Genomic DNA, 110859 nt, shown 5'->3' on the forward strand with positions numbered 1-110859 from the left:
TGGCTGCTCGACCCCTCCGGTGCCGACCCCGGCAGCGACACCGGCCGGCTGCTGGCGCGCCTCGGCGTGCCCGACGACGCGATTCAGGTCTTCCCGAACCAGACCGCCGCGTGGTCGGCCGCAGCCAGCGGGAGCGGCGTGTCGGTGGCGCTGGAGCACCTCGTGGCCCCGCAGCTGCGCCGGCACGAACTCGCGGTCGTCCCGACGCGCCACACGCCGATGTCGACGTGCTGGTACGTGACCACCCTGCCCACCGACCGCCGCACCGGCGCGGCCAATTCGCTGCGCCACTTCCTCACCACCCCGGCGGCGATGCACGTGATGCGCGCGCCGGGCAGCGGGGTGCCGCCGTCGAGGTTCAGGCCACCGGTGTACGTGACGATCTGGTCCTAGTGGGACAGTGCGATCCGGTGCGAAGACCCCGGGCGCACCGCAGATTCCTTTGCCGTGCCGTGGTTTTCAGCGTGTTCGGCGTCTTCGCGGATCGTTCAGCGGGAAAGCGGCTTGCCGGCGTTCCCCGTGACGAAGTGCCCGATGCTCATCCCGACCCCGACGCCCACCTCGGCCGCCCAGGCGAAGCCGAGGGCGGTCGTGAGGGCGATGCTCAGCGCGAGTCCTGGTTCTTCCTTGCGGGACAACGGTTTGACTCCGTCCTTCGGTCTTCGCGCGGTGCTGGTCCGGTCCTGTGCTGGTGCTGTCATGTCCTACCGTCCCCTCGAGTCAGCGGCGTCCACGCTAACAACATGAGCTGTGGTGGCCAGTGACTTCACCCGGACGTTGTAACGGGCGAGCATCATGGGCGGCAGCGACTCACCGAAGGAGTGACCACATGGGACTGAAGGACATCGTGGCTTCGACCACCGAGCTGTACACCGCCACCCGCGTCTACGGCGAGCCGGTTGAAAAGGACGGCATCGTTGTCATCCCGGCGGCCATGGTCACCGGCGGCGGTGGCGGCGGCCACGAGGAGGCGGACAAGGAGGGCCTCGGCTTCGGGCTCTTCGCGCGCCCCACGGGCGCCTTCGTCGTCCGCGGCTCCGAGGTGACCTGGGTGCCGGCCGTCGACATCACCGCGTGGGGCATCACGGCGGGCGCCGTCGTGATCTCGCTGGCGTGGATCCTCAGCCGCGCGGCCCGCCGGTCGCGGCCGGGCAGAAAGCGGTGACCGCCGGACGGGCCGGACCCGTCGCGGCGGTCCGGCCCGTCCTGGGTGGCGGGAGCGGTCAGTCGATGCGGAGCTCCGTCATGGGGCTCCAGCCCGCGCCCGGTGCGTCGAGGCTGACGATCTCGGGCGTGCGGGCGATGACGCCGGGCATCCACGCCATCGCCTTCGCGAAGTGCGCCGACGTCGCGTGCGCGCGGCCGGCGTCGGGGTCGGCGAACGCCTCGACCAGTACGAACTGGTGGGGCACGTCAACGCTGCGCGACCATTCGAAGAACAGGTTCCCCGGCTCGCGCCGGGTGGCGAGGGTGAACTCCTCGACGAGGCCGAGCCAGTCCTCGCTGCGCTCGGGCCGCACCGTGAACTTGACGACGATGAAGATCATGGTGTCCTCCGCAAAGCCGCAGTGCCCGAACGTGCCCGAAGGTGGCCGTACGTCCTGTGACCGGGCGTGGGCCGGGCGCCGCGACCACCCGTACCCACGACCAGCCGCGGCCCCCGGCGGGCGTCCCGCGCCGGGAACCGAGTCCGGGAACGCCGGGGCCGCGCGCCCCGGCTTGCCGATCGGCACTTGCCGTCCGGCTGCTCCGGCCGATCGCCGGTCAGATCGGCGTCCGGCCGGAACGGCCGCACCGGTTGCCGATCGCCACGACGTCCGGTGCTTCTGCCACGTTTCTTTCCCACAGCCCGGCAAAGTGTCGGACGATTGGCCACGTGCCCTTCCGCACCGGACCGCCGACTGCGGCAAGTGCCAGTCGACGTAGCCGAGTACCCCATCGGCCGGCCCATTGCCATTCGCGGCGGCAAGGTACCCGGGCGACTGAACGTTTGCCGGTCGAGGTCCAGAGCGCGGGCCGGCAGGAGCCACGCGAGGGGCACCTGCCGACCCGGCCACTCAGTAGATGTTCGACGGCCGCACCATCCCCTCGGCCAGATCGCCGAAGCCGGGGGCCACGATGGCGCCCGGGTTCTGGATGATCTCCTCCACCACGAGCGTCTCGGTCGTCAACAGCAGCGCCGCGATCGAGGCCGCGCTCTGGAGCGCCGAGCGGGTGACCTTCAGCGGGTCGATGACGCCCGCGTGGAACATGTCGCCGTACTCGCCGGTGAGGGCGTTGAAGCCGGAGCCGCGCGGGGCGGAGCTGACGCGCGAGAGCACCTCGTCGCCGTCGTAGCCCGCGTTGATCGCGATCCAGCGCAGGGGCTCGGCCAGCGCGCGCCGGACGATGTCCCGGCCGACGGCCGCGTCGCCGGTCAGCTCCAGCCCGTCGAGTTCCGCCCGGGCCTGCACGAGCGCCGTGCCGCCGCCCGCGACGATGCCCTCCTCGATGGCCGCCCGCGTCGCCGACAGCGAGTCCTCCACGCGGTGCTGCTTCTCGCGCAGCTCGACCTCCGTCGCGGCGCCCACGTGGATCACGGCCACACTGCCGGACAGCCGCGCGATCCGCGCCTGCAGGCTGTCCTGGTCGTGTTCGTTCTCCGCGCGCTCGAGCTCCCGCTTGATCTGCTCGATCCGCGCCGACACCGCAGTGTCGGCACCCGCGCCGCCGACGAGCGTGGTGCTGCCCTCCGTGATCGTGATGCGCCGGCAGCGGCCCAGCTGCTCCAGCCGCACCGCGTCGAGGCTCTGACCCGCGTCGCCGGTGATCACCTCGCCGCCGGTGAACACGCCGAGGTCCGACAGCTCGGCGATGCGCCGGTGCCCGAAGCCCGGCGCGCGCACCACGACCGACTTGAACGTGTTGTGCACGTTGTTCGCCACGAGCATGCCCAGCGCCGGCCCGTCGACGTTCTCCGCGATGATCACCAGCGGCTTCTGCGTCCTCGTCACCTGCTCCAGGAGCGGCATCAGCGTCTGCACCTTCGAGATCTTCTCGTTGGTCAGCAGCAGGTACGGGTCCTCGAATACCGTTTCCATCCGGTCCTTGTCCTGCGCCATGTACGGCGAGATGTAGCCGTTGTCGAACTCCACGCCGTCCACGAAGTTCACCTGCAGCCCGAACGCCGGCGACTCCTCGACGGTCACCACGCCCCCGAGCCCGACGCGCCCCATCGCCTCGGCGATGATGTCGCCGATCTCCGGGTCGTTGTTCGCCGACAGCGTCGCGACGTGCGCGAGGTCGCCCGCTTCCGTGACCTCGCGGGCGGTCGTCTGCAGCACCTCGACGACGCGCTGCACCGCCTTCTGGATGCCGTTCTTCAGCAGCTGCGGATTCGCGCCCTCGTCGACCGCGCGCAGGCCTTCGCGCACGATCGCCTGCGCCAGCACGGTCGCGGTGGTCGTGCCGTCACCCGCCACGCCGTTGGTCTTCATCGCCACTTCCTTCACCAGCTGCGCGCCCATGTTGGCGAACGGGTTGCGCAGCTGGATCTCCTTGGCGATGGTCACACCGTCGTTGGTGATCGTCGGGGCGCCCGTGAGCTTTTCGATCACGGCGTTGCGGCCTTTCGGGCCGAGCGTCACCTTCACCGCGTCGGCGAGCGCGTTCACGCCCGACTCCAGCAGCTGGCGCGCTTCGACGTTGAACCGCAGATCCTTGGCCATGTCTGTCCTTTCCGTACGGAGGTCGTGGTCGCGGCTGAACCTGCCGGCGGTCAGGGCACGAGGATCGCGCGGCCGCGGACGAGGCCGCGGTCCAGATCGTCGAGCGCCTTCTCGAAATCCGTCAGGGCGTACGTGCTGGTGTGCAGCGAGACCTTGCCCTGCGCCGCGAGCACCATGAGCTCGGCGAGATCGGTGTACGACCCGACGAGGTTGCCGACGAAGTTGATCTCGGTGGAGATGATGTCGATGGTCGGCACCGCCAGCGTCCCGCCGTAGCCGACCACGTAGTAGTTCCCGGCGCGCCGCAGCATCGCCACGCCGGCTTCGATCGCGCCGCCTTCGCCCACGAAGTCGACGACGGCTTGCGCGCCCTCGCCGCCCGTGAGCTCCAGCACCGCCTGGGCTTCCGTGCCGTCGGCCACCACGAGGTGGTCGGCGCCGAGCTCGCCCGCGAGCTCAAGCGCCTCGGGCGACCGGTCGACCACGATCAGCTCGGCCGGGCTGATCGCCTTGAGCACCTGGATGCCGATGTGGCCGAGCCCGCCCGCGCCGATCGACACCACGCGGTCACCGGGTCGTAGCTGCGCCGCCGCCTTGCGGGCCGCGTGGTAGGCCGTGAGCCCGGCGTCGGCGAGCGCCGCCACCGCGGCCGGTGCCAAAGTGGAATCGAGCTTCACCACGGCCCGGGCATTGGTGCGCAAGTATTCCGCATACCCACCGTCGCTGTCGATCCCCGGGAACGCCGACTGGACACAGTGGACGTCGTCGCCCGAACGGCACGCCCGGCACAGCCCGCACGTGGCGAGCGGGTGCAGGATCACCGGATCGCCGACCGACACCGACGTGACGCCAGCGCCGACTTCGGCGACCCAGCCCGCGTTCTCGTGCCCGAGCGTGTAGGGCAGCGTGACACCGGATTTCTCCGCCCACTGGCCCTCGATGATGTGCAGATCGGTGCGGCACACACCGGCGCCGCCGACCTTCACCACCACGTCGAGCGGCCCCTGGACGTGGGCGTCGGGGACGTCGACGAGCTCGGGGGTGCGGTCGTAGCGGCGCAGCTGCACCGCTTTCACGAGGGCACCTCTTCGGCCATCCGCGAGTAGCGGGTGTGCAGCAGCCCGCGGCACAGGCCCGCGTTGCCCTCGATGCTCACGCGCACGGCCTTGGCGAACCGCAGCCGGGCGGCGACGTTCTCCGCGGGGATCTCCGCACCGCTGTCCTCGAGCAGCAGCGGAGAGGCCGCGTCGATGGGCAGCCCCAGTTCGGCCCGCCGGCGCAGCAGGCTCTCGCGTTCGGGAGACTGCGGCACGTCGCCGAGCCGGCCCGCCGACAGCGCGTCGACCTGCCAGCCCTCGGCCACGAGCCTGCGCACCGCGCGCTCCAGGCACGCCAGGTGCGCCTTGCGGCGGAACGTGAGCCGCAGTTCGTCGAGCTCGCCGGTGGCCTGCGCGGGGAACGACCCGCTGAACCCGGACTCCGCCGCCACGCCCGCGTTGATCTCCTCGGCGGCGAAGTGGTCCTCCAGCACGATGTCGACCGTGTCGACGCTCGGCAGCGCCAGCACCGCGTCGTGCGCGTCGGCCACCATCAGGTAGGCGAAGTTGGGCGCGCAGAAGTACGTCGGCAGCCGCAGCCGCACCGACACGGCGTGGCCGCGGTCGTCGTGCAGGCGGACCTGGACACCGGCCACGAAGCCGAGGTCCGTGATCGGCTCGTCGAGCTCGGGGTCGACGACCGTGGCGAGCGCGCGCCACACCCGGCTGGCCAGAGTTTCGGCCGTGGCGGCGGTCATGCCGGAACCTTGGCGGCCGTCCCGGCGGTGACCTCGGCGGGCACCTCGATGTCGTAGAGCTCGGCGGCGTTGAGGCCGAGAATCTTCTTCTTCGCCTCGGTGGTCAGCGTGCCGTATTCGGCCTGCATGTCCTCGGGGATCTGGAAGTCCACGAACTTCTCGACGAGCCACTTCGGCTGCCAGATCGCGTAGTCGCTGGCGAAGGTGATGCGGCTCTCGTCGAGCCAGTACAGCAGCTCGCCGATGATCTGCGCGAAGTAGCGCGGGCGCGTGTGGATGAACGGCATCGCGACCGCGAGTCCACCGTAGACGTTCGGCTCCTGCGTCGCGATCCAGCAGAAGTCCTCCAGCCGCGGCAAGCCCACGTGCTCGATGATGAAGTTCAGGTTCGGGAACGCGCTGGCCGCATCGTCGACGTCGGCCACGTCGAACGCGTCACGGTTGAGCGGGTAAATTGTCGGTCCCTTGTGGACGTGGATGTTGCGGATCCCCAGCTGTTCGCACTTCTCGAGGTACCGGTAGGCCCACGGGTCCGAGAGCTTCCAGCCCTTCGACTCACCCTTCCACTCGGCCGTGTAGAGCTTCACGCCCTTGAGGTTCCACCGCTGCGCGAGTGCTTCGAGCTTGGCCAGGCCGGCCTCGCCGTCACGCGGGTCGAACGCCCCGTTGACGATGAACTTGCCGGGGTTGTTCTCCGCGACCGCGCCGTCCTGCTCGGTGGTGTTGAACCCGTTGACGTAGAAGTCGGTGAGGTAGGTCGGCTGGAAGATGGCCTTGTCCACGTAGCCCGCCGTGAACAAGTCCTCGAGCAGCGTTTGCTCGGAGTACTTCCCGAACTTCTCCAGCGACCACAGCCATTCGGCCGGGCTGAGGTTGCGGTGGTAGTCGTAGAAGCACTCGATGAAGCCCTTGCCGTACCGGTTGGCCTGGTTGGCGGGACTGCCGTCCCAGAAGTGCACGTGGCTGTCGACGATGAAGTAACTCTCGCCGTCCTTGCGATACATGGGGATCCTCTCGTCGGGAAGCCGGCCGGGGCAGGGGCCGGAACGGGGGAGCTCCCCGTTCCGGCCCGGCCCCCTCGGGCGCGAACCGGCTGTGATGCGCGGGCTACTCGACCGGTTCGAGATCGAAGTCGATGTACTCGGCCGCGTCTTCCGGGTTGGCGAAGAGGATGGTCTCGTCGTCGAGGTGGACCATGCGCCCGTAGTGGGTCGACATGATCTCCTCGAAGTCCGGCTGCCCGAACTCGAACCCGATCGCCTCGGAGATCTCGTCCCAGCCGAAGACGATGCGGTTCTTGCCGTCGACTCGGATCATGGACGGGTACTCCGCCACCGTGACACCCGGCTTGCCGCGCATGACCTCAGCCACGACGTAGCCGTTCTGGTTGTTCATCAGAGTGACACCGCACATGTTCGAGGCGGTGCGGTCGACGGTGTACTGCTTGCTCGCGGTCATGAAAGCAGCCCCTTCGGCTCATCGAGGGAGAGTTCGGACAACAGGGTGCGCAGGCCGGTGACCGACGCGTCCCAGGACTCGGCGAAGGACACGACCTTCTCCTGCGGCTGCGACCAGATCGGCTGCAGCGTGCGGGCGGCGGCCACGGACACAGGCACCCACTTCTCCAGCCACCCCGTGAGCACCTGCTTGTTGTGCGCGGAGTGGGCGGAATCGTTGGTGAGCAGGCTGAACAGGGCACGCGTGTACCCGCGGTCCCGCTCGTAGTCGTGCTCACCGGCCCCGACCAGCGTCGGCGTCACGTAGTCGCCGTTGCGGGCCGACACCTGCATCACCAGGTGGCTGCGGAACAGCACCCCGACGAGCGGCTCGAACACCACGTTGGCGGCGAACAGCGATTCGGCCCAGTCACCGATCGCGGTCAGGCGCTCCACGTTCTCGCGGACACCCTGCCACGCCGGGTCCTCGTGCCACACCGAACGATGCACCGAGCCGTCGAAGTCGATCTCCGACTCGGTCAGGTCGAGGTTGTACAGCGCCAGGTCCTGGGCGAAGCGCAGCTTGTGCGCGGTGTTCACGGCGATCGCGTTGTTGATCATGTTCGTCGGAGCGGACCGCTGCTCCGAGCAGAACACGTGCATGCCCAGGCCGTGCTCGGCGTGCATCCAGGCACCCAGGTGGCGCTCGACGAACTTGACCCAGCCCGGCGCCCAGTTGTGGTAGGCGCCGGCCTTCTTCGCGTTCTCGAGGTTGAGCTGGATCTGCCGGACGACGTTGGAGTTGTTCCGGTAGATCGTCTGTTCCCACTCCTCGTTCGGGTCGAGGAACTGGTGCCAGTCGGACGACTTGAGCTGCGTCCATTCCTTCGGGTAGCCGCCCGGACCGTTCGCGAAGCCGTAGATCCAGCCCTGCGAGAGGTGCCGTTCGGGGTCGGGCTGGACGTCGAAGGTCACGTCCTCGTACATCGTCGCGCGCAGCTTGCGCGGCTTGAAGTAGTTGTAGCTGCGGCTCTTCGAACTCGGGAAGTCCAGCAGCCCGGCTTCGGCGCCGGTGAATTCCGGCTTCGGGAAGCTCTGCTGGGGCTTTTCCGTACTGACCATGAGCACACCTCTCTGTGTGTGTGGTGGCCTGCTTCGGGTGGGATCGGTCGGGCGCGGTCAGTCCTGCGCGGCGGCCGTGATCGTGAACTTGTCGTAGAAGACCTGATCGCCGGGCACGCCCATGCTTTCCAGCAGGGGCAGGGCCGCGTCGATCATCGGCGGCGGGCCGCACAGGTACACGTCGCAGTCGGCGAGGTTGTCCTCCCGCCGCTCGAGCACCTGGGTCACCAGACCCGTTTCGCCTTCGCCGTCACCCGGCCAGCCCTCCGGAGCGGAGTCCGACAGGCACGGTACGAACCGGAACTTCGGCAGCTGCCGCGCGAGCTCCGCCATCTCTTCGAGGTGGAAGAGGTCCCGCTCGGTGCGGGCGCCGTAGTAGTACACGACCTCCCGCTCGTTGCCGCTGTCCGCCATCTGCTGCAGCAGCGACAGGATGGGGGACATCCCGGCCCCGCCGCCCACGAACACCAGCCGCCGATCGGAGCTGACCCGCAGCGTGAACGTGCCGTACGGCCCGGTCACCTCCAGCGGGTCGCCGGCGGAGAGGGATCCCTCGAGCAGCCCGGAGAACTTGCCACCGGGGTAGCGCTTGATGATGAACTCGAGGACCCCGTCGGCCACGGACGTGTTGGCCATCGAGAACGACCGGTGTTCCTCCGTGCCCGGGATCTTGATGTCCACGTACTGCCCGGGGTGGAACCTGATCCCGGCGTCGTCGTCCAGCTTGAGCCGGACGAGTGAGATGTCGTGGGTCAGGTCGGTGATCGACTCCACCGTGGTTCCCGCCGTGACGACCGGCAGGCCGGACCGGATCATGTCCTCGTCGTAGTTGGTCAGCTCGATCTCGAGGTCGGAGTACGCGTGCCCTCGGCAGAGCAGCACGAATCCTTCCTCGCTCTCGTAGTCGGCCAGCGCGAACGTGGAGTACCGGTCCATCTGCAGGTCACCCTCGAGCAAGAAGGACTTGCACGCCGAGCACTGCCCCTCCTTGCAGCCGTGCATGAGCATGACGCCCTGCCGGAAGGCCGCATCGAGGATCGTCTCGTCCTCGTCGGCCTCGATGTCGATGCCGACGGGTTCGAACCGGATGTTGTGCTTGTCGCCCATGGACGCCGCTCCTGGGGGATGGGGGCACCCGCCGGGGCACCCGGGATCGAACCCGGGAACCCCGGCGGGAGCCGTTTCGGGGTGCGGCCTCAGGCCACCGTGACGTTCGGGTTCGCCTTGTACGCGGCGATGTGCGCCTCGCGCTCGGCGTCCGACATCTTGTTGAGCGCGATGTTCGGGCTGCCGAAGGTGATCCCGCGGACGTCGTTGAGCGTCCACAGCTTCTTCGGGTCGTCGAGGTCGAGGTGCGGCTGCGGGATGAGGGTCTTCCCGTCGTCGCGGACGTAGCCGAGGTCGGAGATGATGTCGGCGAGGTCCATGCCGTCGTAGAGCGTCTCCCACTCGCGCTTACCCGTGAGCCGGCCCATGTTCGGGGTCTCGCGGCCCTCGTACTCGCCGCGGAACGCCGTGGTGTCGGTCCACGCGCAGGTCTCCGAGCAGTAGGTGCGCCACTGCCCGTCGACCTTCTCGGTCACCATGTCCTCGCGGATCAGGGCGGGGACCATGCAGGTCCAGCAGCGGTGCGGGTACTCGTAGCCCACGTTCTCGAACGCGATCGGCTTGTTCTTGCCGGGGTAGCGAAGGCGGTTGTACGCCTCCCACCACTTGCCGAACTGGTTGTACCAGCCCGGGTACTTCGACTCGAACCACTCGAAGTCGGCGTCGGTCATCGGGTCGATGCGCCAGTAGTTCACCGGCCACCCGGTGGCGAAGAACTGCGCCACGCGGTGCACGTAGTGCTTGTTGATGATCCGGTTCCACGCCTCTTCGACGAGGTCGTGGGGGATCTTCAGGCCGTACTTCTCGAGTGGGATGAGGTAGCTGCGGTAGTAGTCGTCGTAGATCCACCGCCGCCACATCTCGGCGTAGCTGTCGCGGTCCTTGCGGCGGTCCTTCGTGCCGTACTCGATGAAGGTGCCGATGGCCGCGTCGACCACGCAGTGGTTGTTCCACCAGGCGTAGCGCAGGTCGCGCTCGAGCAGCTGCCGGTTGTCCTCGTCCGCCAGTGCCATCAGCAGGATGGAGTAGCCGTTGCTGATGTGGCGGGATTCGTCGGACTGCACGGAGTGGAACACCGTCGGCAGCAGGTAGTCGCCGTTGGCCGCCGCCTCCGACGGCATCGCGACGAACAGGGTGTTCGTGAACGCGGTCTCGGCCACCACCGTGAGGTAGATGTTGGCCGCGGTGATCGCGTCACCGGTGATGAAGCCCTCGCCGAACTGCCGGCCGATGGTACCGGCGTAGTTGTTCGAGAACGCCTTCTCGGTGATGTCGAACCCGGCGGGGTCGATGTAGTGGTTCATGTAGAGGCGCTTGAGGTTCATCTGGATCGTCGAGTGCCGGACCTCGTCGATCATCTGCACCGCGAGGCCGTTGTGCACCTCGGGGTTCGGCACCGCGTCGATGGCCATCGGCATCGCGCGGGCCGCGGAGATCTCCGGGAACGGGATGATGGACAGGAACAGCTTCTGCCACTCCATCCAGCGTTCCTGGACCTGGCGGAACATGTTGCCGCGGATGGCGCCGTCCATGGCGCCGAACACGCGGTTGTCCTTTTCCTCCTCCATCGGGAAGTAGGACCGGAGGATCTGCTTCAGCGGGTCCTTCTTGGGAGCCTTGTCGAACTTGTAGTCGGTCCCGAAGCGCTTCGCGGGGGTCGCGAAGGTCGGTTCCCACGACAGTTCCGTGATCTTCTTGTGGGCCTTGCTCAGACTTTGTCGACTCACGCCGTGTACCTCCACCTGATCGGTCGTCGGCAGTTCCTGGCTCGGCTCGGTTCGCGCTACTCGCGGGTGGTGATCCGGGGCCGGGCCGCCTGCTCGCCGGGCTCCGGATGCAGCTCGCACGTCGCCGTCCGGACGGAGGAGATGACACCCTGCGCACCCTGTGACGGTGGTCTCAATTTGAGACAGGCAGTGGTCAGCGGTGCCGTTATGGTGACCGGTACACGACGTCGTGTGCCGGCCGGGGCGCACGGCGCCCTACTGCCGGGAGGTGAGGCTTTGACCGACGCAGGCGCCTCCATTTCGTCGCCGGACGAGCTGGCGACGGCCAGGGAGCGGTTCCTGACCACCGAAGAGGTCGACGCGGCGAGCGTCCGCAAGACGATCCTCGCGTCGTGGTGGCGGTCGCGAACGCACCAGGTGGCGGCAGACCACGTCAGAACGCCGTACGTCGCGGACCCGAACCTCGAGACCCCGCTGCTGCAGAGCGCCGGCGCGGTGCTCGACGCGCTCGAGGACAAGCTCAGCGACCTCGCGGTGAGCGTGATCCTCACCGACGACCAGGCGCTCGTGCTGGACCGGCGGACGGAGGACCGGCCGCTGGAACGCTACCTCGACGGGGTGCAGCTCGCCCCCGGGTTCAGCTACGCCGAGGAGTTCGTCGGCACGAACGGCATCGGCACGGCACTCGAAGGGCGGCAGGCGACCGCGGTGTTCGGGCACGAGCACTACGCCGAGAACCTGGACACGCTCGCGTGCGCCGGTGTGCCGATCCGCCACCCGGTCTCCGGGCAGGTCCTGGGCCTGCTCGACCTCACGTGCTGGCGCAAGGACGCCGGCCCGCTGCTGCTGGCGCTGGCGAAGGCGACCGCGCACGACATCGAGACCGAGCTGATGAACCAGGTCGGCCTGCGGGAGCTGAGCCTGTTCTCGGCGTACCTGCGCGCGTGCCGGCGCGGGCAGGGCATCGTGCTCGCGGTCAACAACGACCTCGTGATGCTCAACGACCACGCCCGCCAGCTGCTGGTGCCCGAGGACCAGGCCGCGCTGCTGGCCAGGGCGGTCGAGGCGCTGAGTTCGCAGTCGGACCGGTCCCTGTCGATGGACCTGCCGAGCGGCGCCCGCGCGCGCCTGTCGTACACGCCGGTCTCCAGCGACGTCGGACCGGCCGGCGGCGTCGTGCGCGCCCGGCTGCTGCGCGAACCCGAGGTCGTCGCCGCGCGGGTGGACACGCGCCAGCCGGTGCTGCCCGGCATCGTCGGCACCGGGGCGCTGTGGGCGCGGGCGTGCCACTCCGTCGGGCGGTTCGCGCGCGACCGGAAGTGGACCGTGCTCGAGGGCGAACCCGGCAGCGGCAAGCTCGCCGTCGCGCGGGCCGCGCACTCGGGTGCCACGGCGAGCGCGCCGTGCGAGGTCGTGGAGCTGGCGGGCACCGGCCCGGGGGAGTGGGAGAGCTCGGTGCGGCGGGCGCTGCGCGAAGGCCCGGGCACGGTCGTGTTCCGGCACCTGGACAAGCTCTCGCGCGAGCAACAGCGCGAGCTGGCCGCAGTGCTCGACGAAGCCCGGCTGGACGCGCGCGTGTGGGGTGTCGCGACCGTGGCCGTGGGCGAGCAGGACGGCCTCGACGCCGACCTGATGCGCCACTTCCCGACGTCGGTCACAGTGCCGCCGCTGCGCCACCACATCGAGGACGTGCGGGCGCTCGTGCCGTTCCTGCTCGCGCAGCTCGGCAAGGGCCCGCTGCTGCACTGTTCGCCGGCCGCGCTGCAGCTGCTGCTGCGCGCGGAGTGGCCGGGCAACATCGCCGAGCTGCGGCAGGTGCTGCGCAAGGTCGTGCACAGGCGCCGCGCCGGCGTGATCGAGCCGGAGGACCTGCCGCCCGAGTGCCGGACGGTCGTGAAGCGCGTGCTGAACCCGTTGGAGTCTCTGGAGCGCGACGCGATCGTGCGCAGCCTGCTGGACGCCGACGGCAACAAGTCCCGCGCCGCCCACTCCCTCGGGATGTCCCGGGCGACGATCTACCGCAAGATCCGGGACTACGGCATCGACATCCCGTCGTGATCGGCTCGAGGAGTCCCCGGGAGGACGGCGCATGATCGACCTGGAGCACGACCACGGCGTCGCGGTGATCCGGATGCACGACAACGGCGCTTTCGAACGGCATTGCGGGGCCTTGGTTCCCGAGGCGCTGGACCGGATCACCGCCGCGCTGGCCTACATCGGCGGCTCCCACGCGGTCGTCCTGACCGGCGGTGAGGACGTGTTCGCCCGCGGCTTCGCGGGCGGCGCCGCCGACCGGCTCGAACGGGCCGTGCTCGCCATCGCCGGCCACCCGGCCCCCGTGGTCGCCGCGCTCGGCGGCGATGCACTGGGCGCCGGCTACGCCCTCGCGGCCGCCGCGGACCTGCGCGTCATGTCCGGCGGGCGCCTCGGCCTGGGCATGCCAGCTCGGGTGTCCGCCCCGGTCGAGGGTGTGCTGCGCCGGCACGCCGGCCCGGCCTGGCCCGCGCTGCAGCGGGGCACCCGGACCTACACCCCCGAAGCCGCGCTGGTCGCGGGGCTGGTCGAAACGTGTTGCGCGCCAAGGGATCTGCTGCGCGTGGCGGTGGCGAGAGCGGCGCTGCTCGCCGGGGGAGCGAAGCAGTTCTGCTGACGGCGGCCGGATGTCGCGCGGCCGCCGCGTGGTCACCGGCCGGCGCTCAGCCGAACTCCTTGCGGATCTGCGGCAGCACCTCGGTGCCCAGCAGTTCGATCGCCTTCATCACCTTCGCGTGGGGCACGCCGGACCAGTCCATCTGCATGGCGTAGCGCTTGGCGCCCGTGAGCTTGCCGACGGAGATCAGGCGGTCGGCGATCTCGCCGGGGCTGCCGACGAACAGGGCGCGGGCGCCGGCGGTGTACTGGTCGTACTCGGCGCGCGTCGGCACGGCCCAGCCGCGGGAGCGGGCGCCCCACTTCATCGTTTCGAGCCAGTAGGGGAAGAAGGTTTCCTTGGCGTCCTGGGAGTTCTCGGCGACGAAACCGATGGCGCCCATGGTCACCTCGAGGTCGTCGGCGGTGTGGTCGCCGGCCTCGCCCGCGCGGCGGTAGAGGTCCACGAGCGGTGCGAAGCGCTCCGGCTCGCCACCGATCACTGCGTAGACGACCGGCAGGCCGAGCAGGCCGGCGCGGATCGAGGACTCCGGGTTGCCGCCCGTGCCGACGGAGACGCGCAGCCGCCGTCCGTAGGGACGGGGGTAGATGTGCGCGTTGTCCAGCGGCGGGCGGAAGCGGCCCGACCAGGTGATCGGGTCCTCGCGGTCGATGCGCAGCAGCAGCGCGAGCTTCTCCTCGAACAGCTCGTCGTAGTCGCCGAGGTCCGCGCCGAAGAGCGGGAACGACTCGGTGAACGAGCCGCGCCCGGCGAGCAGTTCCGCGCGGCCGGCCGACAGCTGGTCGAGCGTGGTGAACTGCTGGTACAGGCGCACCGGGTCCTCGGTTGAGAGCACGGTGACGGCGCTGGCGAGCGTGATGTGCTCGGTGACGCTCGCGGCCGCGGCCAGCACGGTCGCGGGGTTGGAGATCGCGTATTGCTGCAGGTGGTGTTCGCCGAGCCCGTAGAACCCGAGGCCGAGCTCGTCGGCGAGCTTGATGCGCTCCACCGTTTCGGCGAGCCGCTGCGCGACCGACACCTGTACACCGGTCAGCGGGTCGGCCGGGCGGTCGCCGAAGCTGTAGATACCGAGTTCCATGTCCACTTCCCTCGCGAGGTCCTGGGAGCCGAACCTAACCAACGTTTTGCTGATGCGTCAACATTCCGGCCCGGTAGTGTCGGCGATCACGGACTCAACCTTCCGGCCCGCTCGCCCGTTGACCACCCTGGGCCGGATGGACGGGAGTGTTGATGCAGGCGAAGAGCTACCCGGCCGGACTGCTGGCGGTGGCCGCGGCGGCGGTGGTGACGGCGTGTTCGGCGCCCCGCGCGCCCACCCCGAAACCGCTGGCGGAGGCTTCGAGTCTCGCCCCGGCCGCGGTCACCCCCTCGTCGACCACCCCGCCGCCACCACCGCCGCCACCACCGCCGCCGCCTTGCGCGGTGCGGACCGGCGCCTGCGTGAGCCTGTCGCTGCGGCTGGCGTGGCTGCTGAAGGACGGCGTCGTCGTGCGCCGCCCGGTCGCGATGGAACCGGGGGACGCGAGCCAGCCGACACCCGTGGGCACCTTCGAGGTCGCGTGGAAGGACAAGGTCCATACCAGCAGCGAGTACGGCGACCCGATGCCCAACTCCGTGTTCTTCGCGGCCGGCGGCATCGCGTTCCACGCCGGGCCACTGGACAAGCCCTCACACGGCTGCATCCACCTGACCGACGCGGATTCGGAAGCGTTCTTCACCGGCCTGCCCGTGGGTGCGGCCGTCGAGGTCAAGGCCTGATCAGTCCACTGTGGAACGCGGCGCCGACTCAGCGGCGATGCGGCAGCTCCGGCGAATCAGTGTTCAGCGGCACAGACGGCCCGCGCACCAGTCCCAATTGGACGGTCGGCCGCTTGCTCACGGTGGCGAGCGCCCAGCCGATGGCGGTGCGCAACCGGTTGCCCGGCATCGCCAGCAGGTGGTAGCCGCGGGTCACGACCTTCGCGGGAAACCCCGACAGCGGCAGGTGCAGCGGGTTCGCGGCCGCGTGCCCGGCGCCGAGGTCGACCACGAACCCGAGGTCGTGGTGGCGGTAGGTGCCGGCCTGGCCGTAACCCAGTGAAGCGGCGACGTTCTGGCCGGCGAGCTTGCCCTGGCGTTCGGCGTGCTGCGCGGTCATCGCCGTGTACTCGCCGGGCCGGGTCAGGTCGGGCACCGCCGCTGCGTCGCCGCACGCGAACACCTCCGGGTACCCAGGTACGCCGAGCTCGGTGGTCACCACGATCCGGTCCTTGGCCGTGGGGAGGCCGAGGTCGGCCACGAGCGGGTCGGGCCGCACCCCGACGCACCACACGAGCGTGCGGGTCGACACCCGGTCGCCCGACGTGAGCGTGACCCCGTCCGGGGTCGCCTCCTTCACCGACGTCTTCATCAGCACTTCGACGCCGCGTTCGCGCAGCACGGTGTCGGCGGTCTTGGCCAGGTGCTTCGACAGCTCGGGCAGCACGCGGTCGGCGATGTCGAGCAGCAGCCACCGCACCGGCTGTCCCTTCAGCTCGGGGTGGCGTTCGGCGAGGGCGTCGGTGAACGCCGGCCCCTGCGCGGCCACTTCCGTGCCGGTGTACCCGGCGCCTACCACCACGAACGTGCAGCGCGCGGCGCGCTCCTGCGGGTCGGTCGCCGCGGCCGCGAGCTCGATCTGGCGCGTGATGTGGTCGCGCAGGTACAGCGCTTCGGGCACGCCGCGGAACCCGTGCGCGTTCTCGGCCACCCCTGGGATCGGCAGCAGCCGGTTGACGCTGCCGGCCGCCAGCACGAGGCGGTCGTAGGACAGGTGGCGAGTGTGGTCCTCGGGGTCGGTGTAGGTGACCGTGCGCGCGCCGAAGTCCACACCGGACACCGTGCCGAGCGCGAGCCGCACGCCGGGCAGCGTGGCGGGAATGGAGATCGTGATACTGCGCGGGTCGAGGAGCCCGGCCGAGACCTCCGGCAGGAGCGGCAGGTAGAGGAAGTAGTCGGTGGGGTTGACCACGACGACTTCGATGTCGTCGCCTGCGGTCTTCAACAGTCGTTTCGCCGCGTTGTACCCGGCGAACCCGCCACCCACGATCACGACGCGCATCAGGCCATCCTTCCGGTTTCCGGACGTCGGCGGACCCGCGGCGGTTACCCGGGCGCAGCCACCCGCAACCGGATCGCCCCGCCCGGGTCCGCCCGGGTCCGAACGCGCCCGGCCCGCTCGGGTGCGTTTCCGATCGGACCGGGCGCGGTGGTCGACGGGGCGCTCAGTCCTGCGGCTGCGAGATGTTGACCATCCAGCCGATCCCGAACTTGTCCACGCACATGCCGAACTCGTCGCCCCACATTTGCTTTTCGAGGGGGACGGCGACGGTGCCCCCGTCGGCGAGCTTGGCCCAGTACTCGCGCAGCCGGTCGCCGTCGTCGCCGCTGAGGCTGATCGAGATGTTGGTGCCGGGGTTGTGGTCCATGCCCGGCGGGGTGTCGGCCGCCATCAGCGTGAAGCCGTTGTCGGTCTGCAATTGTGCGTGCATGATCTTGTCGGCCTCCGGGGCGTCCGGCATGCCGGACTCACCGAAGGTGCTCAAGGTGAGCTCCCCGCCGAACACGTCCCGGTAGAACTGCATGGCCTGCCGGGCGTCGTCGCGGAAGCTGATGTAGGGATTGAGGATCGAAGCCACCGGACACTCCTTCGTCATGGACGGGAAGTGAATCCTCGCAGATGACGAGGGGCCCGACAACGGGCCGCGGCGCGGGTCGCTCTCGTGGGTGAGATCGCGGATTTCCTGTAACGCTCGACGGTTAGACGACGGTCGAAAACTCTTGTGGTGAAAAGCTTTCGACTCCGGCTCACGGGTCGCCGGTCAGTTTTCCGCGGAGCTGTTCGAGGGTCTGCGACAGCAGGCGCGACACGTGCATCTGGGAAATGCCGACGCGGTCGGCGATCTGCGTTTGCGTGAGCCCGCCGAAGAAGCGCATCACGAGGATCGCGCGTTCGCGTTTCGGGAGTTCGCGCAACAGCGGCTGGAGGGCTTCGTGGTTTTCGATGTGCTCGAGTTCCGAATCCTCTTCGCCGAGGGTGTCCGCGAGCGAAAGGGGCTCCGCGTCGTCGTGGACCGGCTTGTCGACCGACAGCGTCTGGTACGCGTTGCCGGCGATGAGGCCTTCGTGCACTTCGGACACGTCGAGGCCGAGGTGCTCGGCCAGCTCGGTCGGCGTGGGAGAACGGCCGAGGGTCTGCGACAGCGCGCTCGAACCGTGGCTGAGGGCGAGGTGCAGCTCCTTCAGGCGCCGCGGCACGCGGACGGACCAGCCGGTGTCGCGGAAGTGGCGGCGGATCTCGCCCATGATCGTGGGGACGGCGAAGGACAGGAAGTCCGGGCCGCGTTCCGGGGTGAAGCGGTCGATGGCGTTGATCAGCCCGATGCGGGCCACCTGCACCAGGTCCTCCCGGGGCTCGCCGCGCCCGGTGAAGCGCGTGGCGATGTGCTCGGCGACGGGGAGGAACTCCGTCACGAGCTGTTCGCGCAGACGCGCTCGACGGGGGTCGTCCGCGTCGAGGCCGACGAGCTCCTCGAACAGAGGAGCCGTGTGGGCGTACTCGTCGCGGCGCCGGGTCATCGGCTGCTGGTTCACCTGGTCGTCTCCGGACCGAGCGAGAGCTGGATGGTCAGGGTGTTGCCGGCGCCGGGCGCGGGGATGCTCGTCGCCGACACGGCGGCGGCGAGGGTGGTGAGCACGTGCCAGCCGAAGCTGCGCTCGCTGGGCAGCCGGGCGTGGCGGACGTCGGTCGCCACCGTGATCTCGATGCAGTCGGGCGCGACGCGGAACCGGCAGGTCATCGTCGAGCCGAGGTCGGCGAGCTCCACGAGCTGCGCGCACGCCTCGTCCACGGCCATCTTCGCGTCGGCGATCGAGTCGAGGCCGTAGTCGGCGCGGGCGGCGACAGCCTGCGCCAGCATTCGCACCAGCGGGATCTGCCCGGTTTCCGCGGGCAGGCGCAGCTCGATCACCTCGTCGAGCAGCTTGTCGACCGCAGGCATCCCGTGGCTCGGCGAGCTGCCGGCTCCATCGTTGTCCATGTTCCCCACATACCCGCTGGGGCGGGCTTCGACACCTCGGGTTCACGGCTCGCGTGAGCAGTGCCACCGCCTGCCGGACAGGTGATCCGATGCAGTAATGTCGGTCGAGGACCCGTTAAAGCGCTAGCGGCCATCGGTGGCGCGCGCCCGGGTCTCGCCTGGTCAGCTGCGCCCTTCGCGTACCAACAGAAGGGGCTTGGGGAACATGACCGGCGGCCGGGAACGGCTATCCGCGCGGCTTGACGAAGTCACCGTGGCGATGGAGTCGCTGACCGCGATGCTGGACCACCAGGAGCTCGACCTCGGTCAGATGCTGCAGGCGGTCTGCGAGCACGTCGTCGAGGTGGTGGCCGGGGCCGACATGGCCAGCATCACCTTGGTCCGCGACGGCGTCGCCGAGACGGTCGCCAGCACCGACCAGCGGGCGGTGAACTTCGACCGCGAGCAATACCGCGTCGGCGACGGCCCGTGCCTGCGCGCGGCCGAGACCGGCGCACCGGTGCGCGTCGGGGTCGGCGCCGTGGGCGACCAGTGGCCGCAGTTCGTGTCGGCCGCCGAAGAACTCGGTGTGGCGAGCTTCCTCGCGGCGCCGCTGACCGTCGACGGCGACATGACGGGCGCGATGAACTTGTTCGGCTTCGGCGAACACGGGTTCAGCGACCTCGAGGTGAAGATCCTCGAGCTCTACACCGCGACCGTCGTCTTCGGCCTGCGCAGCGCGCGCCGCTACTTTGACGCGAAGGAGCTGGTGGCGCAGCTCAACCGGGCGCTCGAGACTCGAGCCGTGATCGACCAGGCCAAGGGCATCCTGATGGCCGCCCACCGCATCACGGCCGAAGAAGCTTTTCAACGGCTCGTGAAGCGTTCTCAGGACGGAAACCGCAAGCTCTACGACGTCGCAGCCGAGTTCGTGGCCGCCGTGTCCAGTTTTACCTGACCCGCCTGCGCGCACACGCGTGCTCACGCGCGACACTGGGTATGTCCCCACGGGGACTCCAGTTCGGAAGCAGGTGAACCACAATGGTGCAGGTGCGAGTCCAGGGGCTGGCCGTCGTCGCGCAGGAGGTGGCCCCGGTGGTGCTGCTGCGCGAGGAGACGGGACTTCGCCGCTGGCTGGCGATCACCATCGGCGCGCCCGAGGCGCAGGAGCTGGCGGCGGCGCAGGAGCAGGTCGTGTCGGCCCGGCCGGGCACGGTGGAGCTGATCCTCGAAGTGCTGTCCGCGTTCGGGCAGCACGTCGAGAGAGTCGAGGTCACGGAGCTGCGCGACAGCATCTTCCACGCCGACCTCGTGCTCTCCGACGGCGTGCGCGTGTCGGCGCGGCCCAGCGACGCGATCGCCGTGGGCCTGCGCGCCCACGCGCCCATCGAGGTCGCCGAGGACGTGCTCGCCGAGGCCGCCGTCGACGTGACAGTGGCGGGCGGCGACGACCCGGCCGAGGCGCTGGGCGGCGATCCGGCCGAGAGCAGCGAGGACCAGATCCGGCAGTTCCGTGACCTGCTCGACGAGGTCAGCCCGGACGACTTCCGCGACCCCGGGCCCGCCTGAGCGGGAATACCGATCGCCGCTCGTGATGTTGAACGGGCTGGTCGGTGCGCTTCGTGTCCCCCGGGCTCACCCCTTGCCCTCGCGGAGTTCCGTCCGGCTGGAGCCGCGTCGCGCGATCTGCCGAGAGGCGAACACAGCGCGTCGGCCGACGAGACGATGGCCCCCGACCTGGCTCCGGTCGGGGGCCATCCTCATGTGTGGGGTAGCGGGTCGCTTCGGTGCCCGGTCTACCGGTGCTCAGTCACGCAGCTCGGGCGGCTCCCCGTCGACGCCGAGGTCGGTCTCCGCGTCGAAGGCGGTGTGCTCGTGCCCGGCCACCGGCTGGGCGACGTCGGTTCCGAGGTCGAAGCCCGCGTGCTCGGCGGCTTCGGCGAGCCCGGCCCGCTCGTCGGGCTGGTGTCGGTGGTGGTGGCGCTCGATCATCCCGACATCTTGGGCAGTGCCCTACCGGCCGGGCAACCAACGGAGGGTGAACGGCTCAGGCGGGTTTGTGCGCAGGGCGCGTGGCCGCTCAGGTGTGCAGCCGCCGCTGCCCGGGGACGTCGACGCCGGTGAGGCCGGCGGCGCAGCCCGGGCGTTCGCAGCCGAGCGGCAGGAGGTCCAGCAGCCGGCGGACCGGGTGGGAGTCGCCGGGGTCGACGTAGAAGTCGGTGTCCAGGAGTTCGGCCAGCAGCTGCATGCGGCGCAGCACCTTCAGGCCCGCGACGGCGAGGAACGTGGTGCGGCCGAGGTCGACGATGACGACGCCGACCGTGCTGCGGATGCGGGACTCCACGACCTCGGCCAGGTGGGGTGCGGTGCACAGGTCCACTTCGCCGACCACCTCCACCACTGATGCGCCTGGCACGGGACGGTGGACGTGCAGGCGGAGCAGTCCCTTGGGATCGACGCGGTCGGTCGGCTGAAGTGGTGTTCTCGTGTGGCGTAGGGCGCTCATCGCGGCCCGCCTCTCGTCGGTCGCACCCCGCCCAGGGGAGTGGTGGAGAGGGGCCGAAGTCTGGGACCCAGCCGATCGGCACCGGCCCTCCCGGCGAGCGGGTGTCATGGCGGCTGGTGGCTCAACCGATGTCCCCACAGTAGTGCACGTGCACTAGAGCCGCCAGCCGTCGGCCGGGTTGTTATCGCCGGATTTGCTTCGAAGCCGCGATGTAGGTGTTGGAATCGCCGAGGAACGAGAGCACCACGCCGATCACCGCGGCGAGCCCGGAGAGGTAGCTCAGCCAGGTGCCGCCGCTGCCCGCGACGAGCGACAGCACCTGCAGGACCGTGAGCACGGTCAGCACGATCCGGGCCCAGTTGCGCCCGCCTCGCAGCTTCACGGCGAAGAGCACGTAGAGCAGCGCGATGATGATCGCGATGACGACGGCGACACCGAGTGCGATGTTGGCGGCCTGGGTGAGCTGCTCCTCGCTCAGCCCGCTGTTGGCGCGGCGGGCGGCATCGATCAGCTCGTCCTTCTGCCCGAACAGCAGCAACGCGCCGACGATGCCGATCACGGTGGAGACGATGAACGCCCAGAACGCGCCGGTGACGGTGGCGGGCACCTCGGGGCGCGGTGGTTCGGAGTAGGGCGGTTGGGGCTGGCCGGCTCCGTCGGGAAACCGCGGCAGATCGCTCATGAGGGGACATTAGGCCCACTGCCGCCGTCCCGCACCCCGACGCGGCCGGGATCAGGGAGAGGGAACGTTTTCCGTGGCCGCCTCGAGCGTCGGGTGGATCTCCAGCACCGAGTCGAGGTGCAGCAGGGTGATCGGGCGCAGCAGGCCGCGCTGCTGGGTCACGATCCGGAACACGACTCCGGCCTCACCCGCGCGGTTGCGGATGTCGATCAGCGCCGAGAGTCCGCTGGAGTCGCAGAACGGCACCTCGGACAGGTCGGCCACGAGCACCTTCGGCCGCGCCTCGAGTTCGGTGGCGAGCTGGTCGCGCAGCGCGTCCGACACGGCCGTATCGATCTCGCCGGCAGCGGTGACGATGGTCGTTCCCGAACCGCTCATCGCGGTGATGTCCAGCGAAGGCAGGCGCCGCAGGCGAGGTGTTCTGAGGTCGTCGGTCAAGGCGGGTCCCTCCCGGCTCACGGGCGCCGCCGGACGTCCGCCGACAGCAGGCCCTGCGTCGGGCGCTGGGGCCGGACGCGGTCTGGTGACGGCTGGGTGCTCAACCGGTCTTGCCTTGAACCTAACAGGCGGTCGCGGGCCGGGCAGAGCGAGCCGTCACCGGCGGCCGGGCGTCCACCACGGCCGGCGACAGCTCCAGCGGGTCGAAGTTGATCAGCGACTCCGGCCACCACGTCATGCCCGCTTCGGTGAGCGCGGTGAGATCGACGTTCGGGGGCTGGTCCCACGCCGCGCTCGCGTTGTCCGCCACTGCGACGTCGAACGGCCGGTCCGCCGGCTGCACCGCGGCGACCAGCGGCGCGAGGTCCTCCGGCGCAGGGGGGCGGCCCAGCGAGGGGGACGACGCCGTCTGCGGCGGCGGCGCGGGCGAGGACCCGCGGGTGCTCGGCGGACAGCGCCGTCCCAGATCGGGATGGGGCGCGGCTCGGGCGCGCTCCCGTCGAGGTCGGCGCGGAAGTGCGCCCCCCGGCGACGCACGGGTTCGCCCGTCCAGATCGCGCGGACGCGACCGAGTGCTTCGTCGAATCTGGCCGACCGCTCGGCGAGGGGCTCGCCGCGCCGGCTGAAGTCACCGGATTCGTCGGAGCCGAGGCCGGTACCGACGACGAGCCGCCCGCCGGAGAGCCGGCTGACGGTCGAGGCCTGCCGGGCCAGGACCCACGGCCGGCGCCGTGCCGGGGGAGTGACCATCGGGCCGAGCCGGATCGTGCGCGTCGCCTGCGCGATCGCACCGAGGGCCGTCCACGGGGCGGCGATCGGCGGGACGCCGGCCGCGACGTGGTCCCACAGGAACACCCCGTCCCGGCCGGCGGCCTGGGCGCGCCCGGCGAGGTCCACCAGCACGGCGGGGTCGCCGAACGGTCCGAACGGGGGCAAGTACAGGCCGTGGCGCACGGTGCTCACCGGGTCTCCTCACCCTCGCGGGACGGGCTGCGCCACGATAACGAGCACCGGCTCGGCAGGCTGGATTGCCTTGCCGCGCAACAGGATCCCCGCACCCGAGGTACCGCTGAGCGGCACTCGGCCGGGACAAACCGCCTGAACCGCGGGGAAACGGCGGCCGGGATCTTGTCACCGGCCGCGTGGTTTGGTTGTGTCGAGCCGGATCCCGGCGGCGGCCGCCAACGCAGCAGGGGTCGCCACGGTGCCGTCCCCGCGCCGTGCCCGGTGGGTTTTCCCCGTGAAGCGAAGGAATCTGCATGCCGCGCTTGCGAAGAGTGCTGTGTTCGATGACGGCCGCGGCGGCCGTCGTGACCGTGGCGGCCGGGTCGGCGACCGCCGCGTCCGGCCCCGGGGCCGGGTCGGTGGCGCCGGCCGCCGAGGCCCCGGCGGTGCCCGCCGCGGTCTCGCAGACCGTCCGCGAGTGGCTCACGAACCCCGGTGACGCCACCCCGGTCGACGCGCAGCTGCCGTGGCAGACCCCGGCCGCGGACGCGCCGACGACGATCCGGCTCGATCCGGACGTGAAGTTCCAGACAGTGTCCGGGTTCGGCGCGGCCATCACCGACTCGTCCGCCCACGTCCTCTACGGTCTCGCGCCGAAGGACCGCGACGAGGTCATGAAGAACCTCTTCGACCCGCGCGCCGGCGCGGGCATCAGCTTCCTGCGCCAGCCCATCGGCGCGTCGGACTTCGCCGTGGGCCAGGACTACAGCTACGACGACCTGCCGGCCGGACAGACCGACTACGCCATGAAGCACTTCTCCATCGCCCACGACGAGGCCCAGATCCTCCCGCTCGTGCGGCAGGCGAAGAAGCTCAACCCGAAGCTGCAGATCGTCGCGAGCCCGTGGAGCATGCCGGGCTGGATGAAGACGTCCGGTTCGATGATCGACGGCAAGCTCATCGACTCGCCGCAGATCTACCGCGCCTACGCGCTCTACCTCGTGAAGTTCGTGCAGGCCTACCAGCGGGCCGGTGTGCACGTGGACTACCTGACCGTGCAGAACGAGCCGCAGGCGCTGGAGCGCAACAACTACCCGGGCACCGACCTGCCGTGGCAGCAGGAGGCGAAGGTCGTGGAGGCCCTCGGGCCGGCGCTGCGCGAAGCGCACCTCGACACGAAGATCCTCGGCTTCGACCACAACTGGACCGAGCACCCGGGTGACATCGCCTCGCACCAGCGGGCGGGGGAGGATCCGCAGCCGGAGTACCCGTACGACCTGCTCTCGACGCCGGCCGGGAAGTGGCTGGCGGGCACCGCCTACCACTGCTACTACGGTTCGCCGGACGCGCAGACGCCGCTCAAGGCCTCCTTCGGAGGCAAGGACATCTTCATGACCGAGTGCGAGGGCGGCGACTCCTCGACGATCATCGGCGTGATGAAGAACTGGGGCCGCAGCTCGATCGACTGGAACCTCGCGCTCGACGAGAACCACGGCCCGCACCTGGGCGGCTGCGGCACCTGCAACGGGACGATCACCGTGAACTCGCAGACCAAGGCCGTGACCTACAACGACCAGTACCGCGACATCGAGCACTTCTCGAAGTTCGTGCCGCCGGGTGCGGTGCACATCGCCGCTTCCGTGGTCTACACCAGTGGGAGCAGCACGCCGATCGAGGCGGTCGCGTTCACGAACCCCGCCCGCTCGACGACCGTCGTGGCGCTGAACACCGCGAAGACGCAACAGAAGTTCACCGTCGTGTCGGGTGACCGCTCGTTCGACGCGACCGCCGGACCGGGCGCCACCGTCACCTTCCAGTGGGGCGGCCGCTGACCGACCGCGTGGGGCGGGGCGGCGAAGCGCCCGCCGTCCCGCACCGCACGCGGTACGTTCGGGTTCTCCGGACGAAGGAGCGGTCATGACCGCAGTGCCCGCGACGATGCGCTCGTGGCGCGTCACCGAGCCGGGCCCGATCGGCACCGGCCCGCTGCGGCTCTCGAGCGGCCCGGTTCCCCAACCGGCGCCGGACGAGCTGCTGGTGCGGGTGCTCGTGTGCGGTGTGTGCCGCACCGATCTCCACGTCGCCGAAGGTGATCTGCCGGTCCGCCGGCGCGCGGTGACCCCGGGGCACGAGGTGGTCGGCGAGGTCGTCGCGCTGGGGGAGTCCGCAGGCGGGTTCGCGCTCGGCGACCGCGTCGGCGTCGCCTGGCTGCGCCACACGTGCGGCGAGTGCAAGTTCTGCTTGCGGGGCGCGGAAAACCTGTGCCCGTACTCGCGGTACACCGGCTGGGACGCCGACGGCGGGTACGCCGAGTACGCGGTGGTCCCCGCGGCCTACGCGCACCACCTGCCCGCCGGGTACGCCGACGACGAACTGGCGCCCCTGCTCTGCGCCGGACTCATCGGTTACCGCGCGCTGCTGCGGGCCGAGGTGCCCGAAGGCGGCCGGCTCGGTTTGTACGGTTTCGGCGGCAGCGCGCACCTCGCGGCGCAGGTCGCGATCGCGCAAGGAGCCACGGTCCACGTGCTGACCCGCGGCCGGGCGGCGCGAGAGCTCGCGCTCGAGCTCGGCGCGGCTTCGGCCGGACCCGCCGACGCGGCGCCGCCGGAACCGCTGGACTCCGCGATCCTGTTCGCCCCCGCGGGCGGGCTCGTGCCGGTCGCGCTGGCCGCGCTCGACCGCGGCGGCACGCTCGCGATCGCCGGGATCCACCTCACCGACGTGCCGGGGCTGAACTACCAGCGGCATCTGTTCCAGGAGCGGCAAGTCCGCAGCGTCACGGCCAACACCCGGGCCGACGCCCGTGAGTTCCTCGGCTTCGCCGCGCACCACCGGCTGCACGTGACGACCACGCCCTACCCGCTGGCCGACGCGGACCGGGCGCTCGCGGACCTCGCGGCGGGCCGGTTCGCCGGGGCCGCCGTACTGCGCGTCTGACGGGGATTTCCGACGGCTGCGGCCGTTCGGCCGTTGATCGGTCACCGAGCCCTAGGTTACGGTGACCTAGATGTGGATCGACGTTCTGCTGCTCGCCAAGCTCGCTGCGCAGCCCCTGCACGGGTACGAGCTGCGCAAACAGGTCGAGGAGTCCAGCGGCCGAGCACTGTCGAACAACTCGCTCTATCCCGCGCTGCGCCGCTTCGCCGAGGCCGGCGCCGTCACGCGGGTCGACGAGGCGCAGGAGGGCAAGCCGCCCCGGCACGTCTACACGATCACCGACGTCGGCCGCGAACTGCTGCACGACCTGCTCGCGGACCTGCCCGCCGACCTGGCCGGTGACCCCGCGGAGTTCTTCGCGCGGCTCGCGGGGTTCGGCCGGCTCGAACCCGAGGAACGCCTGCGCGTGCTCGACGCGCGGGAACGCGCGCTCGCTGCCCAGTGCGAACGCCTCGCGAAGCTCGCCGCCGCGCAGGAGGACCCGTGGAGCCGGCTCGTGCTGGCCGAGGTCGGGCGCCGCGCCGAGCAGGAACAGAGCTGGCTCGCCACAGTGCGTGCGCGGGCCCGGAAACCGTCACCCGAGGAGGAGTCCCGATGACCACCACCGAGCGCCCACGGCTCCCGTTCGACCGGCCCAACGTGCTGGAGATCGCGCCGCTGTACCAGGTGCTGCGGCGCGAGGGACCGATCGCGCGCGTGACGACGCCGGCCGGCGATCCGGCCTGGCTCGTCACCCGGTTCGAAGAGGCGCGCGAGGTGTTCGCCGATCCACGGTTCGGCCGCTCGCACCCGAAACCCGAAGAGGCGTCGGCGGTATCGGACGCGGCGGTGCTGAACGGCCCGCAGGGCACTTACGAGAACGAGGAGGCCGAGCACGCGCGCCTGCGGCGCCTGCTCGTGCCGTCGTTCTCGGCCAACCGGATGCGCAAGCTCGGCGAGCACATCCAGGAGCTGGCCGACCGGTGCCTCGACGAGCTCGAGGCGGCGCACGACGCAGCCGGCGGCGCGCCGGTGAACCTGCACGAGTACCTGTCGTTCCCGTTGCCCGTGCTGGTGATCTGCGAACTGCTCGGCGTGCCGTACGCCGACCGCGCGAAGTTCCGCGACCTGTCCGACCGCATCGGCGTGCTCGACAGCGGTGGCGACGCACAGGTCGCGATGGAGGAGTTCGCGACCTACATGGGTGAGCTGGCGGCCGGCAAGCGCGCGGAGCCGGCGCAGGACGTGGTGTCCGACCTCGTCGCGGCGCAGGCCGACGACCCGACGTTCACCGACGACGAGCTCGCCCGTCTCGCCGCCGCGCTGCTGTTCGCCGGCCACGAGACCACGTCGAACCGCATCGATCTCGGTGTGCTGTTCCTGCTCACGGAGCCGGCCCGGCGCGACGCGCTGGCCGCGGACATCGAGGGCCGGCTGCACACCACCGTCGAGGAGATCCTGCGGATGTCCGCGCCCGGTGGGCTGGGCCTGCTGCGCTACGCCCACGAGGACGTGGAGCTCGGCGGGGTCACGATCAACCGGGGCGACGCCGTGATGATCTCCACCGCGTCGGCCAACCGCGACGCGAGCGTGTTCGCCGACCCGGACGAGTTCGACGCCGAGCGCAAGCCCAACTCGCACATCGCGTTCGGCTACGGCGGGTACTTCTGCATCGGCGCGAGCCTCGCGCGTACGGAGCTGCGGGTGGTGTTCGGCACGCTCTTCCGCCGGTTCCCGGGGATGCGCCTGGCCGTGCCCGTCGACGACCTCGACGTCCGCTCCAACCGCCTCACCGGCGGCGTGTCGAGCGTGCCCGTCACCTGGTGACGCCGGGGGCCGCACGCCACGGGGTGCGACCCCCATCGGGTGGGTCAGGCGATGGCTCCGCCGTTGACGTAGAGGACCTGGCCGTTGACCCAGCGGGCGGGGCCGGCGAGGAAGGCGACGGCTTCGGAGACGTCTTCGGGCAGGGCGAGGCGCTCCAGCGGCGGGACCTTGGCGAGGCGGTCGATGACTTCCTGGGGTTTGCCCTCGAGGAACAGCGGGGTCGCGGTCGGGCCGGGGGCCACGGCGTTGACGGTGATGTCGCGCCCGCGCAGTTCGCGGGCCAGGATCAGGGTGATCGCGTCGACCGCGCCCTTGGAGGCGGCGTAGGCGGTGTAGTCGGGCAGCGCCAGCTTGGTGACCGAGCTCGAGAAGTTGATCAGCGCGCCGCCGGGGCGCAGGCGGCGGGCGGCCTGCTGGTCGACCACGAAGGTGCCGCGGATGTTGGTGCGGTGCATGCGGTCGAGCACGTCCAGGTCGAGCTCCACCAGCGGGGACAGCAGCATGATCCCGGCGGTGTGCACGACCACGTCGATCCCGCCGTAGCGCTGTTCGGCCGTGTCGAACAGGGCCGCGACCTGGGCGTCGTCGGCCACGTCGGCGCCCGCGGCGCTGGCCACCCCGCCGGCGGCGGTGATCGCGGCGACGACCTGTTCGGCCCGGGCGGCGTTGCCGGCGTAGTGCACCAGCACGTGCATGCCGTCCGCGGCCAGGCGCTCGGCCACGACCCGGCCGATCCCGCCCGAACCTCCGGTGACGATCGCGACGCGCGGGGTGGTGGTGGTCTCTTCTGTGGTGGTCATCGGGAAGTCCTTCGTATCGTCGTTCCGGCTTGCTGATACCGAAGTTACGCCTCCGGTGTTACTTACGCTAGTGTTTTGGCGTAGCGACGCTATGATGTACGTAACATTGCTACGTAGGGCAGGTATCTGCGATACACTCGAGGTATGGACATCCGCACCCAGATGCTCGAAGCCGCCGAGAAGCTGCTCGATGCGTCGCCCGACCGCGACATCTCCACCCGCGCGGTGTGCGAAGCCGTCGGCGTCGGCGCTCCGATGCTGTACCGCCTCTTCGGTGACAAGAACGGGCTGCTGTCGGCCGTGGTCGACCACGGGTTCGACCGCTACCTCGCCACCAAACGCGCCGCCGAGCCCTCGGCCGACCCGATCGCCGACCTCAAGAACGGCTGGGACACCCACATCGCGTTCGCGAAGGAGCACCCCGCCGTCTACCGGCTGATGTACTCGCCGGCCTTCGCCGAAGTCCCTCATGCCGCGCAGGAGGCGCTGCGCCTGCTGCGCGAGGTGCTGGTGCGCTGCGCCGCCGTGGGCCGCCTGCGCGTGGACCCCGACACGGCCGCCCAGCGGATCATGTCGGCCAACATCGGCGTGGCCTTGAACATGGTCACCCAGCCCGGCACCTACACCGATCCTGAACTGTCCACGCGCGTGCGCGACGCCGTGCACGACAGCGTGCTCACCCCCGCGGCCGCCGGGGAAGCCGGTGCCACCGCCGAGAGCGCCGAAAACCCCCTGCCGACGACGGCGCTGCAGCTGGCCGCGCTCCTGCGTACGAAGGACACGACCCTCGGCGCCGAGGAGACGCACCTGCTGCTGAAGTGGCTCGACGGGTTCACCCGCGAGTGATCCGTCCGAAGTGGACGGAAACAGCCGGGTGGCCGGGGTGTGTATGACGATGTCCTCGTCCAGATGATCACGCCGTGCCAGAACATGGTTGAGCGATGGCCGATGGCCGACTTGGGGGAGCGAGCGGCCGGCCACGCCACTGCTCGACTCGGTTGAGGCGACGCTCGACGACGTTGCGTGCGCAGTCGATCGGGTCAACACGCGGGCGCCCGCCGGGTGAGCCAGGTCGTTTGCGGTGCCCGCCTCGGTCGGCGGGCACTGGGGGCATGGCGGCGATGCCCGGGTTCGCAAATGCCCGCTGATCGCGCGTGAGGAAGATGCCTTGTTGCGTCGGACGCGGTCAGGCCGGTGCGCCGGCGCGTCCGAGACGAGTGATCCGCCGTTACCGCGTCAGGTGCGGGACCATCGGTGCGTCTCCGGCTTGCCCGAACCGAGACCCCCTAACCTTCGGAGAGCACGAGGTCGAGCAGGCCCGGGAAGCGCGCGTCGAACTCGGAGCGGCGCAGCCGGTTGTAGCGGCGCGGCCCGCGGTCGAGTTGTTCGAGCAGCCCGGTGGAGCGCAGGACCGCGAAGTGGTGGCTCGCCGTCGCCTTCGAGACGGGCAGGTCGAACGCGCCGCAGGCGCGCGTGAAATCCGGGACGGCCGAGAGCTCACGCAGGATGGTGCGGCGCACGGGATCGGTGAGCGCGTCGAGCGCCTGCTGCAGCGTCACCTCGGTGGGGTCCGTGTGGCTCAGCGTCCGCGCCATGCCGCCTCCCAGCTCTCTGGTGTCACCGCGTCCCGTGTCACTTCACTGCTTCGTCGGGCGTCACCGCCGATCGTACCCGCGATCGCGGCTTCTCCCACCTCGTGGCTCAGACCGCCGAGATCGTCGCAGATCCCGTGTCCAGGAACGGATGTGACGCGGTCACGGTGATCGTGCCGGGGGTGCCGCGCATCGAGCGGATCCACACCGCCGCCGCGCCGCCGAGCGCGCCGAAGTCCAGGAACGGCTCGCCGATCAGGATTCCGGGCCCGTCGACCGAAACGCTGAGCACGCCGCGCGCGTGCGGCCGCGGCGCGCCGTAGCGGTCGACCGACCGGAGCGTGACGCGGGTGGTGTCCTGGCCGTCGGCGATGATCTGGCCGTCGTCAGCCGTCACGGCGAGCGTGTCGAACGCGGGGTCGGCGCTGAACCGGCGGCGCAGCACCGTCTGGCCCTTGACCCGGCCTTCGATCGCCAGCTCCGGAGTGCCCTTGATCCCCGTGAGGTTCACCAGGAACGGCGGGTGCTTCAGGTGCGCGAACCGGGCCCGGTCGGGTTGCACCGTGACCGGCCGCCGGCCCGCGACCCTGACCACGAGCTGGTCGCAGTTGGACCACACGAGCGCGGTGCGGCCGGGGCCGCCGCGGGGTGAGCCGGGCCCGAAGTCCCAGTAGAACGCCGGCTCGATCACCGCGCCGCGCGAGGGATCGCGCTGCGCGCGGTAGAAACCCGCGCCCAGCTTGGGAATCCGGAAGAAGTCGACGACGCCGGGGTATTTCACGCCGCGCAGCGAGTGGTACCAGCCCGACGGGTAGTCGAAGCCGCACCACGCGATCAGTCCGCAGTAGCGCGGGTCCGACGCCGCGTGCTCGTGCACCCAGGCGTGGAGCATGCTCTGCTCCCGCTGCACGTCGAGCGGGTCGGTGCGCCGGAAGTACGGCGAGCCCACGAGCGTGCCCACGGCTTCGCTCACGAGGTACGGCACGCCGTGGCGCGGTGGCCGCAACGGCGGCGGCGCGTTGCGCGAAGGCGGGCGGCTGTAGTCGTTGAAGGAGAACACGCCGCCGGCGGCTTTCACCGGGTACAGCGGTGAGACGTAGCCCCGCTGCCCGGCGACCGCGCCGGTGCACGGCCGCGTCGGATCGAGCTCGGCGGCCAGCTGGTCGGTCTTGCCGTAGAGGGTGTACTGGCCCAGCGTTTCGTTCACGCGGGTGCCCCACACGATGATCGACGGGTGATTGCGGTCACGCACGATCATGTCGTGCACGTCGCGCACCGCGAGCTCTTGCCACGCCGTGTCGCCCACGTGGTCCCAGCCCGGCAGCTCCTCCCACACGAGGATGCCGAGTTCGTCGCACGCGTCGAGGAACGCCGGCGACTGCGGGTAGTGCGAGCAGCGGACCATGTTGACGTTGAGCTCGTTCTTGAGGATTTCCGCGTCGCGCCGCTGCACGCGCTCGGGCATCGCGCCGCCGACGAACGGATACCACTGGTGGCGGTTGAGCCCGAAGAGCTTGAGCGGGCGGCCGTTCAGGCGGAAACCGTCCACAGTGAACTGCGCGTCGCGCAGCCCCGTGCGCACGGAGTACGTGTGCACCTTGCGGCCGCCGACCGACAGCGTGACCAGGATGTCGCACATCGCCGGTTCGGTGACGTCCCACAGCTTCACCGCGTCGAGGCCTTCGAGCGTGACGGTGGTGGTCGTCTCGCCCTTGCCCAGGCCGGTCGTGTCGGTGACCGCGGTGGCGATTTCGGTGCCGGCCTGACTCAGCGTCGCCGTGAACCGCACCGGTCCCTGCACGGCTTTCGCGGCGTCGACGGTGCAGTGCACGACCACCGCGCGGTTCGGGGTGAGCACGGCGATCTGCTCGGCGAACACGTCGGACAGGTACACCTGCGGGGTGCCGTAGAGATTCACGGCCCGGTAGATCCCGGCGGGCTGGTAGAAGTCGATCGCCGTGGGGTTGGGGTACTCGGGCAGGTCCGGGGGAGTGTCCTGCTGCCACCGGCCGTCGACGGCCACGGCGAGCACGTTGTCCTCGTCGGTCAGCAGGCCGGTCACCTCGCAGGTGAACGGCAGGTACCCGCCGCTGCGGGAGGCGATGCGGCGGCCGTTGAGGTACACGGTCGCGGCGCTGAGCACGCCGTCGAACCGCAGGAACGTCCGGTTCTTGCGCAGTTCCGGCGGAGCCAGGAAGTGCTGGCGGTACACCCACAGGTGCTGCCAGTCGCCCGGGTGCCAGCCCTGCCACGACAACGGGGTCACGCAGTGCGGCACCGACACCAGCGGCATCGACCGGTCGTCGAAGTCGTGGTCCGTGCAACCGGGCACGAACGGCCCGAACTGCCAGGTGGTCCCGAACCCGCTCGTCGCCTCGGTCGGGGTGGGGCGGTAGAGCGCGGCCGACAGCGCGCCCGAACCCGCGAGCGCTGCACCGGCGCCCAGCAGGAACTTGCGCCGCGGGTGACCGGTTTTCGGGGCCGGCGCGGCCACTGGTTCTTCGTCCGCCATCCCTACGCGCTCTGCCGCCCGCCGGACTCGTCGTAGCCGGCCTGCGCGGCGAGGATGTCGACGGCGTGGTCGCGCAGCCAGGTGAACAGCCCGGACAGGTGGTGTGCGCTGCCGCGGCCCAGCGGGGTCAGGCTGTAGCTGACCTGCGGTGGGGTGGTGGGTTCGACCTCTCGCCGCACGAGGCCGTCGCGCACGAGGCTGCGCAGCGTCTGCGCGAGCATCTTCTCGCTGACACCCTCGATGCTGCGGCGCAGCTCGAAGAACCGCAGTTCACGCTCGCGCAGGGCGATCAGGACCCACACTCCCCAGCGGCTGGTGACGTGGTCGAGCACCGTGCGCGCCGGGCAGTCGGTGTGAAACACCTCATACCCGTCCTGGGTCGTCCGGCCCGCGAACTGCGTCCATTCCTCCACGTCGTGAGCTTACTCAAAGGTGCGTCCTTCCGGTCCCTCGACGCGCTTCCCAGCGTCGTGACCACTGTGGATCTCAAGCGATACAGGGGGTTTGTCATGATCGTCGTAACGGGAGCGACCGGGAACGTCGGCCGTCCATTGGTGGCGGCGCAGGTTTCGGCGGGGGCCCGGGTGACGGCGGTGTCGCGCACCCCGGCCGCGGTGCCCGGCGGGGCGGTGCACCGGGTCGCGGACCTCGCGGCGCCGGACTCGCTGCGCCCGGTGCTCGAGGGAACCGAGGCACTGTTCCTGTTCCCCGGCGGCCCTTCGCCTGCCGAGCTGGTGTCCGTGGCCGAAGGCGCGGGAGTGCGGCGGATCGTGCTGCTGTCGTCCCAGGGCGCCGCCACCCGCCCGGAGGCGTACGCGTTTTCCACGGCGTACGAAGAAGCCGTGCGCAGCTCGCGCTTGCCGGCGACGATCCTGCGACCAGGCGGCTTCGCCACCAACACCCTCGCGTGGGTGCCCGCGATCCGCGCCTCCCGCACGGCCGCCGCGCCCTTCGCCGACGTCGCCTTGCCGGTCGTCGACCCGGCGGACGTCGCGTCCGTCGCCGCGGCGGCTGTGCTCGACGACTCGCACACCGGCGCGTTGTACACCGTGACGGGCCCGCAGGCCCTGACCCCGCGCGACCGCGCCGCGGCCCTGGGCGCGGCTCTGGGCGAGCCGATCGGGTTCGTCGAGCAGCCGCCGGCGCAGGCACGGGCGCAGCTGCTGGAGCTCATGCCGGCACCGATCGCCGACGCGACGCTCGCCGTGCTCGGCGCCCCGCTGCCCGAAGAACAGAAGGTGAGCCCCGACGCGGAACTCGTGCTGGGCCGGCCACCGCGGACGTTCGCCGAGTGGGCGGCGGACTCGGTCGAAGCGTTCCGCTGACGGAAGACGAGGCAGGCCGTACACCCCGGTCCTCGGTTCGACGATGCACCACCGCGAAACCGGCAGCGGTGCCCCTGTCGTCTTCTTGCACGGCAATCCGACGACGTCGTACCTCTGGCGCGACGTGCTGCCCGCGGTCGGCGCTCCCGGCCGGCTGCTCGCGCCGGACTTGATCGGCATGGGTGACTCGGGCAGACCCTTGATCGGGTACTCGTTCGCGGACCGCGCCGACCACCTCGACGCGTGGTTCGCCGCGCTGGGGTTCGACGAGGTGGTGCTCGTCGGGCACGACTGGGGCGGGGCGCTCGCGTTCGACTTCGCGGCGCGCCACCCCGGGTGGGTGCGCGGGGTCGCGGTCACCGAAACGATCGTGAAACCCTCGGCGTGGGCCGAGCTCCCGGAGGACGGGCGGCAGCTGTTCCGGGCGCTGCGCACCCCGGGCGCCGGTGAGCGGATGGTGCTCGACGACAACGTCTTCCTGCGCGAGCTGCTGCCCGGCTCCACCGCCCGGGGCCTGGCAGCAGCTGAGCTCGAGGAGTACTCGCGGCCGTAGCCGACGCGCGAGAGCCGGATGCCCCTGCTGCGCCGGCCGCGCGCGATGCCGCTCGACGGGGAGCCCACCGAGGTCGTCGAGCGGTACGGCGAATGGCTCAAGGAGCGTGGACGTGCCGAAACTGCTGGTCACGTTCGAACCGGGACCTGCCACGATGCTCACTCCGGCGCTCGTGCGGTGGTGCGCGGACACGGCCGCCGCGCTGGAGGTGGTGCACCACACCGTTGGCGCGGGACACCACACACCCGAGGACCGGCCGGCGGCGCTCGGGGCGTCGATCGCGGCGTGGGCCGACGCACGCGGGCTCCGCTGACGGACGGTTCAGGCGGGCAGGTCGGCCCGGTCACCGAGCAGGTCGACCAGCTCCGTCAGCGCCTCGCCCAGCGGGAGGTCCACGCGGACCTGCGCGCAGGCGTCCCCGCGGGTTTGGCCGCGGTTGACGATCAGGACTGGCTTGCCGGTTTTCGCGGCGTGGCGGACGAAGCGCAGGCCGGACATGACGGTCAGGGACGAGCCGAGAACGAGCATCGCCGAGGCTTCGTCGACCAGCCGGTAGCAGCGTTCGACTCGGGCGCGGGGCACGTTCTCGCCGAAGAACACGACGTCGGGTTTCAGCACGCCGGCGCACGCGGCGCAGCTGACGAGGGTGAAGGTGCGGGCGGCGTCCTCGGCGAGGTCGACGTCGCCGTCGGGGTTGATGCGGGTGACGGTGCCGCCGAAGGACGGGTTGGCGGCGCGCAGGCGGGTGTCGAGGTCTTCGCGCGGGCTGGTGCGGCGGCAGCCGAGGCAGATCACGCGGTCGAGGTTGCCGTGCAGTTCCACCACGCCGCGCGTGCCGGCCGCTCGGTGCAGGCCGTCGACGTTCTGCGTGATGACCCCCGACAGCAGTCCCGCGCGGCGCAGGGCCGCGACGGCGTGGTGGCCGGAGTTCGGCTCGGCGCGGGCGATGGTGCGCCAGCCCAGGTGGCTGCGCGCCCAGTAGCGCTGCCGGCCTTCGGCGCTGGCCGTGAATTCGTCGTAGGTCATCGGCGTGTGCCGGCGCAGGCTACCGGATTCGCCGCGGTAGTCGGGGATGCCGGACTCGGTCGACAGGCCCGCTCCGCTCAGCACCACCACGTGGCCGCGGGCGACGACCTCGGCCACCTCGGCGACCGTTCCGGTGCGCGGCAGCGCTTCGCCCGTACCGGTCCAGCTCAAGGTGGGTCGTGTCCGCACCTGATCAGTTTACGTGCCCGCGTGCTCGCGTTCGAGCTGCTCGGGGCTGCGGCCCCGAAAGCCGCCAGCAGCGGCGGGAACACGAGCGCGACGGCCAGGTTGAACAACCAGGTGAAGACGAGGCACACGCTCGCCGCCGCCGCCCGGACGCGCGGCGGGAACAGTTCCGGCAGCGCGACCCACTGCACCGGCCCCCACGACACCGAGAACGACGCGATGTACCCGGCGATCGCGGCCAGTGGCAGCCCGAGCAGCACCGGCCGTGCGCGAGCCCGCCGAGGTAAACCGCGGCCGGTAGGACCATCGCGCCGCACATCCCCGCGGCGCCGACGAGCGGCAGCGGCCGCCGGCCCGCGCGGTCGATGAGGCGCATCGCGGCGAGCGTCAAGAGCATGTTGACCGCGCCGGTGCCCACGCTCGCGAGGATCGCACCCGACGAGCCGAACCCGACGTCGATGAGCAGCGTCGGCGCGTAGTGGGTGATCGTGTTCATCCCCACGAAGTTCTGGAAGAACAGCAGCAGCATGCCGGCCACGGACACTTTGCGCGGCCGCCCGCCCGTGAGCATCCGGCCGCCGCAGCGGTTGCGCGCGCTCGGCCTGCTGCTGCGCGCCGGCGCGGATGTCGGCCGGCTCCGCTTCGGCCGCGTCCGCGCTGCCGCGCCTCCGGGTCAGCACGGTACGCGCGGTGGTTTCGTCGCGCTTGTTGACGGCCAGCCAGCGCGGGCTCTCCGGTGGTGTGTACATGCCGGCCAGGAGCAGCACGGCCGCCACCACACCGAGCCCGATCATCCACCGCGTCGACACCCAGCCCGGGAGCTTGCCGCGCACCTCCTTCGGCGCCAGCTCCGACAGGTACATCGGCACCACCACCGAAGCGATCCCGACGCCCACGCCCGTCACGAACCGGAAAGTCACCGGCAGCGGCGCCGTGCCGGACAGTGCCGCGCCCAGCGTGCCGACGATGAACACCGGCCCGGTGCCGAGGGTCATGCGGCGCCGCCCGAGCGAGTCGGCGAGCCGCCCCGTGAGCCCCGCACCCACCATGGACCCGGCCGGCAACCCCGACACCACCATGCCTTGCCGGACGGGGCTCAGCGGATGTCCCGGCCGAGGTAGAGCAGCGCCCCGGAGATCACGCCGGTGTTGTAGCCCCAGAGGATCCCGCCGAGCGCACCGAAGAACCAGAGGCTGAGTTCGCTGCCCGCCGCAGGCTCACCTCGTGATCATCACGCGGGCGGGAAAGATCGGCAGCGCGAGCCTGATTCCCGTTACCGGCCAACGAGAAATCACCCCGTGGGTAAGCCGGTGGTTCGCGACCTGCCGGCCTGGGTACTTCACCGACATGTGGTTCGCGTTGGGTACACCCGTGGTCCTGATGGTCGCCGCCGTGCTGATGGAGCGGTTGGAGCAGCGCTGCACCCGGGTGTCCACGAGAGCCGCGCGGGGCGAACGCGCCGGGAGCGACGAACTGCCGCGTCCCGTCGTCACGCCGGCGGTCGTGCTGCGGCACTGATCCCGGCGCGATCCGGGACCGAAGTGGACTTCGGCCCGGACGCGAACCGCGCGGCACCGGACGTGGTGCGGCACCGGTTGCGGCCGCGGGGTCGGCCAGAACCGGTGTGAGCACCGTGTTGGGGACAGGGCCGGGCTCCCTCCGTCGGGGTGCGGGAGCCCGGCCCGTCATGTTTGCGGTGCTTACCCGGGGCGGTCGTTGTGCTCGCCACTGGGCGGCGCCCGCGGTGACGTTCTGGTACCACGCGTCCCACGGGTGGTTCGTCGCCGCGTAGTTCGCCGGCGGGTTCGTGGCGAGGCTCGCCGAGTCGAAGTCCCAGCCGCGGACCAGTTTTCCGGCGTTGCGGGCGGCGGTGATGAACGCGGACTCCGTGGCAGGCGCGCCGTGGAACAGCGCGCCTTGCTGCAGCTCGGCCGGGTCGCCCTGCTGGTACTCGTCGAAGGCGACCTGCGGGTACTGGATCCGTCCGCCGCTCACGCGGTCGGTGGCGTAGCACAGGGTCTGGGCGGGCGTCGCGCCGTCGGCTCCGGTCGAGACGGCCACGCGGCGGCTGCCCGACGTGCCGGTGGTCTGGGGGAACAGCGGGTCCGAGGCCTTCGCGTTCCCGGTCCAGGCCACCGTCTTGCCCGACGTGTCGAGCGTGCCCTGCCACTGCCAGTTCTGGCTCGAGCTCTGGCTGCGGTGGATCTCGCGCACACCGGAGCCGGTGAACGCCACCGTCGGCGTCTCCCCGTTGTCGTACTGGAGGCTCGCCGACCAGGTGATTTCGCCGTCGGCGCGGAGCTGCCCGGTGTGGTACCAGAGCGTGGTCGCGGCCTGCGACCGGTGGACCTCGACAACCCGGCCGGACTCGTCGAGCGCGATCGCCGGCGTCTGACCGCTGTCGTACCGGCCGCGGCGGTTCCAGGTGACGGTGCCGTCGGCGGCGTACGTGCCGGTCCAGTACCAGAGCGCGCCGGCGCGCCCGAGTCGTGCACCTCGACGACCTGGCCGTCGCCGTTGAGCGCTACGGCGGGGTGGTAGCCGACGTCGCGGCGGTACGCGGCACGCGTGCCGCTGTCGCCGGAGAGGAGCGTGAACACCTTGCCGCGCAACGAGTCCGTGGTCGCTCCGCCGGGGTATTTTTCGCGAGCAGCAGCCGCGAACCGAAGGCGGCCTGCAGTTCCTGGTTCACCGCCGCGAGGTTGCCCGCGGAGGACGACGGGTTGTCGGTGAGGTCGTCTTTCAAGTCGAGCATCACGACGATCGGGGCGGCGGTGGGGTGCGCGGCCGACCAGGTGCCGACGACGTTCAGCCAGTCGCGCAGGTTGCTCGACGCCGGGTTGCCCGTGTGGTCGACGAGGTCGCCGGGGCTGCCGTGCCCGATGCCGTAGTCGTGAGCCGTGGCGTAACCGTTGTCGTGGATGTCGAACTCGACGAAGCGAACGCCGTGGTCGAGCTGGTAGGCGTTCGAGCCCTTGGCGCCGTCGACGTTGCCCGAATAGCTGTTGTGCGTAGCCTTGAAAACCGGCGCGGTGAACGGCGTGGCCGCCGCGGTCGCCGGAGTGCCGACCAGCGCGAACGCGGCGGCGACCGCGGTGAGCGCGACGGGCGCACGGAAGCGGTGCATGTGCCTGAGCCCCAGGTCGAGTGCGGAAACGCGGAAATGCCGGCGATCATCCGCGCCGATCGTGGCATCTTCGGACGATGCCGGACAACAACGGGGAAATCGAGGAACCGGATGAGGTTCGCCAGCGCCACCCGCGTGCCGTCGCGCGGGTCGGTGGCCGCGGCGGTCACGACGGCGCTCCGGTCGCCGCGGCCAGGTTCTTCTCCACGACGGTCATCGTGGCTTCGAGGTCTTCGGTCGGGCTGAACTCGACGACCGAGGTGCCGGTGCCGATGAGGGGGAGGTGTCCGGGCGGCGTGTAGTAGGCGTCGCCGGCCACGAAGCTCGCCTCGTGATCGGGCCAGCGAAAGGTCAGTCGGCCCGCGGTGACGACGCCCCAGTGCGGGCACTGGCAGCGGTCACCGGGGAGCCCGGCGAACAGCGGCGCCGGGTCGACGTCCTGGGCCAACGTCTCGAAGCCGACGGTGTAGCACCCGAGGGCTGCGTACCGTCCCCGGATCAGTGCGGTGTCGACGGCGACCGGCGTCGACTGCCGGTTGGCACTGGGCATCGTGGCCTCCTCGAGTGGGACAACGGACACCCCTGCGGCGTGACGACGGGGGAACACTTGTGCACGGATCCGGCGCAACACCGCAAAACCTCTCGAACAAAGTGGCTAGTGTCGACAGTTTGCGGCGCCGCTGAGGTGACGCCTCGATAACGGGCCAATCCCGGTTGGCTGGACCAGTGGTCCGCCTTCGGCGCCGTGACCAGGAGTTCTCCTTATTCGACAAGATCTTTTCCAGGTGGACTCGTGCGGAGAGTCTCACTGCGACCCTTGACACAAGCAGGGCTGAGGCTGAGACTCTCCCGAAGTGTCGACACCTTGCGGAATTGCAGCGCAGCCATCAGCAAGGAGGAAACGGTAGTGAGCAAGCCAGAAGTCCGACCGGTTGGGGTGGCGGTCGGCTGATGACCTCGTCGAACGTGTGCCTGGACGCGCGCGATCTGCTGCTGGGCCACAAGACCCGGCGCGGCAACGCGTTCTCCACGGCGGTCCTCGACCTCAACCTCCAGATCATGGATGAGGAGTTCGTGGTCATCGTCGGGCCCAGCGGGTGCGGCAAGACCACCTTCCTCGAAGCCGTCGCCGGGCTCGTGCCCGTCGCGGGAGGTGCGCTCGAGGTGGGCGGAAAGCCCGTGAAAGGTCCCGGTCCCGAACGGTCGCTGGTGTTCCAGCACGCCTCGCTCTACCCGTGGCGCACCGTCATGGACAACGTCCTCTTCGGACCGCAGGTGCAGGGCCGCCTGACGGCCCAGGTCCGCAAGCGGGCCGAGGAGCTGCTGGAGATCGTGGGGCTCTCCCACGTGACCCACAAGTACCCGCACGAACTCTCCGGTGGCATGAAGCAGCGCGTGAACCTCGCGCGGGCCCTGGCCACCGACCCCACCCTGCTGCTGCTCGACGAGCCCTTCGGGGCGCTCGACGCGCAGACGCGCGAGATCCTGCAGGACGAGCTCCTGCGCATCTGGCAGGCCGACACCGTCAGCTCCAAGAAGACGGCGATGTTCGTGACCCACGACGTGAACGAGGCCGTACTGCTGGCCGACCGCGTGCTCGTCTTCTCCAAGTCCCCCGCCCACGTCGCCCTCGAGGTGAAGATCGACGCGCCCCGTCCGCGCGACGCGGCCTGGCGGCGCAGCTCCGAGTTCCTCGCCTACGGCGACCGGATCCTCGAGGCGCTGCACCACAAACCCGCCGACGAAACCACCTCCACCGCCACGGAAACCGCAGCTTCGGAAGATTCAGCGAGGAATCATGACCACGGCGTCAACTCTGACCAGGCCGCCGACCACGTCCGGGCAACCGGCGGCGATGGAGTCCAAGGGACTGTCCGCCTGGGTTCAGCGCCGGCGTAGCGGGCTGCTCGGCACGCTGGGCATCGTCATCGTCCTCGTGCTGTGGCAGATCTGCAGCGCCACCGGGCTCGTCGACGTTTCGTTCAGCAGCAGCCCGACCCGCATCGTCTCCGCCGAGATCGACCTGTTCGGCTCCGGCGACATCTGGCCCGCCCTCGGCGCGACCGGCCTGGAACTGCTGTGGGGCCTGCTGATCACGTTCGTCGTCGGCATCCCCGTCGGCCTCGTGCTGGGCCGCAGCCGGATCCTGCACGACATGACCGAGCCGATGGTCAACGTGCTGTACTCCGTGCCCTACGTGATGTTCCTGCCGATCATCATCTTCTGGTTCGGCATCGGCGACGTCTCGCGCATCCTGGTGATCATCTGGGCCGCGATCCTGCCGCTCATCATCAACATCACCGCCGGTGTGCGGAACCTCGATCGCGACTACACCCGCGTCGCCACGGTGTTCTGCACGCCGCGGCTGAAGTTCTTCTACACCATCGCGTTACCCGCGACGCTGCCCTACATCCTCGCCGGTGTGCGCCTCGCCGTCGGCCGGGCGCTGGTCGGTGCGATCGTCGCGGAACTCTTCCTCGCCAGCCAGGGTCTGGGCTACTTCGTTCAGACCCAGACCTCCAACTTCAACATGGACAACGCCATGGCCGGCATCGTCATCCTCGCCGTCGTCGCCCTGCTGCTGAACGGCGCCGTGCGGATGGTCGAACGCCGCTTCACCCACTGGGCAGGTGCACAATGAAGTACACCAAGGTTTTCACGGCGGTCACCGCTGCCGCCGCTCTCGTGCTCGGGCTCACCGCGTGCGCCGGCAAGGGCGGTTCGACCGCCGCGGTCAAGGCGGACGCCAGCGGCGCGCTCCCGATCACGATCGGCTACACCGCGCTCGGCGCGGGCTACTCCGACCTGTACGTGGCCCAGGACGAAGGCATCTTCGCCAAGCACGGCCTCAAGGTCACGCTCAACCGCCTCAACGACAGCTCGCAGCTCGTCGCCGCGCTCTCGAGCGGCAGCGTGAACGTCGGCGTCGGCGTCGCGGCGGACACGGCCGCCGCGATCATGAAGGGCGCCGACCTCAAGTACGTGGCGATGTCGGAGCCGCACTACAACCTGGAGATGTGGGCGAGCCCCGCGATCAAGACGATCCAGGACCTCAAGGGCAAGAAGGTCGCCATCTCCTCGCCCGGATCGCAGAGCGACTTCGGGCTGACCGACCTGCTCGAGGCCAACGGCATGAAGCGGGAAGACGTGCAGGCCGTGTTCGTCAAGAGCGTGCCCGCCGAGGTCGCCGCGCTCGGCAGCGGGGCGGTCTCCGCGCTGCTGACCCAGCCGCCGAACGGCACGCAGAGCCGGGAGAAGGGCGCGCACCGACTGGCCTCGCTGGCGGATCTGCAGTTCCCGCTCGGGGCCTACACGGTGCAGAACAAGTTCCTGCAGAACAACCACGAAGCGGTGAAGCGGTTCTACGCCGCGGAAGCCGAGTCGCTGCAGTACCTGCGCGGCCACAAGGCCGAGACCGTGAAGGCGATCAAGAAGTACAGCGGCGTGCAGAGCGACGAGCTCGCCCAGTACGCGTACGACTTCTTCCTGACGGTGTGGTCGAAGACGCCCGAGGTCGATCCCAAGGTGATCAAGCAGGCCTTCGACGAAGCCGCCCACAACGCCAAGAAGACGCCGCCGTCGGACGTCACGCAGTACATCGACAACACACTGGCGGCCGCATGAGCGCGCCGAAGACCGCTGATCCGGTGTTCGAGGCGGGCTGGGCCCAGTACCTGACCGAACGGGACCTCACCGTGCTCGAGGCGACGTCGTGGGCGAAGCGGGCCCCGTTCGGCTTCGGGTCCCGTCCGCTCGTCGTCGCCGTCGACCTGTACTACGCCGCGCTCGGCCTGCCGCGCACGGACATCGTGTCCTCGGTCGCCGAGTGGCCCAGCTCGTGCGGTGACCGCGGCTGGGAGGCCGTGGACCGCACCGCGCCGTTCCTGCAGGCGGCCCGCGGCGCCGGCGTGCGCGTGGCGTACTTCCACGCCACCCCACCGGAGTACGGGCGCTGGAACCGCAAGCCGGCACCCGCGCTGGAGCCGAAACCGCGCGCGGTGGACCCGAACGCGATCGTCGAAGAGGTCGCTCCGGCCGACGGCGACATCGTGCTGCGGAAGATCGGGCCCAGCTGCTTCTTCGAGACGCCGCTGGACACGATCTTGCGCGCGGGAGGGTACGACACGATCCTCGTGGTCGGCGAATCGACCAGTGGGTGCGTGCGCTCCACGGTGGTCGACGCGTGCAGCCGCGGCTACCGCGTGGGCGTGATCGGGGACCTGTGCTTCGACCGGTTCGAGTCGTCGCACTGGATGAGCTTGTTCGACTTGAACCAGAAGTACGCGGACGTGGTGACCGCCGAGGCCGCCACCGAGTACCTGCGGGCCGGTACGCGGCAGCGAGGAGTGGCATGAACGACACCGGTCCCGACCTGCGCCGCTGGCTCGCCGAGGCCGAGCGCGAGGGCGAGGTGCAGCCGATCGAGGGTGCCCACTGGGAACTCGAGATCGGTGCCCTGTCGCAGGTGAACTACCGGCGCAGCAAGCCGAAAGCCCTGTTGTTCGACTCCATCAAGGACTACTCGGCGGGTTCGCGCGTGCTGTCCGGTTCGGTCAGCAACCCGCGCCTGCTCGGCTCGGTGCTCGGCCTCGGCTGGGACAACACCGACGAGGACCTCATGGACAGCCTCGCGGTGAAGCCGGGGGAGTGGGTGGCGAACGCGGGTGAGTTCCGCGCCGTCACCGTCGAAGACGGCCCGCTGCTGTCCCATGTGGACGACGAAGTGGACCTGCTGAAGTTCCCCGTGCCGCGCTGGCACGAGGGCGACGGCGGACGCTACATCGGCACGGGCTGCGCGGTCGTCACGCGCGACTACGACACCGGCCGGATCAACCTCGGCGCCTACCGCATGCAGGTGCAGGACGACGGCCGCTCGGCGACCGTGAACATCGAGGCGGGCAAGCACGGCGCGCAGCACCTGCGCCGCTGGTTCGAGGCCGAGGGCCGCGCGCCGATCGCCGCTTCGCTGGGTCACCACCCGGCGTACCTGGTGGCGGCGGGCGTCGAGGTACCGGCGGATGTGTCGGAGTACGACTACGTCGGCGCGATGACGGGTTCGCCGGTGCGCACGATCGCCGGCTTGGCCACGGGGCTGCCGCTGCCGCACGACGCGGAGATCGCGATCGAGGGCTGGGTGCGCCCGGCCGACACGCGGCCGGAGGGCCCCTTCGGCGAGTGGACCGGGTACTACTCCGGTTCGCGCGATCCGATCCTCGCGATCGACGTCGAGAAGGTCTACTACCGCGACGACCCGATCCTGCTCGGGGCGCCTCCCGGCAAGCCGCCGCACGACTACTCGTACATGCGGACCGTGATGAAGTCCGCGATCATCACCGACTCGCTGCGCAAGACCGGGCTGCCCGGCGTGCGCGGCGTGTGGGCGCACGAGGCGGGCGGCGGGCGGTCGCTGCTGATCGTCGCGATCGAACAGCGCTACCCGGGGCACGCGCGGCAGGCCGCGTACCTCACCGCGCAGCTGCCCAACGCGGCATACATGAACCGGTTCACGGTCGTGGTGGACCACGACGTGAACCCGCGCGACCTCGGCGAGGTCGTGTGGGCGATGTGCGGGCGCACCAACCCCGAGCTCGACATCGAGGTCATGAAACGCACGTGGGGCAGCCGGGTCGACCCGCTGACCCTGCCGGGCGAGCTCGCGTTCAACAGCCGGGCCGTGATCGACGCGTGCCGGCCGTTCGAGCGGCTCAAGGACTTCCCGGTGGTTGCGGAGTCGAGCGAAGAGCTGGTTGCGTCGGTGACGCGGCGCTGGCCCGAGGTGCTCGGCTAGTGCCCGACGCGGGCGTCGAGGACCTGCGCAGGGAGCTGTTGTTCAGCGCGTTGCGCGGGTCCGACGGCGACTCGTCGCTCGCGGTCGCGATCTTCCGGGACATCGCGATCGGCATCGTGGAGGGCCGGCTCCTGCCCGGTCACGAGGTCAACTCGGCGGAGCTGGCCCGGCGGTACAGCACCTCCCGCACCCCGGTCCGGGAGGCGCTGCTCCTGCTGGAACGGGAGTCGCTGGTGATCGTGCCGCCCCGGCGGCGGCCGTACGTGTCGCCGGTGGACATGCGGCAGGTCCGCGAGATCTACGAGATCCGCGGCAGCCTCTACGCGCTGGTCAGCGAGCTCGTCGTCGCCCGTGCGAGCGACGAGGGGATCGACGGCCTGCGCACGTGGCAGAAGCTGCTCACCGACGACGCGGAGCGGGGGGACGTCCACGCCTACTTCTGGCACAACGTCGGGTTCCGCAACGCCGAAGCCAGCCTGTCCGGCAACGGCGAGCTGCAGCGGCGGCTCAGCTCGCTGGGCCTGCAGATGCACCGGTTCCGGCACCTGAGCCTGTCGCTGCCGGGCCGGCTGCTGCACTCCGTGGCCGACCACGAACGCCTCGTCAACGCCTACGCCGACCGCGACGCCGCGCTCGCCGCGGCGGTGAGCAAGTCGCTGGTGCTGCGGGGACTGCGGGCGATCGAACGGTCCGGTCAGGTGTGATACCCGGCCCGGTGCCGGCCGGGCGCGCGTAACCGCCGTCTGTGTGCGTGAGGCCCCGACCCGTGCACAGGCGCCGGTCACCCGCGTCCGGCCGGTACCGGCAACGGTGCTAGTCGCTGCCCGGTACCGGTGCCGCCTCGAGCGACAGGCCCGACCAGCCCGATTCCTCGATCGCCTGCAACCCGGCCGTGATGATGGACTTGGTCAGCGCCACCGCCAGCGGCGCGTCCCGGTCGCGGTAGGCCTCCAGGAGCCGCTCGTGGTCGTCGACGGAACGGGTGAGCCGCCCGGGCAGGGAAAGGCTCACGTGGCGCAGCTGCAGCGTCCGCAGGCCCAGTGAGCCGAGCAGCCGGGTCAGCTGGTGGTTGCCCGCGACCTCGGCCTCGGCCTGGCGGAACGTGACGTTGTGCCAGAAGTACGCGTCCACGTCGCCGCGTTCGGCGTCGTCGCGCAGGTGGGCCTGCCACTTGTCGAGCACGTCGAGGGCTTCGTCCGGGGCGGAGCGCACGATGAGCTCGCTGACGAGCCCGTGCAGGCTCGCGCGGATCTCGTACATCTCCCGGGCCTGGCTGAGCGTCACGGGGGCCACGCGCGGGCGGCGGCGGGCCGGGATGTCCACGAGTCCTTCGCGTTGCAGCCTCAGCAGCGCTTCACGCACGGGCGTGCGGCTGCTGGTGTAGCGGCGGGCGAGCTCCACGGAGTTGACGTCGGCGCCCGGGGGCAGGCGGCCGTCGATGATCTGCAGCGCGAGGTCCTCGACGATGCGGTCCACGAGCGACACGTCGATCCGCCCGCCCCGCAGGATCTGGCGCAGGACGTCGATGCCGGGTGCCTCGCGGCTCTCGTCCGGCGCGGTCACGGGGTCTCCTCGGGGGTCGTGGCGGCGCGCAGGACGTCGAGCATCTGCTGCGCGGCGGGCGGGTGGCTGGCGTTGAGCAGCCGGACGGCCGCGATGCGCCGGCGCGGCGAGGGGCCGGCGATGTCCACCGCGACGACGTCGGGCCGCAGCGCCACGAGTGCCAGCCGCGGCGCGGCGCTGATGCCGACGCCGGCCGCGACCAAGCCCTGCGCGGACAGGTAATCCTCTGTAGCGAAGCCGATGTCCGGTTCGAACCCGGCCAGCCGGCAGAGCGTCGTGAACGCCTCGTCGTACGGCGGGCGGTGGCTGCGCACCACCCAGCTCTCGCCCGCCAGCTCGCGCAGCTCCACTTCGGACTCGCCGGCCACGGGATGGTCCACCGGCACGAGCACGCACATCGGGTCGTCGGCGAGGTGGATCCACTCGATGTCCGCGGGCACCGACCGCGGGTCGAAGTCGTAGTCCCAGGCCAGCCCCAGGTGGATGGACCCGTCACGCAGGTTCGCGGGCATGTCCGAGGCGTGCGCCGAGCGCAGCACGATCTTCGTGTCCGGGAAGCGTTCCTGGTACGTGCGCACCACGCGGGGGATGAGGTCCGCGCCGGCCGTGGGGAACGCGCCGAGCCGGACGTAGGACTGCTGCGCCTTGAGGTCGGCCATCTCCTGCTCGATGTTCGCGATCGTGCCGAGCAGGCCCGTGCTGCGCTCGGCCAGGATGCGCCCGGAGTCGGTGAGCTCGATGCCGCGCGGCCCGCGGATCATGAGCGTGACGCCGAGCTGCCGTTCCAGCAGCGCCATCTGCTGCGAAACGGCCGAGTGCGTCATGAACAGGGCTTCGGCGGCCGCGGTGAACGAACCGCGTTCGGCCACCGCCGAGAAGATCTGCAGCCGCCGAGCTTCGAGCACCCGAGTCCTTTCCCGACCGCTCGCGCGGTCCCGCCGTCAGCCATCGTGGGTGAGAGCGCCGCCGCGCCTGGTCACATCACCGTCCCACGGCGCCGGCGCGAGCTCCCACAGGCCCACACGGGACAGCGCGCGGCGAGCGGTGTAGTCCACCAGGTCGTCGATCGTCCCCGGTCGAGGATAGAAGGCCGGGACCGGCGGCGCGATGATGGCGCCCGCTTCGGCCGCGGCGGTCATCGAGCGCAGGTGCCCGAGGTGCAGCGGGGTCTCCCGCACCATCAGCAGCAGCGGCCTGCCCTCCTTGAGACACACGTCGGCGGCGCGGGCGACGAGGTCGTCGGTGTAGCCGGTGGCGATCGCCGAGAGCGTCTTGATGGAGCAGGGGGCCACGAGCATGGCCTCCACGGGGAACGAGCCGGACGCGATCGTCGCGCCGATCTCGCCCGGCCGGTACGTGTGGTCGGCCAGCTCCTTCACGTCCTCCACGGAGAGGTCGCACTCGTGGCGCAGCGTGACGATCCCGGCTTTCGACAGCACGAGGTGCGTGGAGAAGTCCGGCCGCTCGCGCAGCAGTTGCAGCACGCGCACGCCATAACACGCACCGCTCGCGCCGGTGATGGCCACGACGACGTTGCGCCGCGGAAGTTCTGTCCCCGTCACGGGCACCCGCCTTTCACTATCACCCGATCGTGGTGCCGGGCTTCGCGCCATCGCATCATGCCGCGCCCGGCACGCGCGAGGGGGCCGCTGTAAGAACTCCTAACCGGCGCCGACAGCAAAGCGCGCTGGTTGCCTCCGACCTGGGGACCTAGCGTCGGAGACCAGCAAGTTTCCCCAGGCCATCGGAGGACTGAGAGGTGAGTCGGACGGACACCGAGGAGATCGTGCCCTACCCGGTCGTCGACACGCACGCGCACATCGTGCCGCCGTCATTGCTCGCGGCGCTCGAGAAGGCGCCGGTGCACGGCTTCAGCGCGCGCCGCACCGAGAAGGGCTGGGTCGTCGACGTACCCGGCATGGGCGAGACCCGCCCGATCGGCGCGCGGATGAACGAGCCGGGCCCCCGAGCGGGCTGGCGCGCGCAGACCGGGGTCACCAGACAAATCATCTCGCCGTGGATGGACATCCAGTCCGCGTTCCTCGAACCCGCCGCGGCGCGTGACTGGGCGCACACCGTCAACGACGCGATGGCGGAGTCCGTGCAGGAACTGGGCGGCGGCACGACCGCGCTGGCGTCCGTGGCCACCGACGACGGCGAGCAGGCCGCCACGGACCTGCTCGAGGTGTGGAAGCGCCCCGAGTTCACCGGCGTCATGCTGAGCACCGACCCGCTCACCGGGTCCGCGCCGCACGAGGCGAACTTCGAGCCACTGTGGACGGTCGCCGCGCGCGAGGAGATCCCGGTGGTGCTGCACCCGCCCACGTACGGGCCTTCGGGTGAGCTCGCGACGCTCGGCACGATGGGCAACGTCCACGGCCGGCTCATCGACAACACCGTGGCGATCACGCAGCTGATCCTCCACGGGCTGCTCGACCGGCACCCCGGCCTCAAGCTGATCCTCGTGCACGGCGGTGGTTTCCTGCCGTACCAGGCGAGCCGGCTCGACGGCGGCTACCGCACCAAGGAGGCCTTCGCCGGGGAGCTGCAGCGCGAGAAGCCCTCGGACTACCTGGGCGAGTTCGTCTACGACACCGTGGCGCTGTCCTCGTCCTCGGTCCGGTTCCTCACCGGGCTCGTCGGCTCCGACCACGTGGTGCTGGGCAGCGACTACCCGTTCGCGCTGGGCGACCCGCGCCCCGTGCACACCGTGCTCGACGCCGGACTGTCCGAAAGCGACACCGAGGCGATCCTGCGCGCCAACGCCGAGAAGATCTTCCGGAGGCCCGAATGACCCCCTCGACCTCGACCGCGGGCCCGCTCGCGGTCCGCCGCTGGGGCTCGGGCGAGCCCGTGGTGCTGCTGCACCCGCTCGCCACGTCGGGTGAGCTGTGGACGCCGCTGGCCGAAGCGCTCGCCGACGAGTTCCAGGTGTTCGCGTTCGACCTGCGCGGCCACGGCGAATCCGCGTGGGACGGCAAGCCGTTCTCCATCGCCGACCTGGCCGACGACGTCGGTGCCGCGCTCGACGCCCTCGGGCTCGAGACCGTGTCGCTGCTGGGTCTGTCGATGGGCGGCAGCGTCGGCGTGAACTTCGCCGGCCGCTTCCCGGGCCGGGTGCGCTCGCTCGTGCTCGCCGACACCACCGCCTACTACGGCGACGACGCGCCGAAGGTGTGGGCGGAACGGGCCGAGAAGGCCGTGTCCGTGCCACGGGCCAAGCAAGTCGGTTTCCAGCTGGACCGCTGGTTCTCGCCGGAATTCCGCGAGGCGAATCCGGCCGAGGCCGACCGGATCGTGAAGATCTTCCTGCGCACCAACAGCGAAGCTCACGCCGCCGCGTCGATCGCCATGGGCGAGATGGATTCGCGGGCGCTGCTGCCCGCGGTCACCGCGCGCACGCTCGTGCTCGTCGGCGAGCACGACTACGCGACCCCGCCGGAGATGGCGGCCGCGCTGGCCGAAGGCATCCCCGGCGCCGAGCTCGAGGTCCAGGTGGGCCTCCGGCACATGTCCCTGATCGAACGGCCCGCGCTCGCCGAGCGCGTCCGCGCACACCTGCGCGCGGCGGCCGCCGTCTCCGCGGAGTCCCAGTGAAACCCGGCAGATTCACCTACCACTCGCCGCGCAGCCTCGACGAGGCACTCGCGGCCCTGCAGGTGCACGGCGACGACGCGAAGGTGCTGGCCGGCGGCCAGAGCCTGATGCCGATGCTCAACTTCCGCCTGGCGCGGTTCGAGCACCTCGTCGATGTCAACCGCCTCGGGGCGGAGCACGCCGAGCCGACGTTCGGCGACACGCGCATCACCATCCCGCTGCTCGTGCGCCAGCGGCAGCTCGAACGGTCCGAAGAGGCCGCGCGGCTGCTGCCCGTGCTCACCGAAGCGCTGCAGCAGGTGGCGCACCCGCAGATCCGCAACCGCGGCACGATCTGCGGCAGCCTCGCCCACGCCGACCCGGCCGCCGAGCTGCCCAGCGTGCTCTCGGTGCTCGACGCGACGTTCACGCTCGTGTCTTCGCGCGGGGTACGCGAGGTGCGGGCGGAGGACTTCTTCCTCTTCCACCTCACCACGTCGCTCGAACCCGACGAGCTGCTGCTGCAGGTCAGCGTGCCGCGCCCGCCGGCGAACCAGTTCTCGGCGTTCCGCGAGTTCGCGACACGGCGCGGTGACTTCGCGCTGGCCGGTGTCGCGGCGGTGTGCGAGTTCGACGCGACGGGCGCCGTTTCGGCTTGCCGGCTCGCTGCGGCCGGCGTCGCGCCGACGCCCCACCGGCTCACCGACGTCGAGGCGCTGGTCACCGGCGCGCGGCTGGGGGACGAGCTGTGGCCCGACGTCGAGGCCGCCGCCCGCCGCCAGGTCGATCCGACCGGCGACATCCACGCGAGCGCCGAGTACCGCAGCCGGCTCACCGGTGTGCTGGTCAAGCGCGCGCTCACCGACATCCGCGAGAAATTGGAGGCGAGCCGTGCGTGACCCCGTGACGGAGTTCCCCGTCCGCACCGAAGCCGAGACGCACACCGTCGCGTGCACGGTCAACGGCGCCGAGTACGAAGCGGCCGTGGACCCGCGCATGACACTCGCCGACTTCCTGCGCGAGAAGCTGCGCCTCACCGGCACGCACCTCGGCTGTGAGCACGGCGTCTGCGGCGCCTGCACGGTGATCGTCGACGGCGCGGCCACGCGGGCGTGCCTCATGCTCGCCGTGCAGGCCGACGGCGCCGAGGTCGAGACCGTCGAAGGCCTGGCGAAGGACGGGGAACTGGCCCCGCTGCAGCGCGCGTTCAAGCGCAACCACGCGCTGCAGTGCGGGTTCTGCACGCCTGGCTTCCTGATGAGCGTCACGGCCGCGCTGCGCGAGGAGACCGTGAGCGACGAGCAGCAGGCTCGCGAGGTGCTCAGCGGCAACATCTGCCGCTGCACCGGTTACACCGGACTGGTCAAGTCCGTGCTGGAGGTCGCCGCCGAGCGAACGGGAGAGGAAGCCGGAGCATGAGCGACACCCTGGTCCCCGAGGGCACGATGATCGGCCGGCGGATGGAACGCCGGGAGGACGAGCGCCTGCTGACCGGGCACGGCGGTTACCTCGACGACCTCGACCTGCCCGACGCGCTCGCGGCCGCGTTCCTGCGCTCGCCCCACGCGCACGCGAAGATCCTGTCGTTCGACGCCTCCGAAGCGCTCGCGCTGCCCGGCGTGGTCGCCGTGTTCTCCGGCGCCGACCTGATGGAGATCCAGAAGCCGCTGGCGCCGAAGGTGCAGCACCCGCAGCTGCGCGACTACCCGCGCCTGCCGATGCCGCCGGCCGAGCTGCACTACGTCGGCGAGCCGCTGGCCGTGGTCATCGCCGAATCGCGCTACCTCGCCGAAGACGCGCTGGAGCTCATCGAGGTGGACTACGAGGTGCTGCCCGCGGTCTCCTCGACCGCCGTGGCGCTGCAGGAGAACGGCCCGCTGGCCCACTCCGGTGACGAGACCAACGTCGCGGTGCTGCTCAGCCAGAGCGCGGGCGATGCGGCCAAGGCACTGGCCGAGGCGCCGAACGTGCTGTCCGACGAGTTCTTCGTGATGCGCGGCGGCGGGCACTCGATGGAGCCGCGCGCGGTGGCGGCGCGGTTCGAGCCCGCCAGCGGGCAGATCACCGTCTGGGACGGCACACAGGCGCCGCACTACGCGCGCCAGCAGCTTTCGGTGATCTACGAGATGGCCGAGGACGACATCCGCGTGATCGCACCGCCGGACGTCGGCGGCGGGTTCGGGCCGAAGGCGCAGTTCTACGGCGAAGAGGTCGTGATCCCGTGGGTCGCGATGAAGCTGGGCCGCGCCGTGAAGTGGATCGAGGACCGGCAGGAGAACTTCGTCACCGCGATGATGGAGCGCTCGCAGACCCACCGCGTCGAGGTCGGCTTCGACGACGAAGGAAGGCTGCTGGCGGTCCGGGATTCGATCGAGCACGACCAGGGCGCGTACTGCGCGGGCCTGCAGGTGCCCTCGATCACCACCTCGACGGTCCCCGGCCCGTACCACGTGCCGAACATCGCGATCGAGCTGCGCGCGTGCTACACGAACATGGTCCCGACCTCGTCGGTGCGCGGTGCGGGCCGCCCGCAGGCGGTGTTCGTGATGGAGCGCATGATCGACCGCATCGCCGAGCATCTCGGGCTCGACCCCGCGGAGGTCCGCCGCCGCAACCTGATCCAGGCCGACGAGTTCCCGTACAAGGTCGGGATCATGTTCCGCGACGGCAGCCCGCTCACCTACGACAGCGGCGACTTCCCCGCCCTGCTGGAGGGCACGCTCGAGCGCATCGGCTACGACGAGGCGCGTGAGCTGCAGGACAAGCTCCGCCAAGAGGGCCGTTACCTCGGCATCGGCCTGTCGGTGTACGTCGAGGGCTGTGGCCTCGGGCCGTACGAGGGCGCGAAGATCCGGCTGACGAACAAGGGCCGCATCCTCGTCACGCTCGCGGCGGCGGGGCAGGGCCAGGGTTACGAGACCGTGTACGCGCAGATCGCCGCCGACGGGCTCGGCCTCGACATGGAGCACATCGAGGTCAAGACCGGGGACACGAGCCGGATCCCCTTCGGGCAGGGCACGTTCGCCTCGCGCATCACGGCCACCTGCGGGCCGGCCGTCATGGACGCGGCGAAGCAGATGCGCGAGCGGCTGCTGGACACCGCCGCCGTCCTGCTCGGCTGCGACGCGTCCGAAGTGGACTTCGTGGGCGACAAGGCGTGCCTGGGCGGCGATCTCGAGAAGTCGGTGTCGCTGCAGCAGCTCGCGCAGACCGCGAACATCGGCAAGCACGGCATCACGCTGCCGCGCGGCATCAAGGCGGGCCTGGAGACGTCGAGCTACTTCTCGCCGGAGCGGGCCGCGTACGCGAGCGGGGCGCACGCCGCGCTCGTGGAGGTCGACCCGGAGACCGGGGAGATCAAGATCCTCAAGTACGTGATCGGCCACGACTGCGGCAACGTGATCAACCCGCTGCTCGTCGACGGCCAGGTGCTCGGCGGCTTCGCCCACGGCGTCGGCAATGCCATGTACGAGGAGCCCGTGTACGACCTCGAAGGCCAGCCGCAGGCGACGAGCTACCTCGACTACGCGCTCGTGTCGGCCACCGAGGTGCCGCCGGTCGAGCTGTTCCACATCCAGACCCCCAGCCCGCTCAACCCGCTCGGGGTGAAGGGCGCGGGGGAGGGCGGCACGATCCCCGCGCCGGCCACGATCGCCAATGCCGTGGAGGACGCGCTGCGGCCGCTCAAGGCGCGGGTGACGCGCGCCCCGGTCACGCCGTCGCGCATCGTCGACGCCATCCACGCGGCCGAGCTCGCCGCGGCGGACCAGGACTGAGAGGCACCTGATGCTCATCGAAAACTCGTTCGACGTCGCCGCCGATCCCGACGAGGTGTTCGCGTTCCTGCAGGACGCGCACAACGTCGCGGCCTGCTTCCCGGGCGCCGAGCTCGTGGAGGACCTGGGCGGCGACTCCTACCGCGGCAAGGTGAAGATCAAGGTCGGCCCGGTCACCGCGGCCTACCAGGGTGTCGCGAAGATCGTGGAGAAGGACCAGGCGCAGCGCGTGGCCGTGCTGCTCGCCGACGGCAAGGACAGCCGCGGTGCCGGCACGGCGAAGGCCAAGGCGACCATGCGCGTCACCCCGGCCGGCGAGGGCGCGCACGTCGCGCTCGAGACCGACCTGACGATCTCCGGCAAGCTCGCGCAGTTCGGGCGGGGCATCATGTCCGACGTGTCCGGCCGCATGGTCGGCGAGCTCGCCTCCCGGGTGCGGCAGCGGATCGAGAACGGCGGCGAGGCACCGGCCGCACCCGCGCCCACCGTGGCCGCGGGTACCGCCGCAACCACCCCTCCTGCTGCCACCACGAACAGCACGACCACCGGAGCCGCCACTGCCACCGCCACCCGTCCGGTCACCGACTCCGCCCCGCAGTTCGTCGAGGCCCCGCCGATGAAGGCTTCGGTGCTGATCCGCATCGTCCTCGCCGGCTACCTCGAACGGTGGGCCGCGCGCCTGCGCAAGTCCACCGAAGCCTGATCCAGGCGTTCCCGCTCCGCTCTCCCCGTCCTCCCCGCTCGATGGCCGCCGACGCCGTCCGTCATCGCTTTGGAGCTCCCTCATGGCCGTCACCGCCGCCACGGCTCCGGTCGAACCGAAATCAGAACCGGTCCCGATCTTCGACATCGGGATCGACGACAAGGTCAAGATCACGAGCTCGATCGGGCTCGGGGTCCAGAACATCCTGGGCATGGCCGGGCTGCTGATCTTCCCGGCCCTGATCGGCACCGCGTTCAAGCTGTCCGCCACGGACACCGCGTACCTCTACGGCGTCACGTTCATGACCTCCGGGCTCGTGGTGATCCTGCAGTCGGTGTTCCTGCTGCGGCTGCCGATCGTGCAGGGCCCGTACGCCGGTTCGCTGGCCGCGCTGCTGGCCGTCGGGCACGGCAAGGGCGGGCTCGGCGCCGCCTTCGGCTCGATGGTCGTGGCGGGGCTGATCTGGTGCGTGCTCGCCGTGCCGCTCAAGCGGTTCGGGCTGATCACGTACCTGTCGAAGTTCGTGCGCGACCCGATCATCTGCGGCGTGCTGGTGCTGATCCTCGCGACCCAGCTCACCAGCACGGCGCTACCGAACGTCCTGGGTACCCCGGCCAGCCCGGGTTTCCCCGGCATGAACCTGATCTCCGGCGCGGTGACGGCCCTGGTCGTCATCCTGCTCACGTTGCTGCCCAAGGGAACCGTCCTGCGCCGCGGTGCGGTGCTGGTCGCGGTGATCGTCGGCACGGTCGTGTACGCGATCTTCGAGCCGACGAACTTCGCCGGTGTGGTGCACAACGTGGGCTTCACGGTGCCGCGGATCTTCCCGTTCGGCTTCGCCGTGCAGGGCGATCTGGTGCTGATCTTCTTCATCACGCTGCTGCCGGCGATCGCCGAGAGCATCGCGACCTACGACATCGTCGCGGGCTGGGGCCGGCAGGAGCTGTCGGGCTACCGCGTTTCCCAGGGTGTGTTCGGCGAAGTTCTGGGCAGCACCGTCGGCGCGATCTTCGGCGGGATGTCCACGTTGGCCTACCCGGACAACATCGGGCTGCTGCGCGTGACGAAGGTCGGCTCCCGGTACGTGACGCTCGCGACCGGGATAATCCTGCTGGTGCTCGGCGGCCTGGGCCCGTTCGACCACCTGCTGCAGGCCGTGCCGCTGCCCGTGCTGGCCGCCGCCGGCACCGTCCTGTTCGGAGTGCTGTTCGCGAGCGCCATCGACACCCTCTCGGGCGTCCACTGGTCCCGCGACAACCTGATGCTCGCCGGGTTCCCTTTCATCACCGCGATCGGCGGCCTGTTCGTGCCGGCCGCGACGATGAAGGTGCTGCCGCAGGTGGTGCAGCTGATCCTGCAGCAGCCGCTCATCCTCGGCACCGTGCTGCTGCTCCTGATGAAGGCCGGGTACGGCCTGCGCCGCAAGGCCGCCTGAGGGTCAGAGCGAGCAGGAGGTGGCCAGCTCCGCGGGAGTCGCACCCGCGGGGCGGGCCACCGTCGCCGAGGCCGGTGGCTGAACGCCGCGCAGCCAGCCCGCCAGCGCGGTGAACGCCGTGCGGAAGCAGGGCGCGATCGGTCGCAGCCGGTCGGGGAACGCGTCGACGAGGCCGTCGACGTGGTTGCCGTCCTCGATGCGGTAGTAGCGGTGCAGCGCGCCGCGTCCGGCCTGCTCGACCATCCGGTCGTAGACATCGGAGTCGCGGCTGATCGGCAGCAGGCTGTCGAGCGTGCCGTGGAGAGTCAGCAGCGGGCGGACGATGCGCCCGGTGAGGGCCACGCGGTCGACGGCGCGGTGCACCGGCGGCGGCCGGGCGGCGTAGTCGTAGTCGGCGTCGCAGGCCGGAGTTCCGCTGGTGCAGAAGGGAATCCCGGCGGCGAGGTCGCCGTCGAACGCGGGATCGACCTCGGCGCCCTAGGTGCGCTGGGTGAGGTCCGAGTAGACCTGGTCGTGGTAGGACCAGAGGAATTCCGAGCCGGGTGCGAAGCCCGCGCCCAGGATCGCTTGGTGCGCCTGGGGATCCCCGGCGGCGTAGGCTGGGTAGTTCCGCAGGGCCGGCGGCAGGAACGTGAGCAGGTTGGGGCCGTGGGCGGTCCAGAGCGTGCCTTCCCAGTCGACGCCGCCGTCGTAGAGCCACGGCCGGTTCTCCAGCTGCCAGCGCACGAGGTAACCGCCGTTGGACAACCCGGCGGCGATCGTGCGGGCCGGTGAGCGGCGGTAGTGGGCGGTGGCGGCGAGCTTCGCGGCGACGGCCAGCTGCGTCACGCGGTCGTTCCACTCGGCCGGCGCGTCGCCGGGGCGGCGCCCGTCGGTGTAGACCAGGCCTGTGTTCCCCTTGTCGGTGGCGGCGAACGCGTAGCCGGCCGCGAGGACCTGGTCGCCGATCGCGCGGTCGTTCGCGTACTGGCGGCGGGTGCCGGGGGAGCCGGAAACGACGAGACCGCCGTTCCATCGATCGGGCAGGCGCACCACGAACTGCGCGTCGTGGTTCCAGCCGTGGTTGGTGTTCGTGGTGGACGTGTCGGGGAAGTAGCCGTCGACCTGCACGCCGGCAACTCCGCGCGGCGCGGGTAGCCCGGCCGACGTCAGGCCGGCCCAGTCGCCTTGCACGGTGTGCCCGGTGGCGAGCGTGCCCGTGGTCGTCAGGTCGGCGAGGCACGCTTGTTCCTGGTGCGCCGCACCGGGCACGGGCACCGCACCGCAGTGCACGGCCGGGTCCGCGGCGGCTGCCGGTGCCGCGAGGACGGTGCCGGCGAGCAGGCCGGCCAGGACGAGGGGGAGCCGCCGCGTACGCATGCCGGAACCATAGGACTGGACCACTGGAGACGGTATCCGGCGGGACCACACAAACCGGGCGCCGGTTGTGGTGCCCGGCACCGCGGGCACCCCCCGCGACCATCCCTACGCTGAGCGTGACAGGAGGTCGAGCAAGCACTGGGTTCGGCGAACCACAAGGCGGTGGTCGGTGTGCGGAAGGTCCTCGTCGGGCTGCCGGTTTCGGCCCTGCTCGTGCTCCTGTCCGGCTTCGCGTCGGCGGCGGCGATCAGGGAGGTCACGGGGTTCGGCGCCAATCCCGGGGCGTTGCGGATGTTCGAGTACGTACTCGACGGACGGCCCGCCGGGCGGCCGGTCGTGGTGGCGCTGCACGGTGTACCCAGAACGCGGCCGGGTACGGCCAGGGGCCGGCTGGGTCGAGCTGGCGGACCGGTGGCGCTTCGCCGTAGTGCTGCCCCAGCAGTCCTCGGTGAAGAACATTTCGAGCTGCTTCACCTGGTTCCAGCCCGCCGACACCGCACGCGGGTCCGGTGAAGCGGAGTCGATCGCGTAGATGGTGCGGCGCGCGCTCACGGACACGGGTGCCGACGCGAGCCGGGTGTATGTCACCGGCTTGTCGGCGGGCGGCGCCATGACGTCGGTGCTGCTTTCGGCATACCCGGAGCTCTTCGCCGGGGGAGCGGTCGTGGCCGGCCTGCCGTACGGCTGTGCTTCGTCGGCGCTCGACGCGTACTCGTGCCTGTACCCCGGCAAGGACCTCACGCCCGCGCAGTGGGGCGCGAAAGTCCGTGCCGCGGCGCAGTTCTCCGGCCCGCGGCCCACGGTGAGCCTGTGGCAGGGCACCGCCGACTTCACCGTCGCCCCGGCGAACCCGCGTGAGCTCACCGAGCAGTGGACGAACGTCGCCGGGGTGGCGACGACTCCGTCCACAACGGACACGGTCGCCGGGTTCCCGCACGCGGGGTACCGCGACAGCGCGGGCCGGGTGGCGGTCGAGACGTATTCGATCACCGGCATGGGGCACGGCCAGCCGGTCGCCCCGAGCACCGGTCCGGACCAGTGCGGGCACTCCGGCGCCTACCTGCTCGCGGTCGGCGTGTGCGCCGCGGCGCAGGTCGGCCGGGCCTGGAACCTGGCGTCCTGACGCGGGGGCCGGGTCGCCCGAGCTTGCTTCGGTGCCGTCGCAGGCGGATGATGGGCGACTCGGTGTCCCCGAGGCCAGGGAGGCGCGCGATCGCGGGCAACGCAGCCGAACCCGGGCGCACGGTGCTGAGCCGTGCGTTCGCGATCCTGGACTCATTCCTCGACGGCCGCTCCGAGCAGACGCACGGCGAGATCACCCGGGCCACCGGGTTCGCTCCCGCCACGGTGTACCGGCTGCTCGCGGAGCTGGTCGGCTGGGGTGCGCTCGAACGCACCGGCCGCGGCCGCTACCGCATCGGCCTGCGGCTGTGGCAGCTCGGCTCGCAGGCGCCCGGCGGGCGGGAACTGCGCGACGTTGCCCTGCCGTACCTGCAGGACCTGCTGCAGGTGACGCACGAGGTCGTGCACCTCGTCGTGCTCGACGAAGGCCGCGCGCTGTACCTCGAAAAGCTCGAAGCTCACCCGGACGTGGTCGTCACGTCCCGCGTCGGGAAGCGCTTGCCGTTGCACGCCACCGGGCCCGGCAAGGTGCTGCTCGCCCACGCGCCGGCCGAGTGCGTCGACGACGTTGTCGACGCTGGTCTGGACCGCTGCGCGAGCGGCACCATCACCGATCCGGCGCGGTTGCGCGTGGTGCTCGCCGAGATCCGCCGCACCGGATTCTGCTTGTCGCGCGACGAGATGACCGAAGGGGCTTCGTCGGTCGCCGCGCCGGTGCACGGGCCGGGGGAAGAGGTCATCGCCGCGATTTCGGTCGTGGTGCCGAGCAGCACACCGAACCTCTCGCCGCTCGTGCCGGTGGTCCGGATGGCGGCCCTCGGCGTTTCGCGGGCCCTCCAGTCGGCGTGACTTTTTTCGCTCAGTGAGAGCCGGGCTGGGCGCGCGGGGAGGACGTATCGGACACTCCGGGGTCAGCACCAGTCCCGAGGAGGTTCGTTGCCGACCACCGTCCGAGACGCCGCGTTCGACGTGCTGCGCCGCTACGGCGCCACCACGTTGTTCGCCAATCCCGGTTCGACCGAGATCGCGCTGCTGACCGACCTGCCCGCGGACCTCGAGTTCGTGCTCGCGCTGCACGAGGGCTCGGTCGTCGGGATGGCCACGGGCTGGGCGCTCGCGCACGACCGGCCGGCGGTCGCGATCCTGCACACCACCGCGGGACTCGGCAACGCGGTCGGCGCGCTCGCGACGGCACGCGTCAACCGGGCGCCCCTGGTCGTGCTCGTGGGCCAGCAGGACCGGCGGCACCTCGCGCTGGAGCCGTTCCTCGCGGGCCACCGGCTCGACGACGTCGCCGCACCCGCGCCCGTGTGGGTCGGCGAACCGCCGCGGCCGCAGGACGTGCCGGGCGCGCTCGCCCGCGCGTGGCACGAAGCGCGTGATCACCGCGGCCCAGCACTGGTGATCGTGCCGATGGACGACTGGCTCGCCCCGGCCGAACTCGACGAGCCGCTGCCCGCTCCCGCTCGGCTGCTGCGGACGACGGCGGCCGAGCCCGAGGTCGTCGCCGAGCTGGAGAAGTTCTTGGTGGGCGCGGAAAAACCCGTCCTCGTGGTCGGCGCCGGCGCCGACGACGCCGACTCGTGGCACGCGCTGGAAGCGCTTGCCGAACGCCTGCGGTGTCCCGTGTGGCAGGAGGCGTTCGGCGCGCGGGCCGGGTTCCCGCAGGACCATCCGCAATTCGCCGGGCACCTGCCCGCGGGCCGCGCGGAGCTGCGCAAGGTGCTCGCCGGTCACGACGCCGTGCTCGCCGTGGGAGCCCCGGTGTTCCGCCAGTACCCGCGGGAACCCGGGCGGCTCATCGGCGCGGGCACCCGGGTCGCCGTCGTCACCGACGATCCCGGCGAAGCGCACCGCAGCCCCGCCGATCTCGCCGTGCTCGCGCGGCCGGCCGCGGTGTGCGGTCCGCTGGCGCGGCGGTTGCCCGCACGGCCCGCGCCCGCCGAAACGCTGGGCCGCACGATCGATCTGCCCGAGCCGCCCGCCGCGGGAGCGCGGCCGGCACCGGAGCACGTGTTCGCCGCGTTGGCCCGCCGGCTGCCCCGGGATGCCGTGCTGGTGGAGGAGACGCCGTCGAGCCGCCCGCTCCTGCACGCGCTCGTGCCCGCCCGGGCACCGCTCGGTTTTCTCAGCGCTGCCATGGGCGGTCTGGGCTTCGGTGTGCCCGCCGCGATCGGCGTGCGGATGGCGCGGCCGGACCGCCCGGTGGTCGCGGTCGTCGGCGACGGTTCGTCGCTGTACGCGATCCAGGCGTTGTGGAGCGCGGCGCACTACGGCGTGGGCGTGCTCGTGGTCGTCCTCGCCAACGGTCGTTACGCGATCATGGACCAGCTCGCGGCCCGCCACGGCGAGGCGTCCGCCGGCCGCGGCGCTCCACCGTGGCCGACTTTCGACGAGGTCAGCGTGAGCGGCCTCGCGCGCTCGCTGGGGTGTCCCGCCCGGCGGGTGACGACCTGCGAGGAACTGGAGTCCGTTTTGGACGAAGTATTGCCCGTGCCGGCCGGGCGCACCGAACCGCTCGTGCTCGATGTGGAGGTGGTGTCATGAGCGCCCCGCTGCTGGATCGTGGGCGGTGGCAGGGCCGGATCTTCTCGACCGGCTGGGTCCCCGGGTCGGGTGGTGAGTACGACTCCGTCGAACCGGCGACCGGTCAGGCGCTCGCACGCGTCGGAGCCGCGTCGGCCGTGGACGTGGCGAAGGCGGCCGAGCCGGCACGGCGCGCGCAGCTTGAGTGGGCGGCGCTGCCATACGACCATCGCACGCGGGTGCTGCGCCGTAGGGTGCGCCTGTTCGAAGACCACGGCGACGAGATCGACGAGTGGCTCGTGCGCGAATCCGGGGCCACGCGGCCGTTCGCGCGGTGCCAGATCGGCCCGGTCACGGCCGAGGAGTGCTACGAAGCCGCGGCGCTGGCGGCCCATCCGTACGGTGAGCTGCTGCGCTCCAACCAGCCGCGGCTGTCGATGGCGTGTGTGCCGGTGGGAGTGGTCGGGGTGATCTCGCCGTTCAACGCGCCGGTGATCCTGTCCATCCGTGCGATCGCGCCCGCGCCGGCCCTGGGCAACGCCGTGCTGGTGAAACCGGATCCGCGCACGGCCGTGTGCGGCGGTGTGGTGCCGGCGCGCGTTTGCGAGGAAGCGGAGTTGGCCGAGGGGCTGTTCCACTTGCTGCCGGGTGGCGCGGAAGTCGGGGCGGCGCTCGTGGACCATACGCTGGTGCGCGTGATCGCGTTCACCGGCTCGACGCGTGCGGGCCGCAAGGTCGCCGCGGCGGCGGGCATCGCGAGTGACTATGCGGCGGCGCCGGCCGAGCACGCCGCCCGGTTGCCGGTCGGCGATCCGGCGCGCGCGGACGTCGCCGTCGGCCCGATCATCGACGCCGGCCAGCGTGACCACATCCACGAGATCATGACCGGTAGCGTCGAAGCGGGCGCGAAGCCGGTGACCGGCGGCACGTTCGACGGTCTCTTCTACCAGCCGACGGTGCTCACCGACGTTGCGGTGACCGCGCCGGCTTACGCCGAGGAGATCTTCGGCCCGGCCGCCCCGGTCGTGCCGTTCTCCACAGTGGACGAAGCTGTGAAGCTGACCGGTGGCACGGAATACGGGCTGTCGCTCGGCGTCCCGACCCGGGACGTGACGAAGGGCCTCGCGCTCGCCGAGCGCATCCCGTCCGGCTTTGGTGCACGAGAACGACCAGCCGGTGAACGACGAGGCGCTCGCCCCGTTCGGCGGGGTCGGCGACTCCGGCACGGGCTCGCGCCACGGCCTCGCGCGAGCGAACGTCGAGGCGTTCACCGAAACGCAGTGGGTCACCGTGCGCGGTGATCTTCCCGGATACCCGTTCTGACAATGCTGTACCCAGGTCCCCTCCGATGACGCAGGTGATGACATGATGGTCTCCTCCCCGGTCGATCCCCGGGCCAAGTACGCGCGCTGGGTCGCTCCACTGTGCTGGACGGCGGTGGCGCTCGAAGGGTTCGACCTCGTGGTGCTGGGTGTGGTACTGCCCGCGCTGCTGAAGATCCCGAGCTGGGGCCTCGACCCCAACACGGCGTCGCTGATCTCGGTGGTCGGCCTCCTCGGCGTGGCCGTGGGCGCGCTCGCCATCGGCCCGGTCAGCGACCTGTTCGGCCGGCGCGGCACGATGCTGCTCACGGTCACGAGCTTTTCGCTGTTCACGCTGCTCTGCGCGGTCGTCGACGGCCCGTGGCTGTTCGGGTTGCTGCGGTTCCTCGCCGGCCTGGGCCTCGGCGGCGTGCTGCCCACCGCGCTCGCCCTGATCACCGAATACGCCCGCGTCGGCCGCGGTGGCAGCGCCACCACGGTGCTGATGACGGGTTACCACGTCGGCGCCGTCCTCACGGCGCTGCTGGGCATCCTCGTCGTCGAGCAGCACGGCTGGCAGTGGATGTTCGTGATCGGTGCGGCGCCGGCGGTGATCCTGGTGCCGCTGATGGTGAAGTTCCTGCCGGAGTCGTCGGCTTTCCTGGCCGCGCGGCGCAATCCGGCGGCGTCCCGGGTGGCTCGGGCTCGCCGTGACCGCAACCCGGTCGCCATCCTTTTCCGCCACGGCTACGCCCGCGCGACGATCGCCTTCTGGGTCACGTCGTTCATGGGCTTGCTCCTGGTGTACGGCCTCAACACCTGGCTGCCCCAGATCATGCGCGAGGCCGGCTACGAACTGGGCGCGGCGCTGGCCCTGCTGCTGGTGCTCAACGTGGGCGCCGTCATCGGCCTCCTCATCGGCGGCCGCGTCGCCGATCGCCTGGGTTATCGGCGCTCCACCATCACGTGGTTCACGGTGGCCGCGGTGTTCCTGGCGCTGCTGAGCATCAAACTGCCGGGCTTCAGCGTGTACGTCGGCGTCCTGCTCGCGGGGATCTTCACGTTCAGCGCGCAGGTGCTGGTCTACGTCTACGTCGCCCGCGTGTACCCGACGTCGGCCCGCGGCACCGCCCTCGGCGCCGCCAGCGGCATCGGCCGCTTCGGCGCCATCTCCGGCCCGCTGGTGACCGGCTTCCTGCTCACCGCGGGCATCGCCTACCCGTGGGGCTTCTACCTGTTCGCGGTCGTCGCCGCGGTCGGCGCGGTGGCCATCGCCACCGTCAACCGCGATCCGGCGCCGGACGCGCCGCTGGAGACGGTCGCGGACGAAACGCCGGCAGCTCCCGCCGAGTAGCTTCCGCGCCCGGCCACCGGGTTTCTCCGCCCGGTGGCCGGCCCACTCGGCTGATCAGCGCGATTCGGCAGGCCAGAGCCGGATCTGCCAGACTTCTGCCGTCGCACCGGTTTCGCTGTCCTCGGCGGGCCGGACGGCCGTGCGGCGCGCGGCGAGGCGGTAGTCGCCGGCGCGGTTGAGAGTCACGGTCCGGTCGCCGGGGCTCGCGGTGATGCAGGCGATCACCACGCGACCGGTCGAGGTGTGGAAGACGTGCTCGCCCGTGCCGTCGGCGCCGGGCGGGCCGGTGGGTGGCCAGAGTTCGAGGGTCACGTCCGCGGTGAGCGACGTGTCGAGGGCGTGGCACAGCGCGCCGCCGGGCCCGGCGACGACCAGCCAGGCCGGGTCCGGTGGCACGGGAAGGTCTGCCGGCGAGTCTTCGCCGAAGACGCCGAAGACGCCGAAGACGGTGAAGAGGGAGTGGTCGATGAGGACACGAGCACGGCACGCCTCGTCCGGCGCCGGCCGGCTCACGTCGCTTCGCGGCATTCGCGCAGCCCAGGGCCCGGCATAATCGCGGCCATGGACCAGCTCCGTCTCCGTGCCGCCGAGCCTCACGAGGCGGCGGCCATCACCGAGCTCGCCCGCCGTTCGAAGGCGTACTGGGGCTACAGCCGGGAGTTCCTCGACCGCGTCCGCGAGGACCTCACCGTGCACGCCCACCAGATCCGGGCCGGGAACGTCGTGGTGGCCGAGGACGGAACCACCCTGCTCGGGTACTACCGGCTCGGCGGCGCACCGCCGGACGGAGAACTCGCCGACCTCTTCGTCGACCCCGGCGCCATCGGCACAGGGCTCGGCCGCCGGCTGTGGGACCACGCCGTCGGCCAAGCGCGCGAGCGCGGCTTCCGTTCCCTCGAGCTCGAAGCCGACCCGAACGCCGAGCCGTTCTACCTCCACGTGGGTGCCACGAAGACGGGCGAGCGGCAAGTGGCCTCCGGCCGAACCCTGCCCGTCCTGCGGGTCGACCTCCGCTGAGTTTGCTGTGACCGGCCTGTGTGACTAGAGCGTGTCCTGCAAGTGGTTGAACCGGCTGTCTGGTAGGTGCGCCGGGTGGTTGGTCGCGGGTCATCAACGCGGTCTTGTGGAGGCGCTGCGCACCGGCGCTGCCTGGCGTGCCCTGCCCGACCGCGACGGCCCCGGGACAACCGCTCATGAACGGCTGCGGCTGGGGCCAAGGACGGCACCTGGGACAAGATCCTCGACCGCGTGATCGTCACAGACGACGCCGTCGGCGATCTCGAGTGGATCATTTCGGTCGGCTCGAGCGTGCCGCGTCGCCAACGGCTCCCACGGTGGGGGCCACCTGACCTTCGATGCCACGGTCCACACGCACCGCAATGTCGTCGAACGCTGCTTCAACCGGCGCACACAGTTCCGTGATCCGGACACCCGCTACGCCAACTACCAGGCAGAACTCACCATCGCTGCCATCGTCCTCTGGCTCCGATGACCTACAGTCAAGCTAGGCCTGCTGCGATCGGCCGTACGCCACCAGCCGCTCGCCGGTGGTGCGGATGTGGCGTTCCACGGCGGCGCGCGCGCCCTTCGCGTCGCCCACGCCGACGAGGTCCAGGATCTCCACGTGTTCCGCGCCGGCTTCCTCCGGGCGGTGCAGCCCGCCGCCGGTGCCCCACATGCGCACGTAGCGCTCGGCGCGGGACTTGAGCTGCGCGACGAGCTCGAGGGCCGTCACGTCGTGCGCGTATTCGTTCATGGTGCGGTGGAACTTCCCGTTGAGCCGCAGCCACTCCGCGTGGTCGTCCTCACCGCGCATGGCCTTCTCGGCGGCGCGCAGCTCCTTCACGACACCGACGGGGATGTTCGGCACGGCGCGCTCCAGGAGGTACCCCTCGATCAGCGCGCGGTTGTCGTAGATCTCGCTGATGCGCTCAAGCGACAGTCCGCGTACGACGGCGATGTGGTGCGCACGCAGTTCGATGAGCCCTTCGGCCAGGAGCTGCCGCATCGCCTCCCGCACGGGCACGCGCGAGATTTCGAAGTGATCGGCGATCGCCGCCTGCTTGAGCACCGCTCCGTCGGCCAGCGCGCCGCTCTGGATCGCGTTGCGGAGGCTGTCGGCGATGAAGTCGGCAGCGATGCGCCGCCCGGGCTCGAACGACTCGAGCTTGAGCATCGTCAGATCGGTGCTGGTCACCAAGAATCCCTGCTGGTCGTAGGAGGGCCGGTCGAGAGCTGGTTGCCTGGCACTCGGAGTCCCGCCACTGAAAGCTTACTGTATTCAGTTTACGGTCAACCGGACGTTGGGGGCGCAGCCGGGTCGGTGACGGTCGCGGCGGCACGCGAACGCCGGACCGCCAGCGCCGTGCACAGGCCGGTCGCGAGCGCGACACACGCGCCCGAGAGCAGGAACGCCCACACGTACGAATGCGCAGCCGGCAGCCCGCCGGGCAGCGGGTGCACCGCGAACAGGACGCCGACGATCGCGCTGCCGAGCGAGTTGCCCACGGCGTACAGCACGGTCGCGACGGTCAGCGCGGTTGCGGACCGGCGCGCCGGCGCGTCCGCGAGCAGCATCACCTGCGCCGCCGCGATGCCCATCGTGTTGCCGAACGCGTACACGGCAAGGGCGATCATCATCGGCACCGGGATCGTGTGGAACGCCGCGAGCGCCAGGTACGACACCGTGCAGCCCAGCACCGCGATCGCCGTGGTCGCGACGAACCCGAGCCGACGGCCCAGCCGCCGCAGCAGGAACGCGCCGACGAGCCCGCCGAGCGCCGTCGGAATCGCGAACAAGGTGACCTGCAACGGGGAGAAACCGAACCCGTAGCCGGCCTTCGGCGGCGTCTGCGCGAAGCGGGTCACGGCTGAGATCGCGCCGTAGATGCCGAACGCGATCAGCAGCACGACCACGTTGGGCAGCCACACCCCGGGCAGGGTGAGCACCCGGACGTCGATCAGCGGGTGCCGTGTGCGCCGCTCGACCACCCAGAAGACGCCCAGCAGCACCACCGCCGCGGCGAACAGGCCGAGCACGGCGCCGGAACCCCAGCCCCACGCCGGTCCCTTGGAGATCGCGAGCAGGAGGCACACGAGGCTCACCGCGAGCAGCGCACCGCCCGGCACGTCGAAACCGCCGTGCCCGCGCTCGTTGCTTTCGCGGACGAACAGCAGGGTGCCGATCAGGCCCAGTGCCACCACCACGCCCGCGACGTAGAAGTAGGCGTGAAAGCTCGGGTCGAACGCGCCGATCAGCCCGCCGAGCAGTAGTCCGCCACCGACTCCGACGGTGTTGCCCGCGTGGATCGTGGCGATCGTGCCCTGCGCGCGGGCGGGGCTCATCGTGTCGCTCGCCAGCGAGGCGGGCAGCGCGAGCATCGGCGCCTGCGCGCCCATCAGCACGCGGCCGACGAGCAGCAGCGCGACGCTGTCGGTGACCATGCCGAGCACCGCGCCCACGAGCACCAGCGAGAGCGCGACGACGATGATCCGCCGCTTGCCGTGCAGGTCGGCCAGCCGCGTCAGCACTGGGATGGCGACGGCGCCGCCCAGCAGCTCGGCCGTGAGCAGCCACGACACCTCCGCGGCGCCGAGGTGCAGCTGCTGCCCGAGGTGGGGCAGCAACGGCACGATGCCGACCTGGAGGAACAGCACGGTGAAGCTCAGGAACGTCAGTACCGCGACGGCGAGGCGGCCGTTGCCGGTGCGGGCAAGGGAAACCGAGGGGAGGCGAGTGGTCATCACGCTCTCCCGGGTCGAAGGGAAGTGGCGACTGTAGACATTGTGCCTCCGTGGTGTTCAGGAGGTGGTCTCGAGACGGATGGACGCCTGGCGAGTACAGCGGCTCGACGTGTGTTGGAGAGGTGTATACACCTCGGCGCCGCGTTCGCCAAGCCCGCAGGAGTGCAGTAGCCGACCGGATTTTTCCCTGCCAACGCCGCCCGGCCCGTGGAATCCGCCGAAGTACGACTGCCGGCCCGGGCGGCCGGCGTGGTGGTGAAGTCGCTGCTGCCCACGTGGGTGTTGCCGTAGTTCGCGGACATAGTGTATACAGTTGCCAGTTAAGGAGGTTCAATGACGCGTGTCCTTACGCAGGACCGGGTTCGAGCCCGGTTGCGCGACACCGTGGATCCGGAGCGGGGCCGGATCCCGATGTTCGTCTACTCCGATCCCGATGTCTACGAGCTCGAGCTGAAGACGGTGTTCCGCGAGGCGTGGCTGTTCGTCGCGCACGTCTCCGAACTGCCGGAGGCGGGTTCGTTCGTCGTGCGGGACATGGGCGAGGAGTCGGTGATCGTCGCGCGCGGCGACGACGAGACGGTGCGGGTGTTCCTCAACTCGTGCCGGCACCGGGGCATGCGCCTGGCGTGCGAGGACTTCGGGGCCACGAACCGGTGGCGCTGCCCGTACCACGGCTTCACCTACGGCAGCAAAGGCGAATTCCTCGGCACCCTGATCGGCGCCCCCTACGAACGCATCGCCTACCCGGGCGGCCTCGACCGCGACGCGCTGCACCTGATCGAAGCGAAGGTCGGCATCCACCAGGGCCTGGTGTTCGCCACGTGGGCGAAGGAGCCCGACGGCCTGCGCAGCTACCTCGGTGACCTCGCCTGGTACCTCGACCTCGTCGTCGGACGGGCCGAGCTGGAGGTGGTCGGGGTCCCGCAGAAGTGGATCGTCCCGACCGGCTGGAAGCTCCCGTCGGAGAACTTCACGGCCGACGCCTACCACACCGCCACCGCCCACTCCTTCACCGCGCGGCTCGGGCTGACCAAAGGCGTGGACTTCGGCCGCGACGGCTACCACGTCGACCCCGGCGGCGGCCACGGCCTGGGCATCGGCGTCCACGACGAGGCCGAGGGCTCCTACTTCCCGCCCGAACTGGCCGACGAGTATGCCGCGCGGCTGGACCCCGACCAGTTCGCGCTGCTCAAGCGGATCAAGAACACCCACGGCAACGTCTTCCCGAACCTCTCCTTCCTGATCCCGAACTTCATCGAGATCGACGGCCGCCGCGTGACCGGCATGATGCTGCGGCTGTGGCAGCCGTATGGTCCCGACAAGGTCCAGGTGTGGTCCTGGCACCTGGTCGAGAAGAACGCGCCGCAGTGGTGGAAGGACCTCGGCCGCAAGATGTACACGCAGACCTTCGGCGCCTCGGGCATGTTCGACCAGGACGACACCGAGAACTGGGAAGCCCAGACCCGCAACGCCAACGCCGCGCTCACCCGCAGCGAAGAGGTGTACCTGCACTACGAAATGGGTCTCGACGTCGACCCGCTGACGGACTTTCCTGGCCCGGGCGCAGTCTACGGCGGCAAGTTCAGCGAGGCCGCCGGGCGCAGCTTCTACCGCACCTGGCTCGATCACCTGATCGGAGCTGAGCGCCCGTGAGCGGACCCGCCCCGCGCGTGGCGCTGGAGGTGCGCCTGACCGTCCACGACTTCCTCGTCGACGAAGCCGCGCTGCTCGACCACGGCCGCTTCGAGGAGTGGCTCGCGCTGTTCACCGACGACGTCGAGTACACGGCCCCGATCCGCGTCACCCGCAAGACCGGTAATCCCGGCGTCGTCGAGGACATCGGCTGGTTCGACGACAACCGCGCGTCGCTCGGGCTGCGGGTGCGGCGCCTGGCCACCGACGTGGCGTGGGCCGAGGATCCGCCCTCGATGACGCGCCGGTTCGTCACCAACATCCGCATCGTGCCTGCCGAAGACGGCTACGTCGTGACCAGCAACCTCATGCTGTTCCGCAGCCGCGGCGACGGCGGGACGTACGACCTCGTCGTGGGCGAGCGGACCGACTTGCTGCGCGAAGTGGACGGAGACCTGAAGATCAGCCGGCGCCGGATCCTGCTGGACCAGGCGTCGCTCGGCACGAAGAACCTGGGTGTGTTCCTATGAGCGAGATTTCGACTGACCAGACCCGCTGCCAGGGTTACGGCAACTGCGCGGCCGCCGCGCCCGAGGTGTTCGACCTCGATGACACCGGGCTCGTCGAGGTGCTCAATGCGAACCCGGAAGGCCCGGAACTGGCGCGGGCGCGCGAAGCGGCCACGATGTGCCCGGTGCAGGCCATCACCGTCGGCTGACGCCCCACGACGAAAAGGGGCCCGGGACGCGCGTCCCGGGCCCCCTTCGCGTTCACAGGTCGACGGCGAGGTACTGCGGCTCCAGGAACTCGTGGATGCCGTGGAAGCCGCCTTCGCGTCCCAGGCCCGACTGCTTCGTGCCGCCGAACGCCGCGGCCGGATCCGACGCGACGCCGCGGTTCACGGCCACCATGCCGGAGTCCATCCGCCGGCCGACGCGCAGCGCGTCGGCGACCGTGCCGCCCACGACGTAGGAGATCAGGCCGTACTCGGTGTCGTTGGCCATCCGCACGGCATCGGCCTCGTCGTCGAAGGTGATGATCGGTGCGATGGGGCCGAAGATCTCCTCGCGCGTGATCGTGGTGCCGTGTTCCACCCCGGTGAGTACGGCCGGGGCGACGAACGCGCCGCGCACCGGCGCGGTCCCGGCGGCGTACACGCTGGCCCCGTCATCCTCGGCGGCCGCGACGAGACCGGTGATCTTGTCCCGTTCGCCCGTGCTGACCATGGCGCCGAGGTCGTTGCCGCGGTCGAGGCCGGGGCCGACGGCCAGCTTGCCCAGCGCCTGGCCCAGCGCCCCGGCGAACGCGCCGGCGAGCGTCGCGTGGACGTAGAAGCGGTTGGCCGCGGTGCAGGCGGCGCCGCCGTTGCGCATCTTGGCGATCATCGCGACCTCGACCGCGGTGTCCACATCGGAGCCTTCGAGGACCAGGAAGGGCGCGTTGCCACCGAGTTCCATCGACGGCGAGACGATGCGGTCCGCGGCCTCGTGCAGCAGGATCCGGCCCACCGCCGTCGACCCGGTGAACGACAGCTTCCGCACGCGCTCGTCCGCCAGCATCGCCTTGACGACGTCGCCGGCGTTCGTGGTGGTGACCACGTTGACCACGCCGGCGGGAGCTCCCGCGCGGCGCAGGACGTCGGCCACCAGCAGCGCGGTGAGCGGCGTTTCGGCCGCGGGCTTGAGCACGACGGTGCAGCCGGCCGCGAGCGCGGGCGCGATCTTGCGCGTCGCCATCGCGGCGGGGAAGTTCCACGGGGTCACCAGCACGGAGACTCCGATCGGGCGGTGGTCCAGCACGATGGTCTTGTCGGCCGCGGGGGAGAGGCGGAAATCGCCGGGGACGCGGGCCGCCTCCTCGGAGAACCAGCGGAAGAACTCGGCGGCGTAGGCAGTTTCGCCGGCCGCGTCGGCCCACGCCTTGCCGTTCTCGAGCACGATGGTCCGCGTGATCGTCTCGGCTTCGGCGGTCATGATCTCCCACGCGCGACGCAGGATTTCCGCCCGCTGCCGCGGCGCCGTGGCCGACCACGACGGCAGTGCGTCGTGGGCCGCTGTGACGGCGGCGAGGCCGGCGGCGACGTCGGCGTCCGCGACCTTCGCGAGCACCTCGTCGGTCGCGGGGTCGAACACGGCGAAGCGGTCCGGCGGCGGCTCCCAGCCGCCGTTGACGAACAGGTCGGACGGGTACGGTGAGGTCACCGGGACTCCTTACGGGGTGGGTCAGCCGGCGACGAGCGAACGCCCGCCGTCGAGCCGGAGGATCTCGCCGGTCAGCGCGCCGGCGGCGGGATCGGCCAGCAGCCGCACGTAGTGCGCGACCTGGCCGGGGGTGAGCAGGACACCAAGCGGGTTGCCGCCGCGGATGCGGTCTTCGCGGGTGGCCGCGGAATCGTCGTCCCACAGTGCCCGGCCGTGCCCGACGCGCAGGCCGGTGCGCACGCCGCCGGGCGCGACGCCGTTGACGCGGACGTCGGGCGCGAGGGCGCGGGCCGCCCACTTCAGCACGCCCAGGTCGGCGTGTTTCGAGGCGGTGTAAGCGATTCCGGCGCCGTTGCCGCCGGACAGGAAACTCGCGTCGGACAGCACGAAGACCACGCAACCCGCGGCGGCGCGCAGGGCCGGAGCTGCGGCCGCGAGCGTGAGGACGTAGCCCTTGACGTTGATCGAGGTCACCGCGTCCACCAGTTGCGCGAGCTCCGCCAGTTCCGTGTCCAGGCCCGCGCCGCCGTCGTGCACGCCGGCGGCGAGCACCAGCACGTCGAGCCGGCCCTGGGGTGCGGCGGTGGCGACGGCGTGCCGGACCGCGTCCGGATCGCGCACGTCGCCGGTCACGGAGTTGACGCGCTCGTCCGGGCCGCGTTCCCGGTCCAGACCGGTGACCGCGGCACCGGTAGCGGCGAAGGATTCCGCGATGGCGGCGCCGATCCCGCCGGCCGCGCCGGTGACCAGCACTCGGGTGACGGCTTCACCCACGGGGGCCTCGGCCTCGCGCGCGGGGCCCGTTCGACGCTCGGGACATGCACCACTCCTCACGACCTTGACGGGTGACGCCGCCACCATAGTATAAAGGTGGCAACTGTCTACAGTTGCAACCTTGGGGGCCGGTGCCGGTTCCGCCGACGAGCTCCGTTCCCCGCCGAGCCGGAGCGCACCCGCACGCCGCGCTCGGTTCACCTGCCCCGACAACCGAGAGGTCCGCTATGCCTGACTACACCCGTGCCGACGTCAAGGCGCGAGCGCGCGAGCAGTGGAGGGGTGCCTGCAACGTCACGCTGCCCTCGTTCACCGCCGACTTCTCGTCGCTCAACGAAGAGGGGATCCGCCACGACGTCCGGCACGCGGCCGAGCTCGGGTTCTGGGGCACGCTCATCGCCAGTGAGTGCGGCACGACCGACGAGGAGTACCTGCGGTTCCTCGAAGTCGCGCTCGAGGCGGCGCCGGCCGGGTTCCGGATCGTGTCGCACCTGAGCTTCGACACCACCGAGCAAATCGTCCGCGTCGCGCGGCGCTCGTACGAAATGGGCGCGGAGGCCGCGCTGCTGTCCTACCCGCCGTCGTTCGTGCCGGCCAGTCCGCAGGAGATCGCCGACTGGACCGCCGACGTCGCCCAGGCTTCCGACGTCGCGCTGATCATGTTCGCCGTGATGACGTGGGGGTTCAAGCGGTTGGACCCGAGCGGGTTCCCGAAGTCGGCGCTCGAGCAGATCGTCGGCCTCGAGACGGCCGCGGCGCTGAAGTTCGAGATCGGCGGGCCGGCGACGATGACCGCGTTCTCCGACGCGATGCACTCCTACGGCAAGCGCGTCCTGGTCGAGAACCCGATGGAGCAGTACCTTCCGGTGCAGTTCCGCGATTACGGCGTCCGTTGGATCGGCACGAGTGCGTACGAGAGCTTCGGTGGCCGGGTGCCGGAGATCTTCCGGCTGCTCGAAGCGGGGGAGGTCGACAAGGCTCTGGAGGTGTTCTGGAGCTACCAGTCCGGCCGTGAGGCGAAGGGCGCCTTCCACGCGAGCTTCGCCGGCGCCGGGCTGATCCACCGCGTGGGCTGGAAGTACCTGGGCTGGCTCAACGGGTTCAACGGCGGGTTGCTGCGCATGCCGCAGATGCGGCTCAACCCCGGCCAGATGAAGAGCCTGCGCGCGGGCCTCGCCGGCAGCGGGTTCGACCTGCCGGCCGACGACGCCGCGTTCTACGCCGGCCGGGTCGGCTGACCCCATGACACTGCACTTCACGGCCCACGACGTGCGCGCGCTCGTCACCGGCGACGTGGCGCTCGCGGCGGCCCGCGACGCCGTGCAGGCCGAGGCGGAGGGCGAGACGCTGGCGGTCGCGCGCACCGACATGCCCACGCCCCGCGGGTTCCTGCGCGTGATGCCCGGCCGGTTCCGCGGGATCGGCGGGATGAAGACGATGTCGATGACCCGGGGCGTCGGCAACCGCTACCTGCTCACCGTCTACGACCTCACCGACGGGGACGTGCTGGCGATCCTCGACGCCGACCAGATCACGCGCCTGCGCACGGCCGCCACCACGACGATCGCGGCCGAGCTGCTGCTCGCCGGCGCGGAACCGGTGCGGCTCGGCCTGCTGGGCACGGGGTTCGAGGCGACCGGGCACCTGCGGAGCCTCGCGAAGCGCTTCCCGCTGGCCGAGGTGTCCGTCTACAGTCGCGACGCCGGCCGGCGCGACCGGTTCGCTGGCGCGCAGAGCGAGTCCCTGGGCATCGAGGTGGTTCCGGTCGACAGCCCGGAAGCGGCGGTGGCCGGCACCGAACTCGTGTGCCTGGCCACGAAGAACAACCGGCCCGTCGTCGACGGGGCCGCGTTCGCACCGGGCGCGGTCGTGCTGTCGATCGGGTCCACGCGGCCGGATCTGCGCGAGCTGGACGAGCGCGCGTTCGCCCGGGCCTCTCGCGTGCTCGTCGACTCCGTGCCGGGCGTGCTCGCCGAATCCGGCGACGTGCGGGCCGCGCTGGACGCCGGTGTGCTCCAGCAACAGCAAATCGTGCCGATGGCGGCGTGGACCACCGCCCCGGACGACCCCACCGGCCTGCGGATCTTCAAGTCCGTGGGCACAGCGCTGCAGGACCTCGCGCTCGCCGCCGCGGTGATCGAGGCCGCCTCGGCCGGTGGCCGTGGCCGCGAGCTGGGAGAGCTCGCCGCGCTCAAACCCAGTGAAGCACCTCCTCGGCCCGCGCGCGCCGAGGCGTGAAGAACGGAGAAACCATGACCCGACACGTCATCCGGTTCGCGCACGCGATCGTCGAGGTGCCCGATCCCGGCGCGTCCACCGAGTTCCTCACCACCGGCCTGCGGTTCGCGCACGAGCGGCGCGACGACGTCGACTGGTTCGTGCCGCGCGGCGAGTACAACGCGCCGGGCCGCCCGGGGCTCGGGCTCGTCGAGGGCAGCGGGACGAAGCTGCGGCAGATCACCGTCGACGTCGAACCCGGTTCGCTCGACACCGTCGCGGCGAACCTCGACGGTCTCAAGCACCCGTGGTCCCGGGACGACACCGGCCTGCGCACGGCCGACCCGGCGGGCACTCCGCTGCTGCTGCGCGTGCCCGAGCCCGAGAAGTGGCCGCAGCCCTCGGCGCAGAACACGCCGCGCCGTCTCGGGCACATCAACTTCAAGCTGCCGAGTGTCCTCGCCGTCGACGAATTCTGGCAACAAGCCTTCGGGGCGAAGAAGTCCGAGCAGATCGGCAAGGAGTTCGCGTTCCTGCGTTTCGGGTCCGAGCACCACAACCTGGGCCTGCGCGAAGGCGAGGGGCCGGCCATCCACCACCTGGGGTTCCAGCTGCCCGGCTGGGACGCCTACCGCGAGATCTGCGACCACCTCGCCGAGACCGGCTACTCGGTCGAGTACGGCCCTGGCCGGCACGGGCCCGGCAACAACATCTTCATCTACGTGGTCGACCCGACGTCCGGGCTGCGGTTCGAGCTGTTCACGGACATGGAGCACATCCACGACGAGAACCACTACGAGCCGCCGCGGTGGCAGCTGAGCGACCGACCCCGCACCATGAACAAGTGGGGCCCGACGCCGCCCGACTCGTTCCTGTTCGGCTAGTCCACTGTGGACCGCGAGAGAGGAGAGCGATGACCGCACCGTGGTGGTCGCAGCTGTTCGACGGCGAGGAAGCCCGCGCCTACCACCGTCAGCACGGCGGTGATCGGCGCCCGCTGGGGCAGCGTCCGGTCGTCCTGGTCGTCGACGTGACCCGCGCGTTCACGGGCGAGGAAGGCGAAACGCTCGACGAGTCCACCGCGCGGTGGCCGACGAGCTGCGGTCCGAACGCCTGGACGGCCATACCCTACCTGCGGCAGGTCATCGACCTGGCGATCGCCCGCGGCTGGCCCCTCGTCTACACGACGGCCGAGGTCGGCGCGGCCGCGCGATTCGGCGGTACGGTGAAGGGTGAGCTCTCCGCCATGGGTTCGCCCATGGACCTGCCGGGCGCCCAGGAGATCCCGGACGCGATCGCGCCGCCCGCCGGTGCCCTGGTGCTCGCCAAACCCAAAGCCAGCGCCTTCTTCGACACCTCGCTGGTGGCCCACCTCATCCGGCTCGGGGCCGATTCCCTCGTCGTCACCGGTGCCACCACGTCCGGCTGCGTCCGTGCCACCGTCGTCGACGGCCACTCGCACGGCTGGCCGGTGTTCGTCGTCGAGGACGCCTGCTTCGACCGCGCGCGCCTGAGCCACGGCGTGAACCTGTTCGAGATGAACGCCAAGTACGCGGACGTGCTGACCACCACGGAGCTGACCGAACTGGCCGGCTGAGGAACACGCGGATTCCGGCGCCCGTGAGTTCTGTCCAGGAAGGGCGAGCGTGGCGTGCGACGGAGGAAGGCCCCGGCCGGCGGGCGTCGGCCGGGGGCCTACCGATCAACACTCACGTCTCAGCCGTCCCGTGGTGACGCGGTCGATTTCGCCTACTTCTTGACCGGCCGAGCGTGGGTTGAGCCTTGGGTGCCGAGGGCCTGCAGCTGCGATCGGATGGGCGGCCGGCCAGAGCAGAAGCGACGCTGCGAAGATTGGTGCGGTCCAGGACTGGGTGTGTGGGGATGCATTCCCCAAGAAATCTTTGGCTTAACGCTGGTTCGTTCACCTTCGACTGGCCGTCAGAACTGACGCGGAGGGCGTAGCGAACCTAGTATGCCCACGTTGTCTTGGCTGAGACCTCCTGTTGCGGTTGCGAAGCTTGCGTCGCTACGTGCCACCTTGTGCACGCCCTCAGGTGGCACGCCACCCACCCACGTGACTCACGGTTTCCTCACCGGCCACTACAGCCACGTCTCGATCACGTTGGGTGCTTGGTGTGCATGACCGGACGCAGGCTGGCTTCCTCTGGCTGGCGGATTTCGAAGCACGATGGTCCGAGTACACGTAGTAATCGGACGTGGTGTCGTGCCGCCGGGGAGGGTGAGTTGAACGACTATGAGCTTGTCTCATTTGGCGAGTTTCTTGTGGCAGGTGATGGTGGCGGCGAGGGTGAGGAAGGCGAGGTAGTGGCCGGCTTTGCGTTCGTAGCGGATGGTCAGTCGCCGGTAGCCGGTCAGCCAGGCGATGGACCGTTCGATCACCCACCGGTGTTTGCCGAGTTTCTCGGCGGATTCGATGCCCTTGCGGGCGATGCGCGGGACGATCCCGCGCTGGCGCAGCCAGGCGCGCAGGGCGGGGATGTCGTAGGCCTTGTCGGCGTGGAGTTTGGCCGGTTTCCGGCGCCGCGGTCCGCGGCGCGATCGGATCGGCGGCAGCGCGTTGACCAGAGGTCTGAGCGCGTGGCTGTCGTGAGTGTTGGCCGCGGAGATCGCGACGGTCAGGGGCAGCCCGGCCCCGTCGGACAGTACGTGGATCTTCGAGCCCGGTTTGCCGCGGTCGACCGGGCTCGGACCGGTCAGACCGCCCCCCTTTTGGCCCTGACGGATGCTCCGTCGAGGACCGCGCGAGACCAGTCGATCAAACCCCGGCCGCCCAGTTCGTCCAGCACTGCCTGATGCAACTGCCGCCACAGCCCGGCCTCGGTCCATTCGGTGAACGTCCGGTGCGCCGTGGGCACCGATACCCCGAACGAGGGCGGCAGGTGCCGCCACGCACAACCACTGGTCAACACGAACACGATCGCCGTGAACACCGCCCGCGGATCAGTCCGCGCACGACCACCACCCTGCGGACGCTCCTTTGCCGGCGGGACCAGCGGTTCCACCAACGCCCACAAGTCATCGGGCACCAGCCGTTGCGACAGCGAGTCGATCACGGTACAAGATCATTGCAGCCCAACGGGAAAGATCCAAACGAGACACGCTCTATGTGTCGCTGTTGCCGTCGACGTTGCAATGGGTCTCGAATTGGCTTGGATCCGTGTCGGCTGTGCCCTGGCCTTTGTGGATCGGCCTTCTGTTCCCGGTCTACGTCGCGGCGATCTCAGTAGTCGTGTGGCTCTTGCGGGGTCGATTCTGGCCGTGCAGTGCGCGTATCCGAAGACCAGCAAAGGGTGGGAGTGCCGTTACTGGGTCGCGGGTGAGTGGTCGCGGTGCCGGCACCACAACCGTCGACGAAGCTACCGGTTCGGTCATTCGGTGAACCCTGGCATCCAGCGCTGGCAGACGTTCGGCAAGGGCGATGTGATCGTCGACCGGAAGGAGCACGGCGTGGGCCTGGTGCGGCTGCGGCCTGCCGGCGCAACGCTGCTCTACCAGCGTGGGTACCCTCGTCCGCCGCTCATGGTCCTTCGCCAATTGCCGGCGGCGGCTGTGGCGGAGTGGCGCCGGATTCGGGAGGTTCGCATCAAAGTGCCGCCCGGCGGTCCGCAGCTGGACGTCGCGTCGGGGTCCACACGCACCGATATTGCGGAGGGCCTCGAGCGGGTGGTCGCCGCGACCCGGCTCGCGATGATCTCCTTCGCGACGGCGATCATGCTGACTGGAGTGGCGGTGGCGGTGGACGGCGTGGCACAAACTGTTCTGCAGTATGTCGCGACGTTGGGATTTGTGCCGGCCTGGGCCGCGACGAGAGCTGGGATCTGCAGCAGGGGTGAGGCTTGGTTGCGAGGAGCGTGGCTGAAGAGCCTGAAGTGGTGGTTGTTCATCTTTGTGCCGGTCGGTGTGCTCAATCTGGTCTTCACGGTCGCGAATACGAGCCCGCATTGAAGCCCGGTGCGAGGGCGAGCCGCGGTGGTGACGAGATCGCTGATGGCCGCCCTGGTCGTCAGTGGCGTCTTGATGTGGCCGATCGTGTGCTGCTGGTGGCGACGTGCTGGTGGACGAACCTGACGTTGGCGGCACAGTTGAAGAACTACCGCTACTGGGCGAATGTGCAAGATCGCGATCGACGCCGAGGCCGGCTGGAGATCGTTCGCCTGCGACGTGGTTTCGCACGTCAGGATACCGCGCGACCCAGGAGGGCCATGATCCCGTCACTCGCGGCTGACATTTGCGCCGTGCTGCTCAAATCTTTTCCGTTCCTGGCGCCAAGTACAATGTGGAGTGCGGCCAGCCTTCGTGCTGGTGACTGCCGACGGTGATCACGACGATCGCCATCCACACCGATCACCGCGGGCATGGTCCCGCCGTTCGTGAGCGGCGGGACCATCCCCGCGGTTGCGGTGATCAGCGCGGCGGTGAGATCACTGTCCGGTCTTGTTGTGGTGGCCGGGGTGGTCGACCACGGCGACGGTGAAGGTGTCCAGTGAGACGGTGCCTTGCAGGCCGTAGGAGGCCACCGCGCCGGCGACGGTGTTGGCGGCGGGCAGGTTGGGGTAGCCCAGGGCCCGCATCTGGTTGCGCAGCGAGCTCGCCACCTCGATCCGGAGCGTGTTGGTGCCGGCCTTCAGAGCAGGGCTCACGTCGATGCGGCCGGCGATGAAGTCATAGCCGGGGATCTTCGTGCCGTTGACCCAGACTTGGGCCAGCGCGCCGCCGGTGGAGCCGATGTTGAGGTGGGCGCCGTTGGCGGCGTTCCACGAAGCGGGCAGCTGGAACGTGGTGCTGTAGGTGCCGACCCCTGATACCGACGCCGGATCCTGTGCCGTGAACGTCATGTCCTTCCAGGGGATGAGCCGGGTCTGGCCGACGTTGATGTCGGATTTCTTGGTGGTGTAGTAGACCTCTTTGGTGGTGTAGCCGTTGCGTGCCTCGGTCAGGGTTTTCTTCTCACCGGGTGTCCAGCTGGTGAGGACCAGGTCCCACTGGGCGTTGGTCAGGTCGACGTCGGCCGGTACGGAGATCGTCTTCGTCACGGTGGAGCCGTCGGCCAGCCTGGCGGTGTAGGTGCCGGATTCGGTGGCGAGGATGGCCACGCCGTCGGCGGTCACGACGCCCTGTGGCGCGTTCGTGCTTCGCAGGGGCGCGGCAGTCTTGGTCTTCAGGTCGAGTGCGATCACCGTGGTCTCCCCGGGAGCGAGAGTCACGTCGAACGAGGTGCGCCCACCGGAGGTTTGGTACAGGGCAAGCGCCTCGATGCGGCCCGACCAGGTGTCGATGCGGTAGGGCTTGCCGACCGCATCGACACTGATGGTCGTCGTGGTGGTCGCGGCGTCGACCGTATTGTTGAAGTAGTCGCCCCGCTTCTCCAGATAGTTGTACGCCCACAGATACAGGGTGTCGTTGGTCTTGCGCATGGCCGTCAGGACGGTCTGGTTCGGTTCGGCGTATTCGGCCCGGGGCCGCACCCCGAGCCGCTGCAGGGCGCCGTACACCCCGGTCTTGCCGTAGTAGTACGTCTCCTCGTAGTCCGCGGCTCCCGGGTCGGGGGTGGTGGCGCTCTGCGGAACGTTCGCGTTGACCTCTTGCACGTTCGGAAGCTTTTTCAGGCGTGCCATCACCTTCGCCAGGTCGGCGTCGGTGCCCTCGTTGCCGAGGGTGTGGGTCGCGGCCTTGGCGTTCAGGTAGTTCCTGGTCGCGCTCAACGTCTCGGTCAAACCGTTGACGATGACCACGGGCAGGCCCTGTCGAGCAAGCTCGTAGACGGCTTGGGCGCTCTTCAACCGGAGGGAATCCTGGTAGATGACGACCGCCTGATATCCCACATTTTCGGGAATCAGTCCATCGGTCTTGCTGTATTTGACGCTTTTGTTCTCCAGAATCTCGGGCGCGAAGTAGTCGTAGGTGTAGCCATTGTCCTGCAGTTGGAGGTCTTTGAAGTAATTGGCCCTCCGGTGCCGCATGAAGTCGGGGTGGGGGTGGTCGCTGTTGAAAGCGTAGTCGGTGCGCAACACGGCCAGGTCCATTTGCGGTTTGCCCTGCTGCAACACGGCCTGGGTGCGAGCGATCATCGGCAGGTAGTCGGTGTACTGCGTGGACTCCGGCTGACGCGGACCCCACCGTTCCGAGTACCGCGCGTACATGCCTTCGTGACCTGGCCAGTACGTGCCGTCCCAGGGGTTCGACGGGTCGTGGGAGTCGGCGCCCGAGATGCTCGAGTAGCCGTGGAACACCGTGTGGCTGACGCCGGAGGCGAACTGGGTGTTGATGATCTGCATGAACCGGTCCTGCGGCCAGGTGTAGTTTTCTCCGCTGATCGCCCCGGTCTCGCTGGAGTAGCGCAACCCGTGTGTGTGAGCTGCGCCCGCCAACGTCCGCTGCGAATCCAACTGGTTTCCGAAATCAAGCGATTCGGTCTCGACGTAGTCCACCGCTTGGGCCGGCGTGGTGATCTCATAGCCCACGTTGTAGGAGATCTCCGCCCTCAGCTTCATGTTCATGTCGTCGTTCAGGTAGGTCCGCAGCGGCTTGAGGACATTGTCGCTGTACATGTCGGTGATCGTCTCGAAGAAATCGTTGCGGACCTTGTTCACCTTCACCTGATCGGCCCCGGTGACGAGGAAGGAGGTCAAGCCCGCCCTGCCGTCCTTCCTGAGGACGTACGGCAGATAGGGCTCGAGGCTGTATCCGCGGCGCTTCTGGAACTCGCTCATGAGTGTGGCGCCCCAGAACTCGCCGCCGTTGGCGTTGGTGGTGGAGATCTCCAGCGAGTCCATGTACATCTCGCCGCGGCCGTTGGCGATGATGGCGTTCTTCAGCTCGGGGTCGCTGAAGATGTGGTTCTTGTAGTAGTCGATGAACGCCTGCATGCCGTCGGGGTCGATGTAGTTGATGGTCACGTTCGTGGTGGCCGACGGTGTCGGGGCCTGGCCGGTGGCCTGCATCCAGAACGCGTAGATGTCCCACGTGCCGGTACCCGCCGGCGGGGTCCAGTTCAGGGAGAAGGTGGCCTTGCCGGTGGGGTCTTTCATCGTGCTCGGTGTCACCGGGGCGCCGTTGAGGGTGACGTTGCCGGTGAGCACGACCGACTTGTCGGTGTAGCTCATGGTGCCGGAGATGCTGCCGTCGGCGGTGACCGAGCCGGTGTTGCCGGCTGCGCGCTGTATCGCGACCACGGCGATGAGGTCCTGTCGCACGGGTCCGGCCACTGTCATCGCCGAGCGTTTCAGCGTGCCGCTGAACGGGGTGCCGCCGGTCGTGGCCTGAATGGCGTAGCCCAGCGCCTTGCCCGCGCCGTCGTCATCGAACTTCAGGTTCTCGATCGGCAGGTTCGCGTTCGCCCAGTGCGTGCCGCTGGTCATGGAGAAGCCCATGCCGTACTTGTTGGCTTCCTGGATGATCAACTTCGTGTCGTTCTTCCACTCATCCGATCCCCAGCTGTAGATCTGCTGGGGGGTCTTGCCCGTGGTGTTGTCGACGAAGACCGTGTCGCTCAGGTCGCTGTCCACATTGGGCTCGGGCATGCAGACGATCTCCACCGAGCCGATGCCCATGTCGTGCAGGGTCTTCATGTCGGCCTTGATGGTCGCGTCGGTGTGCAGCCCTTCGGCCAGCCACCACCGCGTGCCCGGCCGGTACTTGCCTTCCGGGTTGGTCAAGAACGCCTGCTGCGCCTTGACGAACCTGTCGGCGACACTCGTCGACGAAGCCGGCGAAGCCTCGGCGGAGCCGGCACCGATCAACCCTGAGAGCGCCAGCGTCGCGCCGACACCACCGCTGATCTTCAGGAAATCTCTACGGTCGAAGGCGGGCTTGCTGTCTTCCATCGGTCCTCCTGGAGCAGGTGGGAAAGGGTTCTTGCGTGGGGGAAGGGATCTCCGAGCGTTACGTTGCCGTACTGCCGGAAGCAGGTGCGGGCGATGGGGGTGGACGGACTGGTCGCCGCCCGCGCGCGTGGTCGCACCGGTGGGCGGAAACCGAAAGACCCGCCGTGCGCCCGGTCTGGCAGCCGGCGGAAGAGCGCGGCGACGAGGGCAAACGCCGCCGCACCGTCGCCTGTCGTGATGGCCTCGAGCGCCGGCGTGAGGGGATCCGGAGCCGGCGCCGCCAGTGCGTCGTCGGCCGCGCCGCGCAACGCCCGCGCACCGGGTTGCGGACATCGATCGTCCATCGGGCGACACGTGGGTGGGGGGTGGAGGACGTGGTTCGGCGGACTTGATGCCGTCACCCGGTCGCGGCCGGGCGTCCGCGACAGCGGGCCGGCGCGCCTCCGGCCGGCGCGGTACACCACCCGCGATGGTGCCGTACGCAGTCACTGGCCTCTCCGTTGAGGGCTCAAAGTAATTTAAAACGTTTCAAAACCGAGTCGATCTAGTTTCCAGCGTTCGCGCAACCGTTGTCAAGCGCCAACCATCCCCTTCGGGTGGCGGAATCGGTTCAGGATGCGGAGGGGAAACCGCGGGATTCTTCGCTGTGAGACCACGGGCACCCAGGAGAATTCGGGAAGGGGAATTCACGGCCCGTGTCAAGAGGGCTGGAGGTGTGCTGGCAACTTAGGGTACCTGGCCGTTTTGTTCAGTTTGTGGCGGCGGGTCTCCTCCAGGCAGGTAGCCAAGCACCGAACCCGGCCGCGTGGATCGGGTGCATTGACGAGCCGGCGCAGAGGGATCTCCGCGCAGAACCCGACTCCATTTCATGTTTCTTGGTCGTCCCGGACTGAGTGCCGGCACTTCCGATGGCGCGCTCGTCGCGTCGTGGGCACCGGAATCACCGGCCACCGCGACCCTCTGCAACCTCGGAATTGTCCGGCATTGACATTCCGGGCGACCTCTGGCTAGGTTTCATTTGAAAGGTTTCACATGATCGAGCAGAGCTCGTCGGCCCCGGCCGGCGCGCCTCGAGGCGGATCCCTCGGCGCGTGGGCCGGCTGAATCAGTACGCGGCAAGCGATGGTGCGTGATCGCGCCGCCTGCCCAGGAGGGTGAGGTTCGGGAATGTCAATTCGCGTGCCGTGAGGTGCCCGCCGAGACCACATCCGGAGCTGGAATCAGCAAGCAGCAGTGGCGGTGGCGGTGGGTCAGGCTCGCCAGCATGGCCTCCTACCTCGGCGCCGGTCCGATCGTCGCCGGGGCCGCGGGCCTCGCGTTGTGGCGGCACAGCCTGAGCCTGTCGAGCTTCACGGTCGGCCTGCTCGGGGCGATCAGCGCGAACGCGCTGTCGGCCGCGGTCGGCTCCGCCATCGGCGGCCGGCTCGGGACTGCTACGGCCGCAAGAAGATCTACGCGTACGACTTGCTGTTCTACGCGTTCGGCGCGCTGCTCGCCGTGTTCGCGGTGAACCTGCCGATGCTGATCGCCGGCTTCGTGATCATCGGGCTGGCGGTGGGGGCCGACGTGCCGGCGTCGCCGGCGCTCGTCGCGGAACTTGCGCCACCCAAGGCGCGCGGCAAGCTGGTCGGGCTCACGCAGGTGGCGTGGAGCCTGGGCCCGATCGTGGTGCTGCTGCCGGCGTTCGTGCTGTCGCCGCTCGGACCGCGGGGCACGCGGATCGTGTTCGCGGACCTGGTGGTGATCGCCTTGGTGACGTGGTACCTGCGCCGGGGATCGTGGAGTCGGTGCGCGGGCGAAAGCGGAGGCGGCCAAAGCGGCCAAGGCGCGGACGTTTCGTGCTGCGGACCTGTTCCACGGCCGCAACCTCAAGGCGCTGCTGTTCACCGGCGTGGTCTACATCCTCGGGAACTTGGCGGCCGGCACGAAGGGCTTCTTCCCGCCCGACATCCTCAGCATGGCCGGCGCGCAGAGCCAGGGCACAAGTCTCATCCTCCGGTGCGTCACCTACATCGCGACACTCGGCGCGATCTACCTCGTGTTCATTCGCACGTACAGGAGGCCACGGCAGGACGCCGGTGACGTCCTCACCGCCAATGACGTCCTGATGGACACCGACAACACCGACGTCCGCCCCCCGTTGGCCGAGGTGCGCGCCGAACTGGGCGTCGATCCGGACCCGATGGCGGCCTACCGGCGTTCGGGCTACGCGGAGCGGATCGCCGCCGAGCGCGTGGGCGGGACCCAGGCGGGCTGGGGCGCCTGAGCCGAGGGCACCAGGGGATGTCCACCACGGATCCGCCCCGTGGTGGGCATTCCCTGGTGTCCGGAAAGGACTCAGCGGCCGGACGAGGCGCGCAGCGTCGAGGCCCGCACCACCAGTTCCGGGAGGTAGGTGACCTGCTGGTGCACGTGCCGGGGATCCGACGTCTCCTGGATCAGCAGCTCCGCCGCCGTGCGGCCCAGGCGGTGGCGGGGCTGGCGGACCGACGTCAGCGGCACCGTGGCGGCCGCGGCGAACTCGATGTCGTCGTAGCCGACGATGGCGAGGTCTTCGGGCACCCGGATGTGCAGGGCCGCGCAGCTGCGCAGGAGGCCCAGCGCCACGAGGTCGTTGACGCAGAACGCGGCAGTCGGGCGTGTGGCCGACGGGAGGCCCGCCAGGCGCTGGCCGGCGTTGCCCCCGTCCTCCACTGTCAGCTGGGGCGTGGCGAGGTCCACCAGGTGGTCCGGGCCGAGCCCGGCGTCGCGCAGTGCGCGCAGTGCGCCCTCGCGGCGGTCGCGGACCTGGCCGATCGTCACCCGGCCACCGACGAACGCGATCCGCTCGTGGCCTTGCTCGAGGAGGTGGCGCACGGCGATCTCGCCGCCGCGGACGTCGTCGACGGCGACGGAGCAGTGACTGTTGTCGTGGCGCCGGCGGTCGACGATGATCAGGGGCGTGCCGCGCCGCGTGAATTCCTCGAGCACAGGGGAGTCCGGGTCGACGGGCGTGATCAGCACACCTTGCACGCGTTGCTGTTCGAGCCGGCTGAGGTAGGCGCTCTCGCGTTCGGCGAGGTTCGCGCTGTTGCACACGAACAGCGCCAGGTCGTCCTCGGCGGCGACGTCTTCCATGCCCGCGGCGACGTCGGTGAAGAAGGGGTTGCGGCCGTCGAGTACCACGTATGCGAGCACCCGGCTGCTGCCGGCGCGCAGCTGCCGCGCGGACTCGTTGCGCACGAAGTTGAGCTTGCTCATCGCCGCTTCCACCTTGGCCCGCGTCTTCGGGCTCACGCGGTGCGGGCGGTTGAGCACGTTGGACACCGTGCCCAGCGATACTCCCGCGGCAGCGGCGACGTCCTTGATCCCTGCCGCCCGGGTCGCGGGCCCCGCCACCTGGTTCGTGTCTTCCACCCGGCACCCACCCTTGGTTGAAACGTGACAATCACGCATCGTCGCCTGAAAAACGGCGCCTTCATCTTGCTCGCTGCGTCATTGACTTTTTGTTCTAGCGCATAGTAGCGTCGCCGCGCCAGGTTTGTGAAACCTTTCAATCCCGGAGGTCGCGATGACGCGGCAAGAGCGCGACCGAGTGCCACTGCTCGAGGTCCGCGGGGTCACGAAGTCGTTCGGCGCGGTCGCAGCGGTCGCGGGCGTGTCGTTCCCGCTCCACGCCGGCGAGGCCCATGCCCTGGTCGGCGAAAACGGCGCGGGCAAGTCCACGATCGTCAAGATGCTGGCCGGCGTGCATCGTCCCGACACGGGGACGCTGCTGCTGGACGGCCAGGAGGTCGAGTTCTCCTCGCCGGCCGACGCGAAGGCCGCGGGGATCGCCGTGATCTACCAGGAACCCACGCTCTTCCCCGACCTGACGGTGGCCGAGAACATCGTGATGGGGCGTCACCCGCGCGGCCGGCTGGGGATGATCGACCGGTCGGCGATCCGGGAGGAGGCCGAGCGCCTCTTCGCCAGGCTCGGCGTGCGCATCGATCCGAATCGCCCTGCACGCGGGTTGTCGATCGCCGACCAGCAGATCGTCGAGATCGCCAAGGCGCTCAGCGCCGACGCGCGGGTGCTCGTGATGGACGAGCCGACGGCGGCTTTGAGCCTGGTGGAGGTCGAGCGGCTCTTCTCCGTGGCCCGGGCGCTGCGCGACGAGGGCGCGGCGATCATGTTCATCTCCCACCGCTTCGAGGAGATCACCGACCTGTGCCAGCGCGTGACGATCATGCGCGACGGCAAGCACGTCTCCACCGACGCGATGGAGGACGTCACGGTCGACGAGATGGTGCGCCGCATGGTCGGCCGTGACCTGGAGGCACTTTTCCCCAAACAGGACGTGGAGCCGGGCGCCGTGGTGCTCGAAGTGGACGGTCTGGCCCGCGAAGGCGTCTTCCGCGACATTTCCTTCGAGGTGCGGGCAGGGGAGATCGTCGCGTTCGCCGGGCTCGTCGGCTCGGGCCGGTCCGAGGTGGTCCAGGCGGTGTTCGGAGTGGACGAGCGCGACGCGGGGGTCGTGCGCGTCAACGGGAAGAAGCTCAAGCCGCATTCGCCGCGTGCGGCGATGGCGGCCGGGATGGCACTCGTGCCGGAGGACCGGCGCCAGCAGGGCCTGGTGATGGAGCTGTCGATCGAGCGCAACGTGACGCTGCCGCGGGCGCGCGCGTTGGCGAAGCTCGGGCTGCTGCTCGGTCCCGGTGAACGCCGGGAGGCGCTGCGCTGGACCGAGCGGCTGCGCACGAAGTACGGACGGCTCGGGGACGCGGTCGGCACGTTGTCGGGCGGCAACCAGCAGAAGGTCGTGCTGGCCAAGTGGCTCGCGATGGCGCCGAAGGTGCTGATCGTGGACGAGCCGACGCGCGGCATCGACATCGGCACGAAAGCGGAGGTGCACCGGCTCATGTCGGCGCTCGCGGCCGAAGGGGTCGCGGTGGTGATGGTGTCCTCGGAGCTGCCGGAGGTGCTCGGCATGGCCGATCGCGTGCTGGTGATGCGCGAGGGCCGGATCGTGGCGGAGATCCCGCGAGCCGAGGCCGACGAGAACTCGGTGATGTTCGCGGCGATGGGACAGGGAGCGGCGGCGTGAGCGCGACGAAGGTGGCGGCCCCGCCGCCCCGGCAGGTCAACGCGCGGGAGGGTCGGTCGGTGTTCGGGACGGTGTTCAAGGCGCGCGAGTCGGGCATCGTGCTCGCGCTCGTGGTGCTGGTGGTGTTCACCGCGACGCAGAACTCGCGGTTCCTGTCCGGGCAGAGCATCCGCGACATCCTGCTCGGCACGGCGATCCTCGCGGTGCTGGCCGTGGGGCAGGCGGTCGTGATGATCACCCGCAACATCGACCTGTCCGTGGGCTCGGTCCTGGGACTGTGCGCGTTCGCGGTCGGCACCCTGTTGCGTGACAACCCCGGCCTGCCGGTGATCGTGGCGCTGCTCGCGGGCCTGGCGCTCGGCGCGGTGTGCGGACTGGTCAACGGCGCGGTGGTCCGGTTCGGCCGCGTGCCGGCGCTGGTCGTCACGCTGGGCACGCTGTACGCGTTCCGCGGCGCGACCTACTTCTGGGCCGGCGGCCAGCAGATCAACGCGGACAAGCTGCCGCCCTCGTTCCTCGACTTCGGCGACTCGTCGGTGCTGGGCGTGCCGTGGCTGGTGCTCATCGCGGTGCTGGTGATCGTGGTCGCCGGTGTGGTGCTGCGCAACTACCGCGGCGGCCGAGAGCTGTACGCGATGGGCTCGAGCCCGCAGGCCGCGCAGCTGGCGGGGATCAAGGTCGGGCGCAACACCACCGTCGCGTTCCTCGTGAGCGGCGCGCTGGCGGGGCTGGCGGGCGTGCTGTTCGCCGCGCGGTTCGGCACGGTCGACGCCGCGGCCGGCACCGGCTACGAGCTCAATGTCGTCGCCGCCGCGGTCGTGGGCGGGGTCGCGGTGTTCGGCGGTAGCGGCACCGCGTGGGGCGCGAGCCTCGGCGCGCTCCTGCTGACGGTCATCGGCAGCGCGCTGGCCGTGCTGGACATCAACCAGTTCTGGCAGCAGGCGATCGTCGGCGCACTGATCCTGCTCGCCATCGGAGCCGACCGCCTGGTCGCGGTCCGCGTCGCGAAGGCGCTGAAGAAGAGGGATTCCCATGTCTGACACCCCTGTGCCGCAGGCGCACCGGCGACCGGCGTGGCTCGACCGGCTCGCGAGCTGGGACGTCGCCGTCATCGTGATCGCGGTCGTGGTCCTGCTCATCTCCTCCGGCGCCGTCGAGAACTTCGGCACGAGCCGCAACTACACGTTCCTGCTGCTGGACCTGCTGCCGATCGCGCTGATGGCGCTGCCGATGACGTTCATCATCGTCACCGGCGAGATCGACCTGTCGGTGGCGAGCACGCTCGGGCTGACGTCGGCGGTGATGGGCTCGCTGTGGAACTCGGGCCTCACGATCGAGTCGATCATCCCGCTGTGCATCGTGCTCGGCGCGGTGCTGGGCGCCGTGAACGGCTTCTTCGTCACGGTCCTGAAGCTGCCGTCGCTGGCGGTCACGATCGGCACGATGGCGCTCTACCGCGGGCTGGCGTTCGTGGTCCTCGGCGACAGTGCGGTGGCCGACTTCCCAGGCTCCTACACCTCGTGGGTCACCGGGACGCTCGGCGGCGGCCCGATCCCGAACGTCCTGATCCCGCTGATCGTGCTGGCGATCGTGTTCGGTGTGGTGCTGCACGCGACGCCGATCGGCCGCGGGGTGTTCGCGGCCGGTGCCAGCGACCAGGCCGCGCGCTTCGCCGGCGTCCGCACGGGCCGGTTGAAGTTCTGGCTCTACGTCGTCAGCGGTGCGGTCGCGGGCCTGGCCGGGGTCCTGTGGACGCTGCGCTACTCCAGCGCCCGCGCGGACAACGGCTTCGGCCTCGAGCTCGCCGTGGTCGCCGCGGTGCTGCTCGGCGGCGTCTCGATCTTCGGTGGCAAGGGCACGCTGCCCGGCGTGCTCGGCGGCGTCGTCCTGCTCGCCACGCTGCAGAACGCGCTGCGGCTGCAGGACGTGTCCAACGAAGCGCTCAACATCGTGACCGGTGTGCTGCTGATCATTTCGGTCCTGCTGCCCAACGTCGTCTCCTCCGCCCGCGCCGCGCTGCAGCGGCGAAGGCGCCGATCCCCGTCCCCCGAGCCCGGAGCTCTCGCCGGTGCCGAGCAGTAACCCCAGAAAGGTGACGAAGATGTCCCGACGAACCTTCACCGGTGTCGTGTCGGTCGTGAGCGTGGCCGGGCTCGTCCTGAGCCTGACCGCGTGCGGCGGAACCACGAAGAACGACAGCGCGGGTTCCGGTCCGGCCGCGTCCACGGCGTCGGCGAACCCGGACGCGCCCAGCAAGACCGGCGTGAAGATGGCGTTCCTGCCCAAGCAGCTCAACAACCCCTACAGCGACATCGAGGTCGGCGGCGGCAAGACCGCGCTCGGCGAGCTCAAAGGCGAGTACAAGCTGGTCGGCCCCAACGACGCCAGCGCGTCCTCCCAGGTCAGCTACATCAACACGCTGATCCAGCAGCAGCAGGACGTGATCGGCATCGCCGCCAACGACCCGAACGCGGTGTGCCCGTCGCTGAACCAGGCGCGCAGCGCCGGCATCAAGGTCGTCGCGTTCGACTCCGACGCGGCCAAGAACTGCCGCGACGTGTTCATCAACCAGGCCACCACGCAGGGCATCGGCGAGCAGCTGGTCAAGATGGCCAGTGAATTGGCCGGGGGCTCCGGCGAGATCGCGATCCTGTCCGCGACGCCCAACGCCACCAACCAGAACGCCTGGATCGCGGTGATGCAGGAAGAGCTCAAGAAGCCGGAGTACTCGAAGCTCAAAGTCGACAAGATCGCCTACGGCAACGACGACGACCAGAAGTCGTTCCAGGAGGCTCAGGGCCTGCTGCAGTCGTTCCCGAACCTCAAGGTGATCGTGTCGCCGACCACGGTCGGCATCGCGGCGGCGGCGCGCTACGTGAGTACTTCCAGCTACAAGGGCAAGGTCGCCATCACCGGCCTCGGCACGCCCAACCAGATGCGCGCGTTCGTCAAGGACGGCACGGTGAAGGAGTTCGCGCTCTGGAACCCGGCCGACATCGGTTACCTCGCCGCGTACGCGGGCGTGGCACTGAGCTCCGGTCAGATCACCGGCGCGCAGGGCCAGAAGTTCAAGGCGGGCAAGCTCGGTGAGTACACGATCGGAGCCGACGGCGAGATCGTGCTCGGCCCGCCGACCGTGTTCAACGCCGACAACATCGACAAGTACAACTTCTGAGCGGGGCGGCCGGCCGGGCGCGCGTGGCCCGGCCGGCTCCCGCCGAGTCGACTGAGGATGGAGATCGTGGCGCGTTACTGCTTCCAACTCCAGGTCCGGCCCGAGAAGACGGCGGAGTACGCCGAGCGCCACCGCGCGGTGTGGCCGGAGATGCGGGCGGCCCTGCGGGAGACGGGCTGGGGTAACTACTCGCTTTTCCTGCGCGAGGACGGGCTGCTGATCGGTTACGTCGAGGCCGACGACCTGGCCGCGGCGCAGGCGGCGATGGCCGAGACCGAGGTGAACGCGCGCTGGCAGGCGGAGATGGCGCCGTTCTTCACCGGTCTCGGTGGTGCCGCGCCGGATGAGGGGTTTGCCCTGCTTACCGAGGTTTTTCATCTGGATGACGAGCGCGCGAGCGCCTGAGAAGAAGAGACGTGATCGAGTTGCCCGACCTGACAGCCGTGAAATCCGCTCTGCGGGCGCAGCGGATCGAGACCCCGTCGTGGGCGTTCGCGAACTCCGGCACCCGGTTCAAGGTCTTCACCCAGGCGGGGGTGCCGCGTACGGCGGAGGAGAAGATCGCCGACGCGGCGACCGTGCACTGCTTCACCGGGGTCGCCCCCAGCGTGGCGCTGCACATCCCGTGGGACCGGGTGGACGATTTCGCCGCTCTGCGCGCCTACGCCGAGGACCTCGGCGTGCGGATCGGCGCGATCAACACCAACGTGTTCCAGGACCAGGATTACAAGCTCGGCTCGGTGACCAACCCGGATCCCGCGATCCGGCGCAAGGCGACCGATCACCTGCTTGAGGCGATCGCGATCATGGACGTGACGGGTTCGCGGGATCTGAAGCTGTGGTTCGCCGACGGGTTGAACTACCCGGGCCAGGACGACTTGCGTGACCGGCAGGACCGGCTCGCCGCGGCGTTGCGCGAGGCCTACGACCGCCTCGGTGAGGGCCAGCGGATGCTGCTGGAGTACAAGTTTTTCGAGCCGGCGTTCTACGCGACTGACGTGCCGGACTGGGGCACCTCGTACGCGCATTGCATCGAGCTGGGCGAGAAGGCGACGGTGTGCATCGACACCGGCCACCACGCGCCGGGTACGAACATCGAGTTCATCGTGGCGTTCCTGCTGCGGCAGAAGAAGCTGGGTGCGTTCGACTTCAACTCGCGCTTCTACGCCGACGACGACCTGATGGCCGGCGCCGCCGACCCGTTCCAGCTGTTCCGGATCATGAACGAGATCGTGCGCGGTGACGCGCTGGATCCGGCGTACGGCATCAACTTCATGCTCGACCAGTGCCACAACATCGAGGCGAAGATCCCGGCGATCATCCGCTCGGTGATGAACGTGCAGGAGGCCACGGCGAAGGCGCTGCTGGTGGACCGGGCCGCCCTGCGCGCGGCGCAGCAGTCGGGTGACGTGCTCGGCGCGAACGCGGTGCTGATGGACGCCTACAACACCGACGTGCGGCCGATCCTGGCCGAGGTCCGCGCGGACGCCGGGCTCGACCCCGACCCGGTCGCGGCCTACCAGCGCAGCGGGTACCAGCAGAAGATCGAGGCCGAGCGCGCCGACGGGCAGCAGGCCGGATGGGGAGCATGAGCATGACCGTGCCCGAGGAACTGATCGCCCGCAGCAACGCGCTGGGCGCCGATCCGCGGAACACGAACTACGCCGGCGGCAACACCTCCGCCAAGGGGGAGCAGACGGACCCGGTCACCGGCCAGCCGGTGGAGTTGTTGTGGGTCAAGGGGTCCGGTGGTGATCTCGGCACCCTGACCGAGGCGGGGCTGGCGGTGCTGCGGCTGGACCGGCTGCGCGCGCTGGTGGACGTCTACCCGGGGGTGGAGCGGGAAGACGAGATGGTGGCCGCGTTCGACTACTGCCTGCACGGGCGGGGTGGGGCGGCGCCGTCGATCGACACGGCGATGCACGGGCTGGTCGAGGCGGCGCACGTGGATCACCTGCACCCGGACTCGGGCATCGCCTTGGCCACGGCGGCCGACGGTCCCGCGCTGACCAAGGAGTGTTTCGGCGATCGGGTGGCGTGGGTGGACTGGCGCCGGCCGGGGTTCCAGTTGGGTCTGGACATCGCGGCGGTGAAGGCGGCCAACCCGCAGGCGATCGGCGTGATCCTGGGCGGGCACGGCATCACCGCGTGGGGCGCCACCTCCGAGGAGTGTCAGCGCAACTCGCTGGAGATCATCCGCACGGCCGAGAAGTTCCTCGCCGAGCGTGGGAAGGCGGAGCCGTTCGGCGCCGTCGTCCCGGGCTTCGGCCCGTTGCCCGAGCCCGAGCGGCACGTCCGCGCCGCGGCGCTCGCGCCGGTGATCCGCGGGCTCGCGTCGACGGATCAGCGGCAGGTCGGGCACTTCACGGACGCCGACGTGGTGCTGGAGTTCCTGGCCCGGGAGAAGCTCGCGCCGCTGGCCGCGCTGGGCACCTCGTGCCCGGACCACTTCCTGCGCACCAAGGTCCGCCCGCTCGTGGTGGACCTGCCCGCGACCGCGCCCCTGGAGGACGTCGTCGCACGGCTGCGGCAGCTGCACGCCGAGTACCGCGAGTCCTACCGCGCCTACTACGAGCGGTACGCCACGCCGGACTCGCCGGCGATGCGCGGCGCGGATCCGGCGATCGTGCTGGTGCCCGGGGTCGGGATGTTCTCCTTCGGCAAGGACAAGCAGACCGCGCGGGTGGCCGGCGAGTTCTACGTCAACGCGATCAACGTGATGCGCGGCGCCGAAGCCGTGTCCACCTACGCGCCGATTCCGGAGAGCGAGAAGTTCCGCATCGAATACTGGGCGCTGGAGGAGGCCAAGCTGCAGCGGCTGCCCAAGCCCAAGCCGCTGGCCGGGCGGATCGCGCTGGTCACCGGCGCGGGTTCGGGCATCGGCCGGGCCATCGCCGAACGGCTCGCGGCCGAGGGCGCGTGCGTGGCCATCGCCGACCTCGACGCCGAGGCCGCCGAGGAGGTCGCGAAGGGGATCGGCGGCCCGGACAAGGCCGTCGCGGTCACCGCGAACGTCACGGACGCCGCGGCCGTGGCGGCGGCCGTCGACGCCACCGTCTTGGCGTTCGGCGGGCTGGACCTGGTGGTGAACAACGCGGGGTTGTCGATCTCGAAGCCGTTGCTGGAGACCAGCGAACGCGACTGGGACCTGCAGCACGACGTGATGGCCAAGGGCTCGTTCCTCGTGTCCCAGGCGGCGGCGAAGGCGATGATCGCCCAGGGCCTGGGCGGGGACGTCGTGTACATCTCGTCGAAGAACGCGGTGTTCGCCGGTCCCAACAACGTCGCCTACGGCGCGGCCAAGGCCGACCAGGCGCACCAGGTGCGGCTGCTCGCGGCCGAGCTCGGCGAGCACGGCATCCGCGTCAACGGCATCAACCCCGACGGGGTCGTGCGCGGTTCCGGGATCTTCGCCGGCGGCTGGGGCGCGCAGCGCGCCGCCGTGTACGGCGTGCCCGAGGAGAAGCTCGGCGAGTTCTACGCCCAGCGCACCATCCTCAAGCGCGAAGTCCTGCCCGAGCACGTCGCCGCGGCCGTGTTCGCGCTCACCGGCGGCGACCTCACCCACACCACCGGCCTGCACATCCCCGTCGACGCCGGGGTCGCGGCGGCATTCCTGCGCTGAGTGCGCCTGGCAAGGCAGAAGAGGAGATCATGACCGACACGCTCGCACGGCCCGCCTCCCCGGGCCTGGACCGCATCACCCCGCGCCGCACCCGCGTCGGCCTCGTCGCGGGCGGCCTCGGCGCGTACTGGCCACAGTTCCCCCGGCTCCTGCCGCAGCTGCAGGTCTCGGCCCGGCGGGTCGCCGAGCGGCTGTCGGGCCTGGACTGCGAAGTCGTCGACGTCGGCTTCATCTCCGACGCGCAGGAAGGCGCGGTCGCGGCGGAAAAGCTGCGGCAGGCCGACTGCGACCTCATCATCGGGTTCCTCACGACCTACCTGACCTCCAGCATGCTGGCACCGATCGCGCAGCGCAGCGGCTCGCCCGTGCTGCTGATCAACCTGCAGCCCACCGAGGCGATGGACCACGCCACGTTCGACACCGGCGCGTGGCTGGCCTACTGCGGCGCCTGCCCGCTGCCCGAGATGGCCAACGCGTTCCGCCGCGTCGGCGTCGAGTTCCGGTCGGTGTCCGGTCACCTCGAGGACGAGCGCGCCTGGACGAAGATCTCGCGCTGGATCAAGGCGGCCGGTGTGCGCGCGGCGTTCCGGCACGGGCGCCACGGCCTGCTCGGGCACCTGTACCCGGGCATGATGGACGTCTCCACCGACCCGACGCTCGTGTCGGCACAGCTTGGCGGGCACGTCGAGATCCTGGAGATCGACGACCTGCGCGTGCGCGTCGAACAGGTCACCGACGCCCAGACGAGTGCCCGGATGGCGCTGGCCCGGGAAGTGTTCACCGTGGACGAATCGGTCGTCGAGGAGGACTTCGCCTGGGGCGCCAAGGTTTCGGTCGCCCTCGACCGGCTCGTCGAGGACTTCGAGCTCGATTCACTGGCGTACTACCACCGCGGACTCGACGGGGAGACGCACGAACGGGTCGGCGCCGGGTTCATCCTCGGCGCGTCGCTGCTGACGGCTCGAGGGGTGCCGGCAGTCGGCGAGTACGAGCTGCGGGCGTCGCTGGCGATGCTCCTGCTGGACCGCCTCGGCGCCGGCGGCTCGTTCACCGAGCTGCAGGCACTCAACTTCCGCGACAACGTCGTGGAGATGGGCCACGACGGTCCGGCGCACCTCGCGATCAGCGCGCGCAAGCCGTTGCTGCGCGGTCTCGGCGTCTACCACGGCAAGCGCGGCTGGGGTGTGTCCGTCGAGTTCGACGTGCAGCACGGGCCGGTGACGCTGTGCGGGCTCGGCCAGCAGCGTGACGGCTCGTTCGTGCTCGTCGCGTCGGAGGGCGAGGTCGTGCCCGGTCCGTTGCTGCAGATCGGCAACACGACGTCGCGCGTGGATTTCGGCTGCGACCCGGGCGAGTGGACCGACGCGTGGTCGGCCACGGGCGTGAACCACCACTGGGCGCTGGGCACCGGGCACCGGGTCGCCGAGCTGCGGGCGGTCGCCGACCTGCTCGGGCTCGGGCTGACCGTGGTGGACGTGTGATGCGGCTGGCCGCCGTCGACCTCGGGGCCACCAGTGGCCGCGTGATGGCCGGGACCGTCGAGACCTCGGGGCGCCGCCGGCTCGACCTCGAGGAGGTGCGCCGCTTTCCCAACGGCGGCGTGCGCGTCGCGGCGGGATCCGGCTCCACGCTGCACTGGGACGTGCTCGGGCTCTACCGCGAGGTGCTCGGGGGGATCCGGGAAGCGGGGAACCTCGCGGGGATCGGCATCGATTCGTGGGCCGTCGACTACGGGCTGCTCGACGCCCGCGGCGCGCTGCTCGGCAACCCCGTGCACTACCGCGACTCCCGCACGGACGGGGTCGCCGAACGCGTGCACCGGACGATCCCGGCGCGCGAGCTCTTCTCCGTCACCGGATTGCAGGAGCTGCCGTTCAACACGCTCTACCAGCTCGTGTCCGAGGGGGACCGGCTCGCGGCGGCCGAGACGCTGCTGCTCGTCCCGGACCTGCTGGGCTACTGGCTGACCGGGTCCGTCGGGGCCGAGCGCACCAACGCGTCGACGACGCAGCTCTACGACGTGCGTTCGCGGACCTGGGCTGCCGGGCTCGCCGAACGGGCGGGCATTCCGGCGCGGTTGCTGCCGCCGCTGCGGGAGCCGGGGGAGCGCATCGGAGTGCTGCGGCCGGAGCTGGCCGACGAGCTCGGCGCAGGCCCAGTGCCGGTCGTCGCGGTCGGCTCACACGACACCGCGTCTGCCGTCGTGGCGGTGCCCGCGGGAACAGGCGAGAACTTCGCCTACATCTCGTCGGGCACGTGGTCGCTCGTGGGGCTGGAACTGCCCGAGCCGGAGCTGGGGGACGCGGCGCTGGCCGCGAACTTCACCAACGAGTCCGGAGTGGACGGCACGATTCGGTTCCTGCGCAACGTGATGGGACTGTGGGTGCTCACGGAGACCTTGCGCACGTGGGCGGCGCACGGTCAGCGCGTGGACCTTCCCGAGGTGCTCGCCGAGGCGGCCGCGGTGCCCGCGCTGTCGGCGGTGGTGGACATCGACGCGCCCGAGTTCCTGCCGCCGGGGGACATGCCGGCGCGGATCTCGGCGGCGTGCCGGCGGACGGGCCAGCGGCCGCCGGCGACCCGGGGCGAGGTGGTCCGGTGCATTGTGGACAGTCTGGCGCTCGCGTACCGGCGTGCCGTGCGGCAGGCGGCGCAGCTGACCGGGCGGACGGTCGATGTCGTGCACGTCGTCGGCGGTGGGACGCGCAACGAGCTGCTGTGCCAGCTGACCGCGGACGCGTGCGGCGTGCCGGTGCTGGCCGGTCCCGTGGAGGCGGCGGCGCTGGGGAACGTCCTCGTGCAGGCGCGAGCGCTGGGCGCCGACCTGCCCGATCTCGCGGCCATGCGTAGGCTGGTCCGCGAGACGCAGCCGCTGAAGCGCTACGAACCGGCGGGCGGCGACTGGGCGGTGGCCGAGGCGCGGCTGACCCGGTTTCGAGACGAGCCGGCGGAGGTGCGCGCGTGAAGGTCGCGGTGCTGGTGACGTGCATCAACGACTCGATGTTCCCCGCGACCGGCAAGGCCGTGTTCCGGCTGTTGCGGCGCCTGGGCGTGGACGCGGATTTCCCGGAGGCGCAGACGTGCTGCGGGCAGCCGATGGTCAACACCGGTTACCTGGACGAGGCGGTGCCGGTGGTGCGGGCCTTCGCGGACGCGTTCTCCGGGTACGACGCGGTGGTCACGCCGTCGGGGTCGTGCGCGGGGTCGGCGCGTCACCAGCACGGGCTGGTCGCGCGGCGGGCGGGGGAGCCGCGGCTGGCGGCGGGGCCGAAGGTGTACGAGCTGAGCGAGTTCCTGGTGGATGTGCTCGGGGTGACCGACGTGGGCGCCTACTTCCCGCACCGCGTCACCTACCATCCGACGTGTCATTCGCTGCGGATGCTTGGTGTCGGCGACAAACCACTGCGGCTGTTGCGCGCCGTGCGCGGGATCGACTTGGTGGAGCTCCCGGAAGCCGGGGAGTGCTGCGGGTTCGGCGGGACGTTCGCGGTGAAGAACGCCGAGACGTCCACCGCGATGGGCGCGGACAAGGCCCGGCACGTGCGCGACACCGGGGCGGAAGTGCTGGTGGCCGGGGACAATTCGTGCCTGCTGCACATCGGTGGCGTGCTGTCGCGGCAACGGTCGGGTGTGCGGGTGCTGCACTTGGCGGATGTGCTGGCTTCGACCGAGGAGGACGCGTGAGTGCCACGTTCGTCGGGATGCCGGCGTTTCCCGCGGCGGCCCGGGAGGCGCTCGCGGATACCCAGCTGCGGCGCAATCTCGCGCACGCCACGGGCACGATCCGTGCCAAGCGCGCGGCCGTCGTCGGGGAGGTCGAGGAGTGGGAGGAGCTGCGCCTGGCGGGGGCGGCGATCAAGGACAACACGCTGCGCCGCCTCGACGAGCACCTGCTCACGCTGGAGGCGGCGTTGCAGGCGCGCGGCGCGACGGTGCACTGGGCGCGCGACGCGGTGGAGGCGTGCGAGATCGTCGTCGGGATCGCGCGGGGCCACGGGGTCGACGAGGTCGTGAAGGTCAAGTCGATGGCCACGCAGGAGATCGGGCTCAACGAGGCGCTCGCCGAGCGGGGCATCACCGCGTGGGAGACCGACCTGGCCGAGCTGATCGTGCAGCTCGGCGACGACCTGCCCAGCCACATCCTCGTGCCCGCGATCCACCGCAACCGCGCGGAGATCCGGGAGATCTTCCGTCGCGGGATGGCCGCCGCCGGGCGCCCCGCGCCCGAGGGACTCACCGACGATCCGGCCGAGCTCGCGGGTGCGGCCCGGCTGCACCTGCGCGAGAAGTTCCTGCGGGCCAAGATGGCGGTCTCCGGGGCGAACTTCGCGGTCGCCGACAGCGGGACCCTGGTCGTGGTCGAGTCCGAGGGCAACGGCCGCATGTGCCTGACCCTGCCCGAGGTGCTGGTGTCGGTGGTGGGCATCGAAAAGATCGTGCCGACGTGGGCGGATCTGGACGTGTTCCTGCAGCTACTGCCGCGCTCCAGCACCGGCGAGCGGATGAACCCCTACACCTCGACCTGGTCGGGCCTCACGCCCGGGGACGGGCCGCAGGAGATGCACGTGGTGCTGCTGGACAACGGCCGCACCCGGGCGCTGGCCGACGAGGTCGGGCGCCAGGCGCTGCGCTGCATCCGCTGCTCGGCGTGCCTGAACGTGTGCCCGGTCTACGAGCGCACCGGCGGCCACGCCTACGGGTCGGTGTACCCCGGCCCGATCGGCGCGATCCTCAACCCGCTGCTCAAAGGCGTGGGCGTGGACGAGCAGACCGACTCACTGCCGTACGCCTCCAGCCTGTGCGGCGCCTGTTTCGAGGCGTGCCCGGTGCGCATCGACATCCCGGAAGTGCTGGTCCACCTGCGCTCCCAGGTCGTCGACGCCCACCGCGGCGGCACTCCGAAACCTGAGGCGGTGGCGATGAAATCCGCTTCGTGGGTCCTCGCCGAGTCCCGCCGCCTGGGCCTCGCGGAACGCGGCCTCGGCTGGGTCGGCCGCGTCACCACCCGCCTCGGCCGCGGCGTGCTGCCGGGCGGTCGTCGCGCCCTGGGCCGGTTGCCGTGGCCGGCTTCGCTGTGGACCAGCGCCCGGGACCTGCCCGCTCCACCGCCGGAGTCCTTCCGCTCGTGGTGGCGCCGCGAGGGCCGCCGATGACCACCCACCCCGGGAGCCGATCTCCGATGACCGCCCGTGACGCCATCCTCGGTGCCGTGCGCTCCGCCCTCGCCTCCGCCGACCGCGCCGACGCCGCGGTCCCGCGCGGCTACCGCGCGGTGCCCGCACCGGCCGACGTCGTCGAACTCTTCGCCACCCGCGTCGTGGACTACCGCGCCACCCTCACCCGTTGCGCGCCGTCCGACGTCCCGGGCGTCGTCCGCACCACCCTCGGCCCGGCCCGCTCCGTCCTCGTGCCCGACGGCTTCCCGTACCCCGTCGAAGGCCTGCCCGACGCCGACGATCTGGACACGGTCGACGCCGTCGTCACCACCGCCGCCGTCGGTATCGCCCGCACGGGCACCCTGGTCCTCGACCACGGCCCGGGCCAGGGCCGGCGCGCCCTCACGCTCGTCCCCGACACCCACGTCTGCGTCCTGCCCACCACGCGCATCGTCCCCGGCGTCCCCGACGCGATCGACCTCCTGGACCCCGCCCGTCCCCAGACGTGGATCAGCGGCCCCAGCGCCACGAGTGACATCGAACTGAACCGCGTCGAGGGAGTGCACGGGCCGCGCAACCTCCACGTCATCCTCGTCGAATCCTGAGTACGCCGGCCGTCGCGAACACGCGGCTCGCGACAGCCGGCCGGGCCCGGTCAGATATCTCACCAATGGCATGACCAAACCCGCCGACGTCGGTCCGATCACGAGGTGCTGGTCGACGAGCTGACCGAGAAGGTTCACGCCGGGCCCGTTCAGCCGGTCACCGCTCTTTACCCGGCTCTCGCGGGCAAGTAGCCCGGCTCGGTTCACTGTGGACGGTACGGTGCACAGTGAACCGCGGATCCCGTTCAGCCGGGCCGGGTCCTGGGAGGCGCGGGTCGCGATCGAGAAAATCACACGGGCGGTGGGAGAGGTCACCGGCGCACAGGTGCCCGGCCGGGAGGGGTGTCGCCCGGATCAGGTTCCGTGCGGCGCGGGCAGGAGAGCTACCGAGGTCAGCCGTCCCAGACGCGTGCCACGCCGGGCCGATCGGTCACGAACGTTTATCATCTACCTCCACGTGGCCGGTACCTCCCGGCCGCGCGGAGTGAAGGAGTCGGTGAGTGGTTACCCGGGCCGAGCGGAACGCGACGAACCCCGATCTCGGCGTGCTGTCCGCCCGGTTGCTGTTCGCGGCGCAGCGGGAGCTGTTCCTGAAGCTCGCGGAGCAGGGCTTCGACGACCTGCACCCCCGCCACGGCGTGGTACTGGCCTACCTCGACCCGGGTGGCTTGCGAGCCACCGAGATCGCCCGGCTGTCCGGGCAGGCCAAGCAGGCGATCGGGGTCCTGGTGGACGAGCTGGAAGACCTCGGCTACGTCGAGCGGCAGCCCGACCCCGGCGACCGCCGGGCGAAGCTCGTGTGCCCGACGGAGCGCGGGCTCGCCCAGATGCGCACGGCCGACCGCATCATGGCGGGTATGCAGGATCGCCACGCCCGCCGGGTCGGGCGCGCGGCCTACGCCGAGTTCAAGCGCATCTTCATGGACGTCACCGAGCACCAGCGGCGCAGCGTCAGCGGCGCATGAGCGTCCGGTTGAGGTCCTCCCGCAGGTAGACCTCGTTGAACACGCGCAGGTACGGATCGCGGCCCATGCCGTCGAAATAGGCCACCAGCGCGGGATCCGGCCGATCGGTGAGGTGCACGATCCGCCACAGGTTCAGCGGCGCCTCCTCCGACCCGGCCACCGAGTGCTCGACGTGGAAGATCGGCTGGCCCGTCCCGGCCTCGAATGCGCGACCGTCCGGGGCCCGGTAGCGCTCGGCACCGACGAAGTAGGCGCGCTTGTCGTGGTGGTCGAGTCGCACGTGCTCGACCACGACGCCGAAGGTGTCCTGCTTCAGCCACAGGCCCTGCTCGGACACGCGCGTGAAATCCTCGAACCGGCCGTGCCGCTCGCCGGGGAACACCTCGAGGCTGCCCGGCTTGACGAGCGCCGGCAGGTACTTGTCCGGCGCCTTCGCCTTGCGCACCTCCATGTCCCACAGCGACGTGGCCGTGAAGGAAGCCGGCGGCGTGACTTCGTAGCGTTCGTGCAGCACGCCGTTCACGTCCACGGGCGGCAGCACGATCCCGGTGGTGCCCGCGGTCGCGAACGCCCGGTCGATCAGCTCCTCGTGGCCGGTGATCTCCGACATGGGCCCTTCTCCTTTGCCGTTCCCCCAGGGCAATACCCTCAATGTAGTAAAAAATGCTTACTACTTCAACTCAGTGAGCTGGGACTCCGGAAGCCGGACGGATGTTGGTCAAGAAACCGGACGGTCGTCGATCCGGATCACCGAAGAGGAGAGCCGATGCGCGCGGCCTGCTACGAACAGCAGGGTCCCTCCCACGAGGTCGCCCGGATCGGCGAGGTGCCCGAGCCCGAACCGGGGCCGGGGGAGGTGCGGGTGCGCGTCGCGGTGTCCGGAGTGCGCGTCGGTGACGTCGGCAAACGCCGCGGCTACGGGGGTTCGGCCATGACCTACCCGCGCGTGATCCCGCACGGGGACGGCGCGGGCACGATCGACGCGGCCGGCCCGGGTGCCGACGCCGGGCGCATCGGCGAACGCGTCTGGGTGTGCCTCGCGCAGTCCTACCGGCCGTTCGGCACCGCCGCGGAGTACGTCGTCGTGCCCGCGGAGCACGCCGTGGCGCTGCCGCCGCAGGTCGGGTTCGAGCAGGGCGCAGTCGTCGGCATCCCCGGGATCACCGGCCACGGCGGTGTTCGCCTCGGGCCCGGTCGAGGGCAGGACCGTGCTCGTCACCGGTCCGCTCGGTGGAGTCGGCCGGACCGCGCTCGCCGTCGCCCGCCGGGGCGGGGCGGAAGCCGTCGCCACCGTACGGTACGAGACGCAGGTCGGCGCGGTGCTCGCGGCGGGCGCGCACCACGTCGTGGTGCTCGGCGACGGCGCGGCCGAGCGGCTCAAGGCGGTGGTCCCCGGGGGCGTCGACCGCATCGCCGAGATCGACCTCACCGGCAACGTCGGCCTCGCCCTCGAAGTCCTCAAGATCGGCGGCGCGATCGCCACCTGCGCGACGGGCGACCCCGCGCACCGCTGCCGTACTGGCAGCTCGCCTTCCGGAACATCATCGTCCAGTGCCTCAGCAACGACGACTTCGCGCGGCCGGCCAACGACGACGCCGCGCGCGACCCCACCGCCGCCCTCGCCGCGGGCGACCTGCGGTACCCGATCGCCGCGCGCTTCCCGCTGGAACAGGCCGCCGACGCGCAAGACGCGGCGAACGTGCCGGCGCGGCCGGGCGGGTCGTGGTTGAGCTCTGAGCCTCAACGCCCCTGAGCGGACACCCCGATCACGAGCGAAGTCAGGATCTGCGCCAGTGTCGGCTCGACGTCGACCACGGCGTGGGAAAGCTCGGGATGCGACTGGTAGAGCGTCCGCAATTGCGTGCAGGGCGCGGCCATCTGCCACAGTGCGCCGGCGAGGCTGCTGGCGGTGGTGGTGATCTGGGCGGCGGCCGGCCGGTCGATGCCGAGGAGTTCACCGAGGGTGTCCTGAACCGCCGCGACCTCGGCGAGCACGATGGTCTTGAAGTCGTACACGGCCTCGAGCGAGACGTTGCGCTCCAGGTTCAGCGGCGCTTGGGCGAGCAGGTCGCAGAAGAGCGGCCGGGCGACGAGCGAGTGCGCGAGCACCGCCGCGACCGCGGCCGGCTCGGCTGTCGCCAGTCCGCCGAGTTCGGCGCGCACCGCCGCCGACCACTCCTGCCAGGCCTCGGCCGTGATCCGCAGGAAGATCTGCTCCCGCGTTTCGAAGTAGCGCAGCATCGCGGACTTGTGCATCCCGACCTCGGCCGCGATGTCCGTGAGGGTCACTTCGCGCACGCTGCGCGTGGCGCCGAGCGAGCGCGCGGCGTCGAGGATCGCGCGCTCGCGTTCCTTCTTCGCTTCGGCACTGCGGGCGCGCTGGGGAGTGGCAGCGCTCATGACACTCAACATAACACAACAATGTTGCACTAATAACGCAACCGTGTTTTGCTAAGAGCATGACAACGCAGACGTGGTTCATCACCGGTTCCTCTCGCGGCTTCGGCCGCGCCCTCACCGTCGCCGCCCTGGAGGCCGGCGACCGGGTCACGGCGACGGCTCGCAAGCCTGAACAGCTCGACGACCTCGTGCGCCAGTACGGCGACCGCGTGCTGGCTCTGCCGCTCGACGTCACCGAGCGCGCCCCGGCCGTGGCCGCCGTCGAGGCGGCGGTGGCCCGGTTCGGCCGCCTCGACGTGGTGGTCAACAACGCCGGCTACGCCAACGCCGCGCCCATCGAGACGACCCCCGAGGAGGACTTCCGCCGCCAGTTCGACACGAACTTCTGGGGCGTCTACACGGTTTCGCTCGCGGCCCTGCCCGTGCTCAAGGCGCAGGGCTCCGGCACCGTCGTCCAGTTCTCCTCGATCGGCGGGCGCGTAGGCGGCACGCCGGGGCTGGGCTCCTACCAGGCGGCCAAATTCGCGGTCGACGGGTTCACCCGGGTACTCGCGGCCGAGACCGCGCCGTTCGGCATCCGCTACGTCGTGGTCGAGCCGAGCGGCTTCGCCACGGACTGGGCCGGCGCGTCGATGCAGGTCCAGGACCTCGCGCCGGAGTACGCCGACACCGTCGGCGCGATGCAGTGGGGCGTCGCGCGGCCCGAACTCGCCGCCGGCGACCCGAAACGCGCCGGCGAGATCCTGGTGCGCGTGGTCAAACGGGAGACCGTGCCATCACACCTGCTGCTCGGCGTCAACGCCGTCGACATGGCGCAGGCCTACTCGCGGGCCCAGCAGGCCGAGGCGGCGGAGTGGGCCGCAGTCAGCCGCTCGGCCGACACCGGGCTGCCTTACCCGGTCGAACTGCCCGCGAACGGGTGAAGGGAGATGGACTTCGCGGACGAGGACGTCGGGGTTCTCCGATGACGCGTCGTCCACAGCACGGCCCGGCGCACCGCAGCGACTCGGGTCCCCTCGATCGGGGCAGCGCGTGGACCCAGCTGTGGGTCAGGTCAGTCCGATCCGACGTCCGCAGCAGTGCCGAAGGTCCGCGCGCCGCTGCGGGGAAGATCGTCCGGGTGCCGCCGCCGGGTTCGTCGAGCAGCAGCCACGACTGCGGCTGAGCCGAAGGCCCGGCCTACTTCAGCGGCACCACCTACCGCGGTGAGCGCTTGATGCGGATCTCGGTCTCGGACTGGGCGACCGACGAGGAAGACGTCGACCGTGCGGTCGAGGCCCTGCTGCGCCAGGCCCGGCTCGCCGTGGCCGCGAGCTGATCCGCACCTCGTGGTCCTTCCACTTCGGACAGTGGCTCAGCCAAGACGACGGGATGCGTGCACCGCTTTGTGCTCAGCTGCGCGAAGGCGCTGTCGTGATCGGGTCGAGCAGGCGGCGTGGCGTGTTGATCACGGCGGAGACCGGATCGAGTTCCTTCCCGGTCGGCTCGTACCCCGGGCCGGGTTCCATGCGGATGTCCGGGACGGCGACGAGAGTGCCGCACTCGGTGCAGCGTCCGTCGGGGTCGAGCGGGGCACCGTCCGCGTCGTGGCGCATAGCCCGCCGGACACCTGCCGGTGAGTAGAACTCGTCGCCCCAGGTGATGAGCGAGCGGACGATCGGCCAGAGCGCGACACCCTTGTCGGTGAGCACGTATTCGACGGTGCCCGCACTTTCGTCGCGGGTGAGGACGCCCTCGCGGACGAGGAGCTTCAGCCGGGCGGTCAGCACGGCGCGGGGGATCCCGAGCTGGGTGGCGAAGTCGCCGAAGCGGCGGACGCCGTAGAACGCGTCGCGCACGATCAGCAGCGTCCAGCGTTCGCCGACGACCTCCAGTGCTCGCGCCAGGGAGCAGTTGCTGTCCGCGTAGGTGCTGGGGAGAACCATGGCCCCATCGTACCCGCATGGTTCGCTCACTGAACTGGCTTGTGCTACCGTCGCTCCAGTTCAGTCAATGAACTGCGAGTCACGACTTCGAGAGACCAACCGATGTACCAGTTCCTCGTTTCCTTCACCGTCCACCCGGAACACCGGGACGACTTCGTCCGCGTGGCTCGCAAGATCGCGCAGGACTCGCTGGCGAACGAGCCGGGCTCGCACCGGTTCGAGGTCATCGCGGACGGGGAGAACCCGGACGTCTTCTACCTCAACGAGGTCTACGCCGACGTCGACGCCTTCACCACGCACGCACAGGGGAGGGGCCTTGCTTCGGCGCGTTCTTCGCCGAAGCCGGCGCCTACGCCGAGGGCCCGACCTGGCTGATGAAGGGGAACCTCGTCGAGGGCAAAGCCGCCGAAGGCGCAGCTGTGAACGAACCAACCGGGCTGCTGGCTCGGGTGCTGCAGGCCCACGGTGGCCGCGACCGGTGGAGCCGCGCCACGACGATCCGGGCCCGGCTGCACATGGTCGGCGCGGCTCGGCGACACCCGGTGGGATGCCCTGCACGTCCTCTACTTCGCCGGCTACGGCTTGTGGAACTACCTCACCAATCCGTACCTGCTGACCTGCCCCGGAGTGCGGACCGAGGAACTCGAGCCGGGGGATGTCGACGGACACGGGCAAGACCGGAAACCTCCTAGTGGGCTTCGGTGTAGTGGGCCGCGGGCCGGCTGCCGAGCACGTACGGCGCGTAGTCCACCCGCCGCTGCAAGCCCCGCTCGTCGTAGTGGAAGACCTGTTCGGCGCTGTGGGGCGCGATGCCGGGAACGTCACCCGGAGCCGCCGCCATCCTCCCGACGCAACGGCTACGTGCTGGCCGTTAGAGACGGCGTCCCGCCGGCCGAGCCGATCTTCATCCTCGACTTCGATCGTGTTCCAGCACGGCAATCCGACCTCGTCCTACTTGTGGCGCAACGTGATGTCGCATCTGGAGGGACTCGGTCGGCGATCGCGTGCGACCTCGTCGGGATGGGCGACTCCGGCAAGCTGAGGCCTTCGGGGCCCGAGCGCTACGGCTACCTCGAGCAGCGGGCTACCTGTTCGCGCTGTGGGAGCACCTCGGGCTCGGTGACGACGTCGTGTTCGTCCTGCACGACTGGGGTTCGGCGCTCGGCTTCGACTGGGCCTGCCAGCACCAGGACCGCGTGGCCGGGATCGCCTACATGGAAGCCATCGTCGCTCCGATGAGCTGGCCCGAACGGCGCGAGTCCTTCCGCAGGACGTTCCGGGGTTTCCGTTCTCCCGCGGGCGAAAGCATGGTGCTCGACGACCACGTGTTCGTGGAGCGGGTGCTGCCGCGGTCGATCATCCGGGACCTGAGCCGAAGCGGCCGCGGGCGCCCCGCTGTTCGTGCGCGGCGCCCGCGGTGTTTCGCCCACCCCAGGCGGTGCGGCCGTGGCCCGTCGCGCGGCGACCGTGCTGAGCGAGATCGACGCCGTGGACCGGGACCTGGCCCAGCTTGCCGGCCGCCTCGCCGGGCGGGTCGGGGTCGGCGCGTTCCCGACCGCGATGTGGGTCCTCGTCCCGCGCGCCATCGCCGAGGTCGGCCGGCGCCACCCGGGCCTCGGCGTCGAGCCCCGGGAAGCGGCCACGCCGGTCCAGCTGCGCCAGCTCCGCGCCGGGCGGATCGACGTCGCCCGGACCTGCCGTCCTACGACCTCGACGGCCTGCGTCTGGTGCAGCTGCCCGGAACCGGCTTGCGCGTCGCGGTTTCCCGCGAGCACCGGCTGGCCGACCGCACGCGGATCTCGGTGGCCGAGCTGGCCGGCGAACCCTGGATCGCCGGCGCCGGCCTCAAGGGGGAACCGCAGTTCGGCGCGTGGCCGACGCTGGCCGGCCCGCACCTCGCGTACGCGATGCGCGACTGGCCCGCTCGCCTCGGCCTGGTCGCGGCGGGCCTCGGCATCACCGTGGTGCCGGCCCTGGCCGCGCCCGCCGTCCCGGCCGGCGTCGTCACCCTTCCCGTCGACGACCCGGCCTGGCTCGGCCGCACCACCGTCGCCGCCACGCGCGAAGACCACACCCCGAACGCCGACGCAGTGGTCACCGCGCTGCGGCAGGTGGCCGAACAGCTGGGGGAGTAGCGGCCTACCCAGGTCGACGTACGCGGCGGCGAGTGAATGCGCAAGCCGGTGCGCGACTGACGGGTTTCGGCCTGGCTCCGCACCGGCCCGGGTGGACGGCCGGTGCTCGATTGCCCATCAGCGAGCGGGATTCCTCCCGTGGACGAACCAGATCGCTTCCGCCGGCCCGTCACCCCGGTTGGTGAGGCGGTGGGGGGTCGTGGAGTCGAACGCGATGGAGTCGCCGGCGTGGAGGTGGTAGGTGTCGAAGGCGAGGGCGACTTCGAGGGTGCCGCTGATGATGTAGCCGTACTCGATGCCCGCGTGGCGGGTGAGCTTGTCGTCGGGGACCGAGCTGCCGTCGACTTCGTAGCGGACGTACAGGAAGTCCACGCTGCTGTCGTGGACTGACGAGAGCTGCTCCCAGGTGACGCCGGAGTCGAGGACGAGCTGGCGGCGCTCACCGGGCCGGAGCATGGGGCTTTCGTGGTCCTCAGGCTCCTCGTTGAGCTTCGCGAGGGCACCGTGGAAGCTGTGCTTCTCGATGCCGGCGGCCGGTGCGGGTGCGGCCGTTTCCGCCGCGTCCGCACCGGTGCCGGCGAACAGCTCGTCGATGGACACGTTCAGCGCACTGCACATCGCGTACAGCGTCGCGACCGACGGCTGGGACTTGCCGTTCTCGATCTGCGACACGAAGGCCGCCGAGAAGCCGAGGTCGCGTGCGAACTGGCGCAGCGACAGGCCCGCGTCCTGGCGGCGGGCCCGCAGCTTCGAGCCGAGGTGCGCGGCCTCGGGGTGCTCCGCCGGCTCGTGCTTGGCAACCACGTCTCGCTCCTCGTCCCGTCGTTCAATAGGTGTTCACTGTAGCTTGACGCGTGGGTCAAGCGGTGAGCCGGTCGCGCACGAATTCCAGTTCGCGCACGACGTAGTCGGTGATGTCGCCGGTCTTGAGGTGCTCGGGCAGCACGTCCCACGTGTATGTCTCGATCTCCAGGTGGGCAGACTGCGGCTGTGCGCGGTGGCGGTCCAGCGCCTGCTCGAGCGCGAACCGCGTGGTGCGGAACGGGCCCAGGTCGTCGAGGAAGACGGGCACGTGGAAGTGCGTGCGCCACTCGCGCGTGCCACCGGGTTCCCGGCGCCAGGCGGCGATCGCGTCGGAGAGTTTCAGGTGCCGGGTGACACTGCCGTCGCGCAGTTCCGACGTCTGGCTCAGGTAGATGGTGCGAGTGAACCGTTCCAGTTCGCGCACGACCTCGTGGGTCACCTCCGGCACCCACAGCGCGGCGGCCTGCTGCAGCTTGAAGATCGGCACACCGGCGTCCGCGAGCAAGTCCAGTGATGCCGGGATGTCGTCGAACTCCACCGCCTGGTGGCCGATGTCGAACACAATCCCCACGTGCCTGCGCAGGGCCCCGAACGCTTCCGCGAGCGGGAGATCCGCGAGACCGGACAGCGCCTGGGCGGCCGCGCGGGAGTACAGCCGCGTGGTGAAGTAGCGGACCGTTTCCTCGATGGTTTCCAGGTAGCAGAACGGTTCCGGCTCGATCGCGAGCTTCACGCGCCGGCCGGTCCGCCGCTCGAGTCCGACGAGGTGCGCCACGACCCGCAGGACGTTGCGGGTGAACAGCTCCACGTACGCTTCGCTGGTGACCTTGGGCCGGTACGCCAGCGGGACCGTCTGGATCGTCGGCTCGACGCCGTCGGCCGCGATGTCGGCGAGCACGTCGGCCACGCGCACCGTGTAGGCGACGCGCTCCTCGGTGCTCCAGTCCGGTTCGTACACGTTCTCCATCACCGAGCGGCCCTTGAACGGCCCGTGCGGGAACGCGTTGACGGTGTAGACGTAGAGATCGTTCTCCGCCAAGTACTTCTTCAGCCGCTCGCGCTCGGGCCCGTCGTCCGCGAGCCGGCCGGCGGACGCGCCCGAAAGCCGCAGCGACACCCCGAACGGCGCGCCGGGGGACACCCGGCGTTTCACTTCGGGGACGTACGTCTCGAGGCTGGTGTTCATCTCGTCCCAGGTGTCACCGGGGTGGACGAGGGTCGAGTAGGACAGGTGGCCCAGACGCGTGCCGAGGTCCATGAAGTTCCTCCGGAGAAGGCGGCAGAGAAGGTGCCGGAAGCGCTGCGGTGACGCGTCGCAGCAGACGTTTGCTCGAAGTGAACAGTCTGGATCCCAGTCCTGTCAAGGACAAGCGCGGATGACCTGCGGATCTGGCAAAGTTGTTCGCTAGCCCTTGACTCACCGTTCGGTTCATTGTTCACTATCGCTGTACAGCGTCGTCGAACGGGAAAGCACCCGGCGATCACCGACGCCGCGTCCGCGCCCGGATCCCGGCTGCGCGGGCTCTCGGAGACAACGAAGACTACGAGGAGTAGAGCATGCGCGCCGCAGTCTTCCACGGCAAGCACGACATCCGGGTCGAGAACGTACCCGAGCCGGCTGCGGTCGGCGCGAAGGAGGTGCGCGTCCGGCCTTCCCTGTGCGGGATCTGTGGCACCGACCTGCACGAGTACGCGTCCGGGCCGATCGTCATCCCCACCAGCCCGCATCCGCTGTCGCACGCCGCGGCCCCGCAGGTGCTCGGCCACGAGTTCTCCGGTCAGGTGCTCGAGATCGGTGCCGAGGTCACGGGAATCCGCGTCGGCGACCGGGTCTCGGTGATGCCCTTGATCTACTGTGGACACTGCTACTACTGCCGCCGCGGGCTCAACCACCTGTGCCCGCGGATGGCCTGCACCGGGCTCAGCTGGCACGGCGGCGGGATCAGCGAGCAGGTGGTGGTGCCCGACTACCAGATCGCCGCGCTGCCGGGATCGGTTTCCGACGTCCAGGGTGCCCTGGTCGAGCCGGCGGCGGTAGCCGCCTACGGGGTCGACCGCACCGGGTTCGGGGCCGGCGACACGCTCTTCATCACCGGCGCCGGTCCGATCGGCGCGCTCGCCGCGCTGTACGCCCACGCTTCCGGTGCGGCGCAGGTAATCGTGAGCGAACCCAACGCGCGGCGCCGGGACCTGCTCGATGCGCTCGGTGTCGCGACCGTGCTCGATCCGCTGACCGAGGACGTGCCGGAGGCGGTCCGTGCGCTCACCGGCGGGGTCGGCGCCGACGTCGCCGCCGAATGCTCCGGATCCGAGGCCGGCCTGGCCACGGCGCTCGGCAGCCTGCGCTCCCACGGCACCGCGACGCAGGTGGGCCTGCACGTCCGCCCCGCGACGATCGACCCGATGGCCCTGTCGCAGCGGGATCTGAGCCTGGTCGGCACGTGGTGCTACCCGGTGTTCGACTTCCCGCGCATCATCGCGCTCGTCGCGACCGGACTGTTCCCGGTGGAGCGGGTGCTCACCGAGGTGATCGCGGTCGACGACGTCGTCGCCGGCGGGTTCGACCGGCTGCTCGACCCCGAAGGCGACGCGCAGAAGCTGCTCGTCAAGGTCGGCTGACCCCGGAACACACCCCATCCCGAAGTCCACATGACCTTTGTGGACGGACTTCGTCCTGCCCTGCGAACCGGTGCGCGCAGCACCCGAGGAGCGATCCGATGAGCGACACGACAAGGGGCTCGGTGGCCGTCACCCGGTCGGCCCCGGCGCCCGCCCCGGCTCCGGGGACCGGCCATCCACCGCGGCCGAGCTTGTGGCGGCGGACGACGGCGCAGCACGCCTCCCGCGGCCTGGTCACGATCCTCGTCGCGACCGTCCTGCTGTTCCTCGTCAGCCTGCTGCTGCAGCCCGAGAGCCTGGGCCGCAGCTCGCTGCAGGGGATGCTGCCCTTCGCCGCAGTGCTGGCCGTGGTCGCGCTCGGGCAGACGCTGGTCGTCCAGCAGGCCGGGATCGACCTTTCGGTGCCCGGCACCGTGTCCCTCAGCGTGATCATCGTGACCCACTATCCCGGC

Annotated in this window: 108 protein-coding genes and 8 pseudogenes (2 of these 116 only partly in view); 67 read left to right on the top strand and 49 right to left on the bottom strand. The window is 70.5% G+C overall.

Going from position 1 to position 110859, the window contains the following annotated elements; all coding sequences use genetic code 11:
• Window positions 1-393, top strand: partial view of a LysR family transcriptional regulator gene (locus I6J71_RS16920; protein ID WP_204095576.1) — the 3' portion only. Its footprint begins 555 nt before the window's first position; only the last 393 of its 948 coding nucleotides appear in the window; the start codon falls outside the window, past its left edge; its stop codon occupies window positions 391-393.
• A 95-nt stretch (window positions 394-488) separates the two neighbouring features.
• Here I6J71_RS16920 and I6J71_RS16925 read toward each other — a convergent pair whose 3' ends face one another.
• Window positions 489-701, bottom strand: coding sequence for a hypothetical protein (locus I6J71_RS16925; protein WP_204095577.1), 213 nt, complete (start codon window positions 699-701; stop codon window positions 489-491).
• A 128-nt stretch (window positions 702-829) separates the two neighbouring features.
• On the opposite strand from I6J71_RS16925, the gene I6J71_RS16930 reads away from it, so the two are divergent.
• Complete coding sequence (locus tag I6J71_RS16930) at window positions 830-1165, top strand: hypothetical protein (protein WP_204095578.1); 336 nt, start codon at window positions 830-832, stop codon at window positions 1163-1165.
• Between the two features lie 58 nt (window positions 1166-1223).
• Here the strand turns inward: I6J71_RS16930 and I6J71_RS16935 are convergent, their stop codons facing one another.
• From I6J71_RS16935 to I6J71_RS16975, 9 genes are all read right to left on the bottom strand, one after another.
• Complete coding sequence (locus tag I6J71_RS16935) at window positions 1224-1547, bottom strand: putative quinol monooxygenase (RefSeq protein WP_204095579.1); 324 nt, start codon at window positions 1545-1547, stop codon at window positions 1224-1226.
• Window positions 1548-2057: 510 nt separating this feature from the next.
• A complete protein-coding gene (groL, locus tag I6J71_RS16940) occupies window positions 2058-3707 on the bottom strand; it encodes a chaperonin GroEL (protein ID WP_204095580.1) in 1650 nt (549 codons plus the stop codon).
• A gap of 50 nt (window positions 3708-3757) precedes the next feature.
• Entirely contained in the window at window positions 3758-4783 is a 1026-nt protein-coding gene (locus tag I6J71_RS16945) for an NAD(P)-dependent alcohol dehydrogenase (protein ID WP_204095581.1), read from the bottom strand.
• Entirely contained in the window at window positions 4780-5502 is a 723-nt protein-coding gene (locus I6J71_RS16950; RefSeq protein ID WP_204095582.1) for an iron-sulfur cluster assembly protein, read from the bottom strand. Before I6J71_RS16950 ends, I6J71_RS16945 begins: the two co-directional genes overlap by 4 nt.
• Window positions 5499-6506: an amidohydrolase family protein gene (locus tag I6J71_RS16955; protein WP_204095583.1), complete on the bottom strand. Its 1008-nt coding sequence runs from the start codon at window positions 6504-6506 to the stop codon at window positions 5499-5501. Before I6J71_RS16955 ends, I6J71_RS16950 begins: the two co-directional genes overlap by 4 nt.
• A gap of 103 nt (window positions 6507-6609) precedes the next feature.
• Complete coding sequence (mimD, locus tag I6J71_RS16960; protein ID WP_204095584.1) at window positions 6610-6960, bottom strand: propane 2-monooxygenase effector subunit MimD; 351 nt, start codon at window positions 6958-6960, stop codon at window positions 6610-6612.
• Window positions 6957-8060 carry an aromatic/alkene monooxygenase hydroxylase subunit beta gene (locus I6J71_RS16965; RefSeq protein WP_204095585.1) on the bottom strand — a complete coding sequence of 368 codons (1104 nt, stop codon included), beginning with the start codon at window positions 8058-8060 and terminating at the stop codon, window positions 6957-6959. The genes mimD and I6J71_RS16965 overlap by 4 nt, the downstream gene beginning before the upstream one ends.
• Window positions 8061-8117: 57 nt before the next feature.
• Window positions 8118-9167, bottom strand: a complete 1050-nt coding sequence (locus tag I6J71_RS16970; protein ID WP_204095586.1) for an FAD-binding oxidoreductase — start codon at window positions 9165-9167, stop codon at window positions 8118-8120.
• Window positions 9168-9256: 89 nt separating this feature from the next.
• Entirely contained in the window at window positions 9257-10894 is a 1638-nt protein-coding gene (locus tag I6J71_RS16975) for an aromatic/alkene/methane monooxygenase hydroxylase/oxygenase subunit alpha (protein ID WP_204095587.1), read from the bottom strand.
• Between the two features lie 276 nt (window positions 10895-11170).
• On the opposite strand from I6J71_RS16975, the gene I6J71_RS16980 reads away from it, so the two are divergent.
• Together I6J71_RS16980 and I6J71_RS16985 are read left to right on the top strand one after the other, a co-directional pair.
• Entirely contained in the window at window positions 11171-12952 is a 1782-nt protein-coding gene (locus I6J71_RS16980; protein ID WP_239154935.1) for a sigma-54-dependent Fis family transcriptional regulator, read from the top strand.
• Window positions 12953-12983: 31 nt separating this feature from the next.
• Window positions 12984-13544, top strand: coding sequence for an enoyl-CoA hydratase-related protein (locus tag I6J71_RS16985; protein WP_204095589.1), 561 nt, complete (start codon window positions 12984-12986; stop codon window positions 13542-13544).
• A gap of 46 nt (window positions 13545-13590) precedes the next feature.
• Here the strand turns inward: I6J71_RS16985 and I6J71_RS16990 are convergent, their stop codons facing one another.
• Window positions 13591-14622 (bottom strand): LLM class flavin-dependent oxidoreductase, encoded by a 1032-nt coding sequence (locus I6J71_RS16990; RefSeq protein ID WP_204095590.1) that lies wholly within the window; start codon window positions 14620-14622, stop codon window positions 13591-13593.
• A 152-nt stretch (window positions 14623-14774) separates the two neighbouring features.
• On the opposite strand from I6J71_RS16990, the gene I6J71_RS16995 reads away from it, so the two are divergent.
• The gene (locus tag I6J71_RS16995) at window positions 14775-15302 is read left to right on the top strand and encodes a L,D-transpeptidase (RefSeq protein ID WP_204095591.1); all 528 of its coding nucleotides are present in this window, start codon (window positions 14775-14777) and stop codon (window positions 15300-15302) included.
• Between the two features lie 28 nt (window positions 15303-15330).
• Here the strand turns inward: I6J71_RS16995 and I6J71_RS17000 are convergent, their stop codons facing one another.
• The 4 genes from I6J71_RS17000 to I6J71_RS17015 all read right to left on the bottom strand — a co-directional run bounded on the left by I6J71_RS17000 (window position 15331) and on the right by I6J71_RS17015 (window position 18601).
• The gene (locus I6J71_RS17000; protein WP_204095592.1) at window positions 15331-16623 is read right to left on the bottom strand and encodes an NAD(P)/FAD-dependent oxidoreductase; all 1293 of its coding nucleotides are present in this window, start codon (window positions 16621-16623) and stop codon (window positions 15331-15333) included.
• Between the two features lie 163 nt (window positions 16624-16786).
• Window positions 16787-17200 carry a VOC family protein gene (locus I6J71_RS17005; protein ID WP_204095593.1) on the bottom strand — a complete coding sequence of 138 codons (414 nt, stop codon included), beginning with the start codon at window positions 17198-17200 and terminating at the stop codon, window positions 16787-16789.
• A 169-nt stretch (window positions 17201-17369) separates the two neighbouring features.
• Window positions 17370-18140 (bottom strand): SigB/SigF/SigG family RNA polymerase sigma factor, encoded by a 771-nt coding sequence (locus tag I6J71_RS17010; protein WP_204097101.1) that lies wholly within the window; start codon window positions 18138-18140, stop codon window positions 17370-17372.
• An 11-nt stretch (window positions 18141-18151) separates the two neighbouring features.
• Window positions 18152-18601 carry an ATP-binding protein gene (locus I6J71_RS17015; RefSeq protein ID WP_204095594.1) on the bottom strand — a complete coding sequence of 150 codons (450 nt, stop codon included), beginning with the start codon at window positions 18599-18601 and terminating at the stop codon, window positions 18152-18154.
• A 205-nt stretch (window positions 18602-18806) separates the two neighbouring features.
• Between I6J71_RS17015 and I6J71_RS17020 the strand changes: the two genes are divergently transcribed.
• Entirely contained in the window at window positions 18807-19538 is a 732-nt protein-coding gene (locus tag I6J71_RS17020; RefSeq protein ID WP_204095595.1) for an ANTAR domain-containing response regulator, read from the top strand.
• Between the two features lie 83 nt (window positions 19539-19621).
• On the top strand, window positions 19622-20149 hold the full coding sequence (locus tag I6J71_RS17025) for a bifunctional nuclease family protein (protein ID WP_204095596.1): 528 nt from the start codon (window positions 19622-19624) through the stop codon (window positions 20147-20149).
• 237 nt (window positions 20150-20386) lie between these two features.
• Here the strand turns inward: I6J71_RS17025 and I6J71_RS17030 are convergent, their stop codons facing one another.
• The 5 genes from I6J71_RS17030 to I6J71_RS17050 form a co-directional block, all read right to left on the bottom strand.
• Complete coding sequence (locus tag I6J71_RS17030) at window positions 20387-20572, bottom strand: hypothetical protein (RefSeq protein ID WP_204095597.1); 186 nt, start codon at window positions 20570-20572, stop codon at window positions 20387-20389.
• Window positions 20573-20660: 88 nt separating this feature from the next.
• Window positions 20661-21086: an STAS domain-containing protein gene (locus I6J71_RS17035; protein ID WP_239154937.1), complete on the bottom strand. Its 426-nt coding sequence runs from the start codon at window positions 21084-21086 to the stop codon at window positions 20661-20663.
• A gap of 181 nt (window positions 21087-21267) precedes the next feature.
• Window positions 21268-21768, bottom strand: a complete 501-nt coding sequence (locus tag I6J71_RS17040; RefSeq protein ID WP_204095598.1) for a hypothetical protein — start codon at window positions 21766-21768, stop codon at window positions 21268-21270.
• Between the two features lie 51 nt (window positions 21769-21819).
• Window positions 21820-22206, bottom strand: coding sequence for an STAS domain-containing protein (locus I6J71_RS17045; protein ID WP_239154939.1), 387 nt, complete (start codon window positions 22204-22206; stop codon window positions 21820-21822).
• Between the two features lie 234 nt (window positions 22207-22440).
• On the bottom strand, window positions 22441-23169 hold the full coding sequence (locus I6J71_RS17050; protein ID WP_239154941.1) for an LLM class flavin-dependent oxidoreductase: 729 nt from the start codon (window positions 23167-23169) through the stop codon (window positions 22441-22443).
• Between the two features lie 296 nt (window positions 23170-23465).
• Here I6J71_RS17050 and I6J71_RS17055 point away from each other — a divergent pair, with 296 nt between their 5' ends.
• The 4 genes from I6J71_RS17055 (at window position 23466) to I6J71_RS17070 (ending at window position 27894) form a co-directional block, all read left to right on the top strand.
• Window positions 23466-24983: a glycoside hydrolase gene (locus I6J71_RS17055; protein WP_204095599.1), complete on the top strand. Its 1518-nt coding sequence runs from the start codon at window positions 23466-23468 to the stop codon at window positions 24981-24983.
• 106 nt (window positions 24984-25089) lie between these two features.
• Window positions 25090-26088, top strand: a complete 999-nt coding sequence (locus I6J71_RS17060) for a zinc-binding alcohol dehydrogenase family protein (protein WP_204097104.1) — start codon at window positions 25090-25092, stop codon at window positions 26086-26088.
• Between the two features lie 70 nt (window positions 26089-26158).
• Entirely contained in the window at window positions 26159-26686 is a 528-nt protein-coding gene (locus I6J71_RS17065; RefSeq protein WP_204095600.1) for a PadR family transcriptional regulator, read from the top strand.
• Window positions 26683-27894 carry a cytochrome P450 gene (locus I6J71_RS17070; RefSeq protein ID WP_204095601.1) on the top strand — a complete coding sequence of 404 codons (1212 nt, stop codon included), beginning with the start codon at window positions 26683-26685 and terminating at the stop codon, window positions 27892-27894. Before I6J71_RS17065 ends, I6J71_RS17070 begins: the two co-directional genes overlap by 4 nt.
• Window positions 27895-27938: 44 nt before the next feature.
• Here the strand turns inward: I6J71_RS17070 and I6J71_RS17075 are convergent, their stop codons facing one another.
• On the bottom strand, window positions 27939-28694 hold the full coding sequence (locus tag I6J71_RS17075; protein WP_204095602.1) for an SDR family oxidoreductase: 756 nt from the start codon (window positions 28692-28694) through the stop codon (window positions 27939-27941).
• Window positions 28695-28838: 144 nt separating this feature from the next.
• Between I6J71_RS17075 and I6J71_RS17080 the strand changes: the two genes are divergently transcribed.
• Window positions 28839-29540, top strand: coding sequence for a TetR/AcrR family transcriptional regulator (locus I6J71_RS17080; protein ID WP_204095603.1), 702 nt, complete (start codon window positions 28839-28841; stop codon window positions 29538-29540).
• Window positions 29541-29980: 440 nt separating this feature from the next.
• Here the strand turns inward: I6J71_RS17080 and I6J71_RS17085 are convergent, their stop codons facing one another.
• The 3 genes from I6J71_RS17085 to I6J71_RS17095 form a co-directional block, all read right to left on the bottom strand.
• Window positions 29981-30289: a helix-turn-helix transcriptional regulator gene (locus I6J71_RS17085; RefSeq protein ID WP_204095604.1), complete on the bottom strand. Its 309-nt coding sequence runs from the start codon at window positions 30287-30289 to the stop codon at window positions 29981-29983.
• 106 nt (window positions 30290-30395) lie between these two features.
• The gene (locus I6J71_RS17090; protein ID WP_204095605.1) at window positions 30396-32798 is read right to left on the bottom strand and encodes a glycoside hydrolase family 2 protein; all 2403 of its coding nucleotides are present in this window, start codon (window positions 32796-32798) and stop codon (window positions 30396-30398) included.
• 2 nt (window positions 32799-32800) lie between these two features.
• Window positions 32801-33211 carry a helix-turn-helix domain-containing protein gene (locus tag I6J71_RS17095; protein ID WP_204095606.1) on the bottom strand — a complete coding sequence of 137 codons (411 nt, stop codon included), beginning with the start codon at window positions 33209-33211 and terminating at the stop codon, window positions 32801-32803.
• 96 nt (window positions 33212-33307) lie between these two features.
• Between I6J71_RS17095 and I6J71_RS17100 the strand changes: the two genes are divergently transcribed.
• The 3 genes from I6J71_RS17100 (at window position 33308) to I6J71_RS48310 (ending at window position 34989) form a co-directional block, all read left to right on the top strand.
• A complete protein-coding gene (locus tag I6J71_RS17100) occupies window positions 33308-34123 on the top strand; it encodes an SDR family oxidoreductase (RefSeq protein WP_204095607.1) in 816 nt (271 codons plus the stop codon).
• A gap of 43 nt (window positions 34124-34166) precedes the next feature.
• Complete coding sequence (locus I6J71_RS48305; RefSeq protein ID WP_239154943.1) at window positions 34167-34676, top strand: haloalkane dehalogenase; 510 nt, start codon at window positions 34167-34169, stop codon at window positions 34674-34676.
• Between the two features lie 112 nt (window positions 34677-34788).
• Entirely contained in the window at window positions 34789-34989 is a 201-nt protein-coding gene (locus I6J71_RS48310) for a hypothetical protein (protein WP_239154945.1), read from the top strand.
• Window positions 34990-34997: 8 nt separating this feature from the next.
• On the opposite strand, the gene I6J71_RS17110 is transcribed toward I6J71_RS48310, so the two are convergent.
• From I6J71_RS17110 to I6J71_RS50805, 4 genes and pseudogenes are all read right to left on the bottom strand, one after another.
• A complete protein-coding gene (locus I6J71_RS17110) occupies window positions 34998-35891 on the bottom strand; it encodes an NAD-dependent protein deacetylase (protein WP_204095608.1) in 894 nt (297 codons plus the stop codon).
• The gene (locus I6J71_RS50795) at window positions 35870-36205 is read right to left on the bottom strand and encodes an MFS transporter (RefSeq protein WP_370542218.1); all 336 of its coding nucleotides are present in this window, start codon (window positions 36203-36205) and stop codon (window positions 35870-35872) included. The genes I6J71_RS17110 and I6J71_RS50795 overlap by 22 nt, the downstream gene beginning before the upstream one ends.
• A gap of 23 nt (window positions 36206-36228) precedes the next feature.
• Window positions 36229-36459 (bottom strand): annotated as a pseudogene (locus tag I6J71_RS50800) (MFS transporter); the annotation flags it as partial.
• 127 nt (window positions 36460-36586) lie between these two features.
• Window positions 36587-36967, bottom strand: a pseudogene (locus I6J71_RS50805) (MFS transporter); the annotation flags it as partial.
• A gap of 268 nt (window positions 36968-37235) precedes the next feature.
• On the opposite strand from I6J71_RS50805, the gene I6J71_RS17120 reads away from it, so the two are divergent.
• Both I6J71_RS17120 and I6J71_RS48315 read left to right on the top strand, forming a co-directional pair.
• Window positions 37236-37406: a hypothetical protein gene (locus tag I6J71_RS17120; RefSeq protein WP_204097638.1), complete on the top strand. Its 171-nt coding sequence runs from the start codon at window positions 37236-37238 to the stop codon at window positions 37404-37406.
• A 559-nt stretch (window positions 37407-37965) separates the two neighbouring features.
• On the top strand, window positions 37966-38283 hold the full coding sequence (locus I6J71_RS48315; protein WP_239154946.1) for a hypothetical protein: 318 nt from the start codon (window positions 37966-37968) through the stop codon (window positions 38281-38283).
• A 129-nt stretch (window positions 38284-38412) separates the two neighbouring features.
• Here the strand turns inward: I6J71_RS48315 and I6J71_RS48320 are convergent, their stop codons facing one another.
• Both I6J71_RS48320 and I6J71_RS17130 read right to left on the bottom strand, forming a co-directional pair.
• Window positions 38413-39015, bottom strand: a complete 603-nt coding sequence (locus I6J71_RS48320) for a hypothetical protein (protein WP_239154948.1) — start codon at window positions 39013-39015, stop codon at window positions 38413-38415.
• 166 nt (window positions 39016-39181) lie between these two features.
• On the bottom strand, window positions 39182-39565 hold the full coding sequence (locus I6J71_RS17130; RefSeq protein ID WP_204095610.1) for a hypothetical protein: 384 nt from the start codon (window positions 39563-39565) through the stop codon (window positions 39182-39184).
• A gap of 401 nt (window positions 39566-39966) precedes the next feature.
• Between I6J71_RS17130 and I6J71_RS17135 the strand changes: the two genes are divergently transcribed.
• The 6 genes from I6J71_RS17135 to I6J71_RS17160 are packed head-to-tail and all read left to right on the top strand — an operon-like array spanning window position 39967 to window position 45507.
• Entirely contained in the window at window positions 39967-40914 is a 948-nt protein-coding gene (locus tag I6J71_RS17135; protein ID WP_204095611.1) for an ABC transporter ATP-binding protein, read from the top strand.
• Window positions 40871-41656 carry an ABC transporter permease gene (locus I6J71_RS17140; protein ID WP_204095612.1) on the top strand — a complete coding sequence of 262 codons (786 nt, stop codon included), beginning with the start codon at window positions 40871-40873 and terminating at the stop codon, window positions 41654-41656. The genes I6J71_RS17135 and I6J71_RS17140 overlap by 44 nt, the downstream gene beginning before the upstream one ends.
• On the top strand, window positions 41653-42639 hold the full coding sequence (locus I6J71_RS17145; RefSeq protein WP_204095613.1) for an ABC transporter substrate-binding protein: 987 nt from the start codon (window positions 41653-41655) through the stop codon (window positions 42637-42639). The genes I6J71_RS17140 and I6J71_RS17145 overlap by 4 nt, the downstream gene beginning before the upstream one ends.
• Window positions 42636-43370 carry an isochorismatase family protein gene (locus tag I6J71_RS17150; protein WP_204095614.1) on the top strand — a complete coding sequence of 245 codons (735 nt, stop codon included), beginning with the start codon at window positions 42636-42638 and terminating at the stop codon, window positions 43368-43370. Before I6J71_RS17145 ends, I6J71_RS17150 begins: the two co-directional genes overlap by 4 nt.
• Window positions 43367-44803, top strand: coding sequence for a UbiD family decarboxylase (locus tag I6J71_RS17155; RefSeq protein WP_204095615.1), 1437 nt, complete (start codon window positions 43367-43369; stop codon window positions 44801-44803). Before I6J71_RS17150 ends, I6J71_RS17155 begins: the two co-directional genes overlap by 4 nt.
• Entirely contained in the window at window positions 44803-45507 is a 705-nt protein-coding gene (locus I6J71_RS17160) for a GntR family transcriptional regulator (RefSeq protein WP_204095616.1), read from the top strand. The genes I6J71_RS17155 and I6J71_RS17160 overlap by 1 nt, the downstream gene beginning before the upstream one ends.
• A gap of 109 nt (window positions 45508-45616) precedes the next feature.
• Here the strand turns inward: I6J71_RS17160 and I6J71_RS17165 are convergent, their stop codons facing one another.
• Genes I6J71_RS17165 through I6J71_RS17175 form a run of 3 tightly spaced genes read right to left on the bottom strand, consistent with a single transcriptional unit; the run spans window position 45617 to window position 47928 of the window.
• Window positions 45617-46366: a GntR family transcriptional regulator gene (locus I6J71_RS17165; protein WP_204095617.1), complete on the bottom strand. Its 750-nt coding sequence runs from the start codon at window positions 46364-46366 to the stop codon at window positions 45617-45619.
• A complete protein-coding gene (locus I6J71_RS17170; RefSeq protein ID WP_204095618.1) occupies window positions 46363-47271 on the bottom strand; it encodes a LysR family transcriptional regulator in 909 nt (302 codons plus the stop codon). The genes I6J71_RS17165 and I6J71_RS17170 overlap by 4 nt, the downstream gene beginning before the upstream one ends.
• A gap of 36 nt (window positions 47272-47307) precedes the next feature.
• On the bottom strand, window positions 47308-47928 hold the full coding sequence (locus I6J71_RS17175) for a UbiX family flavin prenyltransferase (RefSeq protein ID WP_239154950.1): 621 nt from the start codon (window positions 47926-47928) through the stop codon (window positions 47308-47310).
• Window positions 47929-48125: 197 nt separating this feature from the next.
• On the opposite strand from I6J71_RS17175, the gene I6J71_RS17180 reads away from it, so the two are divergent.
• The 7 genes from I6J71_RS17180 (at window position 48126) to I6J71_RS17210 (ending at window position 55856) form a co-directional block, all read left to right on the top strand.
• Complete coding sequence (locus I6J71_RS17180) at window positions 48126-49160, top strand: amidohydrolase family protein (RefSeq protein WP_204095620.1); 1035 nt, start codon at window positions 48126-48128, stop codon at window positions 49158-49160.
• Window positions 49157-49963 (top strand): alpha/beta fold hydrolase, encoded by an 807-nt coding sequence (locus I6J71_RS17185; protein ID WP_204095621.1) that lies wholly within the window; start codon window positions 49157-49159, stop codon window positions 49961-49963. Before I6J71_RS17180 ends, I6J71_RS17185 begins: the two co-directional genes overlap by 4 nt.
• A complete protein-coding gene (locus I6J71_RS17190) occupies window positions 49960-50841 on the top strand; it encodes a xanthine dehydrogenase family protein subunit M (RefSeq protein WP_204095622.1) in 882 nt (293 codons plus the stop codon). Before I6J71_RS17185 ends, I6J71_RS17190 begins: the two co-directional genes overlap by 4 nt.
• On the top strand, window positions 50834-51361 hold the full coding sequence (locus I6J71_RS17195; RefSeq protein WP_370542158.1) for a (2Fe-2S)-binding protein: 528 nt from the start codon (window positions 50834-50836) through the stop codon (window positions 51359-51361). Before I6J71_RS17190 ends, I6J71_RS17195 begins: the two co-directional genes overlap by 8 nt.
• Window positions 51358-53718, top strand: coding sequence for a xanthine dehydrogenase family protein molybdopterin-binding subunit (locus I6J71_RS17200; protein ID WP_204095623.1), 2361 nt, complete (start codon window positions 51358-51360; stop codon window positions 53716-53718). Before I6J71_RS17195 ends, I6J71_RS17200 begins: the two co-directional genes overlap by 4 nt.
• 10 nt (window positions 53719-53728) lie before the next feature.
• Window positions 53729-54421, top strand: a complete 693-nt coding sequence (locus tag I6J71_RS17205) for an SRPBCC family protein (protein ID WP_204095624.1) — start codon at window positions 53729-53731, stop codon at window positions 54419-54421.
• An 82-nt stretch (window positions 54422-54503) separates the two neighbouring features.
• Entirely contained in the window at window positions 54504-55856 is a 1353-nt protein-coding gene (locus I6J71_RS17210; RefSeq protein ID WP_204095625.1) for a uracil-xanthine permease family protein, read from the top strand.
• Between the two features lie 3 nt (window positions 55857-55859).
• Here I6J71_RS17210 and I6J71_RS17215 read toward each other — a convergent pair.
• A pseudogene (locus I6J71_RS17215) lies at window positions 55860-57215 on the bottom strand (tannase/feruloyl esterase family alpha/beta hydrolase).
• Between the two features lie 171 nt (window positions 57216-57386).
• Between I6J71_RS17215 and I6J71_RS17220 the strand changes: the two are divergent.
• The 5 genes and pseudogenes from I6J71_RS17220 to I6J71_RS17240 all read left to right on the top strand — a co-directional run bounded on the left by I6J71_RS17220 (window position 57387) and on the right by I6J71_RS17240 (window position 63518).
• Window positions 57387-58338 (top strand): annotated as a pseudogene (locus tag I6J71_RS17220) (PHB depolymerase family esterase).
• 62 nt (window positions 58339-58400) lie between these two features.
• On the top strand, window positions 58401-59186 hold the full coding sequence (locus I6J71_RS17225) for an IclR family transcriptional regulator (RefSeq protein WP_239154953.1): 786 nt from the start codon (window positions 58401-58403) through the stop codon (window positions 59184-59186).
• Between the two features lie 87 nt (window positions 59187-59273).
• Window positions 59274-60884: a thiamine pyrophosphate-dependent enzyme gene (locus I6J71_RS17230; protein WP_204095627.1), complete on the top strand. Its 1611-nt coding sequence runs from the start codon at window positions 59274-59276 to the stop codon at window positions 60882-60884.
• Window positions 60881-62186 (top strand): annotated as a pseudogene (locus tag I6J71_RS17235) (aldehyde dehydrogenase family protein). The gene I6J71_RS17230 and the pseudogene I6J71_RS17235 overlap by 4 nt, the downstream one beginning before the upstream one ends.
• A 42-nt stretch (window positions 62187-62228) precedes the next feature.
• Window positions 62229-63518 carry an aromatic acid/H+ symport family MFS transporter gene (locus I6J71_RS17240; protein WP_204095628.1) on the top strand — a complete coding sequence of 430 codons (1290 nt, stop codon included), beginning with the start codon at window positions 62229-62231 and terminating at the stop codon, window positions 63516-63518.
• A 54-nt stretch (window positions 63519-63572) separates the two neighbouring features.
• On the opposite strand, the gene I6J71_RS17245 is transcribed toward I6J71_RS17240, so the two are convergent.
• On the bottom strand, window positions 63573-64046 hold the full coding sequence (locus tag I6J71_RS17245) for a hypothetical protein (protein WP_204095629.1): 474 nt from the start codon (window positions 64044-64046) through the stop codon (window positions 63573-63575).
• A gap of 33 nt (window positions 64047-64079) precedes the next feature.
• On the opposite strand from I6J71_RS17245, the gene I6J71_RS17250 reads away from it, so the two are divergent.
• A complete protein-coding gene (locus tag I6J71_RS17250; RefSeq protein ID WP_204095630.1) occupies window positions 64080-64535 on the top strand; it encodes a GNAT family N-acetyltransferase in 456 nt (151 codons plus the stop codon).
• 487 nt (window positions 64536-65022) lie between these two features.
• On the opposite strand, the gene I6J71_RS17255 is transcribed toward I6J71_RS17250, so the two are convergent.
• A complete protein-coding gene (locus tag I6J71_RS17255; RefSeq protein WP_204095631.1) occupies window positions 65023-65715 on the bottom strand; it encodes a GntR family transcriptional regulator in 693 nt (230 codons plus the stop codon).
• A gap of 95 nt (window positions 65716-65810) precedes the next feature.
• The gene (locus tag I6J71_RS17260) at window positions 65811-67262 is read right to left on the bottom strand and encodes an MFS transporter (RefSeq protein WP_204095632.1); all 1452 of its coding nucleotides are present in this window, start codon (window positions 67260-67262) and stop codon (window positions 65811-65813) included.
• A 333-nt stretch (window positions 67263-67595) separates the two neighbouring features.
• Here I6J71_RS17260 and I6J71_RS17265 point away from each other — a divergent pair, with 333 nt between their 5' ends.
• Genes I6J71_RS17265 through I6J71_RS17275 form a run of 3 tightly spaced genes read left to right on the top strand, consistent with a single transcriptional unit; the run spans window position 67596 to window position 69612 of the window.
• Window positions 67596-68915 carry a Rieske 2Fe-2S domain-containing protein gene (locus I6J71_RS17265; protein ID WP_204095633.1) on the top strand — a complete coding sequence of 440 codons (1320 nt, stop codon included), beginning with the start codon at window positions 67596-67598 and terminating at the stop codon, window positions 68913-68915.
• Window positions 68912-69424, top strand: coding sequence for a 3-phenylpropionate/cinnamic acid dioxygenase subunit beta (locus I6J71_RS17270; RefSeq protein ID WP_204095634.1), 513 nt, complete (start codon window positions 68912-68914; stop codon window positions 69422-69424). The genes I6J71_RS17265 and I6J71_RS17270 overlap by 4 nt, the downstream gene beginning before the upstream one ends.
• Entirely contained in the window at window positions 69421-69612 is a 192-nt protein-coding gene (locus I6J71_RS17275; RefSeq protein ID WP_204095635.1) for a ferredoxin, read from the top strand. The genes I6J71_RS17270 and I6J71_RS17275 overlap by 4 nt, the downstream gene beginning before the upstream one ends.
• 52 nt (window positions 69613-69664) lie before the next feature.
• Here the strand turns inward: I6J71_RS17275 and I6J71_RS17280 are convergent, their stop codons facing one another.
• Together I6J71_RS17280 and I6J71_RS17285 are read right to left on the bottom strand one after the other, a co-directional pair.
• The gene (locus tag I6J71_RS17280; RefSeq protein WP_204095636.1) at window positions 69665-71095 is read right to left on the bottom strand and encodes an NAD-dependent succinate-semialdehyde dehydrogenase; all 1431 of its coding nucleotides are present in this window, start codon (window positions 71093-71095) and stop codon (window positions 69665-69667) included.
• Window positions 71096-71116: 21 nt separating this feature from the next.
• Complete coding sequence (locus I6J71_RS17285) at window positions 71117-71869, bottom strand: SDR family oxidoreductase (RefSeq protein ID WP_204095637.1); 753 nt, start codon at window positions 71867-71869, stop codon at window positions 71117-71119.
• A 227-nt stretch (window positions 71870-72096) separates the two neighbouring features.
• Between I6J71_RS17285 and I6J71_RS17290 the strand changes: the two genes are divergently transcribed.
• Genes I6J71_RS17290 through I6J71_RS17305 form a run of 4 tightly spaced genes read left to right on the top strand, consistent with a single transcriptional unit; the run spans window position 72097 to window position 75683 of the window.
• Window positions 72097-73107: a dihydrodipicolinate synthase family protein gene (locus I6J71_RS17290; protein WP_204095638.1), complete on the top strand. Its 1011-nt coding sequence runs from the start codon at window positions 72097-72099 to the stop codon at window positions 73105-73107.
• Between the two features lie 4 nt (window positions 73108-73111).
• Window positions 73112-74107 (top strand): hypothetical protein, encoded by a 996-nt coding sequence (locus I6J71_RS17295; protein WP_204095639.1) that lies wholly within the window; start codon window positions 73112-73114, stop codon window positions 74105-74107.
• Between the two features lie 14 nt (window positions 74108-74121).
• Window positions 74122-74970: a VOC family protein gene (locus I6J71_RS17300; protein ID WP_204095640.1), complete on the top strand. Its 849-nt coding sequence runs from the start codon at window positions 74122-74124 to the stop codon at window positions 74968-74970.
• 29 nt (window positions 74971-74999) lie between these two features.
• Window positions 75000-75683: an isochorismatase family protein gene (locus I6J71_RS17305; RefSeq protein ID WP_204095641.1), complete on the top strand. Its 684-nt coding sequence runs from the start codon at window positions 75000-75002 to the stop codon at window positions 75681-75683.
• 668 nt (window positions 75684-76351) lie between these two features.
• On the opposite strand, the gene I6J71_RS17310 is transcribed toward I6J71_RS17305, so the two are convergent.
• Window positions 76352-77148 (bottom strand): IS5 family transposase gene (locus tag I6J71_RS17310; protein ID WP_204097106.1). Its coding sequence is split into 2 segments (ribosomal slippage): window positions 76352-76818 and window positions 76818-77148, totalling 798 coding nucleotides; the frame shifts between segments, so codons are not numbered across the junction.
• Between the two features lie 334 nt (window positions 77149-77482).
• Between I6J71_RS17310 and I6J71_RS17315 the strand changes: the two genes are divergently transcribed.
• Together I6J71_RS17315 and I6J71_RS17320 are read left to right on the top strand one after the other, a co-directional pair.
• Window positions 77483-78052, top strand: coding sequence for a hypothetical protein (locus I6J71_RS17315; RefSeq protein ID WP_204095642.1), 570 nt, complete (start codon window positions 77483-77485; stop codon window positions 78050-78052).
• Window positions 78053-78066: 14 nt separating this feature from the next.
• A pseudogene (locus I6J71_RS17320) lies at window positions 78067-78180 on the top strand (IS5/IS1182 family transposase); the annotation flags it as partial.
• A 348-nt stretch (window positions 78181-78528) separates the two neighbouring features.
• Here the strand turns inward: I6J71_RS17320 and I6J71_RS17325 are convergent.
• Window positions 78529-81930, bottom strand: coding sequence for a glycosyl hydrolase (locus I6J71_RS17325; protein ID WP_204097107.1), 3402 nt, complete (start codon window positions 81928-81930; stop codon window positions 78529-78531).
• A 1264-nt stretch (window positions 81931-83194) separates the two neighbouring features.
• On the opposite strand from I6J71_RS17325, the gene I6J71_RS17330 reads away from it, so the two are divergent.
• The 3 genes and pseudogenes from I6J71_RS17330 to I6J71_RS17340 form a co-directional block, all read left to right on the top strand.
• Entirely contained in the window at window positions 83195-83440 is a 246-nt protein-coding gene (locus I6J71_RS17330) for a hypothetical protein (RefSeq protein ID WP_204095643.1), read from the top strand.
• Window positions 83395-84012 carry an MFS transporter gene (locus tag I6J71_RS50810; RefSeq protein WP_204095644.1) on the top strand — a complete coding sequence of 206 codons (618 nt, stop codon included), beginning with the start codon at window positions 83395-83397 and terminating at the stop codon, window positions 84010-84012. The genes I6J71_RS17330 and I6J71_RS50810 overlap by 46 nt, the downstream gene beginning before the upstream one ends.
• Window positions 83999-84196, top strand: a pseudogene (locus I6J71_RS17340) (rhamnose isomerase); the annotation flags it as partial. The gene I6J71_RS50810 and the pseudogene I6J71_RS17340, both read left to right, overlap by 14 nt.
• 71 nt (window positions 84197-84267) lie before the next feature.
• Here I6J71_RS17340 and I6J71_RS17345 read toward each other — a convergent pair.
• A complete protein-coding gene (locus tag I6J71_RS17345; RefSeq protein ID WP_239155380.1) occupies window positions 84268-85278 on the bottom strand; it encodes a LacI family DNA-binding transcriptional regulator in 1011 nt (336 codons plus the stop codon).
• A 202-nt stretch (window positions 85279-85480) separates the two neighbouring features.
• On the opposite strand from I6J71_RS17345, the gene I6J71_RS17350 reads away from it, so the two are divergent.
• The 13 genes from I6J71_RS17350 to I6J71_RS17410 all read left to right on the top strand — a co-directional run bounded on the left by I6J71_RS17350 (window position 85481) and on the right by I6J71_RS17410 (window position 100524).
• Complete coding sequence (locus I6J71_RS17350) at window positions 85481-86998, top strand: sugar ABC transporter ATP-binding protein (RefSeq protein ID WP_204095646.1); 1518 nt, start codon at window positions 85481-85483, stop codon at window positions 86996-86998.
• On the top strand, window positions 86995-88038 hold the full coding sequence (locus I6J71_RS17355; RefSeq protein WP_204095647.1) for an ABC transporter permease: 1044 nt from the start codon (window positions 86995-86997) through the stop codon (window positions 88036-88038). Before I6J71_RS17350 ends, I6J71_RS17355 begins: the two co-directional genes overlap by 4 nt.
• Complete coding sequence (locus tag I6J71_RS17360) at window positions 88031-89080, top strand: ABC transporter permease (protein ID WP_204095648.1); 1050 nt, start codon at window positions 88031-88033, stop codon at window positions 89078-89080. The genes I6J71_RS17355 and I6J71_RS17360 overlap by 8 nt, the downstream gene beginning before the upstream one ends.
• A gap of 19 nt (window positions 89081-89099) precedes the next feature.
• On the top strand, window positions 89100-90173 hold the full coding sequence (gene rhaS, locus I6J71_RS17365; RefSeq protein WP_204095649.1) for a rhamnose ABC transporter substrate-binding protein: 1074 nt from the start codon (window positions 89100-89102) through the stop codon (window positions 90171-90173).
• A 66-nt stretch (window positions 90174-90239) separates the two neighbouring features.
• Window positions 90240-90578 (top strand): L-rhamnose mutarotase, encoded by a 339-nt coding sequence (locus I6J71_RS17370; protein ID WP_204097108.1) that lies wholly within the window; start codon window positions 90240-90242, stop codon window positions 90576-90578.
• A gap of 11 nt (window positions 90579-90589) precedes the next feature.
• Window positions 90590-91765, top strand: coding sequence for an L-rhamnose isomerase (gene rhaI / locus I6J71_RS17375; protein WP_204095650.1), 1176 nt, complete (start codon window positions 90590-90592; stop codon window positions 91763-91765).
• Window positions 91766-91767: 2 nt separating this feature from the next.
• On the top strand, window positions 91768-93798 hold the full coding sequence (locus I6J71_RS17380) for a bifunctional aldolase/short-chain dehydrogenase (protein ID WP_204095651.1): 2031 nt from the start codon (window positions 91768-91770) through the stop codon (window positions 93796-93798).
• A 29-nt stretch (window positions 93799-93827) separates the two neighbouring features.
• Complete coding sequence (locus tag I6J71_RS17385; protein ID WP_204095652.1) at window positions 93828-95279, top strand: L-fucose/L-arabinose isomerase family protein; 1452 nt, start codon at window positions 93828-93830, stop codon at window positions 95277-95279.
• Window positions 95279-96763 carry a rhamnulokinase family protein gene (locus I6J71_RS17390; protein ID WP_204095653.1) on the top strand — a complete coding sequence of 495 codons (1485 nt, stop codon included), beginning with the start codon at window positions 95279-95281 and terminating at the stop codon, window positions 96761-96763. The genes I6J71_RS17385 and I6J71_RS17390 overlap by 1 nt, the downstream gene beginning before the upstream one ends.
• Window positions 96760-97482: a (Fe-S)-binding protein gene (locus I6J71_RS17395; protein ID WP_204095654.1), complete on the top strand. Its 723-nt coding sequence runs from the start codon at window positions 96760-96762 to the stop codon at window positions 97480-97482. The genes I6J71_RS17390 and I6J71_RS17395 overlap by 4 nt, the downstream gene beginning before the upstream one ends.
• A gap of 17 nt (window positions 97483-97499) precedes the next feature.
• The gene (locus I6J71_RS17400) at window positions 97500-98951 is read left to right on the top strand and encodes a lactate utilization protein B (RefSeq protein ID WP_204097109.1); all 1452 of its coding nucleotides are present in this window, start codon (window positions 97500-97502) and stop codon (window positions 98949-98951) included.
• A gap of 26 nt (window positions 98952-98977) precedes the next feature.
• A complete protein-coding gene (locus I6J71_RS17405; RefSeq protein WP_204095655.1) occupies window positions 98978-99559 on the top strand; it encodes an LUD domain-containing protein in 582 nt (193 codons plus the stop codon).
• Between the two features lie 500 nt (window positions 99560-100059).
• Window positions 100060-100524: a MarR family winged helix-turn-helix transcriptional regulator gene (locus tag I6J71_RS17410; RefSeq protein ID WP_204095656.1), complete on the top strand. Its 465-nt coding sequence runs from the start codon at window positions 100060-100062 to the stop codon at window positions 100522-100524.
• Here the strand turns inward: I6J71_RS17410 and I6J71_RS17415 are convergent.
• A complete protein-coding gene (locus I6J71_RS17415; RefSeq protein WP_204095657.1) occupies window positions 100511-101134 on the bottom strand; it encodes a hypothetical protein in 624 nt (207 codons plus the stop codon). The two genes, I6J71_RS17410 and I6J71_RS17415, sit on opposite strands and share 14 nt — an antisense overlap.
• 108 nt (window positions 101135-101242) lie before the next feature.
• Window positions 101243-101743: a hypothetical protein gene (locus I6J71_RS17420; protein ID WP_204095658.1), complete on the bottom strand. Its 501-nt coding sequence runs from the start codon at window positions 101741-101743 to the stop codon at window positions 101243-101245.
• Between I6J71_RS17420 and I6J71_RS17425 the strand changes: the two genes are divergently transcribed.
• Window positions 101733-102254, top strand: a complete 522-nt coding sequence (locus tag I6J71_RS17425) for a hypothetical protein (protein WP_204095659.1) — start codon at window positions 101733-101735, stop codon at window positions 102252-102254. The two genes, I6J71_RS17420 and I6J71_RS17425, sit on opposite strands and share 11 nt — an antisense overlap.
• A gap of 10 nt (window positions 102255-102264) precedes the next feature.
• Here I6J71_RS17425 and I6J71_RS17430 read toward each other — a convergent pair whose 3' ends face one another.
• Window positions 102265-102924 (bottom strand): TetR family transcriptional regulator, encoded by a 660-nt coding sequence (locus I6J71_RS17430; RefSeq protein ID WP_204095660.1) that lies wholly within the window; start codon window positions 102922-102924, stop codon window positions 102265-102267.
• A 59-nt stretch (window positions 102925-102983) separates the two neighbouring features.
• Between I6J71_RS17430 and I6J71_RS17435 the strand changes: the two genes are divergently transcribed.
• On the top strand, window positions 102984-103847 hold the full coding sequence (locus I6J71_RS17435) for an SDR family NAD(P)-dependent oxidoreductase (protein WP_204095661.1): 864 nt from the start codon (window positions 102984-102986) through the stop codon (window positions 103845-103847).
• 468 nt (window positions 103848-104315) lie between these two features.
• Here I6J71_RS17435 and I6J71_RS17440 read toward each other — a convergent pair whose 3' ends face one another.
• Window positions 104316-104849, bottom strand: a complete 534-nt coding sequence (locus I6J71_RS17440) for a helix-turn-helix domain-containing protein (protein WP_204095662.1) — start codon at window positions 104847-104849, stop codon at window positions 104316-104318.
• A gap of 102 nt (window positions 104850-104951) precedes the next feature.
• Here I6J71_RS17440 and I6J71_RS17445 point away from each other — a divergent pair, with 102 nt between their 5' ends.
• A complete protein-coding gene (locus I6J71_RS17445; protein WP_204095663.1) occupies window positions 104952-105224 on the top strand; it encodes a putative quinol monooxygenase in 273 nt (90 codons plus the stop codon).
• A gap of 313 nt (window positions 105225-105537) precedes the next feature.
• On the opposite strand, the gene I6J71_RS17450 is transcribed toward I6J71_RS17445, so the two are convergent.
• On the bottom strand, window positions 105538-105690 hold the full coding sequence (locus I6J71_RS17450) for a hypothetical protein (RefSeq protein ID WP_204095664.1): 153 nt from the start codon (window positions 105688-105690) through the stop codon (window positions 105538-105540).
• 719 nt (window positions 105691-106409) lie between these two features.
• Between I6J71_RS17450 and I6J71_RS17460 the strand changes: the two are divergent.
• A pseudogene (locus tag I6J71_RS17460) lies at window positions 106410-106984 on the top strand (LysR family substrate-binding domain-containing protein).
• A gap of 117 nt (window positions 106985-107101) precedes the next feature.
• On the opposite strand, the gene I6J71_RS17465 reads toward I6J71_RS17460, so the two are convergent.
• Together I6J71_RS17465 and eboE are read right to left on the bottom strand one after the other, a co-directional pair.
• A complete protein-coding gene (locus tag I6J71_RS17465; protein WP_204095666.1) occupies window positions 107102-107788 on the bottom strand; it encodes a helix-turn-helix domain-containing protein in 687 nt (228 codons plus the stop codon).
• A gap of 55 nt (window positions 107789-107843) precedes the next feature.
• Window positions 107844-109046, bottom strand: coding sequence for a metabolite traffic protein EboE (gene eboE / locus I6J71_RS17470; RefSeq protein ID WP_204095667.1), 1203 nt, complete (start codon window positions 109044-109046; stop codon window positions 107844-107846).
• Window positions 109047-109345: 299 nt separating this feature from the next.
• Between eboE and I6J71_RS17475 the strand changes: the two genes are divergently transcribed.
• Together I6J71_RS17475 and I6J71_RS17480 are read left to right on the top strand one after the other, a co-directional pair.
• The gene (locus tag I6J71_RS17475) at window positions 109346-110407 is read left to right on the top strand and encodes a 2,3-butanediol dehydrogenase (protein WP_204095668.1); all 1062 of its coding nucleotides are present in this window, start codon (window positions 109346-109348) and stop codon (window positions 110405-110407) included.
• 98 nt (window positions 110408-110505) lie between these two features.
• A protein-coding gene (locus I6J71_RS17480) for an ABC transporter permease (protein WP_204095669.1) crosses the window boundary here: on the top strand, window positions 110506-110859 show its 5' portion. 729 nt of this gene lie beyond the right edge of the window; the window shows 354 of its 1083 coding nt (coding positions 1-354); it begins with the start codon at window positions 110506-110508; the stop codon falls past the right edge of the window.

This window comes from Amycolatopsis sp. FDAARGOS 1241 (assembly GCF_016889705.1).
Taxonomy (GTDB): domain Bacteria; phylum Actinomycetota; class Actinomycetes; order Mycobacteriales; family Pseudonocardiaceae; genus Amycolatopsis.

Bases quoted from the DNA above. Each gene is read 5' to 3' on its own strand.
- I6J71_RS16925 (WP_204095577.1), bottom strand. From the start codon at position 701: ATGACAGCACCAGCACAGGACCGGACCAGCACCGCGCGAAGACCGAAG.
- I6J71_RS16930 (WP_204095578.1), top strand. From the start codon at position 830: ATGGGACTGAAGGACATCGTGGCTTCGACCACCGAGCTGTACACCGCC.
- I6J71_RS16935 (WP_204095579.1), bottom strand. From the start codon at position 1,547: ATGATCTTCATCGTCGTCAAGTTCACGGTGCGGCCCGAGCGCAGCGAG.
- groL (WP_204095580.1), bottom strand. From the start codon at position 3,707: ATGGCCAAGGATCTGCGGTTCAACGTCGAAGCGCGCCAGCTGCTGGAG.
- I6J71_RS16950 (WP_204095582.1), bottom strand. From the start codon at position 5,502: ATGACCGCCGCCACGGCCGAAACTCTGGCCAGCCGGGTGTGGCGCGCG.
- I6J71_RS16955 (WP_204095583.1), bottom strand. From the start codon at position 6,506: ATGTATCGCAAGGACGGCGAGAGTTACTTCATCGTCGACAGCCACGTG.
- mimD (WP_204095584.1), bottom strand. From the start codon at position 6,960: ATGACCGCGAGCAAGCAGTACACCGTCGACCGCACCGCCTCGAACATG.
- I6J71_RS16965 (WP_204095585.1), bottom strand. From the start codon at position 8,060: ATGGTCAGTACGGAAAAGCCCCAGCAGAGCTTCCCGAAGCCGGAATTC.
- I6J71_RS16970 (WP_204095586.1), bottom strand. From the start codon at position 9,167: ATGGGCGACAAGCACAACATCCGGTTCGAACCCGTCGGCATCGACATC.
- I6J71_RS16985 (WP_204095589.1), top strand. From the start codon at position 12,984: ATGATCGACCTGGAGCACGACCACGGCGTCGCGGTGATCCGGATGCAC.
- I6J71_RS16990 (WP_204095590.1), bottom strand. From the start codon at position 14,622: ATGGAACTCGGTATCTACAGCTTCGGCGACCGCCCGGCCGACCCGCTG.
- I6J71_RS16995 (WP_204095591.1), top strand. From the start codon at position 14,775: ATGCAGGCGAAGAGCTACCCGGCCGGACTGCTGGCGGTGGCCGCGGCG.
- I6J71_RS17000 (WP_204095592.1), bottom strand. From the start codon at position 16,623: ATGCGCGTCGTGATCGTGGGTGGCGGGTTCGCCGGGTACAACGCGGCG.
- I6J71_RS17010 (WP_204097101.1), bottom strand. From the start codon at position 18,140: ATGACCCGGCGCCGCGACGAGTACGCCCACACGGCTCCTCTGTTCGAG.
- I6J71_RS17015 (WP_204095594.1), bottom strand. From the start codon at position 18,601: ATGGACAACGATGGAGCCGGCAGCTCGCCGAGCCACGGGATGCCTGCG.
- I6J71_RS17020 (WP_204095595.1), top strand. From the start codon at position 18,807: ATGACCGGCGGCCGGGAACGGCTATCCGCGCGGCTTGACGAAGTCACC.
- I6J71_RS17025 (WP_204095596.1), top strand. From the start codon at position 19,622: ATGGTGCAGGTGCGAGTCCAGGGGCTGGCCGTCGTCGCGCAGGAGGTG.
- I6J71_RS17030 (WP_204095597.1), bottom strand. From the start codon at position 20,572: ATGATCGAGCGCCACCACCACCGACACCAGCCCGACGAGCGGGCCGGG.
- I6J71_RS17035 (WP_239154937.1), bottom strand. From the start codon at position 21,086: ATGAGCGCCCTACGCCACACGAGAACACCACTTCAGCCGACCGACCGC.
- I6J71_RS17040 (WP_204095598.1), bottom strand. From the start codon at position 21,768: ATGAGCGATCTGCCGCGGTTTCCCGACGGAGCCGGCCAGCCCCAACCG.
- I6J71_RS17055 (WP_204095599.1), top strand. From the start codon at position 23,466: ATGCCGCGCTTGCGAAGAGTGCTGTGTTCGATGACGGCCGCGGCGGCC.
- I6J71_RS17060 (WP_204097104.1), top strand. From the start codon at position 25,090: ATGCGCTCGTGGCGCGTCACCGAGCCGGGCCCGATCGGCACCGGCCCG.
- I6J71_RS17065 (WP_204095600.1), top strand. From the start codon at position 26,159: ATGTGGATCGACGTTCTGCTGCTCGCCAAGCTCGCTGCGCAGCCCCTG.
- I6J71_RS17070 (WP_204095601.1), top strand. From the start codon at position 26,683: ATGACCACCACCGAGCGCCCACGGCTCCCGTTCGACCGGCCCAACGTG.
- I6J71_RS17075 (WP_204095602.1), bottom strand. From the start codon at position 28,694: ATGACCACCACAGAAGAGACCACCACCACCCCGCGCGTCGCGATCGTC.
- I6J71_RS17080 (WP_204095603.1), top strand. From the start codon at position 28,839: ATGGACATCCGCACCCAGATGCTCGAAGCCGCCGAGAAGCTGCTCGAT.
- I6J71_RS17085 (WP_204095604.1), bottom strand. From the start codon at position 30,289: ATGGCGCGGACGCTGAGCCACACGGACCCCACCGAGGTGACGCTGCAG.
- I6J71_RS17090 (WP_204095605.1), bottom strand. From the start codon at position 32,798: ATGGCGGACGAAGAACCAGTGGCCGCGCCGGCCCCGAAAACCGGTCAC.
- I6J71_RS17100 (WP_204095607.1), top strand. From the start codon at position 33,308: ATGATCGTCGTAACGGGAGCGACCGGGAACGTCGGCCGTCCATTGGTG.
- I6J71_RS48305 (WP_239154943.1), top strand. From the start codon at position 34,167: ATGCACCACCGCGAAACCGGCAGCGGTGCCCCTGTCGTCTTCTTGCAC.
- I6J71_RS17120 (WP_204097638.1), top strand. From the start codon at position 37,236: ATGTGGTTCGCGTTGGGTACACCCGTGGTCCTGATGGTCGCCGCCGTG.
- I6J71_RS48320 (WP_239154948.1), bottom strand. From the start codon at position 39,015: ATGCACCGCTTCCGTGCGCCCGTCGCGCTCACCGCGGTCGCCGCCGCG.
- I6J71_RS17130 (WP_204095610.1), bottom strand. From the start codon at position 39,565: ATGCCCAGTGCCAACCGGCAGTCGACGCCGGTCGCCGTCGACACCGCA.
- I6J71_RS17135 (WP_204095611.1), top strand. From the start codon at position 39,967: ATGACCTCGTCGAACGTGTGCCTGGACGCGCGCGATCTGCTGCTGGGC.
- I6J71_RS17140 (WP_204095612.1), top strand. From the start codon at position 40,871: ATGGAGTCCAAGGGACTGTCCGCCTGGGTTCAGCGCCGGCGTAGCGGG.
- I6J71_RS17145 (WP_204095613.1), top strand. From the start codon at position 41,653: ATGAAGTACACCAAGGTTTTCACGGCGGTCACCGCTGCCGCCGCTCTC.
- I6J71_RS17150 (WP_204095614.1), top strand. From the start codon at position 42,636: ATGAGCGCGCCGAAGACCGCTGATCCGGTGTTCGAGGCGGGCTGGGCC.
- I6J71_RS17155 (WP_204095615.1), top strand. From the start codon at position 43,367: ATGAACGACACCGGTCCCGACCTGCGCCGCTGGCTCGCCGAGGCCGAG.
- I6J71_RS17185 (WP_204095621.1), top strand. From the start codon at position 49,157: ATGACCCCCTCGACCTCGACCGCGGGCCCGCTCGCGGTCCGCCGCTGG.
- I6J71_RS17200 (WP_204095623.1), top strand. From the start codon at position 51,358: ATGAGCGACACCCTGGTCCCCGAGGGCACGATGATCGGCCGGCGGATG.
- I6J71_RS17205 (WP_204095624.1), top strand. From the start codon at position 53,729: ATGCTCATCGAAAACTCGTTCGACGTCGCCGCCGATCCCGACGAGGTG.
- I6J71_RS17210 (WP_204095625.1), top strand. From the start codon at position 54,504: ATGGCCGTCACCGCCGCCACGGCTCCGGTCGAACCGAAATCAGAACCG.
- I6J71_RS17240 (WP_204095628.1), top strand. From the start codon at position 62,229: ATGATGGTCTCCTCCCCGGTCGATCCCCGGGCCAAGTACGCGCGCTGG.
- I6J71_RS17245 (WP_204095629.1), bottom strand. From the start codon at position 64,046: ATGCCGCGAAGCGACGTGAGCCGGCCGGCGCCGGACGAGGCGTGCCGT.
- I6J71_RS17250 (WP_204095630.1), top strand. From the start codon at position 64,080: ATGGACCAGCTCCGTCTCCGTGCCGCCGAGCCTCACGAGGCGGCGGCC.
- I6J71_RS17260 (WP_204095632.1), bottom strand. From the start codon at position 67,262: ATGACCACTCGCCTCCCCTCGGTTTCCCTTGCCCGCACCGGCAACGGC.
- I6J71_RS17265 (WP_204095633.1), top strand. From the start codon at position 67,596: ATGACGCGTGTCCTTACGCAGGACCGGGTTCGAGCCCGGTTGCGCGAC.
- I6J71_RS17275 (WP_204095635.1), top strand. From the start codon at position 69,421: ATGAGCGAGATTTCGACTGACCAGACCCGCTGCCAGGGTTACGGCAAC.
- I6J71_RS17290 (WP_204095638.1), top strand. From the start codon at position 72,097: ATGCCTGACTACACCCGTGCCGACGTCAAGGCGCGAGCGCGCGAGCAG.
- I6J71_RS17295 (WP_204095639.1), top strand. From the start codon at position 73,112: ATGACACTGCACTTCACGGCCCACGACGTGCGCGCGCTCGTCACCGGC.
- I6J71_RS17300 (WP_204095640.1), top strand. From the start codon at position 74,122: ATGACCCGACACGTCATCCGGTTCGCGCACGCGATCGTCGAGGTGCCC.
- I6J71_RS17305 (WP_204095641.1), top strand. From the start codon at position 75,000: ATGACCGCACCGTGGTGGTCGCAGCTGTTCGACGGCGAGGAAGCCCGC.
- I6J71_RS17325 (WP_204097107.1), bottom strand. From the start codon at position 81,930: ATGGAAGACAGCAAGCCCGCCTTCGACCGTAGAGATTTCCTGAAGATC.
- I6J71_RS17330 (WP_204095643.1), top strand. From the start codon at position 83,195: ATGGCCTCCTACCTCGGCGCCGGTCCGATCGTCGCCGGGGCCGCGGGC.
- I6J71_RS17350 (WP_204095646.1), top strand. From the start codon at position 85,481: ATGACGCGGCAAGAGCGCGACCGAGTGCCACTGCTCGAGGTCCGCGGG.
- I6J71_RS17360 (WP_204095648.1), top strand. From the start codon at position 88,031: ATGTCTGACACCCCTGTGCCGCAGGCGCACCGGCGACCGGCGTGGCTC.
- rhaS (WP_204095649.1), top strand. From the start codon at position 89,100: ATGTCCCGACGAACCTTCACCGGTGTCGTGTCGGTCGTGAGCGTGGCC.
- I6J71_RS17380 (WP_204095651.1), top strand. From the start codon at position 91,768: ATGACCGTGCCCGAGGAACTGATCGCCCGCAGCAACGCGCTGGGCGCC.
- I6J71_RS17385 (WP_204095652.1), top strand. From the start codon at position 93,828: ATGACCGACACGCTCGCACGGCCCGCCTCCCCGGGCCTGGACCGCATC.
- I6J71_RS17390 (WP_204095653.1), top strand. From the start codon at position 95,279: ATGCGGCTGGCCGCCGTCGACCTCGGGGCCACCAGTGGCCGCGTGATG.
- I6J71_RS17400 (WP_204097109.1), top strand. From the start codon at position 97,500: ATGCCGGCGTTTCCCGCGGCGGCCCGGGAGGCGCTCGCGGATACCCAG.
- I6J71_RS17405 (WP_204095655.1), top strand. From the start codon at position 98,978: ATGACCGCCCGTGACGCCATCCTCGGTGCCGTGCGCTCCGCCCTCGCC.
- I6J71_RS17415 (WP_204095657.1), bottom strand. From the start codon at position 101,134: ATGTCGGAGATCACCGGCCACGAGGAGCTGATCGACCGGGCGTTCGCG.
- I6J71_RS17430 (WP_204095660.1), bottom strand. From the start codon at position 102,924: ATGAGCGCTGCCACTCCCCAGCGCGCCCGCAGTGCCGAAGCGAAGAAG.
- I6J71_RS17435 (WP_204095661.1), top strand. From the start codon at position 102,984: ATGACAACGCAGACGTGGTTCATCACCGGTTCCTCTCGCGGCTTCGGC.
- I6J71_RS17440 (WP_204095662.1), bottom strand. From the start codon at position 104,849: ATGGTTCTCCCCAGCACCTACGCGGACAGCAACTGCTCCCTGGCGCGA.
- I6J71_RS17445 (WP_204095663.1), top strand. From the start codon at position 104,952: ATGTACCAGTTCCTCGTTTCCTTCACCGTCCACCCGGAACACCGGGAC.
- I6J71_RS17450 (WP_204095664.1), bottom strand. From the start codon at position 105,690: ATGGCGGCGGCTCCGGGTGACGTTCCCGGCATCGCGCCCCACAGCGCC.
- eboE (WP_204095667.1), bottom strand. From the start codon at position 109,046: ATGGACCTCGGCACGCGTCTGGGCCACCTGTCCTACTCGACCCTCGTC.
- I6J71_RS17475 (WP_204095668.1), top strand. From the start codon at position 109,346: ATGCGCGCCGCAGTCTTCCACGGCAAGCACGACATCCGGGTCGAGAAC.